The sequence below is a fragment of the Pseudomonas sp. NPDC098740 genome, assembly GCF_044760065.1.
GTDB lineage: Bacteria > Pseudomonadota > Gammaproteobacteria > Pseudomonadales > Pseudomonadaceae > Aquipseudomonas > Aquipseudomonas rossensis.
In genome coordinates this window covers 284,792-385,959 of record NZ_JBIWAM010000002.1, presented here as the reverse complement: position 1 = coordinate 385,959, position 101,168 = coordinate 284,792, and the positions used below count along the sequence as shown (strand labels likewise).

The window sequence follows — 101,168 nt, the reverse complement described above, 5'->3', positions numbered from 1 at the left end:
TGAAAAAGGCTTCGGATTCATCACTCCTCAAGGTGGCGGTGACGACCTGTTCGTACACTTCAAAGCTATCGAAAGCGACGGTTTCAAAAGCCTGAAAGAAGGCCAGACCGTTTCCTTCGTGGCTGAGAAAGGCCAAAAGGGTATGCAAGCTGCACAAGTCCGCGCTGAGTAATTTTCAGCCGCACTAAAAAAACCCCGTCCACGTGACGGGGTTTTTTATGGGCGAAACAAAAGCCCGAAGCGATCAGCCGCAGTTAACGCGGGTGACGACCCGATTGGCATCGGTATTCAGGTTCAGGCGATCGGAGCGGTACTCCAGGGTCACCATGTCGGAGGGCAAGAGGAACCTTGCATTCTGCGCGCCTGCGCGAGTACGCGCCTGCTCCAGCAGTTCAGGCGAAGCCTTTTTGCCAATGGTGAATTCGGCAGCCTTTGCCTCACAACGGCTGTGACCCGTGTCAGTCGTCGTGACAGGATCTGTTGTCGACTCGGTGGAGGTAGTGCTGCAACCGGCCAGCATGGCAACGGCCAACAAAGTACCCAATGACGCGAGCTTCCAAGGCATGAAGCCTCCTTTTTTCAATAGTTAAGCTGAGATCGTGCGACCGCCAATCTGGCGTTTGGTTTCACAGGGAGTACTAGCACCCTGCCTTCTATTCGGACACGCGGCGAGTTTGCCTGAGCATCGCCCTGCCGTTTACCACTCAATCGTGACTGAATATGAACAGCGTTCAATAGACGTCAATGTAGTCGAACGGCGGATTCGGCCAGTTCTCTTTCAGCGCATTGAAAATCTGCATGACCCAGACCTCGTCACTGGCCGCGACCAACCCTACATAACCGGAACCCTTGGCCCACGTCTCCAGACGAAACAACAGCCCGCTGATATCAGTGCCGCCCACAACACCTGACGAAATGTAGGCGATGCCGCCCTTGGTGACTCGCAATTGAGTGTGCTCATCGTCGCTGGCAGAGGCCAGCAGCTGACGTACCGCCTCAAGGGTCAAGCCGTCAGGAGTGTTCAAATCGATCTGCACAGCACAGTCCTTGAAAATTCGTCAAAGACCAAGTGTCGCATAGCCCTCCCCTCATGCCTAAGTCGGAGTGCCAAAAGCCGCGCAAAATGGTTAACTCGACACTCAGACTTTCCCGACTTCACGAGCGCCATCATGACCACCGTAAGTATCGACGCCGACATCAAAGCCAAGTGGCCACAGGGCCACAGCTCTTACAGCCCGGGCAGCCCGGAAGAGTTGGCAATCATTGGTATCGATCTATTGGTCAAGGAACTGGGGACGCAAGCCGCCCAGACATTCATCGCACAGATATTCGAGAAGTACCCCACCGACTATATGGGCCTGATAGATAGCGAGTGAAAGTAAAACCCGCAGGCTGGCACCTGCGGGTCTATGGCTTACTTCAGAAGAGCCAGACGCTCGGTCAGCAGGTCAAAGAAGCCCTGGGCGTCGCCGCTTTCTACCCAGAAAGCGTTCTTCGGCGCTTTCAGGCCGTCATACCAGTCGACGATGGTTTGGCCGAACGTCGGGCCTTCGCGACTATCAACCACCACATTTACCGAGCGACCGGTGAACAACTCAGGCTTGAGCAGATAGGCGATGACAGTAGCGTCATGCACCGGGCCACCCGGAATGCCGTAGTGTTCCATGTCGCCTTTGACGTATTCATTGAGAATATCGCCCACCAGCTTGCTGGCATTGTTGTTGATCGCGGCAATCTGCTTAAGACGCGCTTCACTGGTTAGGATCTTGTGGGTCACGTCGAGCGGCAGGTAGGTCAGCTTCACGCCGCTTTTCAATACCACTTCCGCAGCCTGCGGATCGGCGAACAGGTTGAACTCAGCCACCGGGGTGATGTTGCCGCCATTGAAGTGTGCACCGCCCATGATCACCACCTCCTTGATGCCCTGAACGATCTCAGGTTCCTGGATCAGCGCCAGGGCCAGGTTGGTCTGTGGACCGAGCATGGCGATGGTAATGCTATGGGGTTTGGCGGCTTTCAAGGTATCGATCAGGTAATTGACCGCATTGCCCTGGGCCAGGCCTTTCTTCGGCTCATGAACGGTGACACCCGACAGTCCTTCCTTGCCATGGATATTCTCGGCATAGATCGGCGTGCGCATCAGCGGCTTCGGAGCGCCCGCGTAGACCGGCACCTCCTCGCGACCTGCCCACTCGCGGGCCAGCCGCGCATTACGCGAAGTCTTGTCCAGACGCACATTGCCGGCGACGGTGGTCAACGCACGAATGTTCAGCTCTTGCGGCGATGCCAGGGCAAACAGCAAGGCAACCACGTCATCGGCACCCGGGTCGGTGTCGATGATCAAGTCGATCTTTTCCGCCGCCTGGGCGCTTGTTGCGGTAATCAGGGACAAGAGCAGCAGACTCCGGAGCAGGTGGTGCAGTTTCTGAGCATAGCGGTGCATAGCGCACTCCTTGTGCGTGGGACAACAGAAAGACAACAGCGAGTTAGAACGTAACCCCTGCCACCAGCACGATGTTGCAGTACGGCTGACATTCACCTGTACGAACAATCGCCCGTGCCTGTCGGCTGAGGACTTTGAATTGGTCATGACTGAGCAGCTCACGCCGACCCAGCGAACCTTCGGCATTCAGCTCATCGAGCGTCGTCAATGCCGAAGGCTTTTTGTCCAGAATCTCCTGGGCCAATACATGGCTTTCGACCTGCATTTCGCTGAGCACAACCTTCAACGTGCTGACGAAATCCGGGATACCGTGGGTCAGGGCCAGGTCGATCAGTTCAACGCCTGGTGGCACCGGTAGACCTGCGTCGCCGATCACCACCTTGTCGCCATGGCCCAGGGATGCGATCAGCCGCGACAACGCGACGTTGAGCAAAGGTGTCTTTTTCATGGTGCTTTAAAGGCCTGTACGTCGGACAAGGTGGGAATCGAGGGTTGCGCGCCAGCACGGGTCACCGACAGCGCCGCGGCAACCTGGCCGAAACGGATCGCGTCGGCTTCGCTTTTGCCGGCCGCCAGCGCGGCGGCGAAACCACCGACGAAGGTGTCGCCAGCCGCCGTGGTATCGACAGATTTCACCTTCGGCGCCGGGAAGTGCTCGAAGCCTTTGCCGTTGGCAAACAGCGAACCTTGAGCACCGAGGGTGATGATGACCTTGCCGGCGCCCAAGGAGATCAACCGGGATGCAGCGGTTTCGGCAGATGCCAGAGAATCCACTGGCAAACCACTCAGCGCCGAGGCCTCGCTTTCGTTGGGAATCAGATAATCGATGGACGCGTACCAGTCCGCCGGCAGTGGGCGGCTGGCCGGCGCCGGATTGAGGATCACGGTCTTACCCAATTCACGACCACGCTTGAGCGCATGACCGACAGTGGCATCCGGGATTTCCAGCTGACAGATGATCACGTCCGCCGCCCGCAATACGGGGTCGAATCGATCAATCACCTCTGGAGTCAGCGCTCCGTTGGCACCGGCAACGATCACGATTGCGTTCTGGCTGTTGTCATCGACCACGATCAACGCTACGCCGCTGGAATCGTCGACGATGCTGACTGCCTGGCAATCGATCTGCTCGGCCAACAGCGCCCCGCGCAGCTCTTCGCCGTAGGCATCGCTGCCCACGCAACCGACCATCGACACCTGCGCGCCCAGCCTAGCCGCTGCGACCGCCTGATTCGCGCCCTTGCCACCGGAAACCGTGGCAAACGACTCGCCGATCAGCGTTTCACCGCCACGTGGCAACCGTGGCGCCCGGGTGACCAGGTCCATGTTCAGGCTGCCTATAACCACTACTTTTGCGGGCATACGTCACTACTCATCAATTCTGTTTCAGCGGTGCTTTTGATTTAGCGGCTTTCTATTTCAACGGAACTGGGCGAACACGCCGGCCAGCGGCGCAGTCGACTCCCGCAGGACAATACTGGGCGTCACGATCCGTTGATCGGTGGCCATATCCGGCGTGGCGATTCTTCTTAAAAGCACTTCGGCCGCCATCTCGCCGAGTTGCAGGATTGACTGCCCTACGGTGGTCAGCGCCGGGTACACATAGCGGCTCATCTGAATATCGTCGAAGCCGATCACCGACAGCTCCGTCGGCACGCGAATATTGCGCTCGGCCGCCGCTCGCAGCACACCGATGCCAATCATGTCGTTACCAGCGAAGATCGCGCTCGGCGGGTTCTTTTCCAGCAGCATCGCGGCGGCGCTGTAACCGCCGGTGCTGGTGAAGTCGCTTTCCAGCATGCGCTCGCGGGATACTTCGACACCTGCCTCTTTCAGGGCACGGCAATAACCGGCCAGGCGCATCTGAGCCACGCTGGTACTCGCCGGGCCGCCAATAGTGGCAATGTCCCGGTGCCCCAATTCCAGAAGGTGGCGGGTCGCCAGATAGGCGCCGTATTCGTGATCGATCCGCACCATGTCGGCATTCACACCTTCCAGTCCACGGTCGACGATCACCATCGGCGTACGCACGCCTGCAAGGCCCTCCGCCAGCCCCGCGTCACCGCCAGCCGAAGCGACGATCAGCCCGTCGATGCGTTTTTCCAGCAGTACGCGCAGGTAGCTGCGTTGCTTGTCCGGGTTGTCATCGGAGTTACAGAGAATCACGCAGTAGCCATTACGCTCGCAGTAATCCTCGATGCCGCGCGCCAGTTCGGCGAAGTACGGGTTGAGGCTGTTGGGCACCAGCAGACCGATGGTCGCCGTGGTTTTGGCTTTGAGAGACCGGGCCACGGCACTGGGCACGTAGTCGAGAGTTTTGATTGCTGCCTCAACCTTGACCCGCACCTCTTCGCTCACCGGCCGGGTCTTGTTCACTACGTGGGAAACCGTGGTGTAGGAAATTCCCGCGAGCGCTGCCACATCCTTGATCGTTGCCATGACTCAGGTCCGCCGGCTTGCGCGCTGACTGCGATAAGTATCAAGCACCACCGCCACCACGATCACCGCGCCGGTGATGATGCGTTTGGTGGGTTCAGTTGCGCCGATCTGCGCGAGACCGGCCGCCAATACGGAAATAATCAGAACCCCGAAGAACGTACTGATGACCGAACCGCGGCCACCCATCAAACTGGTGCCGCCGATCACGACCGCGGCGATCACTTGCAGCTCCAGCCCGGAGCCGGCATTCGGATCCGCCGCTTCCAGACGGGAAATCTGGAACAGCGCAGCAATACCGGCCAGCAGCCCCATCAGACTGAATACCAGGATCTTGTAGGGCTTCGGATTGATCCCTGCCAGACGCACCGCCTCTTCGTTGGTGCCGATGCCGATCAGGTAACGACCGAACACGGTACGCGTCAGCACGGCCTGGGCAATGAAGATGATCAGCAAGGCAATGATGAACGACGGCGAGATGCCGAAGGCGATCGGGTTGGACAACCAGGCGAAGGCATCACCGATGTAGGCCGTGCGCGATCCGGTCATCTGATACGCCACACCGCGCGCCATTTCCAGCACGCCGAGGGACACGATGAACGACGGAATCCGCCACGCCACAGTAATCGAACCCGTGATGGTCCCGGCCAGTGCTGCCGCCGCCATTCCGAGTAGCGCCGCAGGCAACACGCTCCAGCCCCAACCGAGAATTGCCACGCTGACCGTTGACGCCGCGAGCGCGAGCACCGAGCCCACCGACAGGTCGATACCGCCGATGATCAACACGAACGTCATGCCGACCGCCAGCACCATCAAGTCCGGAATCTGGTTGGCCAGGGTGCTGAAGGTGTCATAGGACAGGAAATGGCTACTTAGAACCGAGAACAGCGCAACCATTGCCAGCAAGGCACCGGCCAGTCCCAGATAGGTACCGAGGCCGTAAAAGTTGCCACTACGTTTGCCGGCAGTCACTGCAGTATTCATGCGAGATCCCTAGGCGCTGCTTCGTTGAGCAACGCATCACGTTTTTGGTAGCCGGCGAACGCGGCGGCAAGCAAATCATCCTGGGTCCAGCTGTCACGCTCAAAGGTGTCGATCAGACGTCCCGCCGAGAGCACGCCGATGCGGTCGCAGATCAACATCAGCTCACGCAGATCGCTAGACACCACCACGAGCGCTTTGCCTTGACGGGTCAGCTCACCGAGCAAGGCATAAATGTCAAACTTGGCGCCGACGTCGATGCCACGCGTTGGCTCGTCGAACAGCATTACCGAGCAATCACGCTCAAGCCACCGGCCGATCACGACTTTCTGCTGGTTGCCGCCGGACAGTTCCGACACAAGTTGCGTCGGGCTGGAACTGCGGATGCGCATGGCGTCGATCTGACGCTGGGCCAGCGCCATCTCGTCACCATTGTTGACGATGCCACCGCTGGAAATTACCGGCATATTGCCCAAGGCAATATTCGCGCTGATCGATTGGGTCAGCAGCAAGCCTTCGCCCTTGCGGTCTTCAGTGATCAGGGCGATGCCATGACCGACCGCGTCAGCCGGCGACCGGATACTGACAACCTGTGCTGGCGAACCGAGTGCAACCGTGCCGCTGTCCGCTGTATCAGCACCGAAGATCAAGCGCAGCAACTCGGTGCGCCCTGCCCCGATCAAACCGGAAATCCCGTAGATCTCGCCGGCGCGCACTTCGAACGACACGTCGCGAACCTTGTCGGAACGGGTCAGCCCTTTGACCGTCAAGGCTGGAGCGCCGATCTTGCGCGGGCCCATGTCGATGTGTTCGCCGAGTTCACGACCGACCATCAGCGTCACCAGTTGCTCGCTGCTGTAATTGGCCATCGGCTCGACGCAAACCAGGTTGCCATCGCGCAGTACCGCAATACGCTGGGCGACCCGCGCCAGCTCTTCGAGACGGTGCGAGATATAGATGATCGACACGCCGCGAGCTTGCAGACGAGTGATCTGCTCGAACAGCATCTCGACTTCACGGTTCGTCAACATCGCGGTCGGTTCGTCGAGGATCAGCACGTGGCAATCGCCAATCAGGTTGCGGGCGATCTCCACCATTTGCTGGTGACCGATGCCCAATTCGCCCACCAGCGTGTCCGGGTCAATCGCGTCGAGGCCGACCTGGGCCATGGCTTCGATCGCTGCCTTGCGCAATTGCCTGCGACTGATCCAGCCGCCCTTGCTGGGCAGGTTGTCGAGAAAAAGGTTTTCCGCCACCGACAGGGTCGGCAACAGATTGAGCTCTTGCATCACCATGCGGATGCCGAGGTCTTCGGCCTGAGTGCGGCTTGCGGGGCGGTAATCCTGCCCCTGGAATTGCATGTGGCCGGTGGTCGGTGTGACCAGCCCGCCGATGATCTTCGACAGCGTGCTTTTTCCCGCGCCGTTTTCGCCGGTCAGCGCCAGCACTTCACCGCGCATCAGCGTCAGGTCGATGCCGGTCAGGACCGGTTGGGCGTAGGTCTTACCGATACCGCTGACCGAGAGGACAGCGTTCGGGGCGGAAACTGACATAAAAACTCTCCATGCGCTCGCCCCGACGGGCGAGCACCGTTGTGTCGCCAGAAGGACTACTGGGTGACCAGCTCTACCGGAGTTTCGATCACGCCATTGGTGCCGCTGTCGACTTTCTCACCTTTGATGATCTTCAGCGCAGTCTCGATGCCAAACACGGCTTGCCTGGCTGCAAACTGGTCAGCGGTGGCCAGAACGCGACCATCCTTGAGCATTGGCTTGATGGCGTTGATGTTGTCGTAACCGACCACTTGCACCTTGCCGGCCTTGCCCGCTGCGCGCACGGCGGATACTGCGCCGACGGCCATGCTGTCGTTGCCGGCCAGCAGGGCTTTGACTTGCGGGTATTCGCTGAGGATCGAGGCAGCAACCTTGTTGCCTTTGTCGATTTCCCAGTCACCGGACTGCAAAGAGACGACCTTGATCTGCGCCGCTTCCATCGCATCCTTGAAGCCTGCGGTTCTTTGCTGTGCGTTGGTGGTGGTTGAAACGCCTTCGATGATGCCGACTTCGTCTCCGGCCTTCAGTTGCTTGGCCAGGTACTCGCCCACCAGACGCGCGCCTTTGCGGTTATCCGGGCCTACGAACGGTACGGTGATGTTTTTGCTTTTGACCACAGCAGGGTCCAGCTGGTTGTCGATGTTGATCACGGTGATACCGGCATCGATGGCTTTCTTGATCACTGGAACCATGGCCTTGGAGTCAGCCGGCGCGATGACCAGCGCATTGACCTTGGCCAGAATCATTTGCTCGACGATGCGTGTCTGGCCAGCCGTGTCGGTTTCATCTTTGATGCCGTTGGAGATCAGCTCGAAATCGCCGGAGTGGTCTTTCTGATAGGCCTTGGCGCCGTCTTCCATGGTCAGGAAGAATTCATTGGCCAGGGATTTCATGACCAGCGCGACTTTGGGTTTTTCAGGCGTCTCGGCGAAGGCCGAAGAGACAGGTAACGCGACGGATGCGGCAGCCAGCATAGCGACAGCGAGAAGACGTCCAGCGAATGGCAGCTTCATGGGTTCACTCCGATCTTATGATTATTGTGAGCAACGCTTGCGCTGGCGTAGGCTTCATTGCGCTCACTGATGGATAACCACCGGGAGCACCGCGCAAACGTTTGCGTAGACCGAACTATGCGAACCCTGCCGACATTTGTCAACGACCAGAAACGACCATTTATTTGAACTGACTGGCAAAAGCCGGGCATTCAAGTCATGCCGTGGTGTTGACCACCGTTCCGGTGCTGGAACCCTTGGCCATTTCCTTGACCAGGGCCGCGGACACTTCCAGCAACGCACCATTGGTGTCGGCAATCTGCCCTTGAACTGCCATGACCACAGTGGCCTTGGCTTCCGGTGTCGGATAAGACGCCGCCTGAGCTGCGGCTAATTGTTGCTGTTGCTCGCGCAGTTGCTGTTGTAGCTCTTGCATGCGTTTGAGCAGGACTTTCACCGCCACACTCTGGCTGCTCTCGTCTGGGGTTTCGGCCTGCGCGCCCGCGCTTTTATCCAACCCCAAAGGGCCAGTCTTGACTTGGTTGCCCTCACCTTCCTTCGTACCCAACGCTTGATTCGCGGCATCGACCGTCTGATCGCTCAACGCTTGAGTCGTAGCGGCGGACTTGCCGCCGATGGTGACGCCTGCGGCGTTTGGGATACCAATGGATAACGACATGTGAACTCCTGAGTAGAAAGATCCTTTAAAGGAACATCGACCGAAGCGCGGGTTTCTTTAGCACTGATTCGCAATCTTGCAAGGCGATTTGCTCTACAGAGGTCGTAGTACTTTTCGGAGAGCCGAACACAAACGCTCAACGCGTTCGGAAACCCGGACAACAGACTGTGTAACCATTCTGGCGACTAAAATAAATACTGATACAAATCATCAAGTTAAAAGTTTTCCTCATTCAAAGTACGACTGGTACAGATCCTGCTCATCTCATTCACCCCAAGCGTTCAGATCCGCTTGGGGCGCATCTAGATGAACCTGCATCAGCACCGTCTCACGACTAGAGAGAAAAATAATGACATCTGCTTTCAAGACCTTCGTTCCGGGCGCTTTGGCCCTCTTGCTACTCCTGCCTACTGCCCTTCAGGCAAAAGAAGTCGAAACCCAACAGAAACTGGCGAACGTGGTGATCCTGGCCACCGGCGGCACCATTGCCGGCGCGGGCGCCAGCGCCGCTAACAGCGCGACCTATCAAGCGGCAAAAGTCGGCATCGAACAATTGATCGCCGGGGTTCCGGAACTCAGCCAGCTGGCTAACGTTCGTGGCGAACAGGTCATGCAGATCGCGTCCGAAAGCATCACCAACGACAACCTGCTGCAACTGGGTCGTCGCGTGGCTGAGCTGGCCGACAGCAAGGACGTCGACGGCATCGTCATCACCCACGGCACCGACACCCTGGAAGAAACCGCCTACTTCCTGAACCTGGTGGAAAAAACCGACAAGCCAATCATCGTTGTCGGCTCCATGCGCCCAGGCACCGCTATGTCGGCCGATGGCATGCTGAACCTGTACAACGCAGTGGCCGTGGCCAGCAGCAAAGAGGCACGCGGTAAAGGCGTACTGGTGACCATGAACGATGAAATTCAGTCGGGTCGCGACGTCAGCAAAATGATCAACATCAAGACCGAGGCGTTCAAAAGTGCCTGGGGCCCACTCGGCATGGTGGTCGAGGGCAAATCCTACTGGTTCCGTCTGCCGGCCAAGCGTCACACCATGGACTCGGAATTCGACATCAAAACCATCAAGAGCCTGCCTGACGTCGAAATCGCCTATTCCTACGGCAATGTCAGCGATACCGCTTACAAAGCGTTGGCTCAGTCTGGCGCCAAAGCCATCATTCACGCCGGTACCGGCAATGGCTCAGTCTCGTCCCGTGTGGTCCCATCGCTGCAAGCCCTGCGCAAGGACGGCGTGCAAATCATTCGTTCGTCCCACGTCAACGCCGGCGGCTTCGTACTGCGTAACGCTGAACAGCCAGACGACAAGTACGACTGGGTTGTGGCGCATGACCTGAACCCGCAAAAAGCCCGCATCCTGGCCATGGTCGCACTGACCAAGACCAACGACAGCAAAGAGCTGCAACGGATGTTCTGGGAATACTGATTCGCCCTCGCCCGACCGGTTCCGGTCGGGCACTGCTTTCACCACTCGCCAACCCAGGCGAGTGGTGACTCACACCCCCTTCCGATATTTCGATAAAAAACTTCCCTTCGTCCTACACCAAACGGAAAAAATTGCTGTCAGAGGATTTTCTTGAATTTTAAGCAGTTGCGAAAATGCTTACAGTTAAATACTGTATGCACGTACAGCTTAATAAGGATAATTCCGTGGCCACCACCTCTGCCTCTCCTGACTCCTATGAACGCATGGGTATGCGCGTTCAAAAAATCATCAATTCCCCCACCGCTCAAAAAGCCAAAGCAGCCTTGATCTTCCGTCTACCGGACGAACCTGTGGATGAGTGGGAACAATTGCTCGAAGAAATCGACGAGAACGACAACGTCACCCTCGCCTATCGCGACGATGGCGGGGTGCAGATTTTTTGGGTTGTGCCGAAGGAAGATTGAGTCAATGAGTGTCCGCTGGTTTGCTTTGCTGTTTTTGTTCATCACCCTCGGCGCCGAGGCTGGCGCCCCACGTACCTTCAACGAAGCCAAGAAAGTTGCCTGGAAGCTCTACGCACCGCAATCCACAGAGTTCTATTGCGGGTGCAAATACACCGGCAACAAGGTCAACCTCACAGCCTGCGGTTATGTACCGCGCAAAAACGCCAAGCGCGCTTCCCGCATCGAGTGGGAGCACATTGTTCCGGCCTGGCAGATCGGCCATCAGCGTCAGTGCTGGCAAGAAGGTGGGCGCAAGAACTGCACGCGTTACGATCCGACCTACCAGAAGGCCGAAGCCGACCTGCACAACCTGGTGCCGAGCATTGGTGAGGTGAATGGCGATCGCAGCAACTTCAGTTTCGGCTGGTTGCCGGTGCAGTCGGGCCAATATGGCTCGTGCCTGACCCAGGTCGACTTCAAGGCGAAGAAGGTCATGCCCCGCCCGTCCATACGCGGCATGATCGCCCGAACGTATTTCTACATGAGCAAGCAATATGGTTTGCGCCTGTCGAAACAGGATCGACAGCTCTACGAAGCCTGGAACAAAACCTATCCGGTAGAGGCCTGGGAACGACAGCGCAACCAAAGCGTGGCGTGCGTCATGGGACGCGGCAACGAGTTTGTCGGCCCGGTCGACATGAAAGCCTGCGGTTAAGCGCTCGCTAAAAACATAAAGGCCTCGGGTTTAACACCCGAGGCCTTTGTTCGTTTCTAACCGCCCGCTTTGTTGTAGCGCCAGTAGCCCATCAGGTTGAGTGATTCCTTGGCAATGCCGCATTCCTTGATCAAGTATTTACGCAGACTCATCACTGCAACCGTCTCTCCGGCGACCCAGCCGTAGAAGCCATCACGCGCAGACTCGGACGTTTCCCAGAGCATGTCTTCGTGGACATCGACTTCCGCCAGTTCCACCGCTTCAAATACTTGCGAAGAAGATGGCGGCAAAATTGCCCGACGGACCGCGCCGACCATCAGCGAACCCACTCCAGTCGCGGTGACGCGATCTCGAATCAGCCACTCCACCGAAAGTCCGGGCCAGTCAGGAACCGGCAAAGGATCGTCCACACTGTCTACTTCAAAAAACGCCTGGGTTATCGGTGGCACGGCAAGCGCTGCCAGCTCATCCAGAATGCCAAGCGCAGCGGGCAAGGCCGTGGCATCGGCGACCAATAACAGGTGCTTGAGCTGTTTAGGCGGCTTCCATTCGAAACCGCCCGCGTCATCCGCCGAAAACTGGCGATCAGGTGCGACGATCTGGATCGGCTCACCCGCTACTGCATGAATTGCCCAACGGGATGCAGGGCCGGTTTCGCCGTGCAACACGAAGTCGATATCCACTTCGCCCTGCTCGGCACGCAAATGTCGGATGGTGTAAGTGCGCATCGCCGGGCGCTGGGCAACCGGCATCGAGCGGTAACGTGCATACCAGCCATCGCCATGAGCGAGCCTGGCAGGCGAACCGTCTACAGCCGGAAAGAATAGCTTCACGCGCTGGTCGGGTGCCCAGGTCGCCATTTCGGTAACCATCGGACCGGCCAGAGTGACGCGCATCAAATGAGGACTCAGCGCCTTTTTGTGCCGCAGGACTGCGTCGAATATTTTGTAAGGGGTGGCGGAGGCCATGGGGGGGGGGGAACTCCTACTGGGAATCGACAGTGACTACGTCTAGAAACGAGTCAATGTGGATCCCCTTTAAGGCGTTCCGTCGAAAGCAGCCTGGAAAAGGACTGCTACTGGGTCACTGGATGTTCGACGACCAGCAATTCGATGTTCTGTTTCTTAGCCCGGGTGAGCGCCGCGCGCACTTCTGTCTGTTTGGCCTCAGCCTCGGCTTTCGAACTGAATGGCCCGAGCAGAATCCGGGTCTTTCCATTTTCCTTGACGATATTGGAAACGAAACTGTGCTCAATCAGCCAGCCGCTCAAATCGCTGACCGCCTGAGGTGTTTCGCCTCGAACTTCGAGATCCCATTGTGGCGCGGATGCCGTCGAAGGTGCAGTCGCAGCTGCCGGTTGCGGCTTTTGCGCGTCAACACTCTTGCCCTCACCGCATCCCGCCAGCGCCAATACCGCGATTACCAAGACCATTTTGCGCACAACGCTTCCCTCAGAATGCTTAAAGCGGCGATTTTAGCATTCATGAATACTTCCCGAGTGCCGCAAAATGGGCTCAAAACAACGAGAATGATGGTTGCGGCCTCTGTATAGTTACGCCTTGGGAATTAATGCAGCATCTGCGCGTCAGAAAGAGGCACCCAAACCGTGAGACTTCGCACTAATCTATACATACCACCGACCTCTGCACTGTCCGAATCAGGTGCCCTACAAAGCAATCAAGGAGAAGACCATGCTGATACTCACCCGCAAAGTCGGTGAAAGCATAAATATTGGTGATGACATTACGATCACCATTCTGGGCGTTAGCGGCCAGCAAGTCAGAATTGGCATCAATGCCCCGAAAGACGTTGCGGTTCATCGCGAAGAAATCTATCAGCGCATTCAGGCTGGCCTCACCGCTCCAGACAAACCGCAGACTCCCTGAATCCTGTTGCAGTCAGTAGCCAGCCCGTTCGTTACAGCACAATGGCTGGCTAAAGATTCATGCTCGGCCTTTTGCTGAGCACTCGCCTCCTCCCCCCATTACGTGAAGCCGATGCTACCGGCTTCGGCCACGCCGTGGCTGTCAGATTATTCGCTTTAACCCCGACGAATCACGCCGTTATTAGCCGAATGTCACACCGCGCGCCATGCCGGTGGCCGCAATCACCATCAACATCAACAACAACGCTTCGATATGGCTGATGCGTGCAAACAGCCTGGCTCGGCCCTGGTCAATCGAAGCGCCCCTGCCCAAGGCGATCCGCCACTTGATCAAGGTGATCATTGGGGCCACTTCAAGCAGCAGAATGATCACGAACAGCGTCATCTTCAGATGGAATAACGGCTGATGAAGGTAATAGTCGGTGCCTTTTTCGTACCCACCGAAGGCCCGCATCAAACCTGTGATCAGCAAAATACCCGCACAGATGCCCCATACGTTATCGGCAACCAGCACGCTGCGAACCTGCGCCGTACCGACGACCAGGCGGCTTAACGCCGTCCCTCGGGTGAGCACCGCCCAGAGGCCCAAGGCAACAGCCAAGAGGTGGATCGCCGCAAGAAACCAGTGAGACAGCATAGGGATGCTCCTGACAGGGATAAGGAAATGGGCTTGTCAGTAGTAGTCCAAAATCTGGAAATCTGCCTGCCAGGCACCCACAGGCTGAGGGCGATTTTTTCGAAGCATGACTACCTGCTCAGGGAAGGATGATTTTGCTTATGAATCGATTTGAGTAGCAGGCCGTGACATAACTGGCGAACAGCCAGCTATCTCCCTATCATGCCGCCCACTGGCCCTTGCGTAAGGAGTCAGAGGACAATCACTCAAAAGGGAATAGACGTGAAAGAGTTCGTAATTGGTGTAAACAACGTAGTTCTGTACGTCGCACTGGCCGTTATCTGGATCGCCGCAGTGGTCATGATCTTCGTTCAGGGCTTCTGGTCCGGGGCAGCCGTTTTCATTACCGGCACCCTGACGTGGTGCATCATCTCCGGCTTCTGGTTTGTACAGTCGGCGACTTATGAAGAACTGAAGAAGTTGAACGCCAGGTAAGATTGGTTTTAGTTGGCTGGACCTACCACACTGGTCCGACGTTGTTGAGATGAACCACACCAGTAGTGATTCATGCTCTTCATGCAACATTTGTAACGAGGGGGCAATCCCCTCGTTACAGTGCCTGGCGACTACCCAGGCTTGTGGTTATCCAGTACGCAATTGACCGCTAACTCACCCATCATGATCACCTGTTGCAGCACCGGCATCGTCTTGCGCTGCGGGCCTTCCATTAGGCCGGCGCTGACAGATGTGCTCAGCAAGGGCACGTTGAAGATCGTGGGAGGCGTCTATCGCCTTGCTAGAGGCAAAGTAGACTTGATTGCCTGACTTAGTAGCGCTGCACCGCTGCCGAGATCCAGATGTGAAGAGCCCAGCGCGATGGCTGGGCTCTGGTTATTTTCTGTTTTCCATCATCTTGTCGGCGAGAGCTTTGGCCCTTTCAATCAACAGATTCTGCCTGTCTTCATGAGTAGCCCCTCCTACAACCGGTGCCGTCAGATTGCTTTCCGCAATCAACGCAGCGCAGAAGTATTGATCCCAAACAGCTCTGTCCTCAGATACCGGCTTGTTCATTTGGTCGGCGATCATATGCGGCTCCTTTTGATGAGGTAGCACCGCTATCTTACGCCTGAATCACTGGCAATCCGTGCCGCTGAAGCTAATCGGCAAACCGGGTGATCATTGACCGACCCGAGGAGAGCCTGTCACCGCCGTTTCTCGCTAGCCGATGGCCAGCGCCTTCAGTCGTCTCTATCATCACGATCACGATCACGACCGTGATTGCGATCATACCCCTGATCATTGTCACGACGATCATATCTGCGGTCATACTCTCGATCATCGTCATACCCGCGGTCGTATCCACGACGGTAATCATGACCTCGATCACGATCTCGACCGTACCTTTCTCCGTCGTCCCAGTGAGGCCCACAGCCTCCCAACAGGAGAGAGCCTGAAATGGCCATGAACATTATTACTGCACGCTTCATTTGAACGTCCTGAATGCAAAGGTCAGCGATATGACCGTGAGGCCGCTCAATGATTCACAGATCAGATACAGCAAGCCAAATCCAAAGCCTGAATTAACAACGCGCTGATCGGCAAGGAGGCATCAGTAAGCGCGGTTCGCTTCGGCGAGAACGCCTATCACGTCATCAAGCGGGCCACCGGCAAAGTGAAGACACGACGAAAAGAAGGTCGAGTACCTGGAGGTGGGTGCCGAGCTGGCGTTTTGAGTGGGGGTTTTGCAAAAGTTTTGCAAATCGCAGGCAACAAAAAAGGGCCCACCTTTCGGTGAGCCCTTCTAGACCGCCCAGCAGAGCGGATTTTGTTTGGTAGGCGCGATTGGACTCGAACCAACGACCCCCACCATGTCAAGGTGGTGCTCTAACCAACTGAGCTACGTGCCTGCTGTGAGGCGGCATTCTACGGAATTCCGAAGGGGTGTCAACACCTTTTTTCGAGCTAACCCTATGAATATGCAAAATATTTAATTTTGTCGCTGCAAAGAACATTTTGCGGTGGCTGGCGGTCGATTTTTATCTCGGGTAGGATCGATGCACTCGTAAAATATATTAAACAGAGGCTACAGGATGGCGAACACCCCCTACCCGGAATCCTATTACGCCGCATCGGCCAATGCGGTTCCGCCGCGCCCGGCCTTGCAGGATGACGTAGAGACTGATGTCTGTGTGATCGGTGCCGGTTACACCGGTCTGTCCTCTGCCCTGTTTCTGCTGGAAAACGGTTTCCGGGTCACGGTGCTTGAAGCGGCGAAGGTAGGTTTTGGTGCGTCGGGGCGCAACGGTGGCCAGATCGTTAACAGTTATAGCCGCGACATCGATGTGATCGAACGCAGTGTCGGTCCCAAGCAGGCTCAGTTGTTGGGGCAGATGGCGTTCGAAGGTGGGCGGATCATTCGTGAGCGGGTTGCCAAATATAATATCCAGTGCGACTTGAAGGACGGTGGTGTGTTCGCCGCCATTACCGCCAAGCAGATGGGCCACCTGGAATCCCAGAAGCGTCTGTGGGAGCGTTTCGGTCACACGCAGCTTGAACTGATGGATCAGCGTCGCATCCGTGAAGTGGTCGCGTGCGATCAATACATCGGCGGCATGCTCGACATGAGCGGCGGGCACATTCATCCGCTGAACCTGGTGTTGGGCGAAGCGGCAGCTGTCGAGTCGCTGGGCGGCACCATTTATGAGCAATCGCCGGCGGTGCGCATCGAGCGCGGCGCGAGTCCGGTGGTGCATACGCCTCAGGGCAAGGTCAGGGCCAAGTTCATCATCGTTGCGGGCAACGCGTATCTCGGTAATCTGGTGCCGGAACTGGCCGCCAAATCGATGCCCTGCGGGACTCAGGTGATCACCACCGAACCTCTGGGCGACGCATTGGCCAAGAGCCTGTTGCCACAGGATTACTGCGTCGAGGACTGCAACTACCTGCTCGACTACTACCGTTTGACCGGCGACAAGCGCCTGGTCTTCGGCGGTGGTGTGGTGTATGGCGCGCGGGATCCGGCGAACATCGAGGCGATTATTCGGCCGAAGATGCTCAAGGCCTTCCCGCAGCTCAAGGACGTGAAGATCGATTACGCCTGGACCGGCAATTTCCTGCTGACCTTGTCGCGTCTTCCTCAGGTCGGACGCCTGGGCGACAACATCTACTATTCCCAAGGTTGCAGCGGCCATGGCGTGACGTATACGCACCTGGCAGGCAAGGTGTTGGCCGAAGCGTTGCGTGGCCAGGCCGAGCGTTTCGATGCGTTTGCCGACCTGCCCCACTACCCGTTCCCCGGCGGACAACTGCTGCGTACACCGTTTGCTGCATTGGGCGCCTGGTATTACGGATTGCGAGACAAATTCGGCTTCTGACCGACTAGATGCAAAAAAGGGGCAACTGCACAGTTGCCCCTTTTCATTTCAGCTCGGGAAGTCAGCCCCTTCGCTGAACGAGCCTCTGCAAGAATCCGTCCCTGCGCTGCTGGTCCATTTCCTCTTTGGCCAAGAGCTCGGGAAGCAGCTCGACCGCACGCCGGGCATCGAGGATGAAGACACCGTCATCATCGCCAATGGCCAGGTCTCCCGGCTGCACCTGAAACCCGCCCACATTGATCGACTGATTGACTTCCCCATGGGCGCCAATGCCGCGAGTCGTGTACGCACTGACATCCCGGCAAAAGATCGGCAACCCATGGCGACGCAATGCGCTGACATCCGTGACGGCACCCGACACCACCACCCCGGCCAACCCTTTGATCAGCCCGGCCAGGGTGCGCAGTTCGCCCCAACAGCCACACTCCTCGTCGCCCACACATTCGATCACCAGCACGTCGCCCGGCTCACTCAGCAACAGCGCCTCACGCAAAATGCTGCCATCCGGCGGGAAGACTTTGACGGTGATGACATTGCCGACCATGCGGATGTCGTTGAACAGCGGCTTGATCCCCCGCAGGAAACCCCGATCGGAAAAATGGCCGATGGTTGACGAAGGGATCGACCGGTAGGTGTTGAGCAACTCCGGGGTGACGAGCTGCTGGCGAGGGTTGATCTGATAACTCATCGGCATTTCCCCGGACGCAGCAGTGGGCAGGTCGAACAATATTCAGCGGGCTCAGTAGCCAGGTAATAGAAGCAGCAGGTTCGCCGAAAGCGAATGCTGCGCTGGCCCTCGTCGACCAGTGTCGGCGGTCGGCGGAAATGGCTCAGCGGGTTGTAATCGAGGCCGAACAGTGAAGGCTCTGCCTGAGTCAGCAACCACACGAAGTCGGCTTCATAGCGCTCACGCACCGACGGCTCGTCGATTTTTGCCATGCGTTTTTCATACAACGAATACACGCGCACCGCGGTGTTTTCCCACAAGATGCGTCGTGAAACGCCGCTCACACGGTTGAAGGTTTGCCACAGCGGCTTCAACAGCCCGGCAAACAGTGCCTGCACCAGGGTTTCCCGCCAGGCCTCGCGCTCACCTGCCCCGTACGTCAGCGGCAGGGAATGAACCAACGGCATCGAAGACGTCCATAGCCCTTCATCGTGGCCGTATTCGATCACCGTGTTGTCCAGCGACAGCAGCAGCCCTTTGTCGTACACCGACATGGCGTACAAACAGGCGCCGGTGGCCAGGAACGACAGGCGCTTGCCCAGCAGCGAGGCGGTGATCGCCCGCGACGGTGAGCCAATGACCGGGCTCAATGCGTCCAGCAAACGCTCGCACACATCGTCCTGCAACAGATCACGCGCCATCAGCGAGCGTAATGGGTCGCGCTCGGCGCAGTCCTTCAACCGCAACCCACCGCCCAGCACGTTCCACTCTTGCGCGCTGAAGTAACGAGCCAGACTCATTGCGGCAATTCCCGACCAAACGGGATGCACATTGGCGTACCAAAGAACGGGTCAGGAATAATCCTGCAGTTGAGGTCGAACACGGTTTTGACCAGCGCTTGGGTTAAGACGTCCTCAGGCCGGCCCTGGGCAAATGCCCTACGCTCATGCACCGCAACCATATGATCGGCATAACGACAGGCCAGGTTGAGGTCGTGAAGCACCATGATGATGGTTTTGTTTTCGAGCCGATTGAGGTCGCGCAGCAGGTCCAGCACTTCAATCTGGTGAGCCAGGTCGAGGAAGGTCGTCGGCTCGTCCAGCAGCACGATGCCGGTGTCCTGGGCCAGGGTCATGGCGATCCACGCGCGCTGGCGCTGCCCACCGGACAAGGCATCCACCGGCCGATCCGCCAGCGCCTGCAAACTGGTCTGCGTCAGCGCGCGATTGACCATGGTTTCATCCTCGGACGACCACTGTTGCATCCAGCTCTGATAAGGGTATCGGCCCAAGGCCACGAGCTGGCGAACGGTGATGCCCTCCGGCGCCGTCGGTGTCTGAGGCAGGATGGCCAACTCACGCGCCACCGCCGCCGTGGATTTTTGCTGGATATCCACGCCGTTGAGAATCACCGAGCCTTGCTGCGGTTTCAGCAGTCGGGCAAAGGATTTGAGCAAGGTACTTTTACCGCAGCCGTTACTGCCAATCAGCACCGAGATCTTGCCCTTGGGCAGTTGCATGTCCAGCGCGTCAATAATCACCTGACGCTGATAACTCAGGGTCAGGCCGCGACTTGCAATCGACGTCATACGTTGAATTCCTTAATGACGCTGTTTAATCAATAAATAGAGAAAAAAGGGTGTGCCCAGCACCGCGACAAAGATCCCGGCCGGCAAATCCAGGGGCAAGAACAGCGTGCGCCCGACCAGGTCCGCCAGCATCACCAGATTTGCGCCAATCAGGGCTGCCATCACGGCCTGCCCAGCGAAACCGGGGGCCACCAGGCGTTTGGCAATATGCGGCGCGATCAGCCCGACAAACGCGATCGCCCCGCCCCAGGCAATGGCCGCACCGGCCAACGCCACACTCACCAGCAACAAACCGGCCCGCAGCCATTGCACGCGCACGCCGATGCCCTGGGCCAGATGGTCATCCAACTGTTGCACCATCACCTGACGGGCCAGCAACACCAGCAGCGGACAAATGCCCAACAACCAGCCAGCCAGCGCCAGCGGTTCGGGCCAACTGGCGCCGTACACGCTGCCGGTTAGCCAGACGTAGGCCGACAGAGTGGTGGTCAGCGGACTGAACACCAGAATGAAGGTGGTCGCGGCCGTCAACATCGCCGAGACGCCCACGCCGATCAGCACCAGCCGCAGCGGTGAGGCCCCCTGCTTCCAGGCCAGCAGATAAATGGACAATGTTGCCAGAGCCGCACCGAGCATCGCCGCCAAGGGCAGAAACTGTTGCCCCAGCGTCACGGACAAGAACGACAGATAAAGCACGGCGGCGGCGCTGGCACCGCTGGTGATGCCCAGCAGGTCCGGCGATGCCAGCGGGTTGCGGATGATGCTTTGCAGGATCAACCCGGACACCGACAAAGCAGCCCCCACCAGTGCCGCCAGCACAATGCGTGGAAAACGCAGTTGCTCGACGATCAACGTCAGGCTGGCGTCCTGACTGGAAAACAGAATTCGCATCACCTCGAGGGGCGAAAGGATGACTTTCCCCAGCGATAACGAGCCGAGCATCACCAGCACCGTCAGCACCAGCGCCGCCGCCAACCGCCACCACGTGGAGAGGTTGACCCGCCGGGAATACCCGCCTCGGCGCCAGCTCACCACCTTATCCATAACGACCTCCACGCCGGGCCAACATAATGAAGAACGGTGCGCCGAACAGCGCCGTCATCACCCCCACCGGCACCTCCTGCGGCAGGATCAATACCCGCGACAACGTATCCGCCAACAGCAGGAGAATGGCGCCGAGCAGCGCACAACCAGGCAGCAACCAGCGATGGTCGATGGACAACCCTTTGCGCACCATGTGCGGTACCAGAAGACCGATGAAACCAATGCTGCCGGCCAACGCCACCGCGCTGCCCGCGAGACAGATCACCAGCACGCTCATCAGCAGCCGGATCAGGCCGGTTTGCTGCCCCAGCCCCGTAGCAATTTCTTCCCCGGCGTTCAGCACGTTGACCTGCCCGGCCAGCAACAGCGCCCCCGACAACCCGAACAGATCAGTCAGCAACAAGGGTGCAGCGCTCGACAGGTTGCGTTCGGTCAACGAACCGGCCATCCAGAACAGCACCGTGTCCAGGCCATCCTGATTCACCACCAGCAGCGCCTGGCTGAAAGCGGAGAACAACGCGGCGATCGCCGCGCCCGCCAGCACGATGCGCAGCGGACTGAGACTGCCTTGCCCCATGTTGCCGATCAGCCACACCAGACGACCCGCCACAGCAGCGCCAATGAACGCCGACCATAGCCAGGCATCCGGGGATGACAGCGAGAAGATCGAGGAAAACAGGATGATAAAAAAAGTCGCACCGGCATTGATCCCGAACAGCCCGGGTGACGCCAGCGGATTGCGGGTCAGTGCCTGCATCAGGGCGCCCGCGACCGCCAGACTGGCGCCGACGGAAATCGCCATCAGGGTCCGCGACAGCCGCGTGGTGGTCACCAGCACATGACTGATACTCAACGGGTCGGGATCGACAAACGCCGCCGCAATCTGTGGCAGTGGAATCCAGGTCGCACCGACCGCCAGGCTCAACACGCAGCACAGCAGCAACACGACACCCGCGCTGCACAGTTTTACTCCCGGACTCATGAGGCCACCTGCGCGGCGGCCACGCGGGCCACGTCGTCGAGCATCAGGTTCGCCCCCAACATCCCGCCCGACAGACTCCACGCGACGCCATCGACCTGCCACACCTGTCCTTGCTGCGGGGCACGCATCTGCTTCCACAGCGGGTGTTGCACCAGACTCTCGTAGTTGCGCTGCACCGCCCCGTTCTGCGCGCGCAGGAAGACAAAAAAGATGTCGGCATTCACCACCGCAAGGCTTTCCTTGCTGGTGAGTTTGATCGATACCCCGCTCGCCGCCCGGCTGCTGTCACTCCAATTGAATCCCAGTTCGGTGAGCACGGAGCCCGGAAAACTCGCCGGCAGGTAACTGCGGATGTGGTCTTCGCGGATGTCCAGAATCGATACCGTGGGAGGCCAGCGTCCGGCAAATGTCTGCTGCAGTTGCTCGCACAGTTGTGCCACGCGTTGCTGCCATCGGTTCAGAATCTCGTCGGCCCTCTGTTGCTGGTGTAAAGCAGCACCCATCAGTGCCAGGGTCTTTTTGAACTCAAACACTTCCTCCAGCATCAGCACCGGGGCGATCTGTTTGAGTAACGGTGCAATGCGTTCATGACGATAGCGCGAGGCAATAATCACGTCCGGCTTCAGCAGCGCGATGTCCTCAAGACTGGGCTGGGTTTCCAGGCCGACATGGGGCACAGCGCCCAGTGCTTCGCGCAAGTAGTGATAGGTCGGTTTTTCGCTCCAGGAATCAACCACGCCACACGGGGTCACGCCCAACACCACGGCACAGTCGGTGGCGCCCTGAAACAGGGTGATCACCCGCAACGGCGCGGCGCCAGCCTCGGCCCACGCTGGCGTGGAAAACCTGAGGGCGAGCGCCCCCAGGGACAGGCGCAACAGCGTGCGCCTGGAGGGATGACATCGCGGCTCAAGCTTCACGATCGAGCCTGTGAAACGGATTGACCACCTGCCCTTTGCCAAACGGCATGCTGCCAGGGCCACCCGCACGTTCGATCATCGGAGTGAGCAGCAATTTCTGCGGCCAGTGCGGCGATTCGAACAGCTGGTGCTTGATCATGATCCGCGCCTCGGCGTCAAACTCGATGGTGTCGATCAACTCGTTGAGCACTTCGCCCATCGCCGTCCACAACCCGGTCGCCGGCAATGAGTAGACCTCAGCCAGCGTATCGATGATGGCGCGGAGGTTGATCTGAATACCCAGGGTCTGCAGCCAGAACAGCAGGTCTTCAGGGCGCTCGTGGTACAGCGTGTTGGCGTGCCCCTTCTTCAGCCGGTAAGCCGGATCAGCCAGACCGTTGCGTTCCAGCCACGGCACGAAGATGCGCAACGAATCGTGATCGCGCAACAGCAGGCCCTGGGCGTAACCGGCCTTCCACACCAGCACCGCGTTCTGCCCGTGAATTTCCCCCAGCATGCCGATGCGGAACATCCGCAGGTTGATATCAAAGAAGCTGTGGCACAGCTCGCGGAACAGCGTCATCACCGATCCGGCATTGGCCGGCAGTTGGCGGTAGCCCATCCAGTCATCGAAGAAGTGCTGGTTGCTGCCCGGCAGCGGTGTACCCAACGCAGCCATGGGCACCAGTCGACAGTCCGGGGCTTCGAGCAGCGCAGGCGGATAGCCGCGCACCATGGCCGACAGGTGACGCGGCGCTTCGTCGAACAGCGTGGCGTCTGGCGGCATGAACGCCCACCATTTGGTTTCGTCGCACAGATGCAGGGACTGCTGCAGCGTTTCATCCTTGCCCAGTGCCTGACGCAGCAGCGCCTCGCTCAAGCCGCCATTGATCATTTTTACCGCGGGCAGATAACGCGACGCACCCAGGGAGTAAATGGCCATCGGCAACTTGAGGTAATCGGCACTGTTGAAGCACGGGGTCATCGAGCGCAATGACGAGGTGGCGAAAAAATCACCGTCGGTGAAGTCCAGTCGATGGCAGTCACCCTTGGTGAAAGCGTCGCCGAGTTGCGCCTCCAGCACGTGTTCGAACTGCCACGGGTGCACCGGCAGCGCGATGTGGCTCTGGGCAATGCCCCGCTGCTGCAGCTCTTGGTGCAAGTTGGCCTGCAACAGCGGCGGCAACAGGAACTGGGCGGGATAACTCTGTGCCAGATCCGTCACACCGTCGCCGCATTGCAGCAACGCGCGGTCGACCGCGACCCAATTGAGCGCCACCGGACGGGCGAACTCCGCCTGATACTGCCGATATTCCGCGTCGTCCAAACCCTGCTTGGCTTTGGCCAGCGGATGGTAGGGACGATCACGCAACGAAGCCCACTGCTCCATCGCCAGGAAAAAGTCCGCGTTGCTCTTTTCCAGCAAGCGTTCGCTGTCAACCCGATGGGCCAGGGACAACTCGGTTTGCCTGACGCTAGTGCGCAGCACATCCAGAAACAGGGCGAAGCCTTTTTCATTGTCCGGGTAGCGATCGGTCATCCCTGCCAACACCTGGGTCGTGAAGGCCTCGGGTGACAGCGCGGTCAGTTGGTCATTCTGTCGCGCCCAAACCGGCGTGCCCGGTACTTTCTCCCATTGCTGGGTTATACCGGGACGCAGGGCAATAACGATGCAACCTTGGGGATCGCTGGGCCATTCCCAGATCCGTTGTTCGGCGCTCAACCCCGTAAACGGCTGATCGGCCGATGACGAGGGCGCCACCAGGTTCAGCGGCTCGGTCCCGAAAAAATGTTCGGCCAGCAAACAATCGACCAAATCCTGCATCACCCTGTCGGCGGCCATTGCGGTGAAGTTCATCCGATTATTTTCCTTCTGCTGAAGTGGCGGCCAATTTGGCCTGAAGGGCACGAAAAGCGATGCCACGCTCGTCACCCAAAACAAAGCTTTTTACGCCGCGAGCCAACCATCGTTCGTGGTCGCCCGGCTGACGTGGAATCGCGCAATACGGCACACCCGCGGCACTCGCCGCTTGCCAGCTGGAGAGCAGCGCTTGCTGCACCTCGGGCCGGTCGATCTGCCAGGGCATGCCCATCGATTGCGATAAATCGGCGGCCCCTTCGAGGATCAAGTCCAGGCCCGGCACCGCGGCAATCTCTGCCGCGCGTCGCACACCTTCGGCACTTTCGATCATCGCTACGATCATGATTTGCTCGTTGGCCAGCGCGACGTACTCCGCCAGGCTGTGTTTGCCAAACGCACCGGGGCGACCGGCATTCAGGCTGCGGGTGCCCTGCGGGTGGTATTTGCAGGCTCGAATGCTTTCGGCCAAGGGTTCGGGGCCTTCGATCATCGGCAAGACAATGCCCTGGGCACCGCCATCGAGCAGGCGCAGCAGGGTTTTCGGGTTGAGGTCCGCCACCCGCACCAGCGGGGTCAGCGCGTAACTTTCGGCGGTGCGGATCATGTTCTCCACGGTCTCGGGATTGATCAGCACGTGTTCCATATCGATGATCACAAAATCAAAACCCGCCTCGGCGATCAGTTCGATGGCCGCAGGCGACGGAATCGAGCTGATCAGGCCGTAGACCGGCTCACCTGTTCTGAGCTTCTGCTTGAGCAGATTGGTCCTCAGCATGATTGCGGCCGGAACGCGTGCAGCGGATTCGGCACCGATTTGAAACGACGTTCGCCGTCGCCCAGCAGGCGGCGCTTGGTCAACTCCTCCACTTCATAGAACGGAGCGAAGACATCAAACGCTACATAACGCAGGCGGTGTTGCGGATGTTCGGCCTGGTAAGCGGTGATCACCTCGGCGGTCATTTTCCAGAACAGAGCCTCTTCCAGCTGGTAGTGCTGATGCAGGAAAATCGCCATCTCGGCCAGGGCGATGAAAAAGAACGAATCACAGGAAAAATCCCGGACCGCATCCACGTCGTCGGTGAGGATGAACGAGTTGCGGTTAAGCTTGGCGTGGCTGGCGGGCAGCGGCACCAGGGTCGGGCACAGATCGGGGCGCCCCAGGTGCTGCGGTGAATAGCGCACGCCGTCGTGGAAGTCTTTCAGGGCAATACGTTGCGGCCAGCCCTGCTTCACGATCAGGACGATGTTCTGCCCATGGGATTCCATGCCGATGCCTTCGGCGTACAGCATATGAATGATCGGCGACACCGCCACCTGCAAGAGTTGACGCGTCCAGGCGTGCAGGCCGTATTGAGCGATCCAGGCATCGATGAACGGGGTCTGTTCACCGTTGCCGTAGCGATTGTCCACGGAGCTCAAACCATTGAACGGCACCGCCTGCTCGTCGTCTTGCAGGTACTGGTGAATGCTCTCGCGCCACAGCGTGCCCATCGTGCCGTAGGCCTGGGACATCCGCGTAGCAGGCAGGTGATCGTAATCAAAGCTGACGCCGACCACCTCACCGAGAATCACAAAGCCAAGGTCGCGGGCGGTGCTGTCGCTGCCGATCAATTGCTGCAACCAGTCGGTGATGATCGGGCCGTTCATCACCGTATGCCGGGCCAGAATTCGGGTGCTGGAGGTATTGGTCATGCTCAGCGCGAGCTTGACGTAAGGCCGCTTTTTTTCAGTGACGTTGGCCAGGGTGCGGATTGACTGTTGCGCCTGATAACGGTCATCCGTAGTGCCCAGATAGATCACCTCTCCGCTGACCAGTTCTGGGTAGAACACGGGAACGATGACGTTTTCCCACTGCCACGGGTGCACCGGCATCAGCCAGTAATCGCCCATCGACTTGCCTTGATCGGTAAGGCTCTCAGCCAGTTGCTGCCAGCGCTGAAGTCCGAATTCCTGCTGGATAAACCCGTCGTAATCCAAGTGCCGCGAGATATTCATCGCCCCGCAAGTTTTCGCAACCGCCAGCCAGACAATCGCGATGGGCGCGGCAAATTCCGGCCCGTAACTGGCGTTGTCCTTGAGCGAGAAACCGATGCGCGATTTGTAGCAAGGGTGATAGCTGTGGGCGTCCATGAAGTGCTGTTCCAGCGCATCGACATCCAGCTGATACGGAGGTTTGGCCGCTTGATAGCCCTGGCTGCGCGATTGCAGATCCTTGAGCATCGTTTGTTCAAGCTCATGGGTGAAGCGTGGCAGGTGCGGGCTGTCCTGAAGTTCGCTCAGCAGCTCCGCCAATGCTTGATGAAGGTGCGGCCGACTGCGTGCGCCCAACGCGTCTACGCGTTCGAGACTGGCATAGTCGAGGCGGATCAGCTCGAAGCTTTCGCTGAGCAATCCGCTGCAGTGGTACTCCACCGGTTGTTGCTGCGCATCGAAGCCGCTGACAACAAAACGGTACTGGCCGCCATCGAGTGGCGAATGGTGATACGGCAGGACGTTTTCATACAGCAGCGTTTGCAGCAGCTGGCCCACCACGCGCTGTTCCACTTGCTGATAGTGGCGCGGATCGGCCGTCGCCAGCCAGACGCCTGGCACGCCATCCTGAGCCTGAGGTGTTGCCTGTGAAGAAGTCGCCATAGTCATAACCTTGTCCGTGAAAGAATTAACGGTGTTCGAGGGCTGAGGGCAATGCCTCGGCCGCCTCGTCGGATGTGTGAACGGGAAAACGCCAGGCACAGGGCAATGCCAGCAGGATGAGGATGCCGGTGGCCATGAAAACCTCGCTGATCGCCCCCGGGGTTGCCACCGAAACAATGCCGCCCGCCGTCTCGGCGGCCAGGCGAAACTCCAGCCAGAGCGAGGCGATCACGATGGCCAGTGACGAGACGAGACGACGGGAAATGTTGTTCATCGCCGCGCCCTGGGTGACCATCGGTTCAGGCAGCGCATCGAGCCCGGCGGTGGTGATGGGGATATAGGACAGGCCCAACCCGGCGCCGCGGACCATCATCAGAAAAAACACCACACCGATTGAAGCGCCAGCCCCCAGCATGCCCAATCCCAACGTGGCGCCCCCGGTCAGCAGCAGCCCCCAGAGCACCACGCCGCGCGGGCCGTGACGGTCCAGCCACTTGCCGCCGAGATGCCCGAACAGGCTGGCGAACATCGCCGTGCACAGCAGCGCCAGGCCGGTCCAGATAGCGCTGTAGCCCATCACCACTTGCACCAGCAGCGGCAGCAGCACCAGACATTCGAACATGCCCACCGACTGCACCACGGCGATGATCACGCTCAAGCGATAACCGCGCAGGGCAAAGATGCGCAGGTTGAGCAGCGGCGAAGTCCGGTTCAGTTCCAGTCGCACGAACGCCACCAGGCACAGGATGGCCGCCAGCAGCATGCCAAGGTTGAGCGGATCAGTGAGGGCCTCGGCGTGACGCAGGCGGCCAACGGCGATCATCAGCAGGCCGATGCCCGTCGCGATCAACAGGTAACCCGCCAGGTCGAAAGGTTTGCGCTCTGCCGCTTCAGAGGCCGGCAGCACACCGACACCCAGGATCAGCGCCAGCAGGCCAATCGGCACATTCATCAGGAACAGCGAACGCCAACTGAACCACTCCAGCATCAGGCTCCCGCACAAGGGTCCCAATGCCGGCGCCAGCATGACCGCCGCGCCCCACAGGCCGGTGACCCTGCCCCGCTCGCCCTTGGCGTACACCGAAAAAATGATCGCCAGCGACAGCGGAATCATCAGCCCGCTGGCAATGCCTTGCACCACGCGTGCGGCAATCACCAGCGCGATGGAGTTGGCCAGCGCCCCCAGCAGCGAACCGCAGACAAACAACGCCACGCCCCACAAATACAGGGATTTGCGCCCCACCCGCTGGCTGAGAAAACTGGTGAGGGGCATGGTCATGCCCATGCTCACCATGAACGCAGCCACAATCCAGGTGGCCAACAGCGGACCGATATCAAAGGCCTCCATGAACGCTGGCAACGCCGGGTTCAGCGAGCTGTTGTTCAGGCTGACCGTCAGCGTGCCCAACAACACATTGACCACCACCAACCAGCGCGGCACGGCAAACGTCAATCCCACGGTGCGACTCCGGCATCGTGCAGGAACACCTGCGGTGGTCGCGGATGACAGAGGAAATCGGCATGGGAGATGTTGTACCCATAGGCACCCGCCAGCGGCAGCACCAGCATGTCGCCGATCTCCACCCCGGTGAGCGGGCAATCGCGGCTCAGCACATCCTTGGGCGTACAGAGCTGCCCCACGACGGTCCAGTCCTGTTGTGTCGCCGTTGGCGTTACGCGATGCCGGGGCAGATGAATGATCGGATGATCATGTCCCTGGGCAACCGGCAAACGGAACTGATGAGTGCCGCCCCGACAGACCAGGAAGTGCTTGCCGTGACTGGTTTTCTTATCGAGCACTTCAATGACGTAATAGCCGCAGAAGGCGCTGATGAATCGACCGGGCTCAAAGCGCACGATGGGCGCATCGGCACAGGCTGCAAGGGACTGGCCCAAATGCGTACACAAGCGCTGCCAATCGAATTGCTGCGGCCCGAGGTAATTAACGCCGATGCCACCGCCCACATTGAGGTGGGTGATCGCCGCGGGATCGGCCGACAACGCCTTCCATTGCGGCCAGCGCTGCAAGTACAGATCGAGCAATTGTTCATGGCGTTCCACCTGCGATTGATGGGACATCGCATGCACATGAAAACCCTTGAGCCGCAGGTGGCTGGCGTTATCGACCCAACTGACCGCTTGGGCCAGTTCCGACTCGTCGATCCCGAACGGCGTGGCCGTGCCGGCCATCGCCAGTTTGCTGGAGAGCGGTGAAGGCAGTTCGGGGTTGATCCGCAGCAAGACGTCTTGCACGCGCCCCGCTTCCAGTGCCAGCCGTTGCAGGCGGACGATTTCGTTCAAGCCTTCGATATGAATGGCTTCGACCTGGTGTTGCAGCGCCGAACGCAGATCGGAGTCCAGTTTGCCGGGGCCGGAGAAGATGAATGGTTTGCGCGTCGGGCAGACCTGGAGACGATCGATCTCGCCGCCGGAGGAAATCTCGAACCCGTGCACCAACGGCGCGACGGTGGAGAGTATCTGCGGTTCACTGTTGGCCTTGATCGCGTAGTAAAGCTCCACGCCTTCGGGCAGCGCTGCCATCACTTGCGTCACATGCTGTTTCAGCGCGTCCAGGTCATAGATGAACAGCGCCAGCGGGTCTTCGTGTTGTAGGCGGGCTTCGTCGATGGCGGCCAATACCGCGACGGGCAGCTTATCCATGTTTGGCCTCCTTGCCCCACGGGGACACCAGACTGACGTAGCTGGCCTGGCGATCAGCCTTGGCTGCCAGACGGACTTTCAGGTTGGTTTTGCAGGCAATCGGCTGACCGGCGATCAGTGCGTCCAACTCCGGTGCAGCGCGGGTCAATTCGGCGCGGATGCTGATCAATTGCTGCTCCACCCGTTGCCACATCAGCGGCGCCAGGTGCGGACGCTCCCAACTCAGGGCCAGTACCGCCTCGGACAAGTTGTTGACGAACAGGCAATAGACGATGCGATTCCAGCCTTGCTGGCGGGAATAGAGCAACGACTCACGGACCCGTGGATGAACCTCTGCGTCGATCCGGGAAGCACCCAGTTCGTCGGTCAGTTTGACCCCTTCGAAATCCCGCAGGAGCAAGCGTTGTGGACGACCGTTGTCATGCACCAGCACGCTGTTCTGCAAATGCGGTTCCATCACAATGCCGTGGTTGAAGAACAGCGCCAGCACCGGCCGCAGCAGCAGCGCCTGATAGTCGTCAAACCAGCTCAACAGCTGTTGATCGTCGAGGTCATTGCCGTTGAACCGGCTCAGGAACTCATGCACCAACGGCGGTAAATGCAGGCCACGAGCGAACAACGTACCGGCCATGATGCTGCAATCGGTGCCGGTGACGAGGCAGAAGTTCTCCCGCAGGATCGCCCCGGTCTGTTCGCGGAACCAGTAGTTATCGCCTTCGCTGGCCTGTTGCGGCGCCCAGCTCAGATTGCCCGGCTCGGCCACCACCGAAAGCCCGCCAAGGGTTTCGGGCCGGGTCAGTTGGAGGTTACGAAAGACTCGGTCGATCATCAGTGCGCTTTCCAGTTCGTACCAGGCGTTTTTCCTGACGCAGTTGGTGATGCGCACGTTCAGCGAGCCCTTGATGAAGAACTCATGGCCCTCGATGTACCAGGTTCGGATGGACGCAGTGGGGTTGGCCATCAGCCCTGTGGCGCCAAGATCAACGATGGCCGCGGATTTCAACAAACGCTGAACCCGACCATCCTGCATGAACAGCTGAGCCTGAACCGGGTGCATGCAGATAACGGCGTGCCCTGGCCGCGCCTGCGCTTGATCGGCAAAACCGGCCAGCACTTGGGCTTTGCTCAGGCCGTTGGCCCCGACGCTCAATCCTTCCAGCGGCACCTCGAACAGGTGCAATGGCGTGCGGGCCTGGAATTCCGGGGCATAGGTTTCCTGGGCCAGATGAGCTGGCCACAGGCGCGCCTTGGGTGCCGGGTGGTTCGGATGACCAAACCACAAGCCCTGCTCGCTGGCGAGGTAACCGCTGAGCGGTGCCGGGTGCTGACCGTCCATGTTGTGGCCGACGATGGCCGCGGTCAGCAACTGGCTTTGCAACACCTGATCCAGCAATTCGTCGTTGCTGGCACGGGCCATGTGTTCGCACGCCGCGAGCAACTGCTCGACGAACTCGGCAAACCTCAGGCACGACCAGTCGCCCTCGCCACGCCGGGCATAAACGTCCGACAGGTAACGGTGACTGCCCAGACCATCACGGCGGTCCACCATCACAAAGAACTGCTGCTGGTTGGGCAGGTTGATGGTCAGGGGAATGCCCTTCCATTCCAGACCCTCGAGGTAACTGCCCGGGGCGATACCTTGCATCTGCGTCGGCCAACTGTAACTGAGGCAGTTTTCCGGCAAGGCGAACTCTTTGATCAAACAATTAAGCAACGCGCGCGTCGTCGCCAACTCACTGACCATATTCGATAAAACACTGCGATCTGGATGATTCATGGGTGCTCCACAGTAGCCCGCGAGGCCACTGGACCGTTATATGGCGAATAAATTAGTTGCTGATCGACCTGTTTAACGGCCGACCAAACCCCACGTAACGACATCACTTCACTGAACCTGCTTAAACAATCAGACGACCATCAAAGTTACTTGCAGCACTGTCATCAATCTGCAATCCGGCGAACCGCTAACGCAACTTCAATTGATTCATTCAAGGGCGCAATTGCAATAAAGCGGTAGCCATCGCGTTATCAAAACGCTGGATCACTTGCTGGCATTGTTCATCGTCGATAATCAATGGCGGCAACAAGCGGATGACATTGCCCTTACGCCCGCCGCGTTCCAGCAACAGGCCTTGTTTGAAGCACTGTTGCTGGATGGCCACGGCCAACGCCGGATCCATCGGGAAATGTCCGTGACGATCCGCCGGCTGGCGCTCGTCGACGATCTCGACGCCCAACATCAGGCCGCGACCGCGCACCTGGCCAAGGGCCGGATAATGCGCCTGCAACTCGACCAGTCGGTCCTTGAGCCACTGGCCACGGCGCTCGGCCTGGGCGGCGAGGTTTTGCTGTTGCAGCACCTGCAACGTGGCCAGCCCGGCGGCCATGGCCATCTGGTTGCCGCGGAAAGTCCCGGCGTGATTGCCTGGCTCCCACGCGTCGAATTCACGACGGATGCCCAGCACTGCCATGGGCAAACCACCACCGACCGCTTTGGACATGACGATCAGGTCCGGCTCGATGTCGGCGTGTTCGAAGGCAAACATCTTGCCGGTGCGGGCGAATCCGGTCTGCACTTCGTCGAGGATCAGCAGGATGCCGTGCTTGCGCGTCACCTCGCGGATCGCCCGCAGCCAGCTCACCGGGGCACTGTTGACCCCGCCCTCACCCTGCACTGCTTCAAGGATTACCGCCGCCGGTAGGGACACGCCGCTTTCGACGTCTTCGATGAACTGGGTGAAATAGTGGGTCAAGGCCTCGACCCCGGCCTCACCGCCAATGCCCAGCGGGCAACGGTATTCGTGGGGGTACGGCATGAACTGCACCCCGGGCATCAGGCTGGCGATGGCATTTTTCGGCGCGGTGTTGCCGGTCAGGGCCAGGGCGCCGTGGGTCATGCCATGGTAGGCCCCGGAGAAACTGATGATGTTGTTGCGCCCGGTGTAGGTCTTGGCCAGCTTCAGCGCGGCCTCCACCGCATCCGCCCCGGACGGCCCGCAAAATTGCAGGCAGTAATCACGGCCCTGGTTCGGCAACAGGCTGATCAAGGTTTCGCTGAAGGCGTCCTTGACCGCGGTAGTCAGGTCCAAGGTGTGCATCGGCAGGCCTGAAGCGAGGAAGCTGTCGAGGCTGGCCATGACGGCCGGATGATTGTGCCCCAAGGCCAAAGTACCTGCGCCAGCCAGGCAGTCGAGGTAAGTATTGCCCTCGACATCGGTCACCCAGAGCCCGTGCGCCTTGGCGATGGCCAGCGGCAACTTGCGTGGATAACTGCGTACATTAGATTCGAACTTGCTTTGTCGAGCCAGATAGTCGGCATTGGTTTTTTGCAAAGGACTAGAGTGCAATACGCCATCATTCAACATCGCTTCACCCTCGTTAAATTCGATATGAAACTTATTCTCATTAACCAGTTGTTGCAACTAATTCTTACAACCTATTTGGAAATTTACATATAGCGATTTTAACTACTTTAAAAACCATCAGACACGCAAAAAACCAAGTTAATAAACCTGGTATGAACTTCTGGAGCGCCATGATCTAGCCATGATCTTTTAATGCAACTGACAACTTCGGTATAGGCTACCGACAGATAGCGACTTATACGCAAGTGTCTTGAATGTTCATTAACTGATGGGGTGCATATGTCCTTCCTCTATACGAATCAGGTCATGGTCCAACGATGGCGCCCCGATCCCTGGGGCGCATGACACGGGTGGATCAGAAGTCGACAGTCGCCGAAAGGAGGTAGGTGCGCGGGGTCGACAGTGTCAAACCAGGCTCACTGTCATCCGAGGCCCCGGCCGAACTCCAGTAGCGCTTGTCCGCCACGTTCTCGACATTGGCACGCAGGGTGATGTTCTTTTCCTCGACCTTGAACGCATAGCGTGCGCCCACGTCGAAACGCTCCCAGGAGTCGATTTCCTTGTTGTTGGACTGGTCCAGGTACTGCGAGCTGGAATAAATGCCGCGGCTGGTCAAGGTCAGGCCCTGTACAGTCGGCACGTCCCACTCGGCGCCCAGGTTGACGTTGTATTTCGGCGTGGCCGGCGCCCGGTTGCCGTCGAAGGTGCCATTGGTGGTGTTGCTCAACTCGCTGTCGATGTACATGACACCGCCGAGCAGACGGAAACCATCGAGCGGTTCACCGAACACACTCAGTTCCACACCCGTGTTCTCACGCTTGCCGTTCGGGCCGAAGACGCGCGTCGTGGCGTTGGTCTCGTAGGCCGGCTGCTTGATCCGGAACACGGCGGCGGTGACGGCGAACGCACCGGCGTCATACTTGGCACCGACTTCGACCTGGCGGCTGATGAACGGCGGGAAGATCTCGTCCTCGTTCACCGAGGTCGACGGTGCGATCTTGCCCTGGCTCAGGCCTTCCATGTAGTTGGCATACAGCGACAGCTTATCGGTTGCCTTGAACAGGATGCCGCCCGACGGCGAAACCTTTTCCTCGTCGTAGGCGGTGTCGCCTCTGACGTTATCGGTCCAGTCGTCAACCTTCACGCGCTGCCAGCGGGCACCGAGGGTCAGCAGCAGCCGGTCATCGAAGAAACCCAGGGTGTCGGACAAAGCCACGCCGGTGGAGCGGTTCTCGGTATAGACCTCCGAATCCTGTCGCGTGGGTCTGACAGGCGTTGGTGTTTCAACGGGGTTATAAATGTTGCTGTTGGCCGCAGCATAACGGGCGCCGCCATTTTCGAAGTCCATGTAGTAATAGCTGGCGGCCAGGTTGACTTCATGGCTTACCGGGCCGGTATGGAACCAGTTGCGCACTCCCGCCGTGGCCGTCCGGACATTTTCGTCACGGGTGAAGTCACGCGGTTGAACGCTGAAATTGCCAGCGTTGTTGGTGACCGAAACGGCATGTCGGAGGAAGTCATGGTTACTTTTGCGCGCGCCCACACCGCCGTACAGCATGACGGAATCGTTGACATCGAATTCAGCGTTCACCGTGCCGAAGGTGTCGTTGGTACTCGCGTTGCTCCAGGGCTGCGCATAGTTGCGGCGAATATCGCTGGCATGCGGAACCTGCGCATTTGCGCCGACCTGTACGCGTTCCTGCGGGGCGTCGGTATCACGCTCGGTGCGCCCGATGTCCGTCGAGAGTCGCAGGCGTTCACCGCGAAAATCCAGGCCCAGCACGGCCATCTCGCGGTCGACATTCTGGTGATCCCATTCGGTGTCGCCGGACTGCTTCACGCCGTTGAAACGAAGGCCAAACTTATTGTCTTCACCAAAGCGCCGGCCGACATCCACGGCACCACCGACCTGGCTGTCGGAAGCGTACATACCGGTGAACGAAGTGATGGGCTTGTCGGTCGCGCGCTTGGGCACCACGTTGATCCCGCCACCCACGCTGCCCCGCGGCGAGATGCCGTTGATGAGCTGGCTCGGGCCTTTGAGGACGTCGACGCGGTCGGCCATCTCCATGTCGATCGTATAGGTCGGCAGGACGCCGTAGAGGCCGTTGTAGGAAACATCACTGTTGAAAAGGCTCAACCCTCGAATGGTGAACTGCTCATAGCGCCCACCCGCCGGGTTGGTGGCGCGAACCGAAGGATCGTTGGCGATCAGGTCGCCCAAGGTACGCGCCTGCTGGTTTTTGACCACCTCACTGGTGTAGGTGGTCATGCTGAACGGCGTTTCCATAAAGTCTTTCGAGCCCAGCAAGCCTTGCGAGCCACGGCGCGCGACCTGGCCACCGGCATACGGATCGCCCTCCACCGGGTCAATGGCACCGAGAATCGAGGTGGCGCCCAGTTGCAAGCTGCTGCCTTCTGGCGCCGGCGTCAGGATGTACGCCTCTTCGCCCACCGGCTGCAGTTGCAGACCGGAACCCTGCAACAGTCGGGCAAAGCCCTCCTCGACCGCGTATTCGCCGGAAAGTCCAGGGCTGGTGCGACTGCCCACCAATGCCGGGTCTACTGACAGATTGACCCCGGCCAGCCCGGCGAAACGGGTCAGCGCTGCACTGAGGCTTCCTGCTGGCACCTGATAACTGCGTCGAGGCGCGTCTTCGGCCCAACCGGCAGTGATGAACAACGGACAGGCACTCAGACTCAGCAACAGACTCAAGTGCAACAACGGGCGCAGCCTGGAAGAACCCAGACGCGTACTGCAGGGCATCACTACGGGCATTGAGAATCTCTCTGATTTCGTTTCACTTACCTTGAATGACAAGCGACGCGAAAAAAGGGGACACACCTCAAACACTATTTTTGCGCGGCAGCAACGTAACCCAGTAGCGGGTCCGCCTATGCACCTCCAGCGGCAGGCTGGCCGCCAGCAACGTCAGGATGCGATCGGTGTCTTCCAGACGGAAACTGCCGGTGACGCGCAGTGATTCGAGCTCCGGCTCCCAGCGCAACAATCCAGGACGATAGGTGCTGAGTTCGCGCAGAAAATCGCCCAGGGGCTGGTTCTGCGCCATCAACACGCCGTCGCGCCAGCCTGGCGCAAGCACATCGAAAGGTTCGACGCGTCCGGCACCCATTGCCTGAAGGCTGACTTGCTGGCCTGCGCGCAACGAAAAGACCGGCCCGCGCAAAGGCTGCAACTGCACCGCGCCTTTAAGCACTGACACCTTGCAACCCGTCTGGCCCTGACGAACGCACACTTCGCTCTGGCTGACGACCACTTGCCCGAAGTGCGTCTGGATCGTCAGCGGCAAGGTCCCGGGCACATTCAGCGCTATTTCGCCTTCCACAAGTGTCAGCCGTCGGTTCTTCAGGTCGATATCGACGGCACTCGCGGTGTTCAATTGCAGCAAGCTGCCATCGGCCAACTGGACTTTTTTGCCCTCCCCGGTCGCCGTTCGCAGGTCAGCGCGCCAGACATCCAGAGGTAGCTGCCGGCTGATCAGCCAGGCGGTTGGCACCAGCGCCACTGCCCCCACGGCGCGCTTGAGCACCGTGCGCCGACTCGTCTGCGGCCGATCCAGGCTGGCCATGGCCAGTGCTGACGGCAGGTCGGCAAAGCGTTGGCGCAAGAGTTGGGCTTTCTGCCAGGCCTGTTCGTGACTGGGATGGCTGTCACGCCAGTGCTGCAGATTGGCACGATCGCGCTCGTTGGCAGCGCCTGACTCCATGAGTGCCAGCCATTGAGCGGCAGCCCGAACAACTTGCCGGGCTTCAGCCGAAGGTGCCGAACCGATCACAATTCCACCAGCAGGCAATGTTCATAGGCTTGCGCCATGTAGCGCTTGATCGTCCGCTCCGAGACTTGCAGGCGTTCGGCGATCTCGTGATAACCCAAGCCCTCCAGCTGACTCCAGAGAAACGCCCGTCGCACCGCGGTCGGCAATCCATCGAGCAATTCGTCCAGGGCTTGCAAGGTTTCCAGCAGCAACCAACGTTGCTCGGGAGACGGCACGCAGTCCTCAGGCAGCAGCGCCAGCGCACTGAGGTAGGCCTGCTCCAGGCTGCGGCGCTTATAGAAGTTGGTCAGCAGCCGCTTGCCGACTGTCGCCAGATAGGCGCGGGGTTCTTGCAGGTCAGCGATGTGCTGGGAGCTGGCGAGTAAACGCACGAACGTATCCTGGCTCAAGTCCGCCGCATCATGGCCATTGCTCATGCGTCGCCTCAGCCAGCTTTCGAGCCAGCCACGATGGTCGCGGTACAGGTCGTGGAAGGTTTGCGCCGCCGGCATCGCTGCATCACTCATCTAAAGGAACCCTGCGCGAAGAAATATTTTAAATGCGACTCATTCTAATTAGTGTTGAGACTTCAAACCAAGCGCTTTGTGCGTTTTGCTCCCAGGAAAAACTTGAATACGCATATGAAAGACAGGTGTTTCTGCCACGCAGCCACCGGTTAATCAGGGCCGAGCGTTATTGAGGGAAATCGTCGAGAGGAGTAAGAATTCGACACACGGCCGCATTTGGCCGGCAGACACGAATGCCCGTGGTTACGGGTCAAACATGAAAAGCCAAATCGCAGGCACAAAAAACCCCGGTCTTTCGACCAGGGTCTTTGCTATCGACTCGAAGCAGCCAGCGGCTTACTTCGTAGCTCCAAGGCGTTCAGTGGGCCTTGAGGCAGATATGGCGCAGCGGACGGGACTCGAACCCGCGACCCCCGGCGTGACAGGCCGGTATTCTAACCGACTGAACTACCGCTGCGTATCGCTTTGGACTTGCGTCCAAGTAACTCGTCTGACTGAAAGCTTCGAGGCTTTCAATCTCGAACCAGAATAAACTCTGACTCGGAAAATATGGCGCAGCGGACGGGACTCGAACCCGCGACCCCCGGCGTGACAGGCCGGTATTCTAACCGACTGAACTACCGCTGCGCGTCGGTGGAGGCTTTTAAAAGCTTCCATCTTGCTTTCGCAAGACTCTCGGAAGTGGTGGGTGATGACGGGATCGAACCGCCGACATTCTGCTTGTAAGGCAGACGCTCTCCCAGCTGAGCTAATCACCCGTTTGCATCTCCGAGGCCGCGAAATTTACGCAGGTACCGAAGCTAAGTCAATAGCAGGATTGAAGTTTTTCGGAAAAAGACAAAATCGTGTCATTCGCAACAGCATCAGCAACAGTCGGACCGCTTTCGCGAGCAAGCTCGCTCCCACGGTGGATTGCGTTTCAATGTGGGAGCGAGCTTGCTCGCGAAGGCGGCGGCACATTCAATACATGTGTGCGCCTATGCGGATCACTCGCTGTAAATCATCTTCTTGGTCATGCCGCCATCGACCACGAACTCCTGGCCCGTGACAAAACCGGCGTTCTTCGACAACAGCCAGGCGACCATCGCCGCCACGTCCTCGACCGTCCCTACCCTGCCCGCCGGATGCTGGGCATGATCGGCCTCGGTCAGAGGTTCGGCACGACGTGCGGAGGGATCTCGCGCATCGATCCAGCCGGGGCTGACCGCATTGACGCGGATTTCCGGCCCGAGGCTGATCGCCAAGGCATGAGTCAGGGCCAGCAGGCCGCCCTTGCTCGCCGCATAAGCCTCGGTGTCGGGTTCCGACTGCCCGGCGCGGGTCGAGGCCAGGTTGACGATCGCGCCGCTGTGAGCACGCAGGTACGGCGCACAGTGCTTGGCCAACAGCATCGGCCCACTGAGGTTCACCGCCAGCACCCGATTCCAGTACGCCAGATCAAGGCTTTCAAGGGTGATGTTGTGCGGATCGGCAACCGCCGCGTTGCACACCAGCGCATCCAGACGCCCGAACTGCCCCAGCACTTCGGCGACGCCCAATGCCACCTGCCCTTCGTTCGAGACGTCCATGGCGATGAACCAAGCGTTGTCGCCGAGCACCTTCGCCACTTTCGAACCGCGTACTCGATCAAGATCAGTCAGCACCACCTGCCAGCCTTCGCTGATCAGCCAGGCCGAGATCCCCAGACCAATGCCCCGCGCAGCACCCGTGACCATCGCAACGCGGCCGTTGGTGCCAGTGCTTGGCGTGGACAACTCGATCACAAGGCAGCCAACCCGCGCGCCAGATCGGCTTGCAGGTCGGCCACGTCTTCCAGACCGACCGCGATGCGGATCAGGCTGTCACGAATGCCCGCTGCTTCACGCTCTTGCGGAGCCAGACGGCCGTGAGAGGTGGTGCTTGGGTGCGTAATGGTGGTTTTGCTGTCACCCAGGTTGGCTGTGATGGAAATCAGGCGGGTCGCATCGATAAAGCGCCAGGCGCCCTCTTTGCCGCCCTTGACCTCGAAACTCACGACCGCTCCAAAGCCTTTCTGCTGACGCAGGGCCAACGCGTGCTGCGGATGGCTTTTGAGACCGGCGTAATGGACTTTCTCGATGCCTTCCTGCTGCTCCAGCCATTCGGCCAGTTGCTGGGCATTGGCGCAGTGAGCCTTCATGCGCAGGCTCAGCGTTTCCAGGCCCTTGAGGAAGATCCAGGCGTTGAACGGGCTCAGGGTCGGCCCGGCAGTCCGCAGGAAACCGACGACTTCTTTCATCTGTTCGCTGCGACCGGCCACAACACCGCCCATGCAACGGCCCTGGCCGTCGATGAACTTGGTCGCCGAGTGCACGACGATGTCCGCACCCATCTTCAGCGGTTGCTGCAACGCCGGGGTGCAGAAGCAGTTGTCGACCACCAGCATCGCACCTTTGGCGTGAGCGATTTTCGACAGCTCGGCGATGTCCACCAGTTCAGCCAGCGGGTTGGATGGCGATTCGACGAACAGCAATTTAGTGTTGGCCTTGATCGCCGCATCCCAGCCGGACAAGTCCGGCAGAGGCACGTAATCGACTTCAATGCCAAAGCGTTTGAAGTACTTCTCGAACAGACTGATGGTCGAACCGAATACGCTGCGCGATACCAGCACGTGATCGCCGGCGCTGCACAGGCTCATCACCACCGCCATGATCGCGGCCATGCCGGTCGCCGTGGCCACAGCTTGTTCGGCGCTTTCCAGCGCGGCAATGCGCTCTTCGAACGCACGCACGGTCGGGTTGGTGTAGCGCGAGTAAACGTTGCCCGGCACTTCACCGGCAAAACGTGCGGCCGCGTCGGCGGCGGTACGGAATACGTAGCTGGAAGTGAAGAACATCGGATCACCGTGTTCGCCTTCCGGCGTGCGGTGCTGACCGGCGCGTACGGCCAGGGTGTCGAACGCTACGCCTTCGAGGTCGCTGTCCAGCCGACCGGCATCCCAATCCTGACTCATGCTGTCACTCCTTGCCTTGCTCTTTTAGTAGATACAAAACCGGCCCCTCAGGGCCGGTAGTTACTCAGTTGTTATACAGATCAATGATCGCACTGACTGCCTGCGTCTTGACCTTGGAGGCATCGTTACGTGCCTGCTCGATCTTGTTCAGGTAAGCCTCGTCGACGTCGCCGGTGACGTACTGGCCGTCGAACACCGCGCAATCGAACTTCTCGATCTTGATCTTGCCGCCACCGACCGCTTCGATCAAGTCAGGCAAGTCCTGATAGATCAACCAGTCAGCGCCGATCAGATCAGCCACGTCCTGGGTCGAACGGTTGTGGGCGATCAACTCGTGAGCGCTCGGCATGTCGATGCCGTAGACGTTCGGGTAACGAACGGCCGGTGCCGCGGAGCAGAAGTAGACATTTTTGGCGCCGGCTTCGCGGGCCATCTGGATGATCTGCTTGCAGGTGGTGCCGCGAACGATGGAGTCGTCCACCAGCATCACGTTCTTGCCGCGGAATTCCAGCTCGATGGCGTTGAGCTTCTGGCGTACGGATTTTTTCCGCGCAGCTTGGCCCGGCATGATGAAGGTCCGGCCGATGTAGCGGTTCTTCACGAAACCTTCGCGAAACTTGACGCCCAAGTGGTTCGCCAGCTCCAGGGCCGCGGTGCGGCTGGTGTCCGGAATCGGGATGACCACGTCGATGTCGTGTTCTGGACGCTCGCGCAGAATCTTCTCGGCGAGTTTCTCACCCATGCGCAGGCGGGCCTTGTAGACCGACACGCCGTCGATGATCGAGTCCGGACGCGCCAGGTAGACGTGTTCGAAGATGCACGGGGTCAGGGACGGGTTGGTCGCACACTGACGGGTGTGCAGCTTGCCGTCTTCGGTGATGTAGACCGCTTCGCCCGGTGCCAGGTCGCGAATCAGGGTGAAACCGAGTACGTCCAGGGAAACGCTTTCGGAAGCGATCATGTACTCGACGCCTTCGTCGGTGTGACGCTGACCGAAGACGATCGGACGGATGCCGTGCGGGTCGCGGAAACCGACGATGCCGTAACCGGTCACCATCGCCACAACCGCGTAACCACCGACGCAACGGTTATGCACGTCAGTAACAGCCGCGAACACGTCTTCTTCGGTTGGCTGCAACTTGCCGCGCTGGGCCAGTTCGTGAGCGAACACGTTGAGCAGCACTTCCGAATCGGAGTTGGTGTTGACGTGGCGCAGGTCAGATTCGTAAATCTCCTTGGCCAGCTGTTCAACATTGGTCAGGTTACCGTTGTGCGCCAGGGTGATGCCGTAAGGCGAGTTGACGTAAAACGGTTGGGCTTCGGCCGAGGTCGAACTGCCCGCGGTCGGGTAACGCACATGGCCAATACCCATGTGGCCGACCAGGCGCTGCATGTGACGTTGATGGAACACGTCACGCACCAGGCCATTGTCCTTGCGCAGGAATAACCGGCCATCATGGCTGGTCACGATACCGGCAGCGTCCTGGCCGCGGTGCTGGAGGACGGTTAGCGCGTCATACAGCGCCTGATTGACGTTCGACTTACCGACGATACCGACGATGCCACACATGCGACGCAACCCCTACTTAATGGATCTGAACTGAACACAACTCACTGAGGCGTTTTGGCCATCGGCAAGAGGTGCTCCTTGAACGGTATCTCAGCGGGTACGCTGATACCGCTGGCAAGCCACTGACTGCTCCACCCAAGAATCAGGTTTTTGGACCAGTCTGCGACCAATAGAAATTTTGGCACGAGCTGTGACTCTTGCCACCACCCGTCCTGCTGTACCGGCCCCAGGCTCAACAGCCCGACCGCCACGACCACCAGCAACACGCCACGCGCGGCGCCGAAGGCCATGCCGAGAAATCGATCGGTCCCGGACAACCCGGTGACGCGAACCAATTCGCCGATAAGATAATTGATCATTGCGCCTACGATTAACGTGGCGACAAACATGATGGCACAGCCCGTGATCACACGAGCCGACGGCGTTTGGATGTATCCGGCGAGGTACTCGGACAATGAACCACCGAACATCCAGGCGACGACTCCTGCAATGATCCAGGTCACCAGCGATAGTGCTTCTTTGACGAAGCCGCGGCTCAGACTGATCAATGCGGAGATGGCGACGATTGCAACGATCGCCCAATCAACCCAGGTAAATGGCACAGTGCAGCCTACAGACGGATAAGGCGGCGCATTTTAGCAGAGCGCATGGCTATCGGTAAGCTGCGATTGTCAGTGCATTCCAAATCGAGGCGATAGTTTTAGCCCCTATCGAAGCTGCACCCGCCCCTGTAGCAGCTGGCGAAGCCTGCGTCCGGCTGCGCAGCAGCCGTAAAATCAGGCCATTCGGTCTATCCGGCACACTGTACAAGCAGGGTTTACGGCTGCTTCGTCCGAATGCGGCCCAAACCGGACGCAGCCTCGCAGGCTCGGCAGCTGCTACATAGAGCCGATTGACGAATCGTTAGCCACGCTCAGGCTGGAAACGCACCACAAAACCCTTGAGGTTCTGCTGGCGGCTCAACAAGTCACGCAGACGATCGGCTTCTGCACGTTCGATCAGCGGTCCGACAAACACCCGATTCTTGCCGTCGGCAGTACGAATGTAGGCGTTGTAACCCTGACTGCGCAGGGATTTCTGCAGGCTTTCTGCACTTGCACGGCTCGACAGGCTGGCCAGTTGCACCGACCAACTGACAGACAGGCCATTGGCATCGACGCGGCTTTGAGTCGTGTCCGGCTTGCCCGATGCAGCCGTGATGGGCTGGCTAGGTGCAACCGTTGGTTTGTTCACCGGCGCAGGTGCTGGCGCCGGAGCTGGCGCGACCGGCTTGGCGGCAGGCGCAGGCGCAACCGGGGCACTTGGGGCGCTTGGGGCAATCGGCATGGACGATGCTTCTTGCTGAACGATTTCATCATCACTCGGCACAGGTTCCTGAGGCAGCGCTTGCGGCTCAGGCACCACCACCGGTTCGACCTGCACTTGCGGCATCGAAGGCGCTTGCGGCGCAGCCGGGGCTTCAACCGTCACTTGACGCTGTTCATCCTGACGGGAAAACAGCATCGGCAGGAAAATCACCGCCAGCGCCACCAGAACCAGGGCGCCTACCATGCGCTGTTTGTATGCCTTATCCAGCAATGCCATTTGCCGCTTCCTCCGTGGAGCGCCGGGCCAGCCATTCGAGGGCCTCGGCAACACAATAAAATGATCCGAACAACAGAATCTCGTCGTCGCTCGTCGCCAGCGCGCACTGCCCTTCCAGGGCGGCGGCCACGCTGTCATAGGACGTTACCGAGGCGCCAAGGTTCTGCAGCGCCCCGTGCAAATCGGCAACCGGGCGTGCTCGCGGTGAATCCAGCGGCGCGACGGCCCAATGCTGGACACTAGCATTCAATTCACCGACAACACCATCCAGATCCTTGTCCGCCAACAGTCCGAACACCGCCAGACGCTTCCCGACCGGTGGACGGCTGGCCAGACGGCGAGCCAGATACTCCGCCGCATGGGGGTTATGCCCCACGTCCAGCAACAGGTTCAGGCGCTTGCCCTGCCAGTCGAACTGACGGCGATCGAGGCGACCGACCACCCGAGTGGCTTTCAGCGCAGTAATAATTTGTGCATCCACCCAAGGCAACCCGAGCAACAGGTAAGCCTGCAACGCCAGCGCCGCGTTTTCCATCGGCAGATCGAGCAACGGCAGATCATGCAGCTCGACCACTCGCCCTTGAGCGTCAAGACCGCGCCATTGCCAGTTGTGATCGGTGATGCCGAGGTCAAAATCGCGCCCACGCAGGAAAAACGGGCAATTGAGCTCGCGCGCTTTATCCAGCAGAGGCTGTGGAGGATTCAGGTCACCACAGAGCGCAGGCGCGCGCTGGCGGAAGATGCCGGCCTTTTCGAACGCTACGGATTCACGGGTATCGCCCAGATAATCCGCGTGATCGACACCGATGCTGGTGACCAGCGCCATATCGGCATCGACCACATTGACCGTGTCTAGACGCCCGCCCAGCCCGACTTCCAGCACCACAGCATCGAGGCTGGCGTGTTGAAACAGCCAGAACGCCGCGAGGGTGCCCATTTCGAAGTACGTCAGGGATGTGTCGCCACGGCCCGCCTCGACCGCTGCAAAGGCTTCGCACAGCTCGGCGTCAGTGGCTTCGACGCCATTAACCTGCACCCGCTCGTTGTAACGCAGCAGGTGCGGAGAATTGTAGACACCTACGTTCAGGCCCTGCGCCCGCAGCAACGAAGCCACGAATGCGCAGGTAGAACCTTTGCCGTTGGTGCCGGTGACCGTGATCACCCGAGGCGCCGGCTTGCCCAGTCCCATGCGGGACGCTACCTGTTGCGAGCGCTCCAGGCCCATGTCGATGGCCGAAGGGTGCAACTGCTCAAGGTAGGCGAGCCACTCGCCAAGGGTACGTTCGATCATATGTTGGCGGGTACCGGTGGAACTACGATTGGCTCGATGGGCGCGGCAACGAATTTCGGCGTCGGCAGGCCCATCATTTGTGCTAGCAGATTGCCCAGCCGCGGACGCAGTTCCTGACGGTGAATGATCATGTCGATCGCACCGTGCTCCAGCAGAAATTCGCTGCGCTGGAAGCCTTCCGGCAGTTTTTCACGCACGGTCTGCTCGATCACGCGCGGACCGGCGAAGCCGATCAGGGCTTTCGGCTCACCGACAATCACGTCGCCAAGCATCGCCAGACTGGCGGAAACACCGCCGTAGACCGGGTCGGTCAGTACGGAGATGAACGGAATGCCTTCTTCACGCAGACGCGCCAGCACCGCAGAGGTCTTGGCCATTTGCATCAGAGAGATCAGGGCTTCCTGCATCCGCGCACCGCCGGAAGCGGCGAAGCAGATCATCGGGCAACGGTTTTCCAGCGCGTAGTTGGCAGCGCGAACAAAACGCTCACCAACGATGGCGCCCATCGAACCACCCATGAAGGAGAATTCGAAGGCCGAAACCACTACCGGCATCCCCAGCAGGGAGCCGCTCATGGAGATCAGTGCGTCTTTTTCGCCGGTCTGCTTCTGCGCAGCGGTCAGGCGATCCTTGTACTTCTTGCCGTCGCGGAATTTCAGACGGTCAACCGGCTCCAGGTCCGCGCCCAGTTCGGCACGGCCTTCGGCGTCGAGGAAGATGTCGATACGGGCGCGTGCGCCGATACGCATGTGGTGGTTGCACTTGGGGCAAACGTCCAGGGTCTTTTCCAGCTCCGGACGATACAGCACAGCCTCGCAAGACGGGCATTTGTGCCACAGACCTTCAGGCACCGAGCTCTTCTTGACCTCGGAACGCATGATCGAAGGGATCAGTTTGTCTACTAACCAGTTGCTCATGCTTTCTTTCTCCAGTACCGGCGGCCCGAACGCTCTGGTTCGCAGCCCCGCGTATGCCCTTGAGCTAAATTCATGTATGTGGCGATGATCGATGGGTTGCCGGATCAGCTAAACGTGACCTGCGTACACCCCAAAAACCCTCAGCCATGCCTGTGGACGGCGGCAGTGTGCCAGCCGTCACATCAACGTCCTACAACCGCTTTAATGAACGCCTGAATCTTTGCGTGATCCTTGATGCCCTTGCTCGCCTCTACCCCACCACTGACGTCCACGGCGTAAGGCCGAACCCGGGCAATCGCCTCGGCGACGTTGTCCGGCGTCAAGCCACCCGCCAGGATGATCGGTTTGCTCAAGCCTTGCGGTATCAGAGACCAGTCGAACGCTTCACCGGTTCCGCCGGGGACGCCTTCAACGTAGGCGTCGAGCAGGATACCGCTGGCGCCTGGAAACGCATCGCATGCGGCCGCGATATCGTCACCGGCCTTGACCCGTAGCGCCTTGATGTACGGACGGTGCCAGCCTTCGCACTCGGCCGCGGTTTCGTCGCCATGGAACTGCAACAGGTCCAGCGGCACGGCGTCGAGGATTTCCCCCAACTCGCAGCGGCTGGCGTTGACGAACAACCCTACGGTGGTCACGAACGGCGGCAACGCCTCGATGATCGAGCGTGCCTGCTGAAACGTCACGGCCCGGGGGCTTTTGGCGTAGAACACAAATCCGATCGCATCAGCCCCGGCCTCAACCGCCGCCAACGCATCTTCTATGCGGGTAATCCCACAAATCTTGCTGCGAACGGCCGACATGTCGATAGAACCCCAAGGTAAATCCGAGAAAGTCCCGGATGGTAACAAAAGCGTTCGAGGGCGTCAGCCGTCAAGTTCCGAGAAGCCGGTCAGGAAGTGCGGCCCGATGTAACGCTCGGGCAATTCGAACTCGTCGCGGTACTCGACCTGCACCAGGTACAGGCCGTACGGATGCGCCGTCACCCCGCCGGACCGGCGAATGCGGCTCTCCAGAACCTCTTTCATCCACTCCACCGGGCGCTCGCCGGTACCGATGGTCATCAGCACGCCAGCAATATTGCGCACCATGTGGTGCAGGAAGGCGCTGGCGCGGATGTCCAGCACGATCATCTTGCCGTGGCGCGTGACGCGCAGGTGATGCAGCTCCTTGATCGGCGACTTAGCCTGACACTGGCCGGCACGGAAAGCGCTGAAATCGTGGATGCCGACCAGGTACTGCGCCGCCTCGGCCATGCGCTCGACGTCCAGCGGACGGTGGTTCCAGGTGATTTCTTCGTTCAGGTGCGCCGGGCGGATCTGATCGTTGTAGATCACGTAGCGATAGCGCCGGGCAATGGCCTTGAACCGCGCATGAAAATGCGCCGGCATGACCTTGGCCCAGCTGACACTGACGTCGTGAGGCAAATTGATATTGGCGCCCATGACCCAGGCTTTCATCGAACGCTCGACCTGAGTATCGAAATGCACCACCTGACCGCACGCATGCACACCGGCATCCGTACGCCCGGCGCAGAGCAGCGACACCGGTGAATCGGCGACTTTGGACAAGGCCTTTTCGAGCGTTTCCTGCACGGTGAGTACGCCGGAAGCCTGGCGCTGCCAGCCGCGATAGCGCGAGCCTTTGTATTCAACGCCCAATGCGATCCGAAAAAAGCCGTCGGCCACCATTTCGGCGGCCGGATTATCTATATTTGCCAAGGAGTGACAGCCTGCTGATGTACGCAAAGGCGGGCATTATAAGGCCGCCGGACCGGGACGCCAGAGGCGCGTGTGTTTTGTACCTTGCCCGGCGCCCAGGACAGAAACAAAAACGGCAGCCTCAATGGGCTGCCGTTTTGTTTACGCCTTACCGATCAATCACGCCAGACGCGAAAGCATTTCCTGGGCTTCGCTCTTCTGACCGTCGTCACCCTCGGTCACCACCTCGTTGAGGATGTCCCGAGCGCCGTCGGCGTCGCCCATGTCGATGTAGGCCTGGGCCAGATCGAGTTTGGTCGCGACTTCGTCGGTGCCGGAAAGGAAATCGAATTCCGGCTCGTCAGCTGCGGAGGCCATGGCGTCTTCCGCCGTGAAGCTCGGCTCGCCAAGACTCTGGGACAGACGATCCAGCTCGGCGTTGACGTCATCCAGTTCGGCTGCAAACGCGTCCGGAGCGTCTGGCGCGTCGATTTCGTCAGCCAGCGACAGGTCGAAATCGGCTGGCAGCTCCAGATCGTCCAGCGCAACCTCGGGAACAGCCGGTGCTTCAGCGACAGGCAAGTCCAGGTCCTTGACGCCGTCATCCAGACTCAACAGGAAGTCGTCTTCGGCCAGGGTCGCCGGCGAGGCATCCCCACCGAGATCCATATCCAGGTCGAAGTCCGACAGGTCATCGAGGTTTTCCTTGATGTCGGTCTGCTGCTGCAACACCGACTCGAAGCTCAAGTCGTCGTCCAGCGGGAACTCGTCCAGCTCAGCCGCAGACACTGGTTCTGGTTCTGGTGCAACCACCGCCGGAGAGGCAGCTTCCAGATCATCCAGACTCAAATCGAAGGCACTGTCGAAGTCATCGGGCTTTGCCTCTGCTTCTGCCTCTGGTGCAACCACTGCCGGAGAGGCGGTTTCCAGATCATCCAGGCTCAAATCGAAGGCATTGTCGAAGTCATCGGGCTCTGCCGCTGCCGGCGCTTCAGGCTCGTCCAGCAGCAAATCCTTGACGTATTGCGCGTCCAGTTCGGCAGCGATCGCAGCGGCTGCGATACCACCGGCTGCCGCAATAACCATGGCCGGGAAGCGGCTCTTGAGTTTTTCGACCTGAGCAAAGTTGTCACCGTTGGCCACCAATTGGCGTTCCTGGGCAACGAATGCATCGCGGTCGCCTTGCTGACCGTAGACTTCCATCAGCTTGAGGCGCAGGTCACTGCGTTGCGGCTCTTGCTTGATCCCGTCTTCCAGCAAGGCAGCCGCCTGATTCAGACGACCGGCAGTGATGTGCGACTGCGCCTTGGTCAATACGTCGTCATCGCGCTCGCCAGCAGGCGAAACCAATGGCGCAGCGATAGGCGGCGTTACCACAACCGGTGCAATCACCGGCGCCGGCGCCGGCGCGGGTGCAGGGGCGGGTGCAGGCGGTGGCGTTGGGGTTGGCGCGGTAGCGAGCTTCACGCTCGGCGGCGGCACTTCCAGGTCTTCGAAGATGCCTTTTGGCAGGTCGAGTTCAGCGGAGAACGCCTGCTCCTCGGCCAAATCACGGGCCATGCGCAAATGCTTCTCGGCTTCTTGCTGGGCTTTGCGGCGACGCGCCAGCAACAGCAGCAGGAACAGCGCCACCACCGCCCCGCCACCTGCCAGACCCAGCAGCCACGGATTGGTCAGCAGTTCTTTGAATTGCTGATCGTCGGATGCTGCCGGCGTCGGCTCGACAGGCTGCTCGACCGGAGCCGGAGTGGCCTCAGGCGCAGCAGCCCCTGGTGCAGGTGTTACCGGAGCCGCTTCCGTAGGCGCTGCCGCAGGATTGGCCGCCAGTTCGGCTGACATTGCCGGAGCGGTCGTACCTGGTGCCGGCGCACCCGCCGCGCCTTCAGCCTGCAACTTGGCCAATTGATTGTTCTTCAGTTCGATCAGGCGTTGCAACTTGTCCAGCTGACTTTGCAGATCGGTCATGCGGCCTTTCAGTTCGGCGTTGTCACGACGGGTCGTGTCGAGGCTTTCCTGGGTCACGGCCAGCTTGCTGCTCAAGTTCTTGGCATCACCGGCGGCGCCTTTGCCACCGGCCTTGCCGGACTCGGCAGAGACCAGGCTCAGATTGTCTTTCGCCGCTTGCGACGAAGGGCCTTCGCCGCGAGCGCGCTTGGTGGCATCGAGCTGCTGCTGTCCGGTCCCGGACTTCGCCACGTAGCGACGACCCTGACGCCACGCGGTGTTCTGCGCGGAGACTTCAGCAATGGCGTTCGGTTGCGGCAAGCTGGTGCTCTGCGTCTGATCCGGTAGACGCAGCACCTGACCGGCTTTCAACCGGTTGATGTTGCCGTCGATAAAGGCATCCGGATTCAACGCCTGGATAGCCAGCATGGTTTGCTGGACCGAGCCGCCAGTGCGCGTCTTCGCAGCGATTTCCCACAGGGTATCGCGCGGCGCAGTGGTGTATTGGGTTGGCTGGGTGCCACCGGTCACCGGTGCGGTGACCGTTTGCGTCGGTGCAGGCTGCGCAGCCGCATCAGCGGTTTGCGGCGAGAATTTGGACGGATCGAGCAGCACGCTGTAATCGCGCAGCAGACGACCGTTGGGCCACATCACCTGAACCAGGAATTTCACCATGGGTTCGGAGAGTGGTTTGCTGGACGTCACACGCAGGATGCTTTTGCCGCTGGCGTTGAGCACCGGGGTAAAGGTCAGGTCATTGAGAAACGCCTGGCGGTCGACACCGGCCTTGGCGAAATCTTCGGGCGAAGCCAGGCTCGGCACCACTTCGGCAGCGGTGAGGTCCTTGACGTCGAGCAACTCGATTTCCGCCACCAGGGGCTGGTTCAGCGTCGACTTCAGGGTCAATTCCCCGAGCCCGAGGGCATGCGCCATACCGGAGGACAGCGCCGAGGCGGCCGCTATTGCTAACACCAGTTTGCGAACTTGAACCATAGCCTCATCCTTTGTTTGAACATTCCTCGGCCAGCGAGAAGGTGTTGATAGTCGCTGCCGTAAGGCATTGCGCGCGGCGGCGAAGAGTCGTCGCGCGCGGTCATTTCATTCATGCCACGCAAAGCCCCGGAGGGAGCCCGCCTTCAGCAGTCCGGCCAAGCATAGCGCCCGGCTGGATTCATTCGACAAATTGTTGCCAAGTATCTTTTACAGCAGGTCTTTTATCAACAATTCAGCCACCTGCACAGCATTGAGCGCTGCGCCTTTGCGTACGTTATCTGACGTCAGCCACAAATTTAGTTCCGACAGGTCGTCGATCCCGTTGCGAACCCGACCAACGTAGACCACGTCCTGCCCTACCGCATCGCCTACCGGCGTCGGGTAATCGCCGGCTTCCACCCACTCGATACCGGGCGCGTCTTCCAGGGCGGCGTTGACTTTCGCCAGGTCGATGTCGCTCGATGATTGCAAGGTCACGTTAAAGCTATCGCCAAAAAACACCGGGGCTTGAATGCAAGTGACGGAAATCTTTAATAAAGGCAGCGCCATGACCTGACGCAGCTCGCGGACCAGGCGTTTTTCCAGCAGCGTGTGACCCTGATCATCTGGCTTGCCCACTTGCGCCAGCAAGTTGAAGGCCATCTGCCGATCGAAGAAGGTCGGCTCCAGCGGACGCACATTGAGCAGCTCGGCCGTTTGCCGTGCCAGCTCGGTGACGGCTTCGCGGCCCAGGGCGGAGACGGCCAGGCTGGCGGTCAAATTGATGCGTTGCAGGTCGAGCAAGCCGAGCAACGGCGCCAGCACTACCGCCAGTGTGGTGGCCGAAGGGCTTGGACTGCTGACCTGGAACGGCTTTTTCATACCGGCCAGCACCTGCGCGTTGGCTTCAGGCACGACGTGTGGCGCCTGATCAGCCGGCAACGCGCCGGACAGGTCGATCAGCGAGCAACCGGCGGCCGTGGCACGCGAAGCGAAACTCAGGGTTACCGCCGGGCCGGCAGCGAAGAACACCAGCTGGACTTTACTGAAGTCGAACTCATCGACTTCCCGCACCCGCACGTTCTTGCCGCGAAAGGGCACCGAATGCCCGGCCGATTCGCTGCTGGCGAGCAGGTGCAGATTGCCGACAGGGAAGTCGCGCTCTTCGAGAATCTGCACGAGCGTTTCGCCGACAGTACCGGTGGCGCCGATCACGGCAATATCAAAGGACTGGCTCATGGTTCTACCTCTGGCGAAACGGGGGGAGCGGCACTTTACCGGGTGGTTGGCAGTTCGGCAATTTAGAGCAAAAGATCGCAGCCTTCGGCAGCTCCTACAGGATCGGGTTTGCACGCGGCCGATGTAGGAGCTGCCGAAGGCTGCGATCTTTTTGCAGGCGACGAACATACCAAAAGAAAAAACCCGCACCTCTTTCAAGGCACGGGTTCGTTCATTACTTCAATCGATCAACGCTCAAGCAGGATCCGCAGCATGCGACGCAGCGGTTCAGCCGCGCCCCACAGCAGTTGGTCGCCGACGGTGAACGCGCCGACGTACTGCGTGCCCATGTTCAGCTTGCGCAGACGGCCAACCGGTACGTTCAGGGTGCCGGTGACTTTCGTCGGGCTCAGTTCCTGAATGCTGGCTTCGCGGCTGTTCGGCACCAGTTTGACCCAAGGGTTGTGCTGGCTGATCAGTCCTTCGATATCGGCGATCGGCACATCTTTGTTCAGTTTGATGGTCAGCGCCTGGCTGTGGCAGCGCATGGCGCCGATACGCACGCAGATGCCATCGACCGGGATCGGGCTCTTGAAGCGACCAAGGATCTTGTTGGTCTCGGCCTGGGCCTTCCACTCTTCGCGGCTCTGACCGTTTGGCAGTTCCTTGTCGATCCACGGGATCAGGCTGCCGGCCAGCGGTACGCCGAAGTTTTCGGTCGGGTACGCGTCGCTGCGCATGGCTTCGGCCACACGGCGGTCGATGTCGAGGATCGCGCTGGCCGGGTCGGCCAGTTGATCAGCGACAGCGGCGTGGGTCGCGCCCATTTGCTTGATCAGTTCACGCATGTTCTGCGCCCCGGCACCGGAGGCCGCCTGATAGGTCATGGCGCTCATCCACTCGACCAGACCGGCTTCGAACAGACCGCCCAGGCCCATCAGCATCAGGCTGACGGTGCAGTTGCCGCCGATGTAGTTCTTGGTGCCCGCGTCGAGCTGCTGGTCGATGACCTTGCGGTTCACCGGGTCCAGCACGATCACCGCGTCATCCTGCATGCGCAGGCTGGAGGCGGCGTCGATCCAGTAACCCTGCCAGCCGGCTTCGCGCAGTTTCGGGAAAACTTCGCTGGTGTAGTCGCCACCCTGGCAGGTCAGAATCACGTCGAGGGTTTTCAGCTCATCAATGCTGTAAGCGTCCTTGAGCGGAGCAATGTCCTTGCCCACGGACGGGCCTTGGCCACCGACATTGGAAGTGGTGAAAAACACCGGCTCAATAAGATCGAAATCCTGCTCTTCCAGCATCCGCTGCATGAGCACGGAACCGACCATACCGCGCCAACCGATCAGACCTACACGTTTCATCGCAACTACACCTTCTTTAAAAAGTGGGCCGCTGCTTTCAAGAGTGAAAGTTGCAGCGGGCCCGAGAGATTACAGATTCCGCAGCGCGGCGACTACTGCGTCGCCCATTTCCTGCGTACCGACTTTAGTGCAACCGGCCGACCAGATGTCGCCAGTACGCAGGCCTTGGTCCAATACCAGACTGACGGCCTTCTCGATGGCATCGGCCGCATCCTGCAGATTGAAGCTGTAACGCAGCATCATCGACACCGACAGAATGGTCGCCAACGGGTTGGCAATGCCTTTGCCAGCGATGTCCGGCGCCGAACCATGGCACGGCTCGTACATGCCTTTATTGTTGGTATCCAACGATGCCGACGGCAGCATGCCGATGGAACCGGTGAGCATCGACGCCTGGTCGGACAGAATGTCGCCGAACAGGTTGTCAGTGACGATCACGTCGAATTGCTTCGGTGCGCGCACCAGCTGCATGGCGGCGTTGTCGACGTACATGTGGCTCAGTTCGACTTCAGGGTAATCCTTGGCCACTTGCTCGACGATTTCACGCCACAGCTGGCTGGAGGCCAGTACGTTGGCCTTGTCCACCGAGCACAGCTTCTTGCCGCGCACCATGGCCATGTCGAAACCGACGCGGGCGATGCGGCGGATTTCGCTTTCGCTGTACGGCAGGGTGTCGTAAGCCTGACGCTCGCCGTTTTCCAGGGTGCGGGTACCGCGTGGCGCGCCGAAGTAGATACCGCCGGTCAGTTCACGGACGATCAGGATGTCCAGGCCAGCCACGATTTCTGGCTTCAGGCTAGACGCCTCGGCCAGTTGCGGGTACAGGATCGCCGGACGCAGGTTGCCGAACAGGCCCAGTTGCGCACGAATCTTCAGCAGGCCGCGCTCAGGGCGAATGTCACGCTCGATGGTGTCCCATTTCGGGCCGCCCACGGCGCCGAGCAGTACAGCGTCGGCCGCGCGTGCACGGTCCAGGGTTTCGTCAGCCAGCGGCACGCCGTGCTTGTCGATGGCAGCGCCACCGATCACGTCATGGCTCAGCTCGAAGCCCAGGCTGTACTTGTCGTTCGCCAGCTCCAGCACCTTGACCGCTTCGGCCATGATTTCCGGGCCAATACCGTCACCTGGGAGAATCAGAATCTGCTTGCTCATGCTTTCCTCATGTCATCAGTCGGTGCGCCCTGAGGCACGCCCGGAAAAAGTCTATCGCTCGGCCATCAGCACCAGCACATCGGTACTGAACGAACCATCGGGCTCAATTTCAAAATATTCGCGTACTTCATTACCCATCGATTGCTGCAACTCGAGGATTGCCGCGCGCATCACCTCTGGTGTGCGCATGCGCTCGACCCAGGAGGTGTACTCCAGTCGCAGCCGTTGACGGGTGGTGCTACGGGTATGCAACCCCGCTTCGCTGACCTGACGCAACCACTCGCCGGCGGAATAATCGCGCACATGGCTGGTGTCGCGCAGCACTTCGACGCTTTGCAGGTAAGTGTCGAACAACGGACTGCCCGGTGACAACACGTCGATGAACGCCGCCACGCCGCCCGGCTTCAGCACCCGGCGAACTTCTCGCAGGGCCAGGCCGAGATCGCTCCAATGGTGCGCCGAATAACGGCTGAAGACGAAATCGAATTCGCCATCGGCGAACGGCAGGCGCTCGGCGGCGCCCAGCACGGTGGACACGTTGGTCAGACCGCGATCGACGGCGGCACCGGCCACCACGTCGAGCATCTGCTGCGACAAATCGTAGGCCACCACTTCCTTGACCAGCGACGCTACGTGAAAACTCACGTGACCGGCGCCGCAGCCCAGGTCCAGCACCCGGGCATCGCCCTGCCCTGCCAGTTCAGCCTGTAGCAACGCAAATTCGGTGCCCTGAGCGTGTACGGCGCTGCTCAGATAGGCCGAGGCTTGTTCACCGAATTGCTTTTGTACGACTTGGCTGTGCTGGGCGTTGCTGGTCATGGTGATATCCGTATGTGTTGTCGGGTTTGAAGATCAAAAGATCGCAGCCTGCGGCAGCTCCTACAGAGATCGGCGTAGGAGCTGCCGAAGGCTGCGATCTTTTTAACGGTCACCTCAAAACATCAAACGTCGCGAAACAACCACGGCTGGCTCGCACGGTGTTTGGCTTCAAACGCCGCAATCGCTTCGTGGTCCTGCAAGGTCAGGCCGATGTCGTCCAGGCCGTTGACCAGGCAATGCTTGCGGAACTCGTCAAGTTCGAAGCTGTAGACCTTGCCATCCGGACGGGTGACGGTCTGGGCTTGCAGGTCGACCGTCAACTCGTAACCCGGATTGGCTTCAACCTGCTGGAACAGCTCATCCACTTCAGCGTCGCTCAAGATGATCGGCAACAAGCCGTTCTTGAAGCTGTTGTTGTAGAAGATGTCGGCGTAGCTCGGCGCGATGATGCTGCGAAAACCGTACTCTTCCAGCGCCCACGGCGCGTGTTCACGGCTGGAGCCGCAACCGAAGTTCTCGCGGGCCAGCAGCACGCTGGCGCCTTGATAACGCTCTGCATTGAGGACGAAGTCCTTGTTCAGCGGACGCTTGGAGTTGTCCTGGTAGGCATAACCCACGTCCAGGTAGCGCCATTCGTCAAACAGGTTCGGGCCAAAACCGGTGCGCTTGATCGACTTCAAGAACTGCTTAGGAATGATCTGGTCGGTGTCGACGTTGGCACGGTCCAAGGGTGCGACCAAACCGGTGTGTTGGGTAAAAGCTCTCATGTGCGGTTCCTCAGATCAGTTCGCGAACGTCGATGAAACGACCGTGGACGGCAGCCGCCGCGGCCATGGCCGGGCTGACCAGGTGCGTACGGCCACCGGCGCCCTGACGCCCTTCGAAGTTGCGGTTGGAGGTCGAGGCGCAATGCTCGCCCGACTCCAAACGGTCCGGGTTCATCGCCAGGCACATCGAGCAACCCGGTTCACGCCACTCGAAACCGGCTTCGAGGAAAATCTTGTCCAGGCCTTCGGCCTCGGCTTGCGCCTTCACCAGGCCCGAGCCCGGCACCACGATGGCTTGCTTGATGGTCGAAGCGACTTTACGGCCCTTGGCGATCACCGCCGCAGCGCGCAAGTCTTCGATCCGCGAGTTGGTGCAGGAACCAATGAAGACGCGGTCCAGTTGAATGTCGGTGATCGCCTGATTGGCGCTCAAACCCATGTATTTCAAGGCGCGCTCGATGGAACCGCGCTTGACCAGGTCCATTTCCTTCGCCGGGTCCGGCACGTTCTGATCAACCGCCAGGACCATCTCGGGCGAAGTGCCCCAGCTGACTTGCGGCTTGATCTGATTGGCGTCGAGCTCGACCACGGTGTCGAACACGGCGTCAGCGTCGGACACCAGGTCTTTCCAGGCTTCGACCGCCAGATCCCATTCCGCGCCTTTCGGGGCAAATGGACGACCCTTGACGTAAGCCACGGTTTTTTCGTCGGCAGCCACCAGGCCAACACGAGCGCCAGCTTCAATGGACATGTTGCAGATGGTCATGCGGCCTTCGACGGACAAATCGCGAATGGCGCTGCCGGCGAACTCGATGGCGTGGCCGTTACCGCCGGCGGTGCCGATCTTGCCGATGACGGCGAGCACGATGTCCTTGGCGGTCACGCCGAACGGCAACTTGCCCTCGACCGACACCAGCATGTTTTTCATTTTTTTGGCGACCAGGCACTGCGTGGCGAACACGTGCTCCACCTCGGAAGTCCCGATGCCGTGGGCCAATGCGCCAAACGCGCCGTGGGTCGAGGTGTGCGAGTCGCCACAGACCACGGTCATGCCCGGCAAGGTGGCACCCTGCTCCGGACCGATCACGTGAACGATGCCCTGACGCACGTCATTCATCTTGAATTCAGTGATGCCATATTCATCGCAGTAGTCATCGAGGGTCTGAACCTGCAAACGCGAGACCTGATCGGTGATCGCTTCAATGCCGCCCTTGCGATCCGGAGTGGTCGGTACGTTGTGGTCCGGGGTGGCGATGATCGAGTCGACGCGCCAAGGCTTGCGCCCGGCCAGACGCAGGCCTTCGAAAGCTTGGGGCGAAGTCACTTCATGGATGATGTGGCGGTCGATATAGATCAGCGACGACCCATCGTCGCGCCGTTTCACTTCATGGGAATCCCACAGCTTGTCGTAAAGCGTTTTGCCGGCCATCAGACGGTCCTCATCAGCGTGTTTCTATGCCGGAGAGGTCTGTGTAGCGAGTTTTGTTAGTCAACTTCGGCGCCAGTAGCCCATATCCTGCGTTGCTGCTCCTCGCCATAGCACGCTATGACTCGTCGCAGCGCCTTGGCTATGGACTTCTGGCATCCGAATTTGAACTAACAAACTCGCCACACAGACCTCTGGGTCTTGAGAGATTCAATAACCCCTTGGCTTGTGAGGTCGATCCTAGGGGGTTACATTAAATAACTCAAATTCATATTTTTCATGCTTTGGATAACCAACTGGAATACCGCAATGGACCTCGCCAACCTCAATGCTTTTATCGCGATTGCCGAGACCGGCAGCTTCTCCGGCGCTGGCGAACGGCTGCACCTGACGCAACCGGCCATCAGCAAGCGCATTGCCGGGCTGGAACAGCAATTGAAGGTGCGCCTGTTCGATCGCCTGGGCCGTGAAGTGAGCCTGACCGAAGCCGGACGCGCCTTGCTGCCGCGGGCCTATCAGATTCTGAATGTGCTGGACGACACGCGCCGCGCCCTGACCAATCTGACCGGCGAAGTGACCGGCCGCCTGACACTGGCCACCAGCCACCACATCGGCCTGCACCGCTTGCCCCCCTTATTAAGGGAGTTCACCCGACGTTACCCGCAAGTGGCGCTGGATATTCAGTTCCTCGATTCGGAAGTGGCCTACGAAGAAATCCTCCATGGCCGTGCCGAACTGGCGGTCATCACCCTGGCGCCGGAGCCCCACGCACTGGTCAAGGCCACGCCGGTGTGGGACGACCCGCTGGACTTCGTGGTCGCCCCGGAGCACTCGTTGATCAGTCATGGCCCGGTCAGCCTGGCGGACATTGCCCTGCACCCGGCGGTTTTCCCCGGCGGCAACACCTTTACTCACCACATCGTCCGGCGCCTGTTCGAAGCTCAAGGCCTGACGCCGAACATCGCCATGAGCACGAATTATCTGGAAACCATCAAGATGATGGTCTCGATCGGCCTGGCCTGGAGCGTGTTGCCGCGCACCATGCTTGATGATCAGGTTGCGCGAATACCTTTACCGGGCATACAACTCACTCGCCAGCTAGGCTATATCCTGCACACAGAGCGGACGCTGTCGAATGCGGCACGAGCCTTCATGGCTTTGCTGGATGCACAAATCGATCTGCCAGGGACTCTCGGCTAAGCTGTGCTACGTCTATAGAGCCTCGAGTCACTGAACCTGACACCTCACTCAGCCAAGGCTTGCCAATGCCGAAATCTGTTGACCGTATTCCGCCGATGCCGCGTATACAGGCGCTTGACCCAAAACGGTCCGAGCAAAGCTGGGAAAGCGCCCCACAATTGCTGGCCGCCCTAAACGGTGCACGTTTGGGCGCCTGGTATTGGGACATCGAACGTGGGCAGATCAGCTGGTCGCGGGGTACCCAGGCGCTGTTCGGCTTCGATCCCCGGCAACCGCTGCCGGCGGATCTGGAATACCTCGACTTGCTGCCGCCAGAGGATCGGGCCAAAACCATTCGCGCCTTCGATGCGGTGATCGCTGGCGCCCCGCTGGAACAGGCGATGCATCACCGCATCCGCTGGCCCGACGGCAGCCTGCACTGGCTGGAGATCAACGGCAGCCTGCTGCCGGACAAACACGGCCGGCCACGCATGATTGGCGTCATCCGTGAAATCACCCACCAGCGCCAGCGCGAACAGGCGTTGAGCAGCTCGGAAAAACGCTTCGCCACGCTGTTCCACCTGTGTCCGAACATGGTCCTGCTGACCCGCCAGGAAGACGGCCTGATCAGCGAAGCCAACCAGTATTTCGAAAGCCTGTTTGGCTGGCCAGTGCAGGACGCCATCGGTCGCACCACCCTGGAACTGGGCCTCTGGGTGAATCCGGAGCAACGGGCGCAACTCGTCAAAGCCACCAAGGCCAAGGGCGAACTGATCAACATGGAGGTGCAATTTCGTGCCAGCAACGGCCAGATCCACGACGGCATCCTCAGCGCGCAAAAGGTCGAGCTCGAAGGCCAGCCTTATCTGCTGAGTACGTTCCTTGACACCACCGAACGCAAAGCCGCCGAACATGCCCTGAAAGACAGCCAGGAGCGCCTCGACCTGGCGCTGGATTCAGCGCAACTCGGCACCTGGGACTGGCACATTCCCAGCGGCATGCTGTATGGATCGGCTCGCGCCGCCCAACTGCACGGGATGGAAGCCATACCTTTCCATGAATCCTTCGACGATTTTTTTGAAGGCGTGCCCGGCGAAGAGCGCGACACCATGCGCGACGCCTATCGCAGCCTGCGAGAAGGCCCTGCCGGCAATTATCAACTGACCTACCGCGTGCAACTGCTGGACGGTAGCTCGCGCTACCTGGAAAGCCGCGCCCGGCTCTATCGCGATGAAAACGGTGTCCCGCTGCGCATGGCCGGTACGCTGCTCGACATCACCGACCAGGTTGAGCGGGAGCAGCTTCTGGTGGCGTCCGAAGAGAAGTTCGCCACCCTGTTCCAGGTCAGCCCGGACCCGATTTGCGTGACCCGTCAGGACACCGGCCAATTTATCGAGATCAACTCCAGCTTCACCCAGGCCTTTGGCTGGAGCGCCGCCGACGTGATTGGCCGCGGCGCCGACGAAATCGGTCTATGGGACGCTTCGGCGCAAAGCCTGCGACGCATCGAGCAGGTCATCCGCGAACAGGGTCTGAACAACGTGGCGATCCTCGTTCAGCACAAAGACGGGCAAGCCCTGACCTGCGTGATTTCCAGCCGCCAGATCAGCGTCGGCGACCAGCCGTGCATCGTCACCACCCTGCGCGATATCACTCAGCAGCAACGCTCGGAAGCCGCGCTCAAGGCCAGCGAAGAGAAGTTCGCCAAGGCCTTCCACTCCAGCCCCGACGCCATCACCATCACCGAGCGCGACACCGGGCGTTATCTGGAGGTTAACGATGGCTTCTGCCGCCTGACCGGCTACCGCGCCGATGAAGTGGTCGGTCGCACGGTGTATCAGGTCGGCATCTGGGCCGAGGAAAAACAACGTTCGGCGCTGCTCGCCGAACTCCAGATCAAGGGTCGGGTACTTCATCAGGAAATGCTCGGACGCAATAAACGCGGCGAGTTGCTGACCGTCGAAGTTTCGGTAGAACCGATCACCCTCAACGAAACCGCCTGCCTACTGCTGACCGCGCGGGACGTCAGCCTGCTGAAAAACGCCGAAGCGCAGATCCGTCACCTGGCCTACCACGACCCGCTGACCAACCTGCCCAACCGCGCCCTGCTGATGGATCGCCTGAGTCAGCAGATTGCCCTGCTCAAGCGCCACAACCTGCGCGGCGCCCTGATGTTTCTCGACCTTGATCACTTCAAGCACATCAATGATTCGCTCGGTCATCCGGTGGGCGATACCGTGCTGAAAATCATCACAGCGCGCCTTGAAGCCAGCGTGCGCATGGAAGACACCGTCGCGCGTTTGGGCGGTGATGAATTCGTGGTGCTGCTCAGCGGGCTCGAAGGCTCGCGCAACGAGGTCAGCGAGCAAGTACTGCAACTGGCGGACACCTTGCGTGAACTGCTGTCGGAGCCGATGTTCCTCGACGGACAACGCCTGCAAGTAACCCCGAGCATCGGCATCGCGCTGATTCCAGATCACGGTTCGACCCCGACCGACCTGCTCAAACGCGCCGACATCGCCCTCTACCGGGCCAAGGATTCGGGCCGCAACACCACGCAGATGTACCACAACACCATGCAGAAGGCGGCGAGCGAACGCTTGCGCATGGAAACCGACCTGCGCCTGGCCCTTTCCCGGGGTGAGTTTCGCGTGCATTACCAGCCTCAGGTCGACGCCCGGAACGACCGCATCATCGGCGCCGAGGCGCTGGTGCGCTGGAACCATCCGGAACTCGGCGCGCAATCACCCACCGAGTTCATCAAGGTGCTGGAGGACAGCGGACTGATTCTGGAAGTTGGCACCTGGATCGTCGACGAGGCCTGCAGCGCCTTCAAACAGCTGATCGCCAAAGGCCTGGTCGATCCGCTGGACTTCAGCCTGTGCGTGAACATCAGCCCGCGGCAATTTCGCCAGAACGACTTCGTCGAACGCATCGAACACAGCCTCGCCCGCCACGGTCTGCCCTGCTCGTTGCTGAAACTGGAAATCACCGAAGGCATCGTGATCCAGAACCTGGAGGACACCATCAGCAAAATGTGTCGCCTGAAAAAACTCGGCGTGAGTTTTGCCATGGACGATTTCGGCACCGGTTATTCCTCGCTGACTTACCTCAAGCGTCTGCCGGTCGACACCCTGAAAATCGACCAATCGTTCATCCGCGACGCCACCACCGACCCCAACGACGCCGAGATCATCCGCGCCATCGTTGCCATGGCCCGCAGCCTGGAATTGAAAGTGATTGCCGAAGGGGTAGAGACGCCGGAGCAGCTGGAATTCTTGCAGGGGCTGGGCTGCCATTTCTATCAGGGGTATTTGCACAGTCCGCCGCTGCCGGTGGACGACTTCCAGAAACTGCTCAAATGATGCGGACCTTGTAGCAGCTGCCGAGCCCGCGAGGCTGCGTTCAGTTTGGGCCGCATTCGGACGTAGCAGTCGTAAAGTCAGAGTTCGCGGTTATTCAGGAAAACCATGCAGGCAGAATTCACGACTGCTTCGCAGCCGAACGCAGCCTCGCGCTGCTCGGCAGCTGCTACAGAGCATGCTGAATGTTTGAAATCATCTGGATGACAGGCACAAAAAACGGCCCGGCCCGAATTCGGCATCGCGTAATCCTCAAATAAGGACCGCTGATTGCTTTTCAAGAGATTATTCACAGATTTTTTCAGGCTGCTTCGGACACCTGAAGACCCAGTAAACGCGAGACCTGATCCAGTTCGGTCTCACGACGCAGCACGGTGAACAGCTCGACCGCTTCGGGATAATTGCGGGTCAGCATCGCCAGCCACTGCTTCAAGCGACCCGGCGATTGGCGTGCTGTCATTTGCGCCTTGGCTTGCAGCCAGAAGTCCTGAATCAGCGGCAGCAGCTCGGCCCAGGTCATCTCGACGACGTCCTCACCAGCCCGCGCAGCGGCAATTTGCCGTGCCAGGTCCGGGCGCGAAACCAGGCCGCGACCGAGCATGATGTCCTCAACGCCGCTGATTTCGCGGCAACGACGCCAGTCTTCAACGCTCCAGATGTCGCCGTTGGCGAACACTGGAACCTTGACGACATCCTGCACCCGGGGGATCCATTCCCAATGGGCTGGCGGCTTGTAGCCGTCCGTTTTGGTCCGAGCGTGAACCACGATGTGCGCCGCGCCCCCTTCGGCCAGGGCCGTAGCACAAACCAGCGCACCGTCCGGGCTGTCGAAGCCCAGGCGCATCTTGGCAGTCACCGGAATGTGCGCTGGAACGGCGCGACGCACGTGTTCGACGATCTGGTTCAGCAGCTCAGGCTCTTTGAGCAGCACCGCACCGCCACGGGACTTGTTTACAGTCTTGGCCGGGCAGCCGAAGTTCAGGTCGATCACCTCAGACCCCAGCTCGCAAGCCAGCGCGGCGTTTTCCGCCAGGCATACCGGATCGGAACCGAGCAACTGCACCCGCAGCGGCACGCCGGATGCGGTGCGGGCGCCGGTCAACAGTTCCGGGCCGAATTTGTGGTAATAGGCGGGCGTGAGCAGTTGATCGTTGATCCGAATGAACTCGGTCACGCACCAATCGATACCGCCCACACGGGTCAGCACGTCCCGCAGGATGTTGTCGACCAACCCCTCCATGGGCGCCAAAGCAATTTGCATGAAAAACACACTCAACGAAAAACGTGCGGCAGTTTACTCGAAACCGCCAATTAGATCGCGACTTGCAACGCAGGGCCGTAGCCCTCGATGAATTCCGCTGGCATGCGCTTGGGCTTGCCGGTCGACAGTTCGATGCAGACGAAAGTGGTCTGCGCCCGCAGCAACGTGGTGTTGTCGCTGGGGCGCTTCAACTGGAAGTGTCGGGTCATTTTCAGACGCTGGTCCCAATCGACGATCCAGGTCGCCAATTGCAACTCATCGCCTTCATAGGCGGCCGCCAGGTAATCGATCTCGTGCCGCACCACCGCCATCGCCCGATCCAGCCGACGATACTCGACCAGGTCCAGGCCAAGCCGCTGGGAGTGGCGCCAGGCACAGCGTTCGAGCCAGGTCACGTACGCCGCGTTGTTCGCGTGACCCAGCCCATCGATGTCCTCTGCGCCGACTTCCAGATCAATGATAAATGGCGTTGCCCGATCCCAGCCCATGCCCCACTCCCGGTCAGAAAATTTTCACCGGGGCAGTGTAACGGATGCTCAGGCCGATTGGCGCGATTGCAGACTGCGACCGGCGAGCAACGAGAGAACGCCTTCGATCACCCGAGGGTCAGCCAGTACCCGCTGATGACCACCCTCTTCCAGGCGCAACAGACGGCTGTCAAACCAGGCCTCGTTGATCAGCTGCGATTCCTTGACCGGAACGTAGCAGTCATCTTCCGCGTGAACGATCAGGCCGGGCATGTCGAGCTGATAGTGCGCGACATCCAGCGCCGCAGCGCGCATGCCGACGTCTCTTTCGATCTGACGAATGAACGCTGAACGGGCTTTCGGTGGCAACCGCACGTAACGGGCGAAACCGCGCAACACGCCGAGAATCCGCGCCGGGGCAGCGATAGTGACCAGGGTTTCGGTACGCAAGCCCAACTGAACGGCAAGCATGGCACTGGCGCCACCCATGGAGTGGCCGATGACGGCTTGCAGCGGCGGCAACTCGGCAGCGGCTTCAAGCATGGCTCGGGCAAACAGCACGACGTTCGCTTCGTTGCCCGGTGAGCGACCGTGAGCCGGGCCGTCCAGAGCCACCACGGTGTAACCGGCATCGACCAGCGCGGTGATGAGGCTGGCAAACTGCGTTGGCCGACCCTCCCAACCATGCATCAGCAACACGGCCGGGCCCTGCCCCCAACGCAGTGCCGAGAGGCCGAAACGCAAGGTGATTCGCTCGGACTTCGCCAGCAGCGGCAATTCCCAATCACGCGGCGGCAGCTCGCGCGGCGTCATGAATGCCAGTCGCATTATGTTCGCAACCAGTTTTGGTGCGACCCAGCCCAAGGTGCCATTAACCCCACGAACCCACTTCAACGTGCTCATCGCTCTCACTCCTCAGGCCAAGGCCGTCAGGTCATAGCACCGCCGATTTGGCGGCGCGCAGCAATCGATCGGACAACTCTCCTGGCCCCAGCGCGCGCGCCAGAGCCAAACCACCGACCATCAAGGCCATGTCGGCCAAGGCTTTGTCGGTGTCTTCCGGGCTGGCCGCCAACTGCGCGACCATCAACTCCACATGCTCATTCAGTGCAACACGGAACGCGTCCGGCAGCCGACCCAGTTCGCCGACCGACGCCGGAATCGGGCACGCGGACTCAGAGGAATCACGGTGTTTGCGTGACAGATAAAACGCAGCAACCAACGCGCGACGTTCTTCGCCGGTCAATTCGGCGTCCATGTCGGCGATCAAGCCACGGCGATGACCGAGCAACTGCTTGAACGCTTCCAGCATCATCGCGTCCTTGCTTTCGAAGTGCGCATAGAAGCCGCCGACGGTCAGGCCGGCCGCGCCCATCACTTCGCCCACGCTCGGTTCGGCCGGGCCGCGCTGAATCAGCGCTGCGCTGGCAGCCTTGAGGATGCGTTCGCGGGTTTGAGCTTTTTTATCGTTCATCGTTGCCTCCGAATATTACGAATAGAATATTATTCTCATAATAATTTTACGCAAGTCGTGGATGTGACCGCTGGTCTGAAGAACAGTTTGAAAGAATTAGGGGATTTGGCCAAACGCCAGACAAACAAAAGGGCCATTCAATAATTGAATGACCCTTATAAAATCCCGCAGAGCGGGTAATCGTGGCGTCCCCTAGGGGACTCGAACCCCTGTTACCGCCGTGAAAGGGCGGTGTCCTAGGCCACTAGACGAAGGGGACGCAAAACCTTCTATACAACTGATCAGTGCTGAGAGCTGATCGATTCAAGGCCGGTGTGGCCAGACCTTGAACTGTAAAATTGGTGGAGCTAAGCGGGATCGAACCGCTGACCTCCTGCATGCCATGCAGGCGCTCTCCCAGCTGAGCTATAGCCCCGGATTTTTCGCCTCGCGGCGGAGCGACATCTTGCAACATCGCTTCTGTAAAACTGGCGTCCCCTAGGGGACTCGAACCCCTGTTACCGCCGTGAAAGGGCGGTGTCCTAGGCCACTAGACGAAGGGGACGCAAACCCTTCTATACAACAGATCAACGCTGAGTGTTGATCGCTTCAAGACCGGTGTGGCCAGACCTTGAAGTGTAAATTGGTGGAGCTAGACGGGATCGAACCGTCGACCTCTTGCATGCCATGCAAGCGCTCTCCCAGCTGAGCTATAGCCCCTCATCGCTGAGGACGGGGCGAATCTTAATGGCGCATCGGAAAGCTGTCAAACTTATTTTTAAAATATTTCAAAGTTTTTTGCCGACATAACAATCACTTACCGCTAAACCCCGTAAATCCGAGGCCGTATCCGTCCCTGTAGCAGCTGACGCAGGCTGCGTTCGAGTGCGCAGCACTCGCGATTCGGCCACCCTGCCCTTTCAGACAAGATTGTGTTGCTGCCATAAGGGGCTGCTGCGCAGCCCAACGCAGCCTTCGGCAGCTGCTACAGAGAACAGTGGGGATCAGGCGATGTTGCCCAAGAGTTTTTCCCACTCCTTGTTTTCCTTCTTCGACACGCCGCCCAGCAAGTCGATCGCCTGGCGCAGACGGAAACGGGTCAGGTCCGGCCCCAGGATTTCCATCGCATCGAGCACCGATACCGAACTGGCCTGGCCAGTGATCGCGGCAAACATCAGTGGCATGGCATCACGCAACTTCAGCTCCAGAGATTCGACCACCGCTTGAATCGTTGCGGTGATGCTGTCCTTCTCCCACTGACGCAGGCTTTCCAGCTTCCACAAAATCAATTGCATCAACTGACGGACCTGATCGCCCGACAGCTTTTTGGATTCAAACAGTTTGGCGTCCGGGTTCACGCCACCGGCGAAGAAGAAACCGGCCAGCGGTGCGACCTGGCTGAAGGTTTCAACCCGTCCTTGCACGTGCGGCGCAATCTTCATCATGTATTCCGGGTTCAGCGCCCATGTTTGCAGGCGCGAAGCGAACTCTTCCACCGGCAGGTCACGCAGCCATTGGCCGTTGAGCCAAGACAGTTTCTCGATGTCGAAAATCGGCCCGCCGAGGGAGACGCGGCTGAGGTCGAAGTTATCGACCATTTCCTGCAGCGAGAACTTCTCGCGCTCGTCCGGCATCGACCAGCCCATGCGACCGAGGTAGTTGAGCATCGCTTCCGGCATGAAGCCCATGCGCTCGTAGAACGTCACCGAGGTCGGGTTCTTGCGTTTGGACAGCTTGCTCTTGTCCGGGTTACGCAGCAGCGGCATGTAGCACAGCTCAGGTTGTTCCCAGCCGAAGTACTCGTACAGCAGAATCAGCTTCGGTGCCGATGGCAGCCACTCTTCGCCGCGCAGAACGTGGGTGATGCCCATCAGGTGGTCATCGACCACGTTGGCCAGGAAGTACGTCGGCAGGCCGTCGGTCTTCATCAGCACTTGCATGTCCATACGATCCCACGGGATCTCGACGTCGCCACGCAGCATGTCAGGTACCACGCAAACGCCCTCGCTCGGCACTTTCATGCGGATCACGTGCGGCTCGCCAGCGGCCAGGCGACGCGCGACTTCTTCCTTGGACAGCAACAGCGCACGGCCGTCGTAACGCGGGGTTTCGCCGCGGGCCATTTGCTCGGCGCGCATCTGGTCGAGTTCTTCGGCCGTACAGAAGCACGGGAAAGCGTGGCCCATTTCGACCAACTGCTGGCAGTACTTCTGATAGATGTCGCCACGCTCGCTCTGACGGTAAGGACCGTGCGGGCCGCCAACGTCCGGGCCTTCGCTCCAGTTGATGCCCAACCAGCGCAGGGCGTCGAAAATCTGTTGTTCGGACTCGCGGGTCGAACGCAATTGGTCGGTGTCTTCGATCCGCAGGATGAACTCACCGCCGTGCTGCTTGGCAAAGCAGTAGTTGAACAAAGCGATGTAAGCGGTACCTACGTGGGGATCCCCGGTAGGCGATGGCGCGATGCGAGTGCGGACGGTGGTCATGGCAAGTCTCGAAATGAAGATAAAACAAAGGGCGAATGGTAACAGGCGTTGCCCGCCCGGCTCCAGTGAGCAGGGCATTTAAGCCAAGGTTGCGTCTACAACGCGCTCTAGCCTTGGTGAATGGCCGATTATCAGCCGATGGCATTTACCCATCATTCGCTGTATGCCAGATTTGACCACTGATAACTTTCCTTACAATTTCTCGACTACAGTCTGCCCATGCCTGCCCAACTCAAGCGTCGCCTGTTTATTTTCCTGCTGCTCGTCCTGCTGATTGCCGGGGGCTTTTTCGCCCAGTGGTTCTTCAAGGGGCGATTCTATGAAAGCACCGACAACGCTTATGTCCAGGGCGAGATCACCCGCGTGTCGAGTCAATTGGGCGCGCGCATCGATCAGGTGCTGGTGCAGGACAACCAGCACGTCGAGAAAGGTCAGTTGCTGATCAAGCTCGAAGGCGATGACTTCCACCTCGCCGTCGACCGCGCCAACGCCACCCTCGCCACCCGTGAAGCCGAACGCCTGCAAGCCCGAAGCAAACTGACTCAGCAAGCCAGTCTGATCGCCGCCAGCGAGGCGCAAGTCGCGTCCAGCCAGGCCAGTCTCGGTCGTTCGCAGATCGATTTGTCTCGCGCGCAAACCCTGCGCAAACCCGGCTACGTCTCGGAAGAACGGGTGACCACCCTCTCCGCCGACAACCACATCGCCCGCTCGCAAGTGACCAAGGCCCAGGCGGACGCACAAAGTCAGCGTCAACAAATCAACTCCCTGGCCGCCGAGATCAAACGCCTCGACGCCATGATCGCCAACGCCAAAACCGATCTGGCCCAGGCCGAACTGAACCTGACCCGCAGCGAAATCCACGCGCCCATCAGCGGCCTGGTCGGCCAGCGCGCCGCCCGCGAAGGCCAGTATGTGCAGGCAGGTGCTTACCTGATGTCGATCGTTCCGGATCAGGACATCTGGATTCAGGCCAACTTCAAGGAAACCCAGATTGGCCACATGCAGCCCGGCCAAACAGCCGAGCTGACGTTCGATGCCTACAGCAACACGCCCATCGAAGCACGAGTCGACAGCCTGTTCGCCGCTTCGGGCGCGCAGTTCAGCCTGTTGCCGCCGGACAATGCCACCGGCAACTTCACCAAAGTCGTACAACGGATTCCGGTAAAACTGACCTTCGCCGCGAACAATCCGCTGCAAGGCAAGATTCGTCCGGGCATGTCGGTCACCGCCAAAGTGAACATCAAAGACACGCCTGACGATGGCCGGTGATCAACTGATCCGCCCGGTCGGCGAACCGACCCGGCGGGACTGGATCGCGGTAATGAGCGTGATGCTCGGCGCCTTCATGGCGGTGCTCGACATCCAGATCACCAACTCATCGCTCAAAGATATTCAGGGCGCGCTGTCGGCCACCCTGGAAGAAGGCTCGTGGATTTCCACCTCGTACCTGGTGGCGGAAATCATCATGATCCCGCTGACGGCGTGGCTGGTGCAGTTGCTCTCGGCGCGACGGCTGGCGGTGTGGGTGTCCCTCGGGTTTCTCGCCGCTTCCCTGCTCTGCTCCATGGCCTGGAGCCTGGAAAGCATGATCGTCTTCCGCGCCTTGCAAGGCTTCACCGGCGGCGCGCTGATCCCGCTGGCGTTCACCCTCACGCTGATCAAACTCCCCGAACACCACCGCGCCAAAGGCATGGCCATGTTCGCCATGACCGCAACCTTCGCGCCCTCCATCGGTCCGACTCTCGGCGGTTGGCTGACCGAGAATTGGGGCTGGGAATACATCTTCTACATCAACATTCCGCCGGGCCTGATCATGATCGCCGGTCTGATGTACGGCCTGGAGAAGAAAGAAGCCCACTGGGAACTACTGAAAAGCACCGACTACCTGGGCATTCTCACGCTGGGCGTCGGCCTCGGTTGTTTGCAGGTGTTTTTGGAGGAAGGCCATCGCAAGGACTGGCTGGAATCGAGCCTGATCGTAACCCTGGGCAGCATCGCGCTAGTCAGCCTGATCACCTTTATGATCGTGCAGACTTCCAAGCCCAATCCGCTGATCAACCTCGGCATCCTGCGCAATCGAAACTTTGGTTTATCGAGTATTTCCAGTGTCGGGATGGGTGTCGGACTGTACGGCTCGATCTACCTGTTGCCGCTGTACCTGGCGCAGGTCCAGAACTACAACGCCCTGCAAATCGGCGAAGTGATCATGTGGATGGGCGTGCCGCAGCTGTTTCTGATTCCGCTGGTGCCGAAGCTGATGAAGTACGTCTCGCCGAGATGGCTGTGCACGTTGGGTTTCGGGCTATTTGGATTGGCGAGTTTTTCATCGGGCGTACTGAACCCGGACTTCGCCGGGCCGCAGTTCAATCAAATCCAGATCATCCGCGCGCTGGGCCAGCCGCTGATCATGGTGACCATCTCGTTGATAGCTACTGCTTACATCCTGCCGCAGGACGCGGGGTCGGCGTCGAGCCTGTTCAACATCCTGCGCAACCTCGGCGGCGCGATCGGCATCGCCCTCCTCGCCACGTTGCTGGATGCGCGAACCAAGACTTACTTTGATTATTTACGTGAAGCGATTGTGCCGACCAACCCGCAGGTGGCCGACCGCATGGCGTCGCTGACGGATCGGTTTGGCAGTGAGACGGCAGCGTTGGGCAAGCTCAGTGAAATTGCGCATCAGCAGGCGTCGATCATGGCTTACAACGATGCGTTTCACTTTGTCGGGATTGCTCTGGGGATCAGCATGCTGGCGGTGTTGCTGACCAAGGCGTTGCCGGCGGGACTGAAGGCTGGCGAAGCACATTGAGACCGAGGCGCCCCAATCGCGGGCAAGTCGGATCGCCGCACCGCCGCTACCACAAGGATTGAGGGTGTTCACATAATTTGTGTCCACCCACAAACCCTGTGGGAGCGGCGGTGCGGCGATCCGACTTGCCCGCGATGAGGCCGGTTCAGGCACTGCAAAACTCAGACAGTAATCAACCGCTCACGCAACTTGCCAATCTCGTCGCGCATCTGCGCCGCTGCTTCGAACTCCAGGTCGCGGGCGAGTTGGTACATTTTCTCTTCCAGCGCCTTGATACGCTTGGCGATCTCGCCCGGTGAGCGCAGTTCCGCTTCGTACTTGGCGTTTTCCTCGGCGGCCTTGGCCATGCCTTTGCGCTTCTTGCTGCGCGACCCCGGCACGGTGGCGCCTTCCATGATGTCGGCAACGTCCTTGAACACGCCCTTGGGCGTGATGCCATTGGCCAGGTTGAAGGCAATCTGTTTGTCGCGACGACGCTCGGTTTCGCCGATCGCCCGCTCCATGGAGCCGGTGATGCGATCCGCATAGAGAATCGCCCGACCATTGAGGTTGCGCGCCGCCCGGCCGATGGTCTGGATCAGCGAGCGCTCCGAACGCAGGAAGCCTTCCTTGTCCGCATCGAGGATCGCCACCAGCGAGACTTCCGGCATGTCCAGGCCTTCACGCAGCAGGTTGATCCCCACCAGCACATCGAAGGTGCCCAAACGCAGATCGCGGATGATTTCGACCCGTTCCACGGTGTCGATGTCCGAGTGCAGATAACGCACCCGCACGCCGTGGTCGGCCAGGTAATCGGTCAAGTCTTCAGACATGCGCTTGGTTAGCGTGGTGACCAGCACCCGCTCCTCCAGCGCGACGCGCTTGCCGATTTCCGAGAGTAGATCGTCGACCTGGGTCAACGCCGGGCGGATTTCGATTTGCGGGTCTACAAGGCCAGTCGGACGGACCAGTTGCTCGACTACGCGACCGGCGTGCTCCGCCTCGTAATTGCCCGGTGTGGCCGAGACAAAGATTGTCTGCGGGCTGATGTTTTCGAACTCGTCGAAGCGCATCGGCCGGTTATCCAGCGCGGACGGCAGACGGAAACCGTATTCCACCAGCGTCTCTTTACGCGAACGGTCGCCCTTATACATGGCGCCGACCTGCGGCACGCTGACGTGGGATTCGTCGATCACCAGCAAGGCGTCAGCCGGCAGGTAGTCAAACAAAGTTGGTGGCGCCTGGCCGGATTCACGGCCCGACAGGTAGCGCGAGTAGTTTTCGATGCCGTTGCAGTAACCCAGTTCGAGGATCATCTCCAGGTCGAAACGGGTGCGCTGCTCCAGGCGCTGGGCCTCAACGAGTTTATTGTTGGAGCGCAGGTAGTCCAGGCGCTCCTGCAACTCGACTTTGATCCCTTCGACGGCACCCAGCAGGGTTTCTCGCGGGGTCACGTAGTGGCTTTTCGGATAGAACGTGAACCGCGGCAACTTGCGGATCACTTCGCCGGTCAGCGGATCGAAGGCGGACAAGCTCTCGACTTCGTCATCGAACAGCTCGATGCGGATCGCTTCGAAATCGGATTCCGCCGGGTGGATATCGATTACATCGCCGCGGACCCGGAAGGTCGCACGGGCAAACTCCATGTCATTACGGGTGTATTGCAGGTCTGCCAGGCGACGCAACAACGCACGCTGATCGAGCTTGTCGCCGCGATCCACGTGCAGCACCATCTTCAAATAGGTTTCCGGACTGCCCAGACCGTAGATGCACGACACCGTGGTAACGATGATCGCGTCTTTTCGCTCCAGCAGTGCCTTGGTCGCCGACAATCGCATCTGCTCGATGTGATCGTTGATCGAGGCGTCTTTCTCGATGAACGTATCCGAAGACGGCACGTAGGCTTCGGGCTGGTAGTAGTCGTAGTAGGAAACGAAGTATTCGACGGCGTTGTTCGGGAAGAACGCCTTGAACTCACCGTACAACTGCGCGGCCAGGGTCTTGTTCGGCGCCAGCACCAGGGTCGGACGCTGAATCTGGGCGATCACGTTGGCGATGCTGAAGGTCTTGCCCGAGCCGGTCACACCGAGCAACGTCTGGTGCGCCAGCCCGGCTTCGATGCCCTCGACCATCAGGCGGATGGCTTCCGGCTGATCGCCGGCGGGCTCGAAGCGGGTGACTAGCTGGAATTCAGACATGAAAAACCTCTGGGTTCGCGCCTGTCCGGGCGAACCGGGCAGCAACGGGAAAGACCGCAAACGACCGATGTCGCCCGAGGAAAAAACTGGATTGTGCTCAATGTGGAGCCGATTGCCCGCGCTTTCAAGGCAAACGTCCTACATCGGGTAAAACTTTTGACGATGCCAATCGACTAACGATCGAGAAATAATCGGAAAAACTTACCGCAAAAGCCGAATCGTCTGTCGCCATCAATCGCGGATGGCCTCTATACTAGCTCCCCGTTTGTGCACCGCTCTAGTGCATTCGGCTGGAGCGCGACACGTCCCTCCACTTTCCATTCAGAGCCGCCGCAAAATGAGCCTGTTCTCCGCTGTCGAAATGGCACCACGTGATCCAATCCTGGGCCTCAACGAAGCATTCAACGCCGATACCCGTACCAACAAGGTCAACCTGGGGGTCGGTGTTTACTGCAACGAGGAGGGGCGAATTCCACTCCTGCGCGCCGTTGTCGAAGCCGAGACGATTCGCGTCGCTCAACACGCTTCCCGTGGCTACTTGCCGATCGACGGCATTGCTGCCTACGACCAGGCCGTACAGAAACTGCTGTTTGGCAATGACTCGCCACTGATCGCCGCTGGCCGCGTCATCACCACCCAAGCCGTTGGCGGTACTGGCGCACTGAAAATCGGTGCCGACTTCCTCAAGCAACTGCTGCCGAACGCTGTCGTGGCGATCAGCGACCCGAGCTGGGAAAACCACCGCGCGCTGTTCGAAACGGCCGGTTTCCCGGTGCAGAACTATCGCTACTACGACGCCGCGACCCACGACGTGAACCGTGTTGGCTTGCTGGAAGACTTGAACGCCCTGCCGTCCGGCTCCATCGTTGTCCTGCACGCGTGCTGCCACAACCCGACCGGCGTGGACCTGAGCCCGGCGGACTGGAATAACGTACTGGACGTGGTGAAAGCCAAAGGTCACGTACCGTTCCTCGACATGGCCTACCAGGGCTTTGGCGATGGTATCGACGAAGACGCCGCTGCCGTGCGTCTGTTCGCTGAATCGGGCCTGACCTTCTTCGTCTCCAGCTCGTTCTCCAAATCCTTCTCGTTGTACGGCGAGCGCGTGGGCGCTCTGTCGATCGTCAGCGAATCGAAAGAAGAAAGCGCGCGCGTGCTGTCGCAAGTCAAACGGGTGATCCGCACTAACTACTCCAACCCGCCGACCCACGGTGCAAGCATTGTCGCCGCTGTACTGAACAGCCCGGAACTGCGCGCTCAGTGGGAAGAAGAACTGGCTGAAATGCGCCTGCGGATTCGCGGCATGCGCATCCAGATGGTCGACCTGCTGGCGAAAAACGCGCCACAACGTGACTTCAGCTTCGTCGGTCGTCAGCGCGGCATGTTCTCCTATTCCGGCCTGACGGTTGAGCAAGTGACCCGCCTGCGCAGCGAGTTCGGCATCTACGCCCTGGACACCGGCCGCATCTGCGTCGCCGCGTTGAACCAGAGCAACATCGACGTCGTGACCAAGGCCATCGTTGCGGTGATCTGAGTCGTCCGGTGATACGAAAAACGGGAAGCCAAATGGCTTCCCGTTTTTTATTTGTCTCAGATAAATCCCAGCGCAGCAAACGACCGCTCTAGACTGCACACATATTAAATGTGGGAGCTGGCTTGCCTGCGATAGCGGCCGGCCAGCCAACATCAATGTTGAATGTGATGCCCTCATCGCGAGCAAGCTCGCTCCCACAGGTTTTATGTACACCCGAATTCTTACGAGAGCCCACATGAAAAACGATGACCTACGCGCCGACCGCGATGAGCTGGACCACTTCGTGCCTCGCACCCCGGCCAAACGCAGTAACAACCTGGTGATGCAAGTCGCTGCCGGCGTGTTTCTCGGCGGCCTGGCCTTGTGGCTGGTGCAGCTGGCCGCAACGATGCTGTACACCAAACTGATGCTCGCCACCGTCACCTTCGGCGGTTAGGCCAGTTCGGTTGCGCGCTGGCTGGCAGCGTCGTCATAGGCGACATAGAGCGATTCGGCTACCTGGCTTTTGATGGCCTTGGTGCTTTCCAGGCCCAGGACAAACCCTTCGGCCTTGCCACCGGCACGGTTCAATTCGTCAGCGGTGCTGGCCTGAGTGATTGCGTCGAACAGTTTTTCGGCGTGAGGGCCGACGCCTTTGGGCAGGCTGATCTGAGCGATGCTCATGCGAACACCCCGTTGTGGCTAGGTGTGGTGGTTGGGTGATTCATGGCGCGTACCTTTTCGGCGAATGGCCGGCAGCGCGTGTAACCACTTCCGGGCGGCCATGGTAGACCTCTGAGACGATTCTGGTAACCGCCCACGGTCGATAAACCACCGTCCGTCCCCATGAACCCGTCAAACTGCTAACAGGTGCTTGACTTCTCTTTTTGAATCAGTAACATACACGCCATTCCGCGATAGCTCAGTTGGTAGAGCAAGTGACTGTTAATCACTGGGTCCCTGGTTCGAGTCCAGGTCGTGGAGCCAGACAGCAATATCGAAAAGCCCCTGAATCGAAAGGTTCAGGGGCTTTTTTGTGGCCAAAAGATCGCAGCCTCGTTTCACTCGACAGCTCCTACAGAGAATTGCGTTCCACTGTAGGAGCTGTCGAGTGAAACGAGGCTGCGATCTTTTGATCTACCAGCCTTTTAAGCGAATACAACTGTCAGACATGCTCACTGCTTTTGGTGTGAGCCGCTCGATGCTCGTTCGACTCATGAACCGCCTCCACCACCGGAATTTCATTCCCGTCGCAGTCACGCAGTTTGCCTTCGCTGAAATAATCCCCTTCGCGCAACGCCGCCAGATCCTGATAACGCAGGACGCGCTCAGTACCGGCCGCGAATACCGACTGCTGATCGGAGTTACCGGCAGTGAGGTGGTTGAAGGTCAGGTTCAGCACGATGGCCATGATCGCCGACGAGCTGATGCCCGAGTGGAAGATCGTGGCGAACCAGCTTGGGAAGTGGTCGTAGAAGTTCGGCGCAGCGATGGGGATCATGCCGAAGCCGATGGAGGTGGCGACGATGATCAGGTTGACGTTGTTGCGGTAATCGACCTTGGACAGCGTACGAATACCGCTGGCCGCCACGGTGCCGAACAGCACGATACCGGCGCCGCCGAGGACAGAAGTCGGTACAGCAGCGATGACGCGACCCATAAATGGCAGCAAACCGAGGATCACCAGAAACAAACCGCCGGTAGCCACCACGAAACGGCTCTTGATCCCGGTCACCGCCACCAGCCCGACGTTCTGAGCGAAGGCACTTTGGGTGAAGGAGCCGAAGATCGGCGCGATCATGCTCGACAGCATGTCGGCGCGCAGGCCGTTGCCCAGGCGTTTGGAGTCGACCTTGGTGCCGATGATTTCACCCACTGCCAGGATGTCAGCCGAAGTTTCCACCAGGGTCACCATGACCACGATGCACATCGACAGGATCGCGGCGAAGTGGAAGGTCGGCATGCCGAAATGGAAGGGTGTCGGGAAGCCGAACATCGGGCCCTGAGTGACGGACGAGAAGTCTGCCATGCCAAGGAACACCGCGATCACCGTACCGATGACCATGGCCAACAGGATCGACAAGCGGGAGATGGTCGCGCTGCCGATCTTGCTCAACAGCAGCACCAGCACCAGTGTCACCGCCGCCAGACCGATGTTCGCCATGCTGCCAAAGTCCGGGGCATGGCTGTTACCGCCCATGGCCCAGCGCGCAGCCACTGGCATCAGCGTCAGACCGATGGTGGTGATCACAATGCCCGTGACCAGCGGCGGGAAAAACTTGGTGATTCGCGAGAACACCGGCGTGATCAGCAGGCCGATCAACGACGCGGCAATCACCGCCCCGAGAATCGATTGAAACCCGCCCTCCCCGCCACTGCTGACAATCGCCACCATCGTCGCGACGCCAGAGAACGACACGCCCTGTACCAGCGGCAATTGGCAGCCGAAAAACGGTAAACCCAGCGTTTGCAGTAATGTCGCCAAGCCCCCCGCAAACAGTGAAGCAGCAATCAACAAACCGATGTCCGCCGGCGAGAGACCGGCCGCCTGGCCGATGATCAAAGGCACCGCGACGATACCGCCGTACATGGTCAGAACGTGTTGCAGGCCGTAAGCCATATTCGCGCCGATCCCGAGATTTTCGTCCTCAGGCCGTTGGTGTGAAACATGGGGCGTTTTCATGGTTGGGGGGTTCCCTGGTTTTTGTTATGCGCACACTGTATGCAAGACTCAGGACAAATGTCTATATAGTTGTATACAAATTGTCAGTCAGATGATGGACACATGGCCATTCCACACTAGAGACTTGCGCCGCAGCTTCCCTGTTAAACTCTGCCGCTCCGCAGCCCTGGCGGACAATTACGGACATGGAAGCCGACACCTTGAATGACCGCTCAACACTCGAACACCTTGCCCAGATCCTGCCCCTGACCTTTGGCGCGTTTTGCACCGTGGTCGCCGTGCAAGCCCTGGCGATTGCCGTGCCCTTTGCCATGGATTCCCCTGACCTGGAGGTTGGCCTCTGGGTTGGCGTCGGCGTCTTTGTGCCTGTTTTGGTCGGTGGCGTGGTCTTCGGCATGGTGCCGCTGCTCGTAGGCTTCACGCCGCTGTACGCCTGGCTCAGCGCCAAGGGTTATGCCAACTGGGCGACTGGCGTGTTGGCTGGGGTGGCGATCGCCGGGCTGGTCTGTCTTCACCCGAAATGGCGGTTGCTGTGGTCGTTCTGGCTGATCGATGGCGCGGCAGTCGGGCTGATCACCCACTGGGCGTGGCGCCGAGTCCAGAAGATCCAAAGTGACACAAAATCCCGGGCCCCCTCACGACCATGAACACCCTTGAGCGATTCGCCCTTTGGCGGGGCAAGCCCCTTGAAGCCAAAACCTCCCGGCAACATGACGCAAGGCAAGACGTGCACTACCTTGATAGAGGTACGCTCTCACTGAGACCACGATAGGAAATCGACATGAGCAAGGCTGACCAACTCGCCGCGAAACTGAAGCAAACCCAGCAGTCCAGCGACGACGCGACACATTGCGCCGATCAGCAGATAGACAGCTGGCCTGCACAGGTTTACGAGCTGTACCACCTCATCGAAGCCTGGCTGGCGCCGCTCAGCGAAGCCGGGCTGAACATTCGGCGAGTGCCGACGCACGTCTTCGAGCGTCATCTCGACGGGGCGACCTACGACTACGCCATCGACCAGTTACTGATTGAAGGCAACCACCACAGCATCACCTTCGACCCCGTCGCTCGTTTCACTGAGGATGGTGCCGGGCGGGTCGAAATCCGCACCCAGGCAAAGGCTCTTTCGATGCTGCGAACCGTGAACGAACACGGCGAGACACAGTGGTGGCTGCAAGCGATCGATCAATCCGGGCAACAGCCGGATGCGATTGCCATGACCGAAGACACTCTGCTTTCGGTGGTACAGGAGGGGCTGGAGCTGTGAGGTTCAGGGCTGTTGAATCAACCCTTCTATAACCCGGCGCAACGCCGCCTCCCGCGGCACCCGAATGTCGAACTCGCTGCGCAACACACCCATCAATTCATCCACATCAGTCACCTGCCGCCGCTCAGTCTCACGGCCGATCCGATGAATCGCAAAACTGCCGTTGTTCAGCGTGCGGCGCCACCCTTCGCCGGTGCGCGCCACCATCAGCTGCCTGGCGAAAGACGATTCGGGGTGGGTCGAGACGTACCAGTTGCCAACGGCGTAATCGATGTCTTCCTGGCGCTGCAAATCGAAAATGTACATCGCCCGCCATTCGCCGGCGACGTTGGCGCGCAGGGTGTAGCCATCCTCGTGCTGCTCGATGCGATAGGGTTCGTGAGGTGTGAACTGTTCAGCCGGGGTATCGAGCATCAGCGGTGCGGTGGGCACCATGCCGCCGAAGCCGACGTCAGTGATGTAGCGAACGCGGTCCAGGGTTACCACGCTCAAGCGGTGTGTACGGGCGGTCCACGCGCCTTCGGGTTGGCCCATGACCACTCGGCCGGAGATGCCGCAAGCATCGAAGCCCAGTGCCTGGAGCAAGGCCAGGAACAGGTTGTTGAGTTCGTAGCAGTAACCACCGCGGCCATCGCGCAGGACCTTTTGCTCGATTGACGGCAGGTCGATGAGCACCGGCTGGCCCGACAACGTGCTGAGGTTTTCGAACGGGAAGACGCCGGTGTGGCGCAGTTGAAGTTGGCGCAGGGTTTCCAGGGTCGGCGCCGGAGGCGCGTCGAAGCCCAGGCGCTGCAGGTACAACGCAAGATTGCTCAGGTGTGGCTCGCTCATTGCTCGATCCTTATGCTGGGGGCCGGATTTCTCCGCCGAAGGGCGCCATGTATAAGGGATAAAGCGGCTCGACTGACAATTGATTTAGCCAATCGCCACACACTTCAATCTTAACGCCGCTTGCGCGAACTCAACCGAATCCACGTCGGCGCATGATCACTCGCGTGGGGCTCGTTGCGAACCCAGGCATCGACGCCGGCCTCCTGCAGATAAGGGCTGAGCGCCGGGTTAAGCAACAGATGGTCGATGCGCAGCCCTGAGTTCTTTTGCCAGTGCTGGCGAAAATAATCCCAGAAGGTATAGAGCCGATCCTCCGGATACAGATGACGCAAGGAATCGGTCCAGCCCTGGGCCAGCAGGCGCTGATAACACTCGCGACTTTCAGGTTGGAGCAACGCATCCTTCAGCCAGGATCGCGGGTTGTAGATGTCCAGGTCAGTGGGCACCACGTTGTAGTCACCGGCCAGCACCACGGGATGCTCACTGGCCTGAAGCGTCTGCGCGTAATGGATCAGCCGTTCAAACCACGCCAGCTTGTAATCGAACTTCGGCCCCGGCTGCGGGTTGCCATTGGGCAGGTACAGGCAGCCCACCAGAATCCCGTGCACGGCGGCCTCCAGATACCGGCTATGGGTGTCGCTGTCATCACCCGGCAGGCCTCGACGACTCTCCAGCGGCTGAGCATCCCGCGCCAGAATCGCCACGCCGTTCCACGACGACTGACCTTGCCAGATCGCGCCGTAGCCAGCGGCCTCAAGCTCGGCGGCGGGGAAAGCACTGTCGACCGACTTGAGCTCCTGCAAACACGCAATGTCCGGTTGCTCTCGCGCAAGCCAGGCCAGCAAGTTGGGCAGTCGGGCGCGCATGCCGTTGACGTTGAATGTCGCGATTTTCAGGTTCTTCATGTTCCAACGCTCGCAACGCAGGGTCGATGTCCAGTTGTGACCGGGGGTGCGCCCCGGCAGTTGCCTCTACGAGCGAGTCAGGCGACTAAAGGCACGTCCCTACACTGGAAACTCGTCATGCGACGCCTTGAGCAATGGCAGCAACGCCTGCTTTTCCATAGGCCGACTCAAGTAGAAACCCTGCACCTCATTGCACTGGTCCGAGACCAGGAAGTCCAGTTGCTCCAGGGTCTCGACGCCTTCTGCCGTCACGGTCAAGCCCATGGCTTTGCCCAGGTTGATGATCGCCTGCACCACGGCGCGGTCATTGCCGCCGCCGCTCATGGACGAGATGAAACGCTTGTCGATCGTGATCCCGTCGAACGGGTACGTGCGCAAGTAACCCAGGGACGAATAGCCGGTACCGAAGTCGTCCATGTTCAACCGCACGCCCAGTTCCTTGAGCGCATTCATGGTCGCCAACGCGCCCTCCACATCGATGAGCATCACGTTTTCGGTGATTTCCAGCTCCAGACGACTGGCCGGCAAACGGGTCTGGATCAATGCCTCCCTGACGTCCTCCACCACATCGCTGCGGGCAAATTGCACAGGCGACAAATTGACCGACACCATCAACGCACCGGGCCAGGTCAGGGCCGTTTCACAGGCTTCGCGCAACACCCAGCGCCCCAAAGGCACGATCAGGTCAGTCTGCTCAGCCAAAGGGATAAACTCGTCGGGGCTCAGCAGCCCCTGTTCCGGATGCTGCCAGCGCAGCAACGCTTCCACCGAAACCACCTGCTTGCCGCCCATGTTGTAGCGCGGCTGGTAATGCATCACGAACTCGTTGTTCTTGATCGCCCGGCGCAAGTCGTTCTCCAATTGTCGGCGGTGCTGGATCTGATCGTTCATGTGCGGCGCAAAGTAGCACCAGGTTTTCTTGCCGTTGGATTTAGCCTGATACAGCGCAATGTCGGCACACCGGATCAGCTCATTGGGAATGTGACCCTGACGCCGACTCAAGGCGACACCGATGCTCGCGCCGATGTGCAGCGTGTGATGCTCGTAATGAATCGGCTGGTGCAGGCTCTCGAGCAAACGTTCGCAGAACCGGTCGATTTCGGCGTGGCTGTCCATGCCGTTGAGCACCAGCACAAACTCATCACCACCGAGCCGGGCGACCAGATCGATGTCCCGCGTGCACTCGCGCAATCGGGTGGCGACTTCCAGCAGTACGGCGTCGCCAGCCGGGTGGCCAAGGGAGTCGTTGATCGGCTTGAAGTTATCCAGATCGATCATCAACAGCGCCAGCGCCGCCGAATGCCCTTTCTGCGCCAGGGCCTCGTCGAGGAAACGCGCCAGTTTGTTGCGATTCGGCAGCCCCGTCAGGGCATCGTGCAACGACAGATGCTGGATCTGGGCATGGGCAGCGACTTCATCGGTGATGTCGCTGGCCGTTCCGCGATAGCCCAGCACCGCGCCCTTGCGATGGATCGGTCGTGCCGAAACCCGGCAAATACGTTGTTGCCCCGACTGATCGCGATAGGAGCAGCGCAAATGGCTGACGGACTGTTCTTCATTAAGCTTATGCAGCCACAGCGACAAGGGCAGCGTATCGCAATTGAGCAGTTGCCCGATGTCCTGCCCTATCCATTGCTGATCGGAAAAACCGGTGACGGTGGCGAAACGTCCTGACAGATAAGAGATGCAATGCTTGTCGTCGATTTCCCAGATCCAATCGGAAGCGGCCTCAGCCACGGCACGAAAACGTTCTTCACTGGCCTCCAGCGCCTGGTTCGATAAATCCAGGCTGGTGTAGCTGGCATCCACGTGCCCGGACGTGCGCAAGACATACCGGAAGAAATAAGCTGTTAACAACGCCAGCACCAACAGCGCGCCGCCCAATGGCGGCAGCAGCGACCAGAGTAACTGGTGACCCGGTTGCTCAAGTCGGGAAACCAGGCTGTAGCCGGTGTCCGTCAGTGCCACGGCTGGCCTGTCGGGCGAGATGGCGTTATCAGGCGCCAGGTTTAAATCATGCAAACCGTAATCGGCGCTCAGGGCGCTGAGCTTGTCAGGGCTTAATTGGTCGACGAACACCAGCACCGAGGTGCTTTGATGATCGACCGCCGGCCTTTCGTCATTGGGGACGATCGCGGCAGCCGTCAGCAATGCCGGTTTACCCTCGAACAGCGTGAACTGACTGACGGGATCAATGAGGCTTTCCTGACGCTGGACTGCCTGTATCAGTGTCTCCATTGATGCCGAAAGAGAGATGGTCGCCGCCTCCTGCACCTGAAGCCCGCGCACCACGGCGTATTTGGTTTGCTGATGATCGACCACGAAGACGCCATCGTAGTGATCGATGCTGAACAAGGTTTTGCCCAGGTTCTGCTCGACGTAGGCCCATTGCACATCGACCTTGCCGTTCAAATGGTCGTAGGCGCTCGTCCAGTTTGCATAACTGGCGACGTAGTTTTTCGAGGCGGTGATGCGATTTTCCAGCGCACGCTGGGTGTAGAACGTGGTCTTGGCCAGGTCCTGGGCGTCCAGCCTCCCGGCAATGTTGAACAAGGCCAACAGGGCGATCAGCACACCCAGAACAATCAGCAAGCCGACGACAAACACCAGGTTACGGGTTATCGGCGTATGACGGGGAGCGGTGACGGTGGTAACGGCGGTCATATCCATGCACTTGATCCTGTCAATCGATTGCCTGAACGGGATGCGACGCTCGCGAGCTTTTTTACCAGGACACTGGCCGAACGTTTATTGACCATAGCAGCCATGCCGGGCCTTGGCGCAGGGATAGCGCGAGTCATTGCCGCAATTAAAGAACCGTTCACACAACCATTGCCAATCGACGGCTGCAGCCCTGTAATTGCAAGCAACGCCCGCGTACTCCCGACTGGGTACGTCGCCATCGTTTGTTATCGCGCAAGAAAAGGAAGTCATGACATGCCCCTCATCCCCCAGCACTTCATCCTCCATGAAACCGAACACTGGATCGTCAACCACCGCCTTAACTCGGCACTGCCGGGTTACATGATGCTCGGCGCCCGAGCGAACGTCAGCGCGCTCCACGAACTGCCCGAAAGCGCCCTCGCCGAGCTCGGCCCGCTGCTGGCGAAAACTCAACGGATTGTCGAAACGTTGGTCAAACCCAAACGGCTGTACATCGGTCGCTACGGACATGTGCCCGGCCATCCGATTCACTTTCATGTCATACCGATCTACGACTGGGTCGAGGATTTGTTCTGGCAGGATGCACGCTACAGAGTGCTAGAGACCTTCTCATCCCCCCACCCGGAAAGCATCACCGACGGTGCCGAGCTGACGCTGTTTGTCTGGCGTGAGTTTTGTGAACGGCCTGATCCGCCGACTGCACCGGGAATGACAGTAGAAGCAGCGATCAGCCACCTGCGCGAGGCTTTCGCCTGAAACGCACGCCGACCACTCGTCAACCAATCGGCACCAACCGCCCTGCCCTTCATACCAACATCAGGTAACGACTCATCTTTGGAGACGCACCATGATGACCATCAAAATGACTTCGCTATTACTGGCTGGAGTGCTGTCCGCCATGTCCGTCGGCATTTTTGCAGCCTCAGGCGATGGCGCTGATGCAACCGGCACCCAATCGGGTTCAATCGGCGGCTCGACAATGGCGCCCAACAATAACCCTGGCCAACCTTCGGGCGGCCACAACGCTGACGGCGGCAATAGCGGGTCGGGCTCTTCCAGCGGTGGCAACGGCGGTAACGGTGGAAACAGCGGCTCTGGCGCGGGGGGTGGCACGGGTGCTGCGGGGGGAGGAACCGGCGGTGCCGGAGGCGGAACAGGCAGCTGAACGCGTAAAGGCAGCCGATGATTGGAGATCGTCGGCTGCTGTCATTTGGTTGCTACACACCGGCATGTGACCGCCGGCAGGTTCCACTTGCCGTTCAACACCTCGGGCTTGAACCCAAACAAACGCATGGTCAGATTGAACCTACCCTTCGGCCTTGACCACGCGAGTGAGCGTTGGAACCTCCCACGTCTTCAACGTCTGTGCGTCTTCGGGCGCGGTCTGAAGCGCTGCTTTGATTTCAGGGTCCAGCGCATCCATGTTGAAGGATTTTCCGGGTTCGATACCGATACGCTTCATCTGCGCCAGGATCGGTTGGTCGGTGATGTGCGCAGGGTGCACTTTGAGCAATTCGGCGGCGTAGGCGAAGTAGTCGGCCGCCGACATTGAGTCGACCTGGATCTTTGGCGGGGTCTTCATGTCCACGGCCGGGTCAATGTTCACGCTGGCCGGCTCGGGGCTTTTACCCTGCCGGGACAACGGTGTCACGGTGTAGCCAGCCTGAATTTTGTGCACGGCCGCGTAGTCCGCAGCGCCGTCGGTCTTGGTGCGGCCAATGACCCAGACAAAGGGCGTAGGCGCCGGCAGATGGTTCAGTCCGGCAGGCACCGTCCCGGTCCAGCCCGGCGGTGTCACCAGAAACTGTCCCGCTTGGGTGCCCGTGGTGCGCCAGCCCGGTGAGGCAAATACATCGGTCCACATGTCGAGCATCGGCAGCAGGTAAAAACGCCCGGCCGTATCGGGCGCTGCGATCACCAGCGGTTCTTTGGTCAAATCCAGCCAGGCAATGGAATACAAGGTGTCGAAGTTCGAGCGCACCACCCCTTTGAAATCTGTAGGGGGATACTGCGGCACGCTGACAAACATATTCATCGGACCTTTACCGAATTCCTTGCCCGATTCGATGTTGGTGAATTGCTTGCGGGTGATGTCCATGGTCAACAGCGGGTACAAATAAAGGTAGGCATCCACGCCGATGGCGTGTGCTTCTTCGGCTGTGACTTTCGATTGAGCGTGGCTCGCAAGCGGAAAGATGGCGCAGGCTGCAACGGTTATAGCAACGGCTGTCAATGCTTGAGTAATCAACATTCTGACGATCATCCGTGCGGTGGGGAGACCTGCCGGGATCGGCAGCGTTACCGCAACTCTAGACGATCAATTGAAGAGGATCTGACAGGCAGACAGCCGGCTGGCCGGGGTGTTGCGCGGGTGAAACAACATCGAGAGACACCTCAACGATCCGAACGCAGCAGAGCCTCGACACCGCCCTCCATCGACAGCACCGCCGAGCGGTTTCGCCCCGAATGCTTGGCTTGATACAGCGCCGCATCCGCACGTTCGATGAACACTTCCATGCTGTCCCGCCCCGTCGGCACAAACGAATAACAACCCAGACTGACCGTCACGAAGCCCGAGGGTGAACCGCTGTGGATGATGTTCTTGTCCATGACGCTGCGGCGGATCTGCTCGGCAATCACCATCGCGCCGTGAATGTCGGTGTCGGGCAGCAATACCGCAAATTCCTCACCGCCGTACCGCACGGCCAAATCGGCTTTTCGATGGCAGCACCCCTTCACCGCCCCCGCCACTTCAGCCAGGCAATGGTCCCCTGCCACGTGGCCGTAAGCGTCGTTGTAGCGCTTGAAGTAATCGATATCGAGCATGATCAGGCTCAGCGAACTCGACTGCCGGGCACCTCGGCCGAACTCGATGTCCAGCGCTCCCTCGAACAGCCGGCGATTGGCCAGGCCGGTCAGGCTGTCGTGGGTCGCGATCAGCTTCAGCGCTTCCTTCGCCTTGCGCAAATCCGCCTCGACCTGTTCGCCGACACGCACCTGATAAAGGAACACCCAACCGAACAACCCCACGCCCAGCACCACCAAGGCAACGATGACCGTGGAGCGAAACGCCGTGTCGTTCCAATCCTTGAGAATCGAATCCCTGGACGAGGCGGCAGACACGACCAGCGGATAAGTGTCGAGCTGACGGTAGCCATACAACCGCACAACACCATCGACCAGCGAGCTGAACATTGCGTTACCGGAGGGCGCGTTGGGCAGCAATTTCTCGAAGATCTCGCTCTTGGCCAGTGATGTGCCAATCAGCGATTCCACAAACGGCCGTCGCGCCAGCAGCGTTCCGTCGGTCAAGCCCAAAAACATCGAACCGTTGTCATCAATGCTGAAGCTTTTGAAGAACTGATCGAAGTACGCCATCTTGATGCCGGCCAACAAGACGCCCTGGAAATTGCCATTCTTGTCGTTCACCCGTTTGGATATCGGGATGATCCATTCGCCATTTTTCCGACTGCGAATCGCCGGCCCGATGTGCGCCAGGGACGAGACGTTCTGCTGGTGGAACTTGAAATAATCGCGATCCCCCACACCAGGTCCGCGTGGCAGTTCGTCGAAAGAGGTAACGACCCACTGCCCCTTTTGGTCGAACAGAAATATCCCGTGCAATTGATTCAGCGCCTGCACCCGCCGGGCGAACGTTTTCTGCAAGCGTGCCTTTTGGGGCGCGCCGAAACCATCAGCCTGAATCCAGTCCGCCAGACTGGTCAGCACCAGATCGGCTTGCATGAAGGTGTCTTCGGCCTGCTGCGCCATGGCCCGCGTCAGGTTTGTAGACGCCACTTGCGCCAATGCCAGGTCATGCCGGCGCGATTGCTCCAGTTGCAGGTAAAGCAAACCGCACAGGCTCAGGCACACGACCGCAATAAACAGTACCGCTGCTTTGCGCAGAGGTAACCGTTTCAACGTGACGCCGGTGGCGTTGTGCGGATCGTGAAGGGGGATAGGCAAAAGCTCGTCCTGTAAGGGTAAGGCATGGGCAACACCCCAAAACCCTTATTTTTTGTGAGCTTAGTCTACGGGGGGGTATGGGGCAAATGTCCTTTGGCAAGCCGCCGCATCGCACTGTGCAAATGCGCCCGAGCACTTTCTGCATCCCCCAGGCGCATTTGCTCATAGGCCCGCTGGGCAATCTCATGGGGCACCGGCTTGAGTTCACGCTGGGTCGCCATCGCCATCAACTGCACCTGAGCGGCACGTTCAAGGTGATACAGATCATCCCAGGCTTCGGCGATGATTGGCCCGGCGACGATCACCCCGTGGTTCTTCAAAAACAGAATGTCGGCATCACCCATGACGCTGGCAATCCGGTCGCCTTCAGATTCGTCGAGCGCCAGACCGTTGTAGTCCTCGTCCACCGCCGTACGACCGTAGAATTTCGAGGCCGTCTGCCCCAGCCACAACAGCGGCGGGCGTGGATTCAGCCAACGGGGTATTGCCATTGGCGCTGTTCCCGCAGGGCTGCATTTACCGTCAACGGGCCATCCGCCTGCTGGATGTGGCTCAACGGCCCTGGCGGGTTGCGTTTGGCAGTCATAGCCTGACGGGCATTCAGGCGGCGGTGGCTTCAGGTTTGGGCGTATCGGTGCTGCCCGCTTCGGCGGTACTGCCTGAGCACAGTGTGTGCACCGACCTGCCCGAATTGCCACCGACCGAGTTGGCATTGATCAGCCGGGAGGGCGCGTTGACCAAGTTGCAACGGGCGTTGGTGGAGTTTTTGCGCGAGGAACTGGGCCAGACATAATTACCCCAACAAAAAATGGGCGCCTCGAGGCCGCCCATTTCAATAAAGCCCGAACAACCTTTAGATCAACTTGTCGATCTCTTCCAACGTCACTCGGGGAATGAGCTCACCCGGAATCCTTGAGGAACTGGACAGGTTGTAGACCTGAAAATCATCATCCACGACGTACTTCGACAAGATCTCGAACGACGGCAGGATTCGCGTATAAAAATGCTGATCAAGCAGGCATGGCGACGCGAACGTGCCGGCCCCTTCGTAAAAACGGCTTACAGACTGATTCAAGTCGACGCCGACCAGAAACACCTTGGTAAACCCCACGTGATACGCAATCTGCAAAGCCAGATAAGCCACGGTACGGGCATCAAAAAAACCGCGTTTAAGGTTCTTGCTGAAACCAAGGGTTCTATTGCGGCCATTTCCGAGTTTGCGACTTCTGACGAGTTCTTTATCGGCCCTGAAAACCAGGTCGGTCCAGGAGAGCTTGGGTGCTCGGCCGAGTAAGTAAAGTTCGCCCTCAGGCGCTACCGTCGTATGCCAGATGTGCTCTTGCCACAGTGCAACCCGCTGACTAATACGCATGGCCTGTGAAAACAGTTCGGGTTGCTGTTGGGAAAAGCCTTGATCCGTACAGGCATAAAAGAACGGCTTGATACCTGTCCCGGAGAACATGGAAATGGCGCCGTTCATCGTGATCATCGGAACGTCTGCAAACTTTTCCAATGGAAAATCTTTAGCGGACGCCCCCGAGGCAATGATAAAAACAGCTCCTTTTTGAATGTTGCGGCACTCATCGAGGTCATGCACCTCAAGCATACCTGTGATGAGTGAGGTTTTTTTTTGCGCAACATCCATGGTCAATTCCCTATCCCTTCACATCGATGATCGGTAACTATTTTGTATTGTGTTAGTTTCAACAGGTGAGCCAACCTTGGGGCTTTACCAACTCCTGAATCTGCGACGGAGCGCAAAGGTAGACGCAGAGCGCTTGCATCGTAGGTGCATCAATGACCTGCAAGTCCCGCTTCCTTCACGGCCATTGCCGGTTTTGCCCCGTCGCGACAGCGGAAGTTCCTGCTCGTAGCACATCCAGAACGGGCAGTTCCGAAGGCAGATTCAACCCCCGCAGTACCGCGGAGTCGTACCCGTATACATCGGGTTTAAACATCACTCGACCATCGTTACTCAGGTCCACGGTCCAGTAAGCCAACAGCACCGGCACCTTGACGGGAAGCCTGATGTTTTCGGTCTTGCCGTTAGCCAACTGGGCCTGTATCCCGGCGCTGTTCCAACGAACCGGGTCGTTGAACAGTAGCTCTACTAACTGCAGTGGGTTCTCCACTCGTATGCAGCCTGAACTGGTGGCACGGCGCGATTGCGCAAACAACTCGCGATGCGGCGTGTCGTGGAGATAAATCGAATAGTCATTGGGAAACCGAATGACCACCTGCCCCAGCGAGTTATCCGGCCCGGCATCCTGTCGCAGCGTGATACCGCGCGCGTTATCCCAGTCGACGGTCGACGGATCGAGCACATTCCCCTCTCGATCAAGGGCTCTTATACGGTTGGCGGCAAGGTAGCCAGGATCTCGTTGAATCTTCGGCAGCATGTCTTTGACGAGGATGGTCGGTGGCACGGTCCAGGTGGGGTTGAACGTTACATAAGTAATCTCGGATTGAAACACCGGCGTACTGCGGAACGGCTTACCGACCTGAACCCGGGAACGCCATATCGCTTTACCGTCGCGATAGAGCGCCACTTTGTAACCCGCAATATCAACGATGACAAAAGTGCCCTGAAGTTTGAACAGCAACCAACGCGCGCGCTCCATGTTCACCCGAACCTGGTCTATCCGCGCCTCTACGGGCACATTCAACGCAGCCAGTGTCGCGGCCCCCGCCACGCCATCCGCCCCCAGGTATTGCTCGGCTTGATACTTTTTCACCGCCGTGGCGACGCTGTCGTCGTAATCAGTGCGTTGCTTCTTTGAAGGGGCCAGATAACCACCCACCACCAAACGTGCTCGCAACTGCGCGACAGAAGCGTCATCCATGCCTGGCTTGAGCGATTGGCCTTCGGCAATCTTCGGCCAGCCGCCCGCGTCCCGAACCTTGCGCAGTTGCGCCAGGCCCACGCGCAGGCTGCGGTAAACCGTCTCTTGTGGCGGCGCTTCGGCGAAAGCGCGTGCCACGTCATGAGCATCGAGCGCGGCGAACAAGTTATTCATGTCTCCACGAGGATCGGCACCGACAGGGTCGAAATTCCAATGGATGTCCAGACGCGAAGGGTCAACCTTGCCGCGCCGTAATTGCAGCAGCGCCGTGATAAAGGTCCGGGTTGCCGCGATATCGAACGCCGCCCGTTGCGCCACCGTCGGCTCTGCTGCCTGCATCGACGCTCTGGCGTTCGCCAACTCATCAATATGAAAGTCCGCAGGGTCCACCCCATCGGCCTGGGTCTCACTCAGGCTTTTCAATAACTGGATGACATCGCTGTCGTTCGCCCAGGCCGAGCGATAACCCCGATGCATGTAAAAATCTATGACCACGCGACTCGGATCCACCCGTTGATGGCCACGGGAGGTGAGCAAGGGTGGAAACGATGAACTCAATGGCTCAAGTGCCGCCTGAATCGTTTGAGCGACGTAATCGTCAGGTGCTGCGCCAGTTCTGCCGATGACTGCAGATACCGCCTCAATCGGCGAATTTTCTGCAATCGCTGCGCCGCTGATCAGAAAGCCCATAAAAAAGATGCGGCTTATGACGAATAACCTTGTTAACTGCCCCATGGATAATCCTTAATCGCCCCGTATTCAACGGCTAGCATCCTGCACACTGCTAGACTCGAAGCATTAATGTGAGACTTACATATGGCGCTAGACCGCTTTGGTTTCCTATTCACGGCCCTGCTGCTGACGTCAGTTTCGGTACCGGCAGCCTACGCCGATTCGCTTGCAGCCGCGCTGCTCAAAGCAGCACCTGGCGCCAACGCCAAAGTCATCGGGCTGGCCGTACGCGCGACCCAATGCAGCTTGGCCCAAGGTAAAGCACCTGTCCAAAGACTTGCTGTCATCGACTACTCACTGCCTTCGACCGAACAACGGTTGTGGGTGTTCGATCTGAAGAAACGTAAATTACTGTTCCACGAACTGGTTGCCCACGGTCGCAACAGCGGCGAGAACATGGCGGTCAAGTTCTCCAACCAGAATGAAAGCTTTGCCACCAGCCTCGGTTTGTACCGCACCCAGTCGAGCTATGTCGGCCAGAACGGTTATTCCTTGCGCATGGAAGGTCTGGAGCCGGGTTTCAATGACAACGCATTTGAGCGGGCGATCGTTATTCACGGGGCGCCCTATGTCAGTCCGGTGCTTGCCCGAGCGAATGGCCGGATTGGTAGAAGCCTGGGTTGTCCGGCTGTGCGGCCGGCGATTGCGCACAAGTTGATTGATTCGATGAAGGATGGGCAGTTGTTGTTTTCTTACTATCCGGATCAACGCTGGTTGAAGTCGTCTTCGTATATCAATTGCGGTGGCGGCACTGTGGCCGCAGCGTCAACACCCAATTCACGCCAATAGATACGGCTTGAACCTGTCAAAACTGTAATCTGCGCCTCAGCCTGCTGAAAGGCACCGCCCGTTAGCCTCGTCATCAAGCTCTCTCCACGCTGGCGGACCGGGAACACGGCATGCATTCCAACACATCAAGACGCACCTTCGTGAAGGGCCTGGCCGCGGGCGGGCTCCTCGGCGGCCTCGGGTTATGGCGCACGCCTGTCTGGGCGGTCACCAGTCCCGGCGAGCCTCAGGTGCTGGCGGGCACCGATTTCGACCTGCTCATCGGCGAAACCCCGGTCAACATCACCGGCAACCCGCGCACCGCGATGACCATCAACGGCGGTATTCCCGGGCCCCTGCTGCGTTGGCGCGAAGGCGACACGGTGACGCTGCGGGTGAAGAATAAACTCAACGTTGACACCTCCATTCACTGGCACGGCATCTTGTTGCCGGCCAACATGGACGGCGTGCCGGGGCTGAGCTTTCACGGCATCGAGCCGGATGGAATGTACGTTTACCAGTTCAAGGTCCGGCAGAACGGCACTTACTGGTACCACAGCCATTCAGGCTTACAGGAACAGTCCGGCGTTTACGGGCCGTTGGTGATCGATGCGAAGGAACCGGAGCCTTTCCAGTACGACCGCGACTATGTGGTGATGCTTACCGACTGGACCGACGAAGACGCCGTCGACCTGATGAAGACGCTGAAAAAACAGTCGGACTACTACAACTACAACAAGCCCACCGTGGGTGATTTCATCCACGACGTCAGCGAGAAAGGTTGGGGTTCCACGGTCGCCGACCGAAAGATGTGGGCCGAAATGAAGATGAATCCCACAGACCTGGCCGACGTCAGCGGCGCGACTTACACCTACTTGATGAACGGCCAGGCGCCGAACTCGAACTGGACGGGCGTGTTCCGGCCGGGCGAGAAGCTGCGCCTGCGCTTCATCAATGGCTCCGCCATGACGTACTTCGACGTGCGCATTCCCGGGCTGAAAATGACAGTGGTCGCTGCGGATGGGCTGCACGTCAAACCGGTGAGCGTCGATGAGTTTCGCATTGCGGTGGCGGAGACCTACGATGTGATTGTCGAACCGACCGAAGCGGCTTACACCTTGTTCGCCCAGTCGATGGATCGGACTGGCTTCGCACGCGGCACGCTTGCAGCGAAGGCTGGTTTATCCGCGCCGGTACCGCCGCTGGACCCTCGACCGCTGGTGACCATGGATGACATGGGCATGGGAGGGATGGATCACGGCAGCATGGCGGGCATGGATCACAGCGCCATGGCCATGCCCGGCATGCAGTCCCATCCCGAGACGGAAAAAGACAACCCGCTGGTGGACATGCAAGCCATGACCACCACCCCCAAACTCGACGATCCCGGCCTGGGCCTGCGCAACAACGGCCGCCGCGTCCTGACCTATTCCGACCTGCGCAGCACCTTCGAAGACCCGGACGGCCGCGACCCGAGCCGTACCATCGAACTGCACCTCACCGGCCACATGGAAAAATTTGCCTGGTCGTTCAACGGTGTGAAGTTCTCCGACGCCGAACCCGTGCGCCTCAAATATGGCGAGCGGGTTCGGGTGGTGCTGGTCAACGACACGATGATGACCCACCCGATCCATCTGCACGGCATGTGGAGCGACCTCGAAGACGAGAACGGTGAGTTCATGGTGCGCAAACACACCATCGACATGCCGCCCGGTTCCCGACGCAGCTATCGGGTCACCGCCGATGCCCTCGGCCGTTGGGCCTATCACTGCCATCTCCTGTACCACATGGAAATGGGCATGTTCCGTGAAGTTCGCGTGGAAGAATGAGGCGCTACCCATGACCAGACTCACTCCCCTCTCTTTGGCACTCGTGACCGCGAGCCTGACACTCTCTTCGGCGATGGCCGCCACCGACGACATGCAGAACATGGATCACAGCCAGATGCCGGGCATGGACCATAGCCAAATGCAAAGCATGGACGACGGCCAGATGCAGCCCGCCGCGCCGACCGAAAGCCGCACGCCGATCCCGGCGCTGACCGATGCCGACCGCGCCGCCGTGTATGCCAGTCCGTCCGGCCACAAGGTGCATGACACCGCGCTCAACCATTACTTGCTCGCCGACAAACTTGAATGGCAGGACGCTGACGACGGCAGCACCCTGGCCTGGGATCTCTCCGGCTGGATCGGCGGCGACATCGATCGCCTGTGGCTGCGCTCCGAAGGCGAACGCACCAACGGCAAAACCGAAGACGCCGAAATCCAAGCCCTGTGGGGGCACGTAATCTCCCCGTGGTGGGACGTGGTGACCGGCATTCGCCAGGATTTCAAACCTGGCGACCCGCAAACCTGGGCCGCGTTTGGCGTGCAAGGCATGGCGCTGTACAACTTCGAAACCGAAGCCACCGCCTTCATCGGCGAAGGCGGCCAAACCGCTGCACGACTTGAGGGCGACTACGACATCCTGCTCACCAACCGACTGATTCTGCAGCCGACCGCCGAGCTCAACGTCTACGGCAAAAACGATCCGCAACGGGGTGTCGGTTCCGGGTTATCCAACACCGAAGCCAGCCTGCGCCTGCGCTATGAAATCCGCCGGGAAATCGCGCCTTACATCGGCGTGACCTGGAACCGCACCTACGGCAAAACCGCCGATTACGCCAACGATGAAGGTGAGGATCGCAGCGAAGCACGCCTTGTTCTTGGCATTCGGCTGTGGTTCTAAACGCATTAACTCAACAACCAAAAAAACAACCGCTTAAAGCGGTAAGAGGCCTTGCATGCGCATGATTAAAACTACCGCTGTAGCCATTGGACTGCTCATGAGCGCGCTCGCTCAAGCACACCCGAAACTGCTCTCCTCCACTCCGGCGGAAGGTGCGAATGGCGCGGCACCGAGCAAGATCGAACTGCACTTCTCGGAAAACCTCATGACCCAGTTCTCCGGCGCAAAATTGGTCATGACGGAAATGCCTGGCATGGCGCACTCCCCCATGCCCATGAAAGCCAAAGTCTCCGGCGGCAGCGACCCGAAAACCATGGTCATCACACCGCTTTCGCCACTGCCTGTCGGCACCTACAAAGTCGAATGGCGCGCCGTGTCGTCGGACACCCACCCGATCACCGGCAACGTTACGTTCAAAGTGAAGTGATTGATGAGCGACTCGGTCAGCATTGCACTGCGCTTTGGGTTGTATGTGGATTTGATGTTGCTGTTTGGGGTGGCGCTGTTTGGGCTGTACAGCCTGAAAGAACGGGAACGAATATCGGCCGCGGTGTTGCCGTTTCGGTCGATGTTGACGGGGGCGGCGTTGCTGGGCGTGCTGCTTTCTGCCGCCAGCATGATGATGATGGCGAGTGCCATGAGCGGTGAGACGGACTTTGCCGAGTTGCGTCCGCATATCGAGATGATGGTGTTTGAGACGGATGTCGGGTTGGCCTGGGTCGTGCGCATCATCGCGCTGGTTATCGCCAGTTTGGCGGTGATGCTCAATCAACGTGCGCCCGGGCTCAGCCTGCTGATCGCGTCTTTTGCCGGCGCCATCGCCTTGGCCAGCCTGGCCTGGAACGGTCATGGGGCGATGGATGAAGGCAGCCGTCGTTATTGGCATCTCATCACTGACATCTTGCATCTGCTGGCTTCGGGGGCCTGGTTCGGTGCGCTGGTCGCGCTTGCCTTGATGGCAAAGATCAACGATCTGCAAACAGAGGAACGCATCAGATTGCTGGCTCGGGCTGTCCGCCGATTTGAATGGGTGGGCGCAGTGATCGTGGTCGTCATCACGGTCACGGGAGTCGTGAATTACCTGTTCATCGTGGGCCCAACGCTCGACGATGTCTTGCTCAGTACCTACGGGATTTTGCTGTCCATCAAAATCGCGCTGTTTGCCGGGATGCTGGTGCTCGCCGCGTTTAACCGGTTTCACCTGGGGCCGTTTTTGGAGCGGTCGTTGCGTGAGGGTCAGTATCGGGTGGCAGCGAATACGTTGCGGCGCAGCGTGGTGGTTGAATTGGCGGCGGCGGTGTTGATTTTGGGATTGGTGGCTTGGTTGGGGACGTTGAGTCCGGAAATGGAAATGAGCGCGGAGTAACGTAAAGGGGCACCAGTTGATATGGATCAATGACGGCCTCTTGCTCGGGACTAAGCTCAAGGTAACCCCTCGGATCGGGTACACACTATGCTCAGGTTCCGCACTCACCTACCGCTACTGATCCGCCAAGTGCTCGCACTGTGGCTGCTGGCCTTTGCAGTAGCGGCGAGCCAGGGATGCCTGAGCCTGCTGCCTCATGACCTGACCGTCGCCCATGAAATCATCCGCAGCGCTGACCATGTCGACAGTCATGAGCTGCATGCCAGCGGCTGCCTGCAATACTGCGAACACAGCTCCACAGCGCTGAGCCCCACCCTGACCCTGCCCACCTTCGAACACACCCTTTGGGCTGTCTTGTTTCTGCTGCCCGCACTGATTCTGAGTGCCCGCTCCCAGACTCCGTTCGCGTTTCTCACCTTACACCGCCCGGCGCCACCCAGGTCCGCCAGCACGCCTGCGCTTCGTTCGCTTCAACGATTAAAACCGTCCTCCAAGCGCCCGGAATTCCGGCCGCCCCCTTTGGCTTCGCCTCTTTAGCGCGGCTCAATACTTCCTGTACGTCCCTGACTCACTGGAGATTGCCATGCATACACACTTCAAAACACTCGTCGCCGCACTGCTCATCAGTAGCCCATTGGTTGCTCTGGCCGTCGAGGAGCATCACCCCGACACACCGCCAACCGCACCGACCACCGCTGCCACCGCTGCCACCGCCACCGCCACCGCCACCGCGCAAGACAAGGCCATGAGCGAACAGATGGAAAAAATGCAGGCGGCCCACGAAAAAATGATCGCCGCCAAAACCCCGGCCGAACGCCAGGCCGCCATGCAAGAAGGCATGGCCACGATGAAGGACAGCATGAGCATGATGCACAACCATTGCCAAGGCATGGGAATGGGTAAAGGCATGTCCGGCGGCAAGGACCACTCAGACCAGATGATGGGCATGATGATGAAAATGATGGATCAGCAGTCGAGCATGATGAAGATGCCGATGAACAACTAACGCCCTTAAAGAAGCGCTTGACCTTGCCATCGTGGCAGGGTCAATGATCGATCCACGTCATCACACCACCTGCCACTCACAGTAAAAGAGGTTTACGTAATGAACAGTACTGAACTGCAAGTCGAAGGCATGAGCTGCGGGAGTTGCGTCAAACACATCAACGCCGCGTTGCAACCGCTCGCAGGGGTGGGTGAAGTGACTGTCGATCTGGCGTCCGGTCGGGTCAAGGTGACTGGGGATGCCGAGAGCGATGTACTGTTATCGACACTGAAGGAGGCAGGGTATCCGGCAAGCGTGCGGGCAGAAGACAAACATGAAGGCGTAAAGAAAAAGTCTGGCTGCGGTGGTTCAAGTTGCTGTTGTCACTGAGTCCGCCCCGGCGAGGATGAAGTTGAGCGGTGCAGCAGAAAGTAAGTACTCTCAGCCCCCACTCCATCATGGAAGCCGGATAACAATGAACAACCTGAAAAGCACAATGATGCTCGGTGGCCTGCTCGCTCTATCGTTTGGCGCTCAGGCAGAGCAATCGCATCTGGACAGCGTCATCCAACAGGGCCAACTGCGCGTGTGCACAACAGGCGACTACAAACCCTACACCGTCAAAGCCGAGGACGGCGAATACTCGGGCATCGACATCGCCATGGCCCGCTCGCTGGCCGACAGCCTGGGCGTCAAGGTCGAATGGGTGCAGACCACCTGGAAAACCCTGATGCCCGACATGCTCGCGGGCAAATGCGACATCGGCGTCGGCGGCATCTCGGTCACGCTGGAGCGCCAGAAAAAGGCCTTCTTCAGCACCACGCTGGACGTCGACGGCAAAATCCCGCTGGTGCGCTGCGAAGAGCAGGCGTTGTACCAGACCGTCGAGCAAATCAACCAGCCTTCGGTTCGTTTGGTCGAACCGGCCGGCGGAACCAACGAAGCCTTTGTTCACGCCTTTCTACCCAAGGCGCAATTGCGGCTTCATGACAACGTGACCATCTTCCAGGAGCTGCTGGACAAGAAGGCTGACGTGATGATCACCGATGCTTCGGAAGCGCTGTATCAGCAGAAACTCAAACCCGGTCTGTGCGCGGTGAACCCGAAGCAATTCATGCAATACGGCGAAAAGGCTTACTTGCTACCGCGTGATGACATGACTTGGAAGTTGTACGTCGATCAGTGGTTGCACCTGGCCAAAGTCACAGGCAACTACCAAAAAGTTCTGGGCCAATGGATAGCGACACCCGCCCCCAAATAACCGCCACGAACACAACCCCTGTAGCAGCTGGCGAAGCCTGCGTCCGACTGCGCAGCAGTCGCCACCCCAAAGCTCACGGCACATCAGGCAAAACGCAAAACGGCGGAAACACTTCCGCCGTTAATCGTCGTGCAACAACCCCGAACTGTACTCGCCGAAGCTGTTGCCGAGCGCACTGCCATGGAAATTCATCTTATTGGGGTTGTTGGTAGGCCCCGGACCAAAACCGGCAGACGGCAGGGTGGCTTCCGAATATTCGCTATGGGTGCCTGCACCCGAACAGGCGCTCAATAGCAACGCACCGGAGATCAGAGCGACTTTAAAGAGGTTCGAGATCATTTTTCAGTTCCCTGTGGGTTGGAAGCGCGGTGACCTTAGGGAGTCATCCTATGCCGCATGCCCGCCGGGAATTATGAAACTTTGCTGGGTGACAGCGTTGGTTCAGGTAGTGATTGCTTGAGGCAAAAAAGGGCGTTCTCCGGACAAACTGTTAAAAGAGCAACGTCCTACACGACTCTGGGAATTGTCCGTACACTTGTCCATTGCTGTGCTTTTGTCACGAGGCCTATAGTCCACCCAACGCCAAAATGGCGTGTCGGGTTTGGCGACTCGATGGCAATTGAACTGAAACCTTCGAGCATTTCCGGAGCGTTTCGGAACGCATTTAGCTGCCTGTTTTATGGTGGCTGTGCGCGGGAGACCTTAGGGTCTGCCGGTTTCTCCATTGCCCGGTTCGCCAACCCGCGTACGGCTACCACCCATTCGTTTGGCGACGATTGAGTAGTAGTTCTTCTCAATTAATGGAGCTTCACATGAAAGACTTTATGGCTTTAACCAGCAACGCCGACGACCTTCCCTCGCTGTATGTAAACACCACCCAACCGCTGCACTCACTGCTTAGCACCGCACGCTACCGAATTGGCGCGGTAACGCAGATCCTGGAAAACCTCGCAATGCGCGGCGACATCACCACGGACTCGGTGATCCTCAGCGACTTCGCAATGCTTTGCTGCATACCCTTGCGCGATGGCTGTGATGTGCTGGATGTCGTTGCCAGACGTATGGATGCTGAACCGTCCTGACGTCACAAAGGGGCGCCCTTCTCGGACGCCCCTTCGGATTCATGGAAGCTGGCAGCAAAAACACGCTCCGTGTACCGCCTTTTGCGGTTTGCCCGGATACCATCAATCACATAAGCTGGTCAGCATGAATACACATCCTTCCGAGGCTCCGATGGCCACCACTAAAAAAACCGACAAGCCACGCAGAAAGGTCCATAGAGAACTGACGTTCCTGGATGTTCGGGAAGCAGCGCGTGATGGGCAGAAAGTATTCGATACGTTTGTGATCACTGGCAAGCTCCCCATTACAAAGTAGGCCTGGATGCCGGCAGTCAAAATTGCTGCAGTCTTTCAAAAAGTAAAACACTGGAAAACAATTGCCGCACAGTTCTACAACTATAAATTGTTCGGCGATCTGCCTGCCATTTTCGGTAGAGACGAAAAGCTCGACCTGAGCGACATGCATCATATTCATCTCGCAAGTACAGAAGAGACACAGAGCCGCTGGGCAAAAATCAGTCGTCAGTATTATCGAACCGCACTGGTCGATGATCCTGACAATGACTTCTGGCTCATCTATGCCTACGACGACTTCAGGGATGAATACCTGTTGCTTGCGGTTACGGGGCCGGATGCTCACAATCGCAAGGAATGGGGTTCGTTCCTTCGGACGGTGCGTAGCGATATCGTAGGGCCCTGGATTGTTGGAAAGCTCGACTTCCCTGATTTGGACGACCTTTGAACTGCGCAGAAAAAAACTGGTGATTGGCCGGCTTTTTGCTCCTCGCCGCAGCCAAGCAAACTCGGAAAAATAAATCAGTCCCCTTTTCTGCTATTGAGTCGTTCCACATGGTTGTCGCTCGCTACATCTTGCTGTTCCTAGGGTCGTCCGCCGGGTTGAGGTAGGTGATCCCCCAAGGCCCCGTGCCGTGGAGTTGGAGCACAGTTTCCTGTTCTCGACTGGCGCCGTACATCGACATGCCGACGGGAATGATCAGGGTGTCCCCCGGGTTATAGGCTTTGGCCCGTGCCGAATCGAATTTGTCTCCGGTGGCGAAGTAGAAGGTGCCCGAGATAACGGTTACGCGCTCGGTCACGGGATGGGTATGCACGCCGATTTTCGTATTTGCCGGCAGCTTCAAGCGCAGGGTGAAGGGCTCGGCGGCTTTCAGGTCACCTTCAATCACTGCAATCATCGCGCCGGGCCCCACCGACGGCGCAGCTGTCCACTTGAGTTCGGATGGGGTGGCGGTAATCAAACCCGCTCCCTCGGCCTGGGCGGCAGATGCCAGGAAGGCTGCGCTAAGCAAGGCCAGCGAAACAGCGACAGCTTTGTGGGAGCGCATCATGGTTTCCTCGTGTTTGGGGACTGTGGGTGTATCGCAGCAGAGGCAAACATAGCTTCAACACACGGTATTAATGATGACGGTAGCCGAATGTTGTAGCGCCGATATAACCAATGTGAACAGCCCTATAACGCAATGGTCTGGACTTGATACTTTTCGGAAAAATGAGGACAGACTTATTTACTCATAGCGATCCAGTCAATTTCCTCCCATGCCGTTGCTCAGATTTCCTGAACAATCACAGTAAGCCTCACCTAAGCCCCGCAACCCCAATCCTGATAAACTCCCCACCTCCCAGCCTCACCCATCTCAGAACCGCCAATGCCCCCAATCACCGCCACACCCGCCCCGCTCTCCCGCCGCTTCTCCGTCGCCCCGATGATGGATTGGGTCTAGCAGTCCTCCAACGCCCAGCCAGACGGGCTAATCCGCAGCAATTTCTTTGATTTGTAGCAATTTCTAAGCAGGCCGCAATAGCTGCCTGACAGGGGCACTGCCCGTACTATGCTTGTACTTTTTCTCGAAAGGAGTCGAAACCATGTCAGGTGAATATTCACTGTCGGATGTACTGGAAAGGCTGTACGAAAACCAGCAGGCTCTGCAGGCGGCCATTATGGAGTTGACCCTCCTGGTTGAGGAGCAAGGGGCGCAGGAAGTGGGCGGAAACATCCGTGGAGCACTGTGGACCATGGGTGAAAATGCCGGCCATATCAAGCAAGGCCTGGCTCGACTGAGGCGACTGGACATCGATTAACGGGATCACGAACCAAAGGTCTGTCGGCGGCTATAGGCGAGGCGAATTCAGCCGACGGTTTAGTAACTATCGGAGGGCCAGCCTGGCCACCCCACTACCGTTTGTCTGTATCCCACTTAACTTTCTCGCCCTCATCTATCCTCAAGGAGGGTCAGTTTGAGGTCACGAGCTAAGGTAGGGTTCTAGCAAAACTCCGTGTACGTGACCAATAAAGACTCATAAAGCATGTAAGTCATTTAGTACTGGTGATTTGCTCCAGCAGGCATCCTAACAAGTCACCTGCTCACTAATAAATCCCATGCGAATATAGTTCCAGTAGTCACTGTTCCTACAAGGAGAGAGTAACTGTGAAAATTTCATCCCCCGTACCACGTAAGCTTTCTAATTCTAGTGATATTCCTGACGACTGGCTTACGCCAAGTGAGGAGATCAACCCTTTTACACCGGTTCGAACAGATCTCCATCGTTATGGAAAGCACCAATCAAAAATATGCTGTACTGAGAGGCGTGGTTACAAGACTCCAGATAATCGCAGCCCAGTAGATATTGTAGTTGATGCATCAGATGGTTTTATCCCTTTATGGGACATCAACAATACGCTTCATTATCGCTTCAATGAAAATTCAATGAGATATTTTCAGAGTCCAGATAAGGCCAAAGCCGCAATTTTGACGCTATTTGGTGAGGCGGTTTTAGCTTGGGGAGACTCGGCACCGATTTTTTTTGGTGAGAACACAGACACATTCGACTTTGAGATATTTATGAATCGCTCAGACGATGGCGACGATGAAACCGGATACGTGTTAGCCAGTGCATTCTTCCCTTCCAGCGGCAGAGATCAACTTACGCTTTATCCCAAGATGTTTGAGCAAAACCGAACAGAGCAGGTCGAGACCTTGATTCACGAAATCGGCCATATTTTTGGTTTGCGGCACTTTTTTGCGGCCGACCTAGAGACCGCTTGGCCTTCTGAAGTTTATGGAGAGCATAACAAGTTCAGCATCATGAACTATGGCAATGATAGCTTCTTGACTGATTACGACAAAAGTGA

General features: G+C 59.1%; 95 protein-coding genes, 9 tRNA genes and 4 pseudogenes (1 of these 108 cut by a window edge). 34 read left to right on the top strand and 74 right to left on the bottom strand.

The features are described 5' to 3' along the window. A partial coding sequence (locus ACIQU2_RS04405; RefSeq protein ID WP_403138904.1) for a cold-shock protein occupies positions 1 to 172 on the top strand: 172 nt, incomplete at its 5' end. Positions 173 to 244: 72 nt separating this feature from the next. Here the strand turns inward: ACIQU2_RS04405 and ACIQU2_RS04400 are convergent. Beyond that, on the bottom strand, positions 245 to 565 hold the full coding sequence (locus ACIQU2_RS04400; protein ID WP_403138873.1) for an I78 family peptidase inhibitor: 321 nt from the start codon (positions 563 to 565) through the stop codon (positions 245 to 247). A 166-nt stretch (positions 566 to 731) separates the two neighbouring features. After that, on the bottom strand, positions 732 to 1,037 hold the full coding sequence (locus ACIQU2_RS04395) for a hypothetical protein (RefSeq protein WP_008145652.1): 306 nt from the start codon (positions 1,035 to 1,037) through the stop codon (positions 732 to 734). 132 nt (positions 1,038 to 1,169) lie between these two features. Here ACIQU2_RS04395 and ACIQU2_RS04390 point away from each other — a divergent pair, with 132 nt between their 5' ends. After that, entirely contained in the window at positions 1,170 to 1,376 is a 207-nt protein-coding gene (locus tag ACIQU2_RS04390) for a hypothetical protein (RefSeq protein WP_282483146.1), read from the top strand. Between the two features lie 38 nt (positions 1,377 to 1,414). On the opposite strand, the gene ACIQU2_RS04385 is transcribed toward ACIQU2_RS04390, so the two are convergent. The 8 genes from ACIQU2_RS04385 to ACIQU2_RS04350 all read right to left on the bottom strand — a co-directional run bounded on the left by ACIQU2_RS04385 (position 1,415) and on the right by ACIQU2_RS04350 (position 9,084). After that, positions 1,415 to 2,443: a nucleoside hydrolase gene (locus ACIQU2_RS04385; protein ID WP_347802704.1), complete on the bottom strand. Its 1,029-nt coding sequence runs from the start codon at positions 2,441 to 2,443 to the stop codon at positions 1,415 to 1,417. A gap of 43 nt (positions 2,444 to 2,486) precedes the next feature. Next, positions 2,487 to 2,891 carry a D-ribose pyranase gene (gene rbsD / locus ACIQU2_RS04380; RefSeq protein WP_403138869.1) on the bottom strand — a complete coding sequence of 135 codons (405 nt, stop codon included), beginning with the start codon at positions 2,889 to 2,891 and terminating at the stop codon, positions 2,487 to 2,489. After that, positions 2,888 to 3,805, bottom strand: a complete 918-nt coding sequence (rbsK, locus tag ACIQU2_RS04375) for a ribokinase (protein WP_403138866.1) — start codon at positions 3,803 to 3,805, stop codon at positions 2,888 to 2,890. The genes rbsD and rbsK overlap by 4 nt, the downstream gene beginning before the upstream one ends. A gap of 57 nt (positions 3,806 to 3,862) precedes the next feature. Beyond that, entirely contained in the window at positions 3,863 to 4,882 is a 1,020-nt protein-coding gene (locus ACIQU2_RS04370) for a LacI family DNA-binding transcriptional regulator (protein ID WP_347802702.1), read from the bottom strand. 3 nt (positions 4,883 to 4,885) lie between these two features. Continuing rightward, entirely contained in the window at positions 4,886 to 5,863 is a 978-nt protein-coding gene (locus ACIQU2_RS04365) for an ABC transporter permease (RefSeq protein ID WP_008145645.1), read from the bottom strand. Then, positions 5,860 to 7,413 (bottom strand): sugar ABC transporter ATP-binding protein, encoded by a 1,554-nt coding sequence (locus ACIQU2_RS04360; protein WP_403138863.1) that lies wholly within the window; start codon positions 7,411 to 7,413, stop codon positions 5,860 to 5,862. Before ACIQU2_RS04360 ends, ACIQU2_RS04365 begins: the two co-directional genes overlap by 4 nt. Before the next feature lie 56 nt (positions 7,414 to 7,469). Next, positions 7,470 to 8,426: a sugar ABC transporter substrate-binding protein gene (locus tag ACIQU2_RS04355; RefSeq protein WP_347802700.1), complete on the bottom strand. Its 957-nt coding sequence runs from the start codon at positions 8,424 to 8,426 to the stop codon at positions 7,470 to 7,472. A gap of 196 nt (positions 8,427 to 8,622) precedes the next feature. After that, on the bottom strand, positions 8,623 to 9,084 hold the full coding sequence (locus ACIQU2_RS04350) for a hypothetical protein (protein ID WP_403138860.1): 462 nt from the start codon (positions 9,082 to 9,084) through the stop codon (positions 8,623 to 8,625). Positions 9,085 to 9,433: 349 nt separating this feature from the next. Here ACIQU2_RS04350 and ACIQU2_RS04345 point away from each other — a divergent pair, with 349 nt between their 5' ends. The 3 genes from ACIQU2_RS04345 to ACIQU2_RS04335 all read left to right on the top strand — a co-directional run bounded on the left by ACIQU2_RS04345 (position 9,434) and on the right by ACIQU2_RS04335 (position 11,680). Continuing rightward, on the top strand, positions 9,434 to 10,522 hold the full coding sequence (locus ACIQU2_RS04345; RefSeq protein WP_046047713.1) for an asparaginase: 1,089 nt from the start codon (positions 9,434 to 9,436) through the stop codon (positions 10,520 to 10,522). A gap of 173 nt (positions 10,523 to 10,695) precedes the next feature. Next, positions 10,696 to 10,986 (top strand): DUF1654 domain-containing protein, encoded by a 291-nt coding sequence (locus ACIQU2_RS04340; protein WP_095128572.1) that lies wholly within the window; start codon positions 10,696 to 10,698, stop codon positions 10,984 to 10,986. 4 nt (positions 10,987 to 10,990) lie between these two features. Further along, on the top strand, positions 10,991 to 11,680 hold the full coding sequence (locus ACIQU2_RS04335; protein ID WP_403138857.1) for an endonuclease: 690 nt from the start codon (positions 10,991 to 10,993) through the stop codon (positions 11,678 to 11,680). A gap of 56 nt (positions 11,681 to 11,736) precedes the next feature. Here the strand turns inward: ACIQU2_RS04335 and ACIQU2_RS04330 are convergent, their stop codons facing one another. Both ACIQU2_RS04330 and ACIQU2_RS04325 read right to left on the bottom strand, forming a co-directional pair. After that, positions 11,737 to 12,648: a siderophore-interacting protein gene (locus ACIQU2_RS04330; RefSeq protein WP_403138855.1), complete on the bottom strand. Its 912-nt coding sequence runs from the start codon at positions 12,646 to 12,648 to the stop codon at positions 11,737 to 11,739. A gap of 107 nt (positions 12,649 to 12,755) precedes the next feature. After that, positions 12,756 to 13,121 carry an SPOR domain-containing protein gene (locus ACIQU2_RS04325; protein ID WP_282483137.1) on the bottom strand — a complete coding sequence of 122 codons (366 nt, stop codon included), beginning with the start codon at positions 13,119 to 13,121 and terminating at the stop codon, positions 12,756 to 12,758. A 250-nt stretch (positions 13,122 to 13,371) separates the two neighbouring features. Here ACIQU2_RS04325 and csrA point away from each other — a divergent pair, with 250 nt between their 5' ends. After that, a complete protein-coding gene (gene csrA / locus ACIQU2_RS04320) occupies positions 13,372 to 13,566 on the top strand; it encodes a carbon storage regulator CsrA (protein ID WP_007938114.1) in 195 nt (64 codons plus the stop codon). Positions 13,567 to 13,746: 180 nt separating this feature from the next. On the opposite strand, the gene ACIQU2_RS04315 is transcribed toward csrA, so the two are convergent. After that, positions 13,747 to 14,202, bottom strand: a complete 456-nt coding sequence (locus ACIQU2_RS04315; protein ID WP_403138851.1) for a DUF2214 family protein — start codon at positions 14,200 to 14,202, stop codon at positions 13,747 to 13,749. 261 nt (positions 14,203 to 14,463) lie between these two features. Here ACIQU2_RS04315 and ACIQU2_RS04310 point away from each other — a divergent pair, with 261 nt between their 5' ends. After that, the gene (locus ACIQU2_RS04310) at positions 14,464 to 14,676 is read left to right on the top strand and encodes a hypothetical protein (protein WP_403138848.1); all 213 of its coding nucleotides are present in this window, start codon (positions 14,464 to 14,466) and stop codon (positions 14,674 to 14,676) included. 131 nt (positions 14,677 to 14,807) lie between these two features. Here the strand turns inward: ACIQU2_RS04310 and ACIQU2_RS04305 are convergent, their stop codons facing one another. After that, a complete protein-coding gene (locus ACIQU2_RS04305; protein ID WP_403138907.1) occupies positions 14,808 to 14,945 on the bottom strand; it encodes a hypothetical protein in 138 nt (45 codons plus the stop codon). Here ACIQU2_RS04305 and ACIQU2_RS04300 point away from each other — a divergent pair. Continuing rightward, positions 14,914 to 15,006: pseudogene (locus tag ACIQU2_RS04300) on the top strand (carbonic anhydrase); the annotation flags it as partial. The gene ACIQU2_RS04305 and the pseudogene ACIQU2_RS04300 sit on opposite strands and share 32 nt — an antisense overlap. A 66-nt stretch (positions 15,007 to 15,072) precedes the next feature. Here the strand turns inward: ACIQU2_RS04300 and ACIQU2_RS04295 are convergent. From ACIQU2_RS04295 to ACIQU2_RS04285, 3 genes are all read right to left on the bottom strand, one after another. After that, complete coding sequence (locus tag ACIQU2_RS04295) at positions 15,073 to 15,267, bottom strand: hypothetical protein (RefSeq protein WP_111452631.1); 195 nt, start codon at positions 15,265 to 15,267, stop codon at positions 15,073 to 15,075. A 152-nt stretch (positions 15,268 to 15,419) separates the two neighbouring features. Next, complete coding sequence (locus tag ACIQU2_RS04290) at positions 15,420 to 15,668, bottom strand: hypothetical protein (RefSeq protein ID WP_403138845.1); 249 nt, start codon at positions 15,666 to 15,668, stop codon at positions 15,420 to 15,422. A gap of 343 nt (positions 15,669 to 16,011) precedes the next feature. After that, positions 16,012 to 16,088, bottom strand: a tRNA-Val gene (locus tag ACIQU2_RS04285). Positions 16,089 to 16,271: 183 nt separating this feature from the next. Here ACIQU2_RS04285 and ACIQU2_RS04280 point away from each other — a divergent pair. Further along, a complete protein-coding gene (locus ACIQU2_RS04280) occupies positions 16,272 to 17,555 on the top strand; it encodes an FAD-binding oxidoreductase (protein WP_347802679.1) in 1,284 nt (427 codons plus the stop codon). A 61-nt stretch (positions 17,556 to 17,616) separates the two neighbouring features. Here ACIQU2_RS04280 and ACIQU2_RS04275 read toward each other — a convergent pair whose 3' ends face one another. The 35 genes from ACIQU2_RS04275 to leuC form a co-directional block, all read right to left on the bottom strand. After that, a complete protein-coding gene (locus ACIQU2_RS04275) occupies positions 17,617 to 18,243 on the bottom strand; it encodes an RraA family protein (protein WP_403138842.1) in 627 nt (208 codons plus the stop codon). Continuing rightward, positions 18,240 to 19,022 (bottom strand): IucA/IucC family C-terminal-domain containing protein, encoded by a 783-nt coding sequence (locus tag ACIQU2_RS04270; protein WP_347802678.1) that lies wholly within the window; start codon positions 19,020 to 19,022, stop codon positions 18,240 to 18,242. The genes ACIQU2_RS04275 and ACIQU2_RS04270 overlap by 4 nt, the downstream gene beginning before the upstream one ends. Continuing rightward, positions 19,019 to 19,810: an ABC transporter ATP-binding protein gene (locus ACIQU2_RS04265; RefSeq protein ID WP_347802677.1), complete on the bottom strand. Its 792-nt coding sequence runs from the start codon at positions 19,808 to 19,810 to the stop codon at positions 19,019 to 19,021. The genes ACIQU2_RS04270 and ACIQU2_RS04265 overlap by 4 nt, the downstream gene beginning before the upstream one ends. Positions 19,811 to 19,822: 12 nt before the next feature. Further along, positions 19,823 to 20,854, bottom strand: a complete 1,032-nt coding sequence (locus ACIQU2_RS04260) for a FecCD family ABC transporter permease (protein ID WP_403138839.1) — start codon at positions 20,852 to 20,854, stop codon at positions 19,823 to 19,825. Then, positions 20,847 to 21,836: a FecCD family ABC transporter permease gene (locus ACIQU2_RS04255; RefSeq protein WP_403138836.1), complete on the bottom strand. Its 990-nt coding sequence runs from the start codon at positions 21,834 to 21,836 to the stop codon at positions 20,847 to 20,849. Before ACIQU2_RS04255 ends, ACIQU2_RS04260 begins: the two co-directional genes overlap by 8 nt. Further along, entirely contained in the window at positions 21,833 to 22,756 is a 924-nt protein-coding gene (locus ACIQU2_RS04250; RefSeq protein WP_347802674.1) for an iron-siderophore ABC transporter substrate-binding protein, read from the bottom strand. Before ACIQU2_RS04250 ends, ACIQU2_RS04255 begins: the two co-directional genes overlap by 4 nt. Next, complete coding sequence (locus tag ACIQU2_RS04245; RefSeq protein ID WP_403138834.1) at positions 22,746 to 24,593, bottom strand: IucA/IucC family protein; 1,848 nt, start codon at positions 24,591 to 24,593, stop codon at positions 22,746 to 22,748. Before ACIQU2_RS04245 ends, ACIQU2_RS04250 begins: the two co-directional genes overlap by 11 nt. 4 nt (positions 24,594 to 24,597) lie before the next feature. Beyond that, positions 24,598 to 25,371: an aldolase/citrate lyase family protein gene (locus ACIQU2_RS04240; protein WP_347802672.1), complete on the bottom strand. Its 774-nt coding sequence runs from the start codon at positions 25,369 to 25,371 to the stop codon at positions 24,598 to 24,600. Beyond that, a complete protein-coding gene (locus tag ACIQU2_RS04235) occupies positions 25,365 to 27,236 on the bottom strand; it encodes an IucA/IucC family protein (protein WP_403138832.1) in 1,872 nt (623 codons plus the stop codon). The genes ACIQU2_RS04240 and ACIQU2_RS04235 overlap by 7 nt, the downstream gene beginning before the upstream one ends. A 19-nt stretch (positions 27,237 to 27,255) precedes the next feature. After that, entirely contained in the window at positions 27,256 to 28,683 is a 1,428-nt protein-coding gene (locus ACIQU2_RS04230) for a DHA2 family efflux MFS transporter permease subunit (protein ID WP_403138901.1), read from the bottom strand. Further along, a complete protein-coding gene (locus ACIQU2_RS04225; RefSeq protein ID WP_403138830.1) occupies positions 28,680 to 29,891 on the bottom strand; it encodes a type III PLP-dependent enzyme in 1,212 nt (403 codons plus the stop codon). The genes ACIQU2_RS04230 and ACIQU2_RS04225 overlap by 4 nt, the downstream gene beginning before the upstream one ends. After that, positions 29,884 to 31,668, bottom strand: a complete 1,785-nt coding sequence (locus ACIQU2_RS04220; RefSeq protein WP_403138827.1) for an IucA/IucC family protein — start codon at positions 31,666 to 31,668, stop codon at positions 29,884 to 29,886. The genes ACIQU2_RS04225 and ACIQU2_RS04220 overlap by 8 nt, the downstream gene beginning before the upstream one ends. A 211-nt stretch (positions 31,669 to 31,879) precedes the next feature. Further along, positions 31,880 to 33,256, bottom strand: a complete 1,377-nt coding sequence (locus ACIQU2_RS04215; RefSeq protein ID WP_403138824.1) for a diaminobutyrate--2-oxoglutarate transaminase — start codon at positions 33,254 to 33,256, stop codon at positions 31,880 to 31,882. 355 nt (positions 33,257 to 33,611) lie between these two features. After that, entirely contained in the window at positions 33,612 to 36,035 is a 2,424-nt protein-coding gene (locus ACIQU2_RS04210) for a TonB-dependent siderophore receptor (protein WP_403138822.1), read from the bottom strand. Between the two features lie 67 nt (positions 36,036 to 36,102). After that, complete coding sequence (locus ACIQU2_RS04205; RefSeq protein WP_403138819.1) at positions 36,103 to 37,053, bottom strand: FecR domain-containing protein; 951 nt, start codon at positions 37,051 to 37,053, stop codon at positions 36,103 to 36,105. Then, entirely contained in the window at positions 37,050 to 37,559 is a 510-nt protein-coding gene (locus ACIQU2_RS04200) for a sigma-70 family RNA polymerase sigma factor (RefSeq protein WP_008145604.1), read from the bottom strand. Before ACIQU2_RS04200 ends, ACIQU2_RS04205 begins: the two co-directional genes overlap by 4 nt. A gap of 380 nt (positions 37,560 to 37,939) precedes the next feature. Beyond that, positions 37,940 to 38,016: transfer RNA gene (locus ACIQU2_RS04195), tRNA-Asp, on the bottom strand. Between the two features lie 93 nt (positions 38,017 to 38,109). After that, positions 38,110 to 38,186, bottom strand: a tRNA-Asp gene (locus tag ACIQU2_RS04190). A gap of 55 nt (positions 38,187 to 38,241) precedes the next feature. Continuing rightward, positions 38,242 to 38,317: transfer RNA gene (locus tag ACIQU2_RS04185), tRNA-Val, on the bottom strand. Positions 38,318 to 38,545: 228 nt separating this feature from the next. Continuing rightward, positions 38,546 to 39,322, bottom strand: coding sequence for an SDR family oxidoreductase (locus ACIQU2_RS04180; RefSeq protein WP_403138815.1), 777 nt, complete (start codon positions 39,320 to 39,322; stop codon positions 38,546 to 38,548). Then, positions 39,319 to 40,530 (bottom strand): O-succinylhomoserine sulfhydrylase, encoded by a 1,212-nt coding sequence (locus ACIQU2_RS04175; RefSeq protein ID WP_403138812.1) that lies wholly within the window; start codon positions 40,528 to 40,530, stop codon positions 39,319 to 39,321. The genes ACIQU2_RS04180 and ACIQU2_RS04175 overlap by 4 nt, the downstream gene beginning before the upstream one ends. A 64-nt stretch (positions 40,531 to 40,594) precedes the next feature. Beyond that, complete coding sequence (gene purF, locus ACIQU2_RS04170; protein WP_010456022.1) at positions 40,595 to 42,100, bottom strand: amidophosphoribosyltransferase; 1,506 nt, start codon at positions 42,098 to 42,100, stop codon at positions 40,595 to 40,597. Between the two features lie 41 nt (positions 42,101 to 42,141). Beyond that, the gene (locus ACIQU2_RS04165; RefSeq protein WP_074875247.1) at positions 42,142 to 42,702 is read right to left on the bottom strand and encodes a CvpA family protein; all 561 of its coding nucleotides are present in this window, start codon (positions 42,700 to 42,702) and stop codon (positions 42,142 to 42,144) included. Between the two features lie 301 nt (positions 42,703 to 43,003). Next, on the bottom strand, positions 43,004 to 43,684 hold the full coding sequence (locus tag ACIQU2_RS04160; protein WP_403138807.1) for an SPOR domain-containing protein: 681 nt from the start codon (positions 43,682 to 43,684) through the stop codon (positions 43,004 to 43,006). Continuing rightward, positions 43,668 to 44,975 carry a bifunctional tetrahydrofolate synthase/dihydrofolate synthase gene (folC, locus tag ACIQU2_RS04155; RefSeq protein ID WP_403138804.1) on the bottom strand — a complete coding sequence of 436 codons (1,308 nt, stop codon included), beginning with the start codon at positions 44,973 to 44,975 and terminating at the stop codon, positions 43,668 to 43,670. Before folC ends, ACIQU2_RS04160 begins: the two co-directional genes overlap by 17 nt. Further along, positions 44,972 to 45,892 (bottom strand): acetyl-CoA carboxylase, carboxyltransferase subunit beta, encoded by a 921-nt coding sequence (accD, locus tag ACIQU2_RS04150; RefSeq protein ID WP_033061847.1) that lies wholly within the window; start codon positions 45,890 to 45,892, stop codon positions 44,972 to 44,974. Before accD ends, folC begins: the two co-directional genes overlap by 4 nt. A gap of 182 nt (positions 45,893 to 46,074) precedes the next feature. Further along, positions 46,075 to 46,695, bottom strand: a complete 621-nt coding sequence (locus ACIQU2_RS04145) for a phosphoribosylanthranilate isomerase (protein ID WP_403138800.1) — start codon at positions 46,693 to 46,695, stop codon at positions 46,075 to 46,077. Positions 46,696 to 46,758: 63 nt separating this feature from the next. Beyond that, positions 46,759 to 47,583 carry a tRNA pseudouridine(38-40) synthase TruA gene (gene truA / locus ACIQU2_RS04140; RefSeq protein ID WP_403138898.1) on the bottom strand — a complete coding sequence of 275 codons (825 nt, stop codon included), beginning with the start codon at positions 47,581 to 47,583 and terminating at the stop codon, positions 46,759 to 46,761. A 189-nt stretch (positions 47,584 to 47,772) separates the two neighbouring features. Continuing rightward, the gene (locus ACIQU2_RS04135) at positions 47,773 to 50,529 is read right to left on the bottom strand and encodes a FimV/HubP family polar landmark protein (protein ID WP_403138796.1); all 2,757 of its coding nucleotides are present in this window, start codon (positions 50,527 to 50,529) and stop codon (positions 47,773 to 47,775) included. Between the two features lie 207 nt (positions 50,530 to 50,736). Beyond that, entirely contained in the window at positions 50,737 to 51,747 is a 1,011-nt protein-coding gene (locus tag ACIQU2_RS04130) for an aspartate-semialdehyde dehydrogenase (RefSeq protein ID WP_403138793.1), read from the bottom strand. A 227-nt stretch (positions 51,748 to 51,974) separates the two neighbouring features. After that, positions 51,975 to 53,087, bottom strand: coding sequence for an aspartate-semialdehyde dehydrogenase (gene asd, locus ACIQU2_RS04125; protein WP_033061853.1), 1,113 nt, complete (start codon positions 53,085 to 53,087; stop codon positions 51,975 to 51,977). Between the two features lie 69 nt (positions 53,088 to 53,156). Beyond that, positions 53,157 to 54,239 (bottom strand): 3-isopropylmalate dehydrogenase, encoded by a 1,083-nt coding sequence (leuB, locus tag ACIQU2_RS04120; protein WP_046047738.1) that lies wholly within the window; start codon positions 54,237 to 54,239, stop codon positions 53,157 to 53,159. Positions 54,240 to 54,290: 51 nt separating this feature from the next. Further along, positions 54,291 to 55,058: a class I SAM-dependent methyltransferase gene (locus ACIQU2_RS04115; RefSeq protein ID WP_403138788.1), complete on the bottom strand. Its 768-nt coding sequence runs from the start codon at positions 55,056 to 55,058 to the stop codon at positions 54,291 to 54,293. Between the two features lie 122 nt (positions 55,059 to 55,180). Further along, positions 55,181 to 55,825: a 3-isopropylmalate dehydratase small subunit gene (gene leuD / locus ACIQU2_RS04110; RefSeq protein WP_046047740.1), complete on the bottom strand. Its 645-nt coding sequence runs from the start codon at positions 55,823 to 55,825 to the stop codon at positions 55,181 to 55,183. Between the two features lie 10 nt (positions 55,826 to 55,835). Beyond that, a complete protein-coding gene (gene leuC, locus ACIQU2_RS04105; protein WP_347805786.1) occupies positions 55,836 to 57,254 on the bottom strand; it encodes a 3-isopropylmalate dehydratase large subunit in 1,419 nt (472 codons plus the stop codon). A 306-nt stretch (positions 57,255 to 57,560) separates the two neighbouring features. Between leuC and ACIQU2_RS04100 the strand changes: the two genes are divergently transcribed. Together ACIQU2_RS04100 and ACIQU2_RS04095 are read left to right on the top strand one after the other, a co-directional pair. Then, positions 57,561 to 58,451 (top strand): LysR family transcriptional regulator, encoded by an 891-nt coding sequence (locus tag ACIQU2_RS04100; protein WP_008151271.1) that lies wholly within the window; start codon positions 57,561 to 57,563, stop codon positions 58,449 to 58,451. Between the two features lie 65 nt (positions 58,452 to 58,516). Continuing rightward, on the top strand, positions 58,517 to 61,795 hold the full coding sequence (locus ACIQU2_RS04095; protein ID WP_403138782.1) for an EAL domain-containing protein: 3,279 nt from the start codon (positions 58,517 to 58,519) through the stop codon (positions 61,793 to 61,795). A 298-nt stretch (positions 61,796 to 62,093) separates the two neighbouring features. On the opposite strand, the gene ACIQU2_RS04090 is transcribed toward ACIQU2_RS04095, so the two are convergent. The 9 genes from ACIQU2_RS04090 to gltX all read right to left on the bottom strand — a co-directional run bounded on the left by ACIQU2_RS04090 (position 62,094) and on the right by gltX (position 67,459). Further along, positions 62,094 to 63,053 carry a tRNA dihydrouridine synthase gene (locus ACIQU2_RS04090; protein ID WP_403138779.1) on the bottom strand — a complete coding sequence of 320 codons (960 nt, stop codon included), beginning with the start codon at positions 63,051 to 63,053 and terminating at the stop codon, positions 62,094 to 62,096. Positions 63,054 to 63,103: 50 nt separating this feature from the next. Beyond that, the gene (locus ACIQU2_RS04085) at positions 63,104 to 63,541 is read right to left on the bottom strand and encodes an acyl-CoA thioesterase (protein WP_403138777.1); all 438 of its coding nucleotides are present in this window, start codon (positions 63,539 to 63,541) and stop codon (positions 63,104 to 63,106) included. Between the two features lie 48 nt (positions 63,542 to 63,589). Further along, on the bottom strand, positions 63,590 to 64,423 hold the full coding sequence (locus ACIQU2_RS04080) for an alpha/beta fold hydrolase (RefSeq protein ID WP_347805783.1): 834 nt from the start codon (positions 64,421 to 64,423) through the stop codon (positions 63,590 to 63,592). A gap of 31 nt (positions 64,424 to 64,454) precedes the next feature. Further along, complete coding sequence (locus ACIQU2_RS04075) at positions 64,455 to 64,994, bottom strand: TetR/AcrR family transcriptional regulator (protein WP_134421324.1); 540 nt, start codon at positions 64,992 to 64,994, stop codon at positions 64,455 to 64,457. Between the two features lie 183 nt (positions 64,995 to 65,177). Beyond that, positions 65,178 to 65,253 (bottom strand) — tRNA-Glu (locus ACIQU2_RS04070). Between the two features lie 80 nt (positions 65,254 to 65,333). Next, positions 65,334 to 65,409, bottom strand: a tRNA-Ala gene (locus ACIQU2_RS04065). A gap of 53 nt (positions 65,410 to 65,462) precedes the next feature. Continuing rightward, positions 65,463 to 65,538: transfer RNA gene (locus ACIQU2_RS04060), tRNA-Glu, on the bottom strand. A 79-nt stretch (positions 65,539 to 65,617) separates the two neighbouring features. Next, positions 65,618 to 65,693, bottom strand: a tRNA-Ala gene (locus tag ACIQU2_RS04055). Between the two features lie 284 nt (positions 65,694 to 65,977). Then, entirely contained in the window at positions 65,978 to 67,459 is a 1,482-nt protein-coding gene (gene gltX, locus ACIQU2_RS04050) for a glutamate--tRNA ligase (protein ID WP_403138774.1), read from the bottom strand. Between the two features lie 219 nt (positions 67,460 to 67,678). On the opposite strand from gltX, the gene ACIQU2_RS04045 reads away from it, so the two are divergent. Next, on the top strand, positions 67,679 to 68,728 hold the full coding sequence (locus ACIQU2_RS04045) for an HlyD family secretion protein (protein WP_403138771.1): 1,050 nt from the start codon (positions 67,679 to 67,681) through the stop codon (positions 68,726 to 68,728). Beyond that, a complete protein-coding gene (locus ACIQU2_RS04040; RefSeq protein WP_403138769.1) occupies positions 68,718 to 70,268 on the top strand; it encodes an MDR family MFS transporter in 1,551 nt (516 codons plus the stop codon). Before ACIQU2_RS04045 ends, ACIQU2_RS04040 begins: the two co-directional genes overlap by 11 nt. Positions 70,269 to 70,429: 161 nt before the next feature. On the opposite strand, the gene uvrB is transcribed toward ACIQU2_RS04040, so the two are convergent. Next, the gene (gene uvrB / locus ACIQU2_RS04035; RefSeq protein WP_149631826.1) at positions 70,430 to 72,445 is read right to left on the bottom strand and encodes an excinuclease ABC subunit UvrB; all 2,016 of its coding nucleotides are present in this window, start codon (positions 72,443 to 72,445) and stop codon (positions 70,430 to 70,432) included. Between the two features lie 337 nt (positions 72,446 to 72,782). Here uvrB and ACIQU2_RS04030 point away from each other — a divergent pair, with 337 nt between their 5' ends. Continuing rightward, positions 72,783 to 73,979, top strand: a complete 1,197-nt coding sequence (locus ACIQU2_RS04030; protein WP_095128606.1) for an amino acid aminotransferase — start codon at positions 72,783 to 72,785, stop codon at positions 73,977 to 73,979. A 235-nt stretch (positions 73,980 to 74,214) separates the two neighbouring features. Next, positions 74,215 to 74,415, top strand: a complete 201-nt coding sequence (locus ACIQU2_RS04025) for a hypothetical protein (protein WP_347805778.1) — start codon at positions 74,215 to 74,217, stop codon at positions 74,413 to 74,415. Here ACIQU2_RS04025 and ACIQU2_RS04020 read toward each other — a convergent pair. Then, on the bottom strand, positions 74,412 to 74,642 hold the full coding sequence (locus tag ACIQU2_RS04020; RefSeq protein ID WP_008007186.1) for a hypothetical protein: 231 nt from the start codon (positions 74,640 to 74,642) through the stop codon (positions 74,412 to 74,414). The genes ACIQU2_RS04025 and ACIQU2_RS04020 overlap by 4 nt on opposite strands. Positions 74,643 to 74,869: 227 nt before the next feature. On the opposite strand from ACIQU2_RS04020, the gene ACIQU2_RS04015 reads away from it, so the two are divergent. Further along, positions 74,870 to 74,945, top strand: a tRNA-Asn gene (locus ACIQU2_RS04015). A gap of 178 nt (positions 74,946 to 75,123) precedes the next feature. Here ACIQU2_RS04015 and ACIQU2_RS04010 read toward each other — a convergent pair. After that, entirely contained in the window at positions 75,124 to 76,641 is a 1,518-nt protein-coding gene (locus ACIQU2_RS04010) for a nucleobase:cation symporter-2 family protein (RefSeq protein ID WP_347805777.1), read from the bottom strand. Positions 76,642 to 76,826: 185 nt separating this feature from the next. On the opposite strand from ACIQU2_RS04010, the gene ACIQU2_RS04005 reads away from it, so the two are divergent. Beyond that, positions 76,827 to 77,288, top strand: a complete 462-nt coding sequence (locus ACIQU2_RS04005) for a hypothetical protein (protein ID WP_347805776.1) — start codon at positions 76,827 to 76,829, stop codon at positions 77,286 to 77,288. A 134-nt stretch (positions 77,289 to 77,422) separates the two neighbouring features. Further along, the gene (locus ACIQU2_RS04000) at positions 77,423 to 77,908 is read left to right on the top strand and encodes a hypothetical protein (RefSeq protein ID WP_347805775.1); all 486 of its coding nucleotides are present in this window, start codon (positions 77,423 to 77,425) and stop codon (positions 77,906 to 77,908) included. Positions 77,909 to 77,911: 3 nt separating this feature from the next. Here the strand turns inward: ACIQU2_RS04000 and ACIQU2_RS03995 are convergent, their stop codons facing one another. The 3 genes from ACIQU2_RS03995 to ACIQU2_RS03985 all read right to left on the bottom strand — a co-directional run bounded on the left by ACIQU2_RS03995 (position 77,912) and on the right by ACIQU2_RS03985 (position 82,314). Further along, positions 77,912 to 78,739, bottom strand: a complete 828-nt coding sequence (locus tag ACIQU2_RS03995; RefSeq protein ID WP_403138764.1) for an arylamine N-acetyltransferase — start codon at positions 78,737 to 78,739, stop codon at positions 77,912 to 77,914. A 110-nt stretch (positions 78,740 to 78,849) separates the two neighbouring features. After that, positions 78,850 to 79,644 (bottom strand): exodeoxyribonuclease III, encoded by a 795-nt coding sequence (locus ACIQU2_RS03990; protein ID WP_046054235.1) that lies wholly within the window; start codon positions 79,642 to 79,644, stop codon positions 78,850 to 78,852. A gap of 99 nt (positions 79,645 to 79,743) precedes the next feature. Further along, positions 79,744 to 82,314, bottom strand: a complete 2,571-nt coding sequence (locus tag ACIQU2_RS03985; RefSeq protein WP_403138761.1) for an EAL domain-containing protein — start codon at positions 82,312 to 82,314, stop codon at positions 79,744 to 79,746. 267 nt (positions 82,315 to 82,581) lie between these two features. On the opposite strand from ACIQU2_RS03985, the gene ACIQU2_RS03980 reads away from it, so the two are divergent. After that, positions 82,582 to 83,064, top strand: a complete 483-nt coding sequence (locus tag ACIQU2_RS03980) for an HIT family protein (RefSeq protein ID WP_403138759.1) — start codon at positions 82,582 to 82,584, stop codon at positions 83,062 to 83,064. Between the two features lie 91 nt (positions 83,065 to 83,155). After that, complete coding sequence (locus ACIQU2_RS03975) at positions 83,156 to 83,473, top strand: hypothetical protein (RefSeq protein WP_256657577.1); 318 nt, start codon at positions 83,156 to 83,158, stop codon at positions 83,471 to 83,473. A 156-nt stretch (positions 83,474 to 83,629) separates the two neighbouring features. Here ACIQU2_RS03975 and ACIQU2_RS03970 read toward each other — a convergent pair. The 3 genes and pseudogenes from ACIQU2_RS03970 to ACIQU2_RS03960 all read right to left on the bottom strand — a co-directional run. After that, positions 83,630 to 84,559 (bottom strand): annotated as a pseudogene (locus ACIQU2_RS03970) (DUF1254 domain-containing protein); the annotation flags it as partial. Positions 84,560 to 84,702: 143 nt separating this feature from the next. Next, complete coding sequence (locus ACIQU2_RS03965) at positions 84,703 to 86,274, bottom strand: diguanylate cyclase (protein WP_403138757.1); 1,572 nt, start codon at positions 86,272 to 86,274, stop codon at positions 84,703 to 84,705. Positions 86,275 to 86,339: 65 nt separating this feature from the next. Continuing rightward, positions 86,340 to 86,741 (bottom strand): annotated as a pseudogene (locus ACIQU2_RS03960) (class II aldolase/adducin family protein); the annotation flags it as partial. On the opposite strand from ACIQU2_RS03960, the pseudogene ACIQU2_RS03955 reads away from it, so the two are divergent. Continuing rightward, positions 86,732 to 87,067: pseudogene (locus tag ACIQU2_RS03955) on the top strand (LysR substrate-binding domain-containing protein); the annotation flags it as partial. The pseudogenes ACIQU2_RS03960 and ACIQU2_RS03955 overlap by 10 nt on opposite strands. A 60-nt stretch (positions 87,068 to 87,127) precedes the next feature. Here the strand turns inward: ACIQU2_RS03955 and ACIQU2_RS03950 are convergent. Both ACIQU2_RS03950 and ACIQU2_RS03945 read right to left on the bottom strand, forming a co-directional pair. Further along, the gene (locus ACIQU2_RS03950) at positions 87,128 to 87,919 is read right to left on the bottom strand and encodes a lipopolysaccharide biosynthesis protein (RefSeq protein ID WP_403138754.1); all 792 of its coding nucleotides are present in this window, start codon (positions 87,917 to 87,919) and stop codon (positions 87,128 to 87,130) included. Between the two features lie 175 nt (positions 87,920 to 88,094). After that, entirely contained in the window at positions 88,095 to 89,852 is a 1,758-nt protein-coding gene (locus ACIQU2_RS03945; RefSeq protein WP_403138752.1) for a murein L,D-transpeptidase, read from the bottom strand. 81 nt (positions 89,853 to 89,933) lie between these two features. On the opposite strand from ACIQU2_RS03945, the gene ACIQU2_RS03940 reads away from it, so the two are divergent. From ACIQU2_RS03940 to ACIQU2_RS03900, 9 genes are all read left to right on the top strand, one after another. Continuing rightward, a complete protein-coding gene (locus ACIQU2_RS03940) occupies positions 89,934 to 90,638 on the top strand; it encodes a murein L,D-transpeptidase catalytic domain family protein (RefSeq protein ID WP_347805856.1) in 705 nt (234 codons plus the stop codon). A gap of 110 nt (positions 90,639 to 90,748) precedes the next feature. Then, positions 90,749 to 92,446: a copper resistance system multicopper oxidase gene (locus ACIQU2_RS03935; RefSeq protein WP_403138749.1), complete on the top strand. Its 1,698-nt coding sequence runs from the start codon at positions 90,749 to 90,751 to the stop codon at positions 92,444 to 92,446. A 10-nt stretch (positions 92,447 to 92,456) separates the two neighbouring features. Beyond that, the gene (locus ACIQU2_RS03930; RefSeq protein WP_403138747.1) at positions 92,457 to 93,344 is read left to right on the top strand and encodes a copper resistance protein B; all 888 of its coding nucleotides are present in this window, start codon (positions 92,457 to 92,459) and stop codon (positions 93,342 to 93,344) included. A gap of 55 nt (positions 93,345 to 93,399) precedes the next feature. After that, a complete protein-coding gene (gene copC, locus ACIQU2_RS03925; protein WP_347806519.1) occupies positions 93,400 to 93,771 on the top strand; it encodes a copper homeostasis periplasmic binding protein CopC in 372 nt (123 codons plus the stop codon). 3 nt (positions 93,772 to 93,774) lie between these two features. Continuing rightward, positions 93,775 to 94,710 carry a copper homeostasis membrane protein CopD gene (gene copD, locus ACIQU2_RS03920; protein WP_347806518.1) on the top strand — a complete coding sequence of 312 codons (936 nt, stop codon included), beginning with the start codon at positions 93,775 to 93,777 and terminating at the stop codon, positions 94,708 to 94,710. An 87-nt stretch (positions 94,711 to 94,797) separates the two neighbouring features. Beyond that, positions 94,798 to 95,247 (top strand): hypothetical protein, encoded by a 450-nt coding sequence (locus tag ACIQU2_RS03915; protein ID WP_403138743.1) that lies wholly within the window; start codon positions 94,798 to 94,800, stop codon positions 95,245 to 95,247. A gap of 46 nt (positions 95,248 to 95,293) precedes the next feature. Beyond that, positions 95,294 to 95,716 carry a hypothetical protein gene (locus tag ACIQU2_RS03910; protein ID WP_403138741.1) on the top strand — a complete coding sequence of 141 codons (423 nt, stop codon included), beginning with the start codon at positions 95,294 to 95,296 and terminating at the stop codon, positions 95,714 to 95,716. A gap of 99 nt (positions 95,717 to 95,815) precedes the next feature. Further along, a complete protein-coding gene (locus ACIQU2_RS03905) occupies positions 95,816 to 96,085 on the top strand; it encodes a heavy-metal-associated domain-containing protein (protein WP_403138739.1) in 270 nt (89 codons plus the stop codon). An 85-nt stretch (positions 96,086 to 96,170) separates the two neighbouring features. Then, the gene (locus tag ACIQU2_RS03900; protein WP_347806546.1) at positions 96,171 to 96,956 is read left to right on the top strand and encodes a transporter substrate-binding domain-containing protein; all 786 of its coding nucleotides are present in this window, start codon (positions 96,171 to 96,173) and stop codon (positions 96,954 to 96,956) included. 120 nt (positions 96,957 to 97,076) lie between these two features. On the opposite strand, the gene ACIQU2_RS03895 is transcribed toward ACIQU2_RS03900, so the two are convergent. Continuing rightward, complete coding sequence (locus tag ACIQU2_RS03895; RefSeq protein ID WP_347806503.1) at positions 97,077 to 97,295, bottom strand: hypothetical protein; 219 nt, start codon at positions 97,293 to 97,295, stop codon at positions 97,077 to 97,079. A gap of 473 nt (positions 97,296 to 97,768) precedes the next feature. Here ACIQU2_RS03895 and ACIQU2_RS03890 point away from each other — a divergent pair, with 473 nt between their 5' ends. Continuing rightward, positions 97,769 to 98,038, top strand: coding sequence for a short-chain dehydrogenase (locus tag ACIQU2_RS03890; protein ID WP_347806504.1), 270 nt, complete (start codon positions 97,769 to 97,771; stop codon positions 98,036 to 98,038). Between the two features lie 301 nt (positions 98,039 to 98,339). Next, on the top strand, positions 98,340 to 98,759 hold the full coding sequence (locus ACIQU2_RS03885) for a type II toxin-antitoxin system YafO family toxin (protein ID WP_347806505.1): 420 nt from the start codon (positions 98,340 to 98,342) through the stop codon (positions 98,757 to 98,759). 121 nt (positions 98,760 to 98,880) lie between these two features. Here the strand turns inward: ACIQU2_RS03885 and ACIQU2_RS03880 are convergent, their stop codons facing one another. After that, positions 98,881 to 99,363, bottom strand: coding sequence for a cupin domain-containing protein (locus ACIQU2_RS03880; protein ID WP_347806506.1), 483 nt, complete (start codon positions 99,361 to 99,363; stop codon positions 98,881 to 98,883). 538 nt (positions 99,364 to 99,901) lie between these two features. On the opposite strand from ACIQU2_RS03880, the gene ACIQU2_RS03875 reads away from it, so the two are divergent. Both ACIQU2_RS03875 and ACIQU2_RS03870 read left to right on the top strand, forming a co-directional pair. Beyond that, the gene (locus ACIQU2_RS03875; protein WP_403138735.1) at positions 99,902 to 100,117 is read left to right on the top strand and encodes a hypothetical protein; all 216 of its coding nucleotides are present in this window, start codon (positions 99,902 to 99,904) and stop codon (positions 100,115 to 100,117) included. 347 nt (positions 100,118 to 100,464) lie between these two features. Continuing rightward, positions 100,465 to 101,168: the 5' portion of a matrixin family metalloprotease gene (locus tag ACIQU2_RS03870; protein ID WP_403138733.1), read on the top strand. Its footprint extends 97 nt past the window's final position; only the first 704 of its 801 coding nucleotides appear in the window; the start codon lies at positions 100,465 to 100,467; its stop codon lies off the right edge, out of view.

Excerpts from the sequence above, each read along its gene's own strand:
- ACIQU2_RS03980 (WP_403138759.1), top strand. The coding sequence starts at position 82,582 with ATGCCCCTCATCCCCCAGCACTTCATCCTCCATGAAACCGAACACTGG.
- gltX (WP_403138774.1), bottom strand. The coding sequence starts at position 67,459 with ATGACCACCGTCCGCACTCGCATCGCGCCATCGCCTACCGGGGATCCC.
- ACIQU2_RS03915 (WP_403138743.1), top strand. The coding sequence starts at position 94,798 with ATGCTCAGGTTCCGCACTCACCTACCGCTACTGATCCGCCAAGTGCTC.
- ACIQU2_RS04275 (WP_403138842.1), bottom strand. The coding sequence starts at position 18,243 with ATGAGTTATCAGATCAACCCTCGCCAGCAGCTCGTCACCCCGGAGTTG.
- ACIQU2_RS04315 (WP_403138851.1), bottom strand. The coding sequence starts at position 14,202 with ATGCTGTCTCACTGGTTTCTTGCGGCGATCCACCTCTTGGCTGTTGCC.
- ACIQU2_RS04175 (WP_403138812.1), bottom strand. The coding sequence starts at position 40,530 with ATGAGTCAGGATTGGGATGCCGGTCGGCTGGACAGCGACCTCGAAGGC.
- ACIQU2_RS04255 (WP_403138836.1), bottom strand. The coding sequence starts at position 21,836 with ATGAGTCCGGGAGTAAAACTGTGCAGCGCGGGTGTCGTGTTGCTGCTG.
- folC (WP_403138804.1), bottom strand. The coding sequence starts at position 44,975 with ATGATCGAACGTACCCTTGGCGAGTGGCTCGCCTACCTTGAGCAGTTG.
- ACIQU2_RS04200 (WP_008145604.1), bottom strand. The coding sequence starts at position 37,559 with ATGAGTGATGCAGCGATGCCGGCGGCGCAAACCTTCCACGACCTGTAC.
- rbsK (WP_403138866.1), bottom strand. The coding sequence starts at position 3,805 with ATGCCCGCAAAAGTAGTGGTTATAGGCAGCCTGAACATGGACCTGGTC.
- ACIQU2_RS03975 (WP_256657577.1), top strand. The coding sequence starts at position 83,156 with ATGATGACCATCAAAATGACTTCGCTATTACTGGCTGGAGTGCTGTCC.
- ACIQU2_RS04360 (WP_403138863.1), bottom strand. The coding sequence starts at position 7,413 with ATGTCAGTTTCCGCCCCGAACGCTGTCCTCTCGGTCAGCGGTATCGGT.
- ACIQU2_RS04355 (WP_347802700.1), bottom strand. The coding sequence starts at position 8,426 with ATGAAGCTGCCATTCGCTGGACGTCTTCTCGCTGTCGCTATGCTGGCT.
- ACIQU2_RS04160 (WP_403138807.1), bottom strand. The coding sequence starts at position 43,684 with ATGGCATTGCTGGATAAGGCATACAAACAGCGCATGGTAGGCGCCCTG.
- leuD (WP_046047740.1), bottom strand. The coding sequence starts at position 55,825 with ATGAGAGCTTTTACCCAACACACCGGTTTGGTCGCACCCTTGGACCGT.
- ACIQU2_RS04290 (WP_403138845.1), bottom strand. The coding sequence starts at position 15,668 with ATGAAGCGTGCAGTAATAATGTTCATGGCCATTTCAGGCTCTCTCCTG.
- ACIQU2_RS04265 (WP_347802677.1), bottom strand. The coding sequence starts at position 19,810 with ATGACGTCGATTGCAAGTCGCGGCCTGACCCTGAGTTATCAGCGTCAG.
- ACIQU2_RS04385 (WP_347802704.1), bottom strand. The coding sequence starts at position 2,443 with ATGCACCGCTATGCTCAGAAACTGCACCACCTGCTCCGGAGTCTGCTG.
- ACIQU2_RS04025 (WP_347805778.1), top strand. The coding sequence starts at position 74,215 with ATGAAAAACGATGACCTACGCGCCGACCGCGATGAGCTGGACCACTTC.
- ACIQU2_RS04260 (WP_403138839.1), bottom strand. The coding sequence starts at position 20,854 with ATGGATAAGGTGGTGAGCTGGCGCCGAGGCGGGTATTCCCGGCGGGTC.
- ACIQU2_RS03945 (WP_403138752.1), bottom strand. The coding sequence starts at position 89,852 with ATGGGGCAGTTAACAAGGTTATTCGTCATAAGCCGCATCTTTTTTATG.
- ACIQU2_RS04340 (WP_095128572.1), top strand. The coding sequence starts at position 10,696 with ATGCTTACAGTTAAATACTGTATGCACGTACAGCTTAATAAGGATAAT.
- ACIQU2_RS04220 (WP_403138827.1), bottom strand. The coding sequence starts at position 31,668 with ATGAATCATCCAGATCGCAGTGTTTTATCGAATATGGTCAGTGAGTTG.
- truA (WP_403138898.1), bottom strand. The coding sequence starts at position 47,583 with ATGGTGGCCGACGGCTTTTTTCGGATCGCATTGGGCGTTGAATACAAA.
- ACIQU2_RS04090 (WP_403138779.1), bottom strand. The coding sequence starts at position 63,053 with ATGCAAATTGCTTTGGCGCCCATGGAGGGGTTGGTCGACAACATCCTG.
- ACIQU2_RS04295 (WP_111452631.1), bottom strand. The coding sequence starts at position 15,267 with ATGATCGCCGACCAAATGAACAAGCCGGTATCTGAGGACAGAGCTGTT.
- ACIQU2_RS04130 (WP_403138793.1), bottom strand. The coding sequence starts at position 51,747 with ATGAGCCAGTCCTTTGATATTGCCGTGATCGGCGCCACCGGTACTGTC.
- ACIQU2_RS03950 (WP_403138754.1), bottom strand. The coding sequence starts at position 87,919 with ATGGATGTTGCGCAAAAAAAAACCTCACTCATCACAGGTATGCTTGAG.
- ACIQU2_RS03875 (WP_403138735.1), top strand. The coding sequence starts at position 99,902 with ATGTCAGGTGAATATTCACTGTCGGATGTACTGGAAAGGCTGTACGAA.
- ACIQU2_RS04335 (WP_403138857.1), top strand. The coding sequence starts at position 10,991 with ATGAGTGTCCGCTGGTTTGCTTTGCTGTTTTTGTTCATCACCCTCGGC.
- copC (WP_347806519.1), top strand. The coding sequence starts at position 93,400 with ATGCGCATGATTAAAACTACCGCTGTAGCCATTGGACTGCTCATGAGC.
- ACIQU2_RS04095 (WP_403138782.1), top strand. The coding sequence starts at position 58,517 with ATGCCGAAATCTGTTGACCGTATTCCGCCGATGCCGCGTATACAGGCG.
- ACIQU2_RS03880 (WP_347806506.1), bottom strand. The coding sequence starts at position 99,363 with ATGCGCTCCCACAAAGCTGTCGCTGTTTCGCTGGCCTTGCTTAGCGCA.
- asd (WP_033061853.1), bottom strand. The coding sequence starts at position 53,087 with ATGAAACGTGTAGGTCTGATCGGTTGGCGCGGTATGGTCGGTTCCGTG.
- ACIQU2_RS03940 (WP_347805856.1), top strand. The coding sequence starts at position 89,934 with ATGGCGCTAGACCGCTTTGGTTTCCTATTCACGGCCCTGCTGCTGACG.
- ACIQU2_RS03885 (WP_347806505.1), top strand. The coding sequence starts at position 98,340 with ATGCCGGCAGTCAAAATTGCTGCAGTCTTTCAAAAAGTAAAACACTGG.
- ACIQU2_RS04020 (WP_008007186.1), bottom strand. The coding sequence starts at position 74,642 with ATGAGCATCGCTCAGATCAGCCTGCCCAAAGGCGTCGGCCCTCACGCC.
- ACIQU2_RS03995 (WP_403138764.1), bottom strand. The coding sequence starts at position 78,739 with ATGAGCGAGCCACACCTGAGCAATCTTGCGTTGTACCTGCAGCGCCTG.
- ACIQU2_RS04135 (WP_403138796.1), bottom strand. The coding sequence starts at position 50,529 with ATGGTTCAAGTTCGCAAACTGGTGTTAGCAATAGCGGCCGCCTCGGCG.
- ACIQU2_RS03895 (WP_347806503.1), bottom strand. The coding sequence starts at position 97,295 with ATGATCTCGAACCTCTTTAAAGTCGCTCTGATCTCCGGTGCGTTGCTA.
- ACIQU2_RS04235 (WP_403138832.1), bottom strand. The coding sequence starts at position 27,236 with ATGACTATGGCGACTTCTTCACAGGCAACACCTCAGGCTCAGGATGGC.
- csrA (WP_007938114.1), top strand. The coding sequence starts at position 13,372 with ATGCTGATACTCACCCGCAAAGTCGGTGAAAGCATAAATATTGGTGAT.
- ACIQU2_RS03900 (WP_347806546.1), top strand. The coding sequence starts at position 96,171 with ATGAACAACCTGAAAAGCACAATGATGCTCGGTGGCCTGCTCGCTCTA.
- ACIQU2_RS04040 (WP_403138769.1), top strand. The coding sequence starts at position 68,718 with ATGGCCGGTGATCAACTGATCCGCCCGGTCGGCGAACCGACCCGGCGG.
- ACIQU2_RS04270 (WP_347802678.1), bottom strand. The coding sequence starts at position 19,022 with ATGAGTCTGGCTCGTTACTTCAGCGCGCAAGAGTGGAACGTGCTGGGC.
- ACIQU2_RS04115 (WP_403138788.1), bottom strand. The coding sequence starts at position 55,058 with ATGACCAGCAACGCCCAGCACAGCCAAGTCGTACAAAAGCAATTCGGT.
- ACIQU2_RS04005 (WP_347805776.1), top strand. The coding sequence starts at position 76,827 with ATGGAAGCCGACACCTTGAATGACCGCTCAACACTCGAACACCTTGCC.
- ACIQU2_RS04085 (WP_403138777.1), bottom strand. The coding sequence starts at position 63,541 with ATGGGCTGGGATCGGGCAACGCCATTTATCATTGATCTGGAAGTCGGC.
- ACIQU2_RS04400 (WP_403138873.1), bottom strand. The coding sequence starts at position 565 with ATGCCTTGGAAGCTCGCGTCATTGGGTACTTTGTTGGCCGTTGCCATG.
- ACIQU2_RS03990 (WP_046054235.1), bottom strand. The coding sequence starts at position 79,644 with ATGAAGAACCTGAAAATCGCGACATTCAACGTCAACGGCATGCGCGCC.
- ACIQU2_RS03935 (WP_403138749.1), top strand. The coding sequence starts at position 90,749 with ATGCATTCCAACACATCAAGACGCACCTTCGTGAAGGGCCTGGCCGCG.
- ACIQU2_RS03910 (WP_403138741.1), top strand. The coding sequence starts at position 95,294 with ATGCATACACACTTCAAAACACTCGTCGCCGCACTGCTCATCAGTAGC.
- rbsD (WP_403138869.1), bottom strand. The coding sequence starts at position 2,891 with ATGAAAAAGACACCTTTGCTCAACGTCGCGTTGTCGCGGCTGATCGCA.
- ACIQU2_RS04100 (WP_008151271.1), top strand. The coding sequence starts at position 57,561 with ATGGACCTCGCCAACCTCAATGCTTTTATCGCGATTGCCGAGACCGGC.
- ACIQU2_RS04240 (WP_347802672.1), bottom strand. The coding sequence starts at position 25,371 with ATGCTGAGGACCAATCTGCTCAAGCAGAAGCTCAGAACAGGTGAGCCG.
- ACIQU2_RS04075 (WP_134421324.1), bottom strand. The coding sequence starts at position 64,994 with ATGAACGATAAAAAAGCTCAAACCCGCGAACGCATCCTCAAGGCTGCC.
- leuB (WP_046047738.1), bottom strand. The coding sequence starts at position 54,239 with ATGAGCAAGCAGATTCTGATTCTCCCAGGTGACGGTATTGGCCCGGAA.
- ACIQU2_RS04345 (WP_046047713.1), top strand. The coding sequence starts at position 9,434 with ATGACATCTGCTTTCAAGACCTTCGTTCCGGGCGCTTTGGCCCTCTTG.
- leuC (WP_347805786.1), bottom strand. The coding sequence starts at position 57,254 with ATGGCCGGCAAAACGCTTTACGACAAGCTGTGGGATTCCCATGAAGTG.
- ACIQU2_RS04330 (WP_403138855.1), bottom strand. The coding sequence starts at position 12,648 with ATGGCCTCCGCCACCCCTTACAAAATATTCGACGCAGTCCTGCGGCAC.
- ACIQU2_RS04370 (WP_347802702.1), bottom strand. The coding sequence starts at position 4,882 with ATGGCAACGATCAAGGATGTGGCAGCGCTCGCGGGAATTTCCTACACC.
- ACIQU2_RS04215 (WP_403138824.1), bottom strand. The coding sequence starts at position 33,256 with ATGTTGAATGATGGCGTATTGCACTCTAGTCCTTTGCAAAAAACCAAT.
- ACIQU2_RS04365 (WP_008145645.1), bottom strand. The coding sequence starts at position 5,863 with ATGAATACTGCAGTGACTGCCGGCAAACGTAGTGGCAACTTTTACGGC.
- accD (WP_033061847.1), bottom strand. The coding sequence starts at position 45,892 with ATGAGCAACTGGTTAGTAGACAAACTGATCCCTTCGATCATGCGTTCC.
- ACIQU2_RS04280 (WP_347802679.1), top strand. The coding sequence starts at position 16,272 with ATGGCGAACACCCCCTACCCGGAATCCTATTACGCCGCATCGGCCAAT.
- ACIQU2_RS04210 (WP_403138822.1), bottom strand. The coding sequence starts at position 36,035 with ATGCCCGTAGTGATGCCCTGCAGTACGCGTCTGGGTTCTTCCAGGCTG.
- copD (WP_347806518.1), top strand. The coding sequence starts at position 93,775 with ATGAGCGACTCGGTCAGCATTGCACTGCGCTTTGGGTTGTATGTGGAT.
- purF (WP_010456022.1), bottom strand. The coding sequence starts at position 42,100 with ATGTGTGGCATCGTCGGTATCGTCGGTAAGTCGAACGTCAATCAGGCG.
- ACIQU2_RS03890 (WP_347806504.1), top strand. The coding sequence starts at position 97,769 with ATGAAAGACTTTATGGCTTTAACCAGCAACGCCGACGACCTTCCCTCG.
- ACIQU2_RS04000 (WP_347805775.1), top strand. The coding sequence starts at position 77,423 with ATGAGCAAGGCTGACCAACTCGCCGCGAAACTGAAGCAAACCCAGCAG.
- ACIQU2_RS04390 (WP_282483146.1), top strand. The coding sequence starts at position 1,170 with ATGACCACCGTAAGTATCGACGCCGACATCAAAGCCAAGTGGCCACAG.
- ACIQU2_RS04225 (WP_403138830.1), bottom strand. The coding sequence starts at position 29,891 with ATGGATAAGCTGCCCGTCGCGGTATTGGCCGCCATCGACGAAGCCCGC.
- ACIQU2_RS04030 (WP_095128606.1), top strand. The coding sequence starts at position 72,783 with ATGAGCCTGTTCTCCGCTGTCGAAATGGCACCACGTGATCCAATCCTG.
- ACIQU2_RS04045 (WP_403138771.1), top strand. The coding sequence starts at position 67,679 with ATGCCTGCCCAACTCAAGCGTCGCCTGTTTATTTTCCTGCTGCTCGTC.
- uvrB (WP_149631826.1), bottom strand. The coding sequence starts at position 72,445 with ATGTCTGAATTCCAGCTAGTCACCCGCTTCGAGCCCGCCGGCGATCAG.
- ACIQU2_RS04145 (WP_403138800.1), bottom strand. The coding sequence starts at position 46,695 with ATGTCGGCCGTTCGCAGCAAGATTTGTGGGATTACCCGCATAGAAGAT.
- ACIQU2_RS04245 (WP_403138834.1), bottom strand. The coding sequence starts at position 24,593 with ATGAACTTCACCGCAATGGCCGCCGACAGGGTGATGCAGGATTTGGTC.
- ACIQU2_RS04080 (WP_347805783.1), bottom strand. The coding sequence starts at position 64,423 with ATGAGCACGTTGAAGTGGGTTCGTGGGGTTAATGGCACCTTGGGCTGG.
- ACIQU2_RS03905 (WP_403138739.1), top strand. The coding sequence starts at position 95,816 with ATGAACAGTACTGAACTGCAAGTCGAAGGCATGAGCTGCGGGAGTTGC.
- ACIQU2_RS03930 (WP_403138747.1), top strand. The coding sequence starts at position 92,457 with ATGACCAGACTCACTCCCCTCTCTTTGGCACTCGTGACCGCGAGCCTG.
- ACIQU2_RS04010 (WP_347805777.1), bottom strand. The coding sequence starts at position 76,641 with ATGAAAACGCCCCATGTTTCACACCAACGGCCTGAGGACGAAAATCTC.
- ACIQU2_RS03985 (WP_403138761.1), bottom strand. The coding sequence starts at position 82,314 with ATGGATATGACCGCCGTTACCACCGTCACCGCTCCCCGTCATACGCCG.
- ACIQU2_RS04350 (WP_403138860.1), bottom strand. The coding sequence starts at position 9,084 with ATGTCGTTATCCATTGGTATCCCAAACGCCGCAGGCGTCACCATCGGC.